This window comes from Allobosea sp. GW821-FHT03A12, assembly GCF_058986765.1.
Genome location: NZ_JBYSVZ010000003.1, coordinates 846,313 through 959,920 on the forward strand (window position 1 = coordinate 846,313; position 113,608 = coordinate 959,920).

Sequence of the window (113,608 nt, forward strand, 5' to 3'; positions counted from 1 at the left end):
ACACCGCCGACCTTCATCCGCTCCGACAGCGCACCATTGAAGGACACGCCGAGCGTGGTGCGTTCCGAGACCGCGAAGCCGAAGCCCATATTATAGGTGATGCGGTAGCCGGGTTCGACCTTGATGTCGTTGAACGTCTTCGGAATGGCATAGTCGGCGCCGATACCGAAGAACAGGATCAGCGGGTCTACGGTCTTGAAGAACTGGAGCGAGCCGCGCGGCACCCAATGGCCGCTCGATTGGTTCAGCGTCAGCGGATCGGTCGGGATCACGCCCTGCCGCAGGTTCTGCAGGTCGTAGGGCGCATCGCCGGTCGGAATCGACAGGCCAAGCGTAAGCGCGGCGCCGGGGTACCACTCGCCTTCGCGCCAGAGATTGGCGGACGCCTGCACCGAGATATCGCTCAGGCCCGAGCTGTTGCGGACGATGGTCTGGTTGAAGGCATTGGTCCGCCGCTGCGAGGCGAAATACGGGATCGACAGCGCGAGCTCGACATCGTTGGCGATGCCATAACGGAACGTCGTGGTCGCGCGGAAGCTGCGGTCATTCTGAACGACACTGGTGGCACGCCCATAATCGAAGCCCTGCGAGACCTCGAACTTATTGCTCTGCAGGGTCGGGATGTTGTCGCGCGCCAGGAATGCCTCCTGGGCGACGGTGCTTTTTTGCTGGCCGGGCGGTTGCTGCGCGCCGCCCTGGGAGCCCTCGCTTGCCGGAGCGCTCGCCGCTGCCTGCTGCCGCTCGGCCCCGCGATCCCGCGATCCGGCCGGCTTGGCTTTTTCGCGCTTGCTGACCTCGCCTTCGAGCAGTTTCAGGCGCGCCTCCAGTTGCTGGATACGTCGCTCGAGCAGTTCTTCCTTCGATTGGGCGAAGGCAGAAACGCTGGCGGTCACTAGAACCGCCAGCGACACTCCGGCTGTACGCGCCGCAGAGCGCGTCATGCTGATTGAAGTCCTACGCAACAATCCTAATCCCTATCCACCGGGCAGGCCGGAACCGAATGCAACAAGCCGGATCAGCCGAAGCGATCCGGCCTGTCGGTGGGGTTATCAGGAATTGTAGTACTGATAGTAATAGGCGTTGTAAAGATACTGAGTCGCGTAATAAGAATAGGAATAAGCAGTGTAGTAATAGTTCGCATTCGAGTAAACATAGCCATAATACGCATAATAATTGGCGTAATATGAATAGTAGTAGCCGTAGTAGCCATAGTAATCAGCGTAGTAGCCCTTGCCGACGACCTTCTTGTTGGCGTCGGAGGTCAATACCTTGGCGCTGGCGTTGCCGAAAATCTGCGCGGTGTCGGCAGCGGCAGGGGCGGCGCTGAACGCAAGCGCCGCGGCGGAGGCGAGCAATAACTTCTTCATCGAGGGTCCCCTTGCTGTCACGACAGGCGAGAATGGTTCCACCTTGCGCTAACTGGGTACATTGCTGACGTTGCGGTGTCAAGCAATGAATCTGCAGAAAGAAAGAATTCAGTGATTGTATTGCGTTATATGATGGCGGAAGTGCTATAAAAATTTAATTTACCGAAGTTTTATGGATTAAAAATTAAATTACCAATAATTAATTTGACGTTCAGTGTATTATGCAAGGGTAAATTGACCGAGATATTACTGATCGCAACGATATTTTCTCTAGGTAAGGAATAGAATAAATTTTCTCTTGTCTTTGAATTTGAATTCTTTCTATCCTTTGAGCTGTATCTCTGTATAACCTGCTTTGCCAAGTGCGCGCGAGGCGGGTCGGCCTGGCGGATCGTGCCGAGCCGTCCTCATCTCTCCGGCGTCGCGGTTCGCGCGGACCAGCCGGCCGCGCCCCTGCGAGGGGCGGAGCTCAGTTGGAATGAGACTACAAGCTCGGCCCGGCGGGTCGTCATGTCCAGCAGGGAGATTCGGTCTCGCGAGGCCCGAAGCGATCGGGCTGCATCGCCGCTCTCCCGAGGAAAGGAGGCCGCTACTGCGCCTCCAGCACCAGTTCCAGCGTCATCAGCACCGGATTGTCGCCGCGCTTGAGAGCGCCCTGGGCCATCCCGCCGGTATAGTCGACCAGGGCGATGGCGAGCGCTGCTTCCGGCCTGCCGTCGGCGCCGGGCCCGACATGGCCGGCCGTGATCGCGATCTCGGTGGCGAAGGGTTCGACCGAGCGACCGTCGGCAAAGCGCGCGCCGATGGTCGAGCCGACGCCGCCATGGATGACGGCATGAGCGATGCCGCGCTCGGCGCAGAAAGTTTCCAGCGCGGTGAAGACGTCACGGTTCGGCCGCAGCCGCAGCACGAAGAAGCGTCCGTTCGCATCCGCGCCGTTGCTCGGCCGCTGTGCCGGCATGAACAGCTTGAAATTGGTCTCCGGGTCATGGCCGGCGACGAAGCCGGCGCCATCCAAGCCGACCGCATCGACGCTGATCGGCTCGGCCAGGAAGCTCTGGTCCGGCAGCATATGGCCGCCATTGTTCCGGCCGTCCGCCTCGCGCCAGAGCGCATGGCCATGGAAGAACGGGGCGCCGTCGCGTTCGCCGAAGGTCAGCGCGCCCGTTTCGATCCGGGTCACGCCGTCAGGCCTGAAGGTCTCGCTGTAGAAGGCGGCATGCTCCGGTGTCTGCGACAGCGCCGGCATGACATAGGCGAAGGGGGCGAGGCTGAGCCCGGCCGGCAGGCGCAGCACGCCGCTGGAGAAGCCCTGCGCCGCGAAGGCCTCGGCGATCGCGTCGAGCAGCAGGCCGGGTTTCAGTTCCAGCGTGAGCTTGCGGCCGCGCGCCTCGATCCACTGGATGCGCTCCGGCTCGGCGGGACCAGGCTGCTGGATCGTCCTCACGCCGAGGCTCCCGGCGCGCGGACGAAATCGAGCAGGCCGCGCTTCTCCAGCTCGTCGCGGACGAGGCGCTTTGGCACCTTGCCATAGCCGGATTTCGGCAGTTCCTCGAAAAAGAAGAACCGCTTCGGCATCTTGTAGCGCGGGATCTTCTCGGCGAGGTAGCTCGCCAGCTCGCTCTCGTCGACGTGGCTGCGCGCAACGCAGACGGCGATGCCGATCTCGCCCCAGACCGCATCGGGCACGCCGAGCACGGCGGCTTCCGCGATCGCCGGATGGGTCAGGATCTTCTCCTCGATCTCGCGCGGATAGATGTTCGAGCCGCCGGAGATGTACATGTCCGAGGCGCGGCCGGTGATGTAGACAAAGCCCTCTTCGTCCATATGGCCGAGATCGCCGGTGCGGAACCAGCCATTGCGGAAGGATTTCGCATTGGCTTCCGGGTTCTCGTAATAGCCGGCGAAGACAGCCGGGCCGATCACGCAGATCTCGCCGGTCTCGAAGGGTTTCAGCTCGACGCCCTCGTCGTTCTGGATCGAGACCTGGATGCCGGTGCGCTCGACGCCGCAGCTGCCGATCCGCGCCGCCGGACCGTCTTCCTCCTCGTGCAGATAGGTCGGCAGCACCGTGATGTTGCCGGTGACCTCGCCGAGCCCGAAATACTGGACCAGCACCTTGCCGAGCTTGGCCAGCGCCGTCTTCTGGTCCTCGCGATACATCGGCGCGCCGGCATAGATGACATGGCGCAGCGAGGAGTGATCGTGCTGGTCGACGGCCGGATGCTCGACCAGCATCTTCAGGATGGTCGGCACGGTGAAGATGTTGGTGACCCGGTATTTCGCGATCAGCCGAAAGGCCTCGTCGATGTCGAAACGCTCGGTCGGCAGCAGGATCGAAGGCGCGCCGCGAGCCGAGAGCACGAGCTGGTGCACGCCGGCGCCATGCGAGAGCGGTGCGACGACCAGCGAAGCGTCCCGTTCTGTCGAGCCCGGCACGAGATCGGCGAGATGGTTGGTGATAACGAAGCCCATCTGGCCATGGGTCAGCACGGCGGCCTTGGAGCGGCCGGTCGTACCGGAGGTGAAGAAGAACCAGCAAGGGTCGTCGCGGTCGACGACGGCGTCGGGGGCGCGGCTGCCCTGGTGCGCTGCGATCGCCTCGGTCAGCGATGTCTCGCCGAAGCTACCGGCGCCGATCCGCCAGGTGAACGCGAGCGCCTTGCTCTCCTTGGCGACCGCTGCGGCATGGTCGGGGAAGTCGCCATGGCAGAGGAAGCCCGTGGCGCCCGAGGAGACTGCGAGGTAGGCGACCTCGTCCGGCATCAGCCGGAAATTGGTCGGCACCCAGACTGCGCCCAGCCGAAAGGCGGCGAACATCGAGACGAACATCTCGTCGCAATTCTTCGAGTGGACGAGGATGCGGTCGCCCTTGCCGATGCCGCGCGTGGCCAGCGCATCGCAGAGCGCATGCGTCGCCGCATCGAGCTGCCTCCACGTCCATTGCCGCTCGCCCCAGATCAGCCCGGGCCGGTCGCCGAAGCGGCGGGCATTGCGCGTCAGGAAATGCGCGAGGTTCATCACCCGCGTCGTGACGGGCGTCAGCCCGCCCGCCGGGCCGGTCTTCGCTGCGCTCGTCGTCATGGCGTCGTCTCCGCTGTCCTGATCTCGTCTTGCGCCGGCTTGCCCTGCCGCCGGCCGAGCATGGCGGCGATCCTGGTCTCGATCTGCCGCGCCTCGTGACGCAGCAGGGCGGCGAGCTCCTCCTGCCGCTGCGGCTGCATGCGCGAGTCGATCGCAGCGATGCTCAGTGCCCCGGCGACGCGCCCGTCGGGGTAGCGCACGCCGACGCCGATGCCCCAGGAGTTGGCGACGATCCGGCCGGGATTGAGCGCGAAGCCCTGCGCCCTGGCGAGGGAGATGTCGGTGATCAGCTGCGCCGGCGAATAGGCCGGATAGCGTGCCGCAAGCACGGTGCGGTTGGCCTCGATCATTGCCGTGGATTCGGTGTCCGGCATCAGCGCCAGCATGGCGAGCGAGCCGGCGCCGACGCCGAGCGGGTGCTGGTCGCCGGCCTGCAAAGCGTGGGTGCGCACCGGCCAGGTGCCTTCCTCGCGATGCAGGCAGATGGCGAAGCGGTCACGCCGGATCGAGAAGAAGCTGGTGTCTTGCGTCGTGTCCGAGAGCGCATGCAGGCTCGCCATGGCGAGGTCGAGCAGGCCATGGCGCTGGCCCGAGAGCAGGCCGAGCACGAAGGCCTCCTCGCCGAGATGGTAGCGCCGCGTGCGCGCTTCCTGCTCGACCAGGCCGGCCCGCATCAGCGCCAGCAATAGGCGCCGGACGGTTGGCTTGTTCAGCCCGCTCTCCCCAACGATCTCGCTAAGAGGTAGGCCGGATGCGCTCTCGCGGCCGACGAGCGCCAGCAGTCGCAAGGCGCGGTCGACGCTTTGCGAGCCTGACAGATCGGGCGTCGGCATGATCTCGGGCTGCATGTCCTCTGCCGTTTTGGGTCCATGATGCGGACCTCTTATCTGCTTTAAAGGTGTAGATGGCAGGGCCGGCGATTGCAACAGCAGTCGATCCGTGTATGTTCCAGCCCGAACGAGCGAGCTAAATCGCCATAATATGGACCCGCCAAATCAGCGGGTGGATGGGAGGAGCGGCCCTGATGGCCGAAGCAAGCACAAGCGCAGCCGCAGGCGCGCATGCCAGCGCAAATTCTAGCGATGGCGTCGCCGCGGTTCTGGAGAGCCTCGACCACGCCCCCAAGCGTGTCGGCTCGGCGCTGGTGCGCCCGCTCGAAGTCGTCGCCGCATTGCTGCTCGTCGCCATCGTCACCTTGCTGCTCGCCGGGGTGACCTCGCGCTATCTCCTGTCGATCCCGGTGGTCTGGATCGATGAGGCCGCCTCGATCTGCTTCCTCTGGCTTGCCATGCTCGGCGCTGCGATCGCGATCGACCGCAACGAGCATCTGCGCCTGACGCTCTTCGTCGGCATGCTGCCGGAGCGTCTGCGCGGCCTGGCCCACGCCTTTGGCCTGCTCGCGGTCGCGACCTTCCTCGCGGTGATGACCTGGCCGGCGATCGAGTATGTCATCGAGGAATCCTACGTCACCTCGGCGGCGCTCAACATTCCCTCGAGCTATCGCGTCTCGGCCATCGCCTTCGGCATTGTCGCAATGCTGGCGCTGGTGCTGACCTATGCCGTCAGGACCTGCACCCCGCGCGACCTCGTCATCGCAGCCGTGGTGATCGGCCTCGTCGCGGCTGCCTTCTTCCTGCTGACGCCAGTGTTCAAGACGCTGGGCTACGTCAACATTGCCATCTTCCTGCTCGGCGTCGTCGGCCTCTGCCTCGTTGCCGGCGTGCCGATCGCCTTCTGCTTCGGATTGGGCGCGCTCTGCTTCCTCTCCTTCAGCACCAGCGTGCCGATCTTCGTGATGATCGGGCGCATGGACGAGGGCATGTCGAGCCTGATCCTGCTCTCGGTGCCGATCTTCGTGCTGCTAGGCTGCGTGCTCGACTCCACCGGCATGGGCAAGGCGATCGTCGACTTCCTCGCCTCGCTGCTGGGCCATGTCCGCGCCGGCATGTCCTATGTGCTGCTCGGCTCGCTCTTCCTGGTCTCGGGCATCTCCGGCTCCAAGGTCTCCGACATGGCGACGGTGGCGCCGGCCCTGTTCCCGGAGATGAAGCGGCGCGGCTACCAGCCCAAGGAACTGATCGCGCTGCTTTCGACCGGCGCCGCCATGGCCGAGACCGTGCCGCCCTCGATCGTGCTGATCGTGCTCGGCTCGGTCGCCGGCGTCTCGATTGCCGGGCTCTTCACCAATGGCCTCGTCGTCGCGACCGTGCTGCTGCTGGTGCTCGCGATCCTGGCGCGCTGGAAGGCCCGCGGCGAGATGCTGAAGGGCGTGCGCCGCGCCCCGTTCGCGACGATCTGGAAGACGGCGCTAATCGCGGCACCCGCGCTCGTCCTGCCCTTCCTGATCCGCAGCGCGGTGGGCGGCGGCGTCGCCACCGCGACCGAGGTCTCGACCATCGCCGTGCTCTACGCGCTGATCGTCGGCGCTGTCCTCTATGGCGGCATCAGCTGGCGCACCTTCTACGGCATGCTGGTCGAGACCGCGGCGCTCTCGGGCGCGATCCTGATGATCTTGGGCACTGCCTCGGCGATGGCCTGGGCGCTGACCCAGACCGGCTTCGCCCGAGACCTCGCCACCGCGATGTCGCATCTGCCCGGCGGCTGGATCAGCTTCATGGCGGTGACGGTCGTGGTCTTCATGATCCTCGGCTGCGTGCTCGAGGGCCTGCCGGCGATCGTGCTGATGGCGCCGCTGATGTTCCCGATCGCCAAGAGCCTCGGCATCAACGACATCCACTATTCGATGGTGGTGGTCACCGCGATGAATATCGGCCTGATGACGCCACCGATCGGCATCGGCTTCTACATCGCCTGCAAGATCGGCAATGTCGAACCGGATGAGGCGATGGGCGCGATCTGGCCTTATCTCGTCGCGCTGCTCGCCGGTCTCGCGATCATCGCCTATGTCCCGTCCTTCTCGACGATGTTCCTGTGATCGCGATGCTGCACGCCTCGTCATGCCGTCATTGCGAGGAGGCCCTGCCGACGAAGCAATCCAGGAGGATTGCGCGAGACCTTATAGATTGCTTCGCTTTGCTCGCAATGACGACGAAACCTGATCGCCGATAACAAACGCCCTCGGAGGAAAGACCATGTCCATCTCACGCCGCACGATCCTGCAGGGCGCGACCGCCGCCGCCACGGTCGGCACCTTCTCGGTCGCCCGCGCCCAGACGCCGGAGTTCACCTACAAATACGCCAACAACCTGCCGCTGGCGCATCCGATGAACGTGCGCGCCGCCGAGGCGATGGAGAAGATCAAGGCCGAGACCAATGGCCGCGTCGTCATCCAGATCTTCCCGAACAACCAGCTCGGCTCCGACACCGACATGCTGAACCAGGTCCGCTCCGGCGGCGTCGAGTTCTTCACGCTGTCGCCGCTGATCCTGTCGACGCTGGTGCCGAACGCTTCGGTCAGCGGCATCGGCTTCGCCTTCCCGGACTATGACTCCGTCTGGAAGGCGATGGACGGCGAGCTCGGGACTTACGTCCGTGGCCAGATCGCCAAGGCCAACCTGCACGTCCTCGACAAGATCTGGGATAACGGCTTTCGCCAGATGACCTCGTCCAAGGGCCCGATCGCCAGCCCGGCCGACCTCAAGGGCTTCAAGATCCGCGTGCCGGTCTCGCCGCTCTGGACCTCGATGTTCAAGGCCTTCGACTCGGCCCCGGCCAGCATCAACTTCGCCGAGGTCTACACCGCCCTGCAGACCAAGATCGTCGACGGCCAGGAGAACCCGCTCGCGATTATCGCGACCGCCAAGCTGTTCGAGGTGCAGAAGTACCTCTCGCTGACCAACCACATGTGGGACGGCTTCTGGTTCCTGGCCAATCGCCGCGCCTGGGAGCGGCTGCCGCAGGACCTGCGGACGATCGTCGCCAAGAACATCGACGCCGCCGCTTTGCTGGAGCGCGCCGACGTCGCCAAGCTCAATGCCGGTCTGCAGGCCGAGCTGACCTCGAAGGGCATGGTCATCAACCAGACCAAGGCGGACGAATTCCGCGCCGCGCTGCAGAAGGCCGGCTTCTACGGCGAGTGGAAGGGCAAATACGGCGACGAGGCCTGGGCGATCCTGGAGAAGGCGGTCGGCGGCAAGCTGGCCTGATCAAGCCCAGTTTCGATAGACGGCTGCGGCGCGCCTCGGGCGCGCCGCAAGCGTTTCACCCGCCCTTCTTCGCCGCCTTGCCCGGCTCGCTGAAGTCGAATTGCTTCTGCAGGCCGAGCTGGACGACGAAGGCCGGCACGGCCTCCAGCCCGGTATCCTTGGTCTTGCGCCAGGCCGCCGAGGCGGTCGCGGTCATGCCGTTGCCGAGGCCGCGCGCATAGTCGAGGCCGATGCTGGACGTCCGTGTCGTCGCGTCGAGCCCGAGATAATCCTCCAGCTTCTGCCGGACCGTCAGGCTCAGCGCATTGGTGTCGTTGAAGCGGGCGGTGAGCTTGCCCTCGTGCTGTGTCACGAGGTTGATCACCGCGAAGGGCAGGGTGGTGTCCTCGACAGTGCGACCCGATGACAGGTCGAGCGTCAGCCATTCATAGGGAACGCGGAGCTTGGCGGTATAGAGCAGCTTCTTCTCGTTCTCGAATTCCTTGTCCGGGAAGATGACCTGCAGCGGCGAGAGCGAGGCCTCGAAGCTCGCCCCCTTTAACGCCGTCGAGACGAACAGATTGGGCTGCAGCCGGTAGTTGTCGCGGCGCATGCCGAGATAATCGAGACCGTTGGTGAAGCGCGTGCTCGACGTCGTGAAGGAGACGCCGATCTCGGTCTCGCCCTGGCGCCAGGCGATGCCCGGCGTGATGCCGAGCGTGGCGAGATTCTCGTCCTGCGGCAGGAAATCGCCATTGGCGAAGACATTGCGCTCATTCAGCGCCGCAAGCCGGGCCTCGGCATTGGCGAAGAGTCTGATGGAGCCGAGGCTGAGATTGAGCCGTTCGCGCCAGGTCAGCGCATTGCGCCGTCGTGACCAGGTCTGCTCGTTCTCGATCGCGAGCGAGGACTGCAGGGTGAGGTTCTCGCCGATTCCGGTGACGTGCTTCAGCGTCAGCGCATGTGAGCGGCTGGCGGCGAGCTGGCGCGGATCGTATTGGGTATCGACCAGCAGCAGGTCGAGCCCGTAGCCATCCTGCGCCGTGCCGCGCAGATAGTTCCAGCTCGCGAAGCCGGTCAGCGTCGGGCTGCCCTTCTCGCCCTTGCTGTTGGTCGGGCTGGAGTCGAAGCCGCCACGCAGTCCGATCACCGCATTTGAGAGCAAGGTCTCGGCTGCGGTCTCTCCAGCAGCGGCAGGGACGACACTGATCAAGACGCAAAACAGCGCGAAGACTGAACTGACAGGACGCATGGACATCACCCCTCTCAGTCGAGGATAGGTGATCATGCCTAATGTCTCGTTAATACAGGCAAGTTTTCGAATGTAATCATAAGAATAGATCTACTGTAATATATATTTATCTACGCGATAGCCGTGGTTGTATTCGGATGCTGCGCGATTAACGCTAGCAAGTATGGTTAACAATGCGTTCAGATTGCAACAAGAGATAAATACAACCAAAACGTGTATATCGCTTCGATTCCCGAAGCGGAAGCAGGGAGAGAAAGATGAAATACGCGTTTGTTCTTGCCTCGATCGCCGCCTTCTCGGTCAGCCCCGCCTTCGCCGGCGGTCATGGCGGTTCCGGCAAAGGTGGCGGCCTTCTCGGCGGTCTGGTCACCACGGTGGCCTCGGTCACGACCGCGGTCTCCAACGTCAAGGTGCTCAACAACGTCTCGGTGCTGAGCGGCAACGGCATCCTCAACGGCAACAAGGTCAGCGTCGGCCGCGGCGGCATCGGGATCGGCAATGGCGGGCATGGCTGCGGCTGCAACTGATCCCAGGATGTGACCAGCCGGTGATCGCCCGGCGCGGAGGAAGAGGGGCCTCGCAGCCCCTCTTTTCACGTGCGGCGCAGAAAGTTGCCTACCTGCCGGGCGGTAGGTTAAGCTGATGCGGAAGGCAGCGGAGATGATGGCGGCGATGGACGATTTCGATGCGGTCGGCAGCGGCACGCTGCGCTCGCCCTATTTCGGCGAGGAACACGAGGCGCTGCGCGACCAGTTGCGCCGCTTCGTCACGAACGAGGTCAAGCCGCACGGGCTCGCCTGGGAGGAGGCCGGCATGGTGCCGCGGCAGGTGCTGGCCCGCATGGGCGAGCTCGGCTTCCTCGGCATCCGCTACCCCGCCGAATATGGCGGCTCCGAGCTCGACACGCTCGCGACCGTGGTGCTGGCCGAGGAGCTTGGCCGCTCGACCTTCTCGGGTTTCGCCATCACCGCGCTGGTCCATACCGACATGGCCTCGGTCCATGTCTTCAATGCAGGCAGCAAGGCACAGCGCGATCGCTGGATGCCCGATATCGTCGCCGGCAAGGTGATCTGCGCCATCGCCGTCACCGAGCCCGATGCCGGCTCGGATGTGAAGGGCATCCGCACCACAGCCCGGCGTGAGGGCGATTCCTATGTGCTGAACGGCGCCAAGATGTTCATCACCAACGGCGTCCATGCCGATCTCTATTGCGTCGCCGCCAAGACCGATCCGTCGGGCAAGCCCTCGCAGTCGGTCTCGATGTTCCTGGTCGAGAAGGGCACGCCTGGCTTCCGTGTCAGCCGCGCCCTCGACAAGCATGGCTGGCGCTCCTCCGATGCGGCCGAGCTCGTCTTCGAGGAGTGCCGAATTCCCGCGGAGAACCTCCTCGGCGGCGAAGGCCGCGGCTTCTATGCGATCATGCGCAATTTCCAGAATGAGCGCACCGTGATCGGCGCGATGGCGATGGGCGAGGCGCAGGCGGCGATCGAGTTGACGGTCGACTACGTCCGCACGCGCACGGCCTTCGGCGCCCCGCTCTGGCAGAAGCAGGCGATCCGCCAGAAGCTCGCCATGCTTTCCGCCAAGGTCGAGGCCGGCCGCCAGCTCGTGCACCACGCCGCCTGGCTCGACGCCAAGGGCTTCGACGCGACGCGCGAGGTCTCGATGGTCAAGGCCTATTGCGGCGAGCTGGTCAACGAAGTCATGTATGCCTGCGTCCAGTTTCATGGCGGCATGGGCTTCATGCGCGAGAGCGCGATCGAGCGCATGGCCCGCGACGCCCGCGTCCAGGCGATCGGCGGCGGCGCCACCGAGGTCATGCTCGAAGAGGTGGCGAAGCGGCTGTGACGGTCGTGACCGGACGGGCGGAAAGGGCGGAGCTGGAGGGCGGCGCACGCCGCCTGATCCTCGACCATGCTGCGCGCCTGCTGCGCAGCAATGGCTATCACCAGACCAGCCTGCGCGAGATCGCCGAGGCGGTCGGCATCCGCAAGGCCAGCCTCTACCATCATTTCCGTTCCAAGGAGGAGATCGTCGAGGCGGTCGTCAATGACGGCGTCCGCCTGGTTCATCAGGCGGTGCTGCATGCCCTGGAGGTTGCGGGCGAGGCGACGCCGCGTCAGCGGCTCAAGGCAGCGATCACTGCGCACCTTGCCGCCCTGCACGGCCATTCCGACTACACCAGCGCCAGCATCAAGGTCTTCAGCTTCGGCGAGAACCCGACGCCGGAAAGCGTGCGCAGCACCCGCCGCGCCTATGACGATCTCTGGCGAAAGTTGGTCGAGGAGCTCGCCGGGGCGGGCGCGCTCACGCCCGGCATCGCGCCGGAACGGCTGCGGCTTTTCCTGCTCGGGGCGATGAACGGCTCGGTCGACTGGTATCGCGAAGGGCGTTTCGACATCCCGCAACTTGCCGGCGAGCTTTCGGCGCTGGTCGCGCCTTAGGCGTTGGTCGCCGCCCCGCCTTAACCTGCCCTTGACTCGTGCCGAACAAGGGTACGGCATGACGCGCGACGGCCTGTTTCGATTTGGTGGCGAGTTCCGGGATTCCGTCCGCGAGGCGGCGTTCCGCGATGCGCGCTTCGGCGAGACGCTGCGCCAGTGCCGGCTGATCTTCCTGATCTCGGCGGTCCTCAACACGCTCTTCCTCGCGAGCGACTGGCGCTTCCACGGCACGCCGCATTTCTTCGTCGCCGTGCCGGCGCGGCTCATGGTCGTGTTCGCCTCGCTCCTCTGCTTCGCGCTGGTGCGCAAGGCGACGCGCTTCTCGCAGGCGCAAGGCGTTCTGATCTTCTGGGAAGTCTCGACGGCGCTGATGGTCGCGCTGCTGGTGTCGTCGCGCAGCGATCTCGCACTCTTCGTCGTGCTGATGCTGCCCTCGATCTTCTATCTGGTCGCGCCGACCGCTTTCCGATGGACGATGGCGTTGGGGCTGGGGTGCAGCGCGCTGATGCTCGCCGGCTATCTCGGCCGCGGGCCGATGCCCTCGACGCTACCCGGCCTGATCCTCGTCCTGGTCATGCTCAATTTCGCGCTCGGGCTGGTCGTCGTCCATGGCAACCGCCTGCGCCGGCTCGAATGGGCCGCGACCCAGGCCGAACGCCAGGCGAAGGACGAGCTCGGCGCCAGCCAGGCGATGATCGAGCGCATCTTCATGGCGGTGCCGATCCCGCTCGTCGTCACCTCGCGCGGCGAGGGCCGTTTCCTGCGCGGCAATGATGCCGCCAAGCGCTATTTCGGCGACGAGGTCACGCAGGCACAGGTCCAGGACGTCCTGCTCGACGGCGGCAATCGCCGCGTCATCGCGCGCCTGCTCAACGCTCACGAGCAGATCGAAGGGCATGAGGCGCAGGTCCGCGACGGCAGCGGCGCCGTTCGCGACGTATTGATCACCGCGACGACGCTGCCGGTCGGCGAGACGCCTGCGGTCGTCGCTGGGATCGTCGATATCACCGACCGCAAGGCGGCCGAGGCCCGCACCCGCCGCCAGGCGACGCATGATGCGCTGACCGGGCTGCCGAACCGCTTGCTGTTCAACGAGCGGATGCAACAGGCGCTGGCGCGAATGGCGAGCAAGGGCGGGGCGGTCGCGCTCTTCCTGATCGATCTCGATGACTTCAAGTCGATCAACGACACGCTCGGCCATGACGCCGGTGACGCGCTGCTGATCGAGGCGGCGAAGCGGCTCGCTGCGGTAATCGGTCCGGATGAGCTCGTTGCGCGGCTCGGCGGCGACGAGTTCGTCGTGCTCTCGACGCAGAGGCTGACAGGATTTGAAGCGCTGACGCGGGGCGAGGCGCTGATCGACGTGCTGCGCCACCCCTGCGAGCATGCCGGGCAGATGATCGCGACGCGGGCGAGCCTCGGCATCGCGCTTGCGCCCGAGCATGATCGCGACGGCGTCGAACTGATGAAGGACGCCGATCTCGCGCTCTACCGGGCCAAGGCCAATGGCCGCAACATGGCGATCGTCTACGAGCCGGCGATGCGCGCCGCAATGGCGCGCCGCGTCGCCGTCTGCCAGGGGCTGGCCGGCGCGCTGAAGGACGAGCGCATCCTGCCCTACTACCAGCCGCAGGTCGCAGTCGACACCGGCCGGATCGTCGGCTTCGAGGCTCTGGCGCGCTGGCGTCATTCAGAGCGCGGGATCATCCCCGCTGCCGCCTTCCAGGAGGGCTTCCAGGACGCCGAGATTGCCAACGGGATCAGCGATGCGATCATCGCAGCGACAGTGAGCGATCTGCGCCGCTGGCTCGATGCCGGGCTCGATGTCGGCCATGTCTGCGTCAACCTCGCCGCCAGCGTCTTCCGCGATCCGGCTTTGCCGGAGCGTCTGCTCGGGCAGTTGGCGGCAGCCGGCGTGCCGGCCGCGCATTTTGGTGTCGAGGTCACCGAGACGGTGCTGCTCACCCGCAATGCCGACGAGGCCGAGCGGACGCTGAAGACCCTGCGCGCCGCGGGCCTGCGCGTCGCGCTCGACGATTTCGGCACCGGCTATGCCTCGCTCACTCATCTCAAGCGCTTTCCGGTCGATGCGCTCAAGATCGATCGCGGCTTCGTCAGCCATGTCACCGAGAATGGCGGCGATGCGGCGATCGTGCGGGCGCTGCTCCGGCTCGCCGCCGATCTGCGCCTCGACGTCATCGCCGAGGGGGTCGAGACCGCCGAGCAGGAGGCCTTCCTGAAGGAACAGGGCTGCCGCTTCGCGCAAGGTTATCGCTATGCCCGGCCTGCTCCTGCCGGCCGCGTGCCCTGGCTGCTGCAATTGCCCGACCTGCTGCCCAAGGGCGACGCCATGCACGGGGATAGTGCCGCCGCCTGATCTGGCGCACTGGTCGCAGCAGGGTTTTCGTGGCGCTATGCCGGCTCTAGAGCATTTTCGAGCGAAGTGGACACCGGTTCGCGTGAAGAAAATGCGACAAGACAGAGACTTAGATCATTTCCGCGATTCGAAGAAACGCGGAAATGATCTAGCGACCGGAGCCTTGCATGCGCGCCTTCTATCATCCCGACCAGTCCAAGCACGACCCGCAGCAATATATGCGCTTCGGCAAGATCGTGGCGCCGAAGGACCTGCCGGAACGGACCGAGCGACTGCTCGCCGCGCTCGCCAAGCACGGCGTCATGCCCGAGCGCTCGGCCGAGCACGGCACGGCGCCGATTCTCGCGGTGCATGACGAAGGCTTCGTCCGTTTTCTTGAGGGGCTGTGGCAGCGCTGGCTCGCTTTGCCGGAGCGCGGGCCGGAGGCCTGGCCCAACACCTTTCCCTATTGGAGCGGCCGTACCGATGAGGATGTCCGCCCGCCCTGCCGGCCGACCGGGATCATGGGCCAGCTCGGCTGGTATCTCGGCGATCTCTCGGTGCCGGTCGGCGAGCATTGCTGGCTCTCGACCCTGCGTTCGGCCGAGACGGCCGTTTCCGGCGCAGATGCGATCCTCGCCGGCGAGCGTGCCGTCTATTCGCTTTGTCGTCCTTCGGGCCATCATGCCCGCGCCGACCGCGCGACCGGCTTCTGCTATCTCAACAACAGCGCGATCGCGGCGCAGCGCCTGCGCAGCGAGTTCGGCAAGGTCGCGATCCTCGACGTCGATGCCCATCACGGCGATGGCACCCAGCAGATCTTCTATCGCCGCAACGACGTGCTGACGATTTCGGTCCATGCCGATCCGGTGGACTATTACCCCTTCTTCACCGGCTATGCGGACGAGCGTGGCAGCGGGCCGGGCGAGGGCTTCAATCTCAACCTGCCGCTCGCCCATGGCGCCGGCGGCGCCGAGATGGAAGCGGCGGTCGATCGCGCCGGCCGCGCCATCCGCGAATTCGGCGCGGAAGCTCTGGTGATCGCGCTCGGCTACGATGCCCACAAGGACGATCCGATCGGGGTGCTCAAGCTCGAGGCCGTCGATTTCGGCACGATCGGCGAGCGGGTGAAGGCGCTCGGCCTGCCGACGCTGGTGGTGCAGGAAGGCGGCTACGCGATCGAGGCGATCGGCGATTGCCTGGATGCGTTCCTGGGTGGGTTCAAGGACTAAGGAGCGTGCCGCAGGCGATCGCCCATCTCGCGTTGCTGGTGCGGGACTATGATGAGGCGATTGCCTTTTTCGTCGAGACGCTCGGCTTCGAACTTCTGGAGGACACTCCGCTCGATCCGGAGAAGCGCTGGGTCCGCGTCGCGCCCGCCGGAGGCAGGGGCGCTTCACTACTGCTGGCGCAGGCCGCGACCGCCGAGCAGCAGGCGCAGATCGGCAGTCAGTCGGGCGGCCGCGTCTTCCTGTTCCTCGAAACCGATGATTTCGCGCGCGATCATGCCTGCATGCTGGCGCGCGGCGTGCGCTTCCTGGAGGCACCGCGCCGAGAAGGCTACGGCATCGTCGCCGTCTTCGAGGACCTCTACGGCAATCGCTGGGATCTGATCGAACCGGCGCGCTGAGGCCTCGTTTCATCAAAGAGCGGGCATCAGCCCGCTCTTCTTTGGCTCCTGCCGCTACTCTGCCGCCTCGCGGCGCGGCAGCACCCAGTCCGGGCGGACCCAGTGGCAGGTATAGCCGGCCGGATAGCGCTCGAGATAATCCTGGTGCTCCGGCTCCGCCTCCCAGAAATCGCCCTCGGGCTTCACCTCGGTGACCACCTTGCCCGGCCAGCGGCCCGACGCGTTCACCTCGGCGATCACCTCCTCGGCGATCTTCTTCTGGCTGTCGTCGACATAGTAGATGCCCGAGCGATAGCTGGTGCCGAGGTCGTTGCCTTGGCGGTTCAGCGTCGTCGGGTCATGGATCTGGAAGAAGAACTCGACCAACTGGCGATAGCCGATCTTCGCGGGATCGAAGACGATCTCGATGCCCTCGGCATGGGTGCCGTGATTGCGATAGGTCGCGTTCTTCACGTCGCCGCCGGTGTAGCCGACCCGGGTCGTCTCGACGCCGGGGAGCTTGCGGATCAGGTCCTGCATGCCCCAGAAGCAACCGCCTGCGAGTACAGCACGTTCCGTCATGTCAAACCTCCTTGCTGCTGCCCAGATAAGCATCGGCACCTGAATTCGCCATGGCGTGGTGCAGGGTTACAGTTGGCAAGGCTGATTGCTTGATGGGCTGCCCGGCCACCGCTCCTCATTCTCGGCCTTGCCGCCCTTCCGACCAACTACGCCCGCTGCTCCGCACTTTCTTGGATCAGCTTAATCGATCCTTCGCTGAAGCGCTGTATCGAGGGGCATGCTCGGTCTTTGGGATTCCATCAGCACGTGGTTCTGGGACATCCCCAGTCTCTGGACTGGCTTTTGGCGAACAATCGCGACAGTCCTTGCAGTGCTCGTGCTGAGTATGGCGCTAGGCCTTCCGGCATGGATACCCTTCACGGCTCAATGGTTGTGCCTGATCTGGTTCTTCGGTCGCTGGCAGCACCAAAAGCGGCAGAGTTCCTGAGGGCGCGGGAGGCCCGCGCTCCAGCAAGCGCCGCCCTCCCGCTCAGATCACAGCCTCGATCAAGAATGGCCCCTTCCGGCCGAGCGCGCCCTGAAACAGCCTGGCGAATTCCTCGGCCGTCGTGGCGCGGCCGGCCTCGACGCCCATGCCCCTCGCCATCGAGACCCAGTCCAGCGACGGCTCGTCGATGTTGAGCATCAGCTTGGCGTTGCGGCCGAAATCGTTGACGCCGACATTGCGCATCTCGCCGTGCAGGATTGCATAGGTCCGGTTGGCGAAGACCACGGTGACGACGTCGAGGTTCTCGCGCGCCTGCGTCCACAGGCCCTGCACCGTGTACATGCCGGAGCCGTCGGCCTGCATGCCGATCACCTTGCGGTCCGGGCAGGCGACAGCCGCGCCGACGCAGAGCGGAATGCCTTCGCCGATCGAACCGCCGGTGAGCTGGATATAGTCGTGCTGCGGCGCGCCATGGCAGTCGTAATAGAAGCTGCGGCCCGATGAGACCGACTCGTCGCAGATGATCGCGTTCTCCGGCAGGAGCCGCGTGACGATGGCGCAGACCTTGTCGGCATCGAGCGTGCCGGTCGGCAGCGCGCCGTCCACTGCCTGCGGCGCAGCGATGAAGGCGGGTGGCGTCGCCCGGGCGGAGAGTTCGTCGGCCAGGGCCTCGATCGTCCCCGGCAGATCGTCGCCTGGCACGGCCAATTGCTCGACCTGGCAGGTCTCGTGCACCAGTCGGCCAGGCTTGCCCGGATAAGCGAAGAAGCCGACCGGCACCTTGGCGCCGATCAGGACGAGCAGGTCGATATTGGCGAGCTGCTGCAGCGCCATGTCGATCGGATAGAACACCTTCGGGATGGCGACGCGGCCGGCGCCGCGCTCGATCCGCCCGTTCGACATCTGCGAGAAGATCTGGGCGCCGGTCGCGGCGCAGATGCGCGCGGCCATCGCCATCGGCCCCTCGCGCAGGGCCGAGCCGGTCAGCATGATCGCAGCGCGCGAGCCGTGCTTGCGCAAAAGGCCGGCGACCTCGCGAATATGGACTTGATCGACCTGCCTGGGCGCCGGTACCGCCGTGCGCTTCAGCTCCGCCGGCTCGACGCTGCCCCAGGCGCAATCGGCCGGCAGGATCACGGTGGTGACGCCGGGCAGCGACAGCGAGGCGGCGTAGGCTTCGCCGATCGCCGGGCCGACATCCTCGGGCGAGGCGATACGGCGCACGAACTGCGACATCGGCCGGGCCAGGCTCTCGATGTCGCTGGTCAGCGGCGCGTCGTGCTGGAGATGGTAGGTCGCGTGGTCGCCGACCACGTTGATCATCGGCGTATAGGCGCGCCTAGCATTGTGCATGTTGGCGAGCGCGTTCGCCATGCCGGGGCCGCAATGCAGCAGCGTCGCCGCCGGCTTATCGGCCATGCGGGCATAGCCGTCGGCTGCGCCGGTGACGACGCCCTCGAACAGGCCGAGCACGCAGCGCATCTGCGGCTTGCGGTCGAGCGCCGCGACGAAGTGCATTTCGGAGGTGCCGGGATTGGCGAAGCAGACATCGACATCGTTGACCAGCAGCGTGTCGCACAGGCGGTCGGCGCCATTCATCCGGGAGACCTCTTTGATAGCCAAAGGCGCGTGGCGCCTGTCATGCCGAGGGGAAGGGATCGCTCCCTCGGTGTCAAACAAGAGAATGTCATTGCTTTCCCAAGCGGTGGTGATCAGCGGCTCATCTGACGCCGCGCCGCCTTGACCCCTTTGCATATGCATTTAACGTGATTTGGAACGAAGCTTGCTTTATGGGCGCGATCGGGCTGCGTTTGCCGGGGCGTCCGCTGCAGGCGGGAACAAGTGGGGAAAGGTTCGTCATGACTGGTTTGAAGCGTATCGGGATGCTGGCCGGGATCGGCCTTGCGGCTCTCATGGCCGCTGGCGGCGCGCAGGCGCAGACCAAGGTCGCCATCGGCATTTCCGGCTGGACCGGCTTCGCGCCGCTGGTGCTCGCCAAGGAAGCCGGCATCTTCGCCAAGAACGGCCTCGATGTGACGATCCAGAAGATCCCGCAGAAGGACCGCCATCTCGCCATGGCCTCCGGCGCCATTCAGTGCGCTGCGACCACGGTCGAGACCTGGATCGTCTGGGATGCCGCCGGCATCAAGACCAAGCAGATCTTCCAGCTCGACAAGAGCTACGGCGCAGACGGTATGGCGGTGCGCGGATCGACCGCCTCGATCAAGGATCTCAAGGGCAAGACGGTCGCTGCCTCCGCACCCGGCACCTCGCCCTATTTTGCCCTCGCCTGGATCCTCAAGGAGAACGGCATGTCGGTGAAGGATGTCAGCGTCGTCAACATGGAGCCCGGCCCGGCCGCGCAGGCCTTCATCGCCGGCCAGAACGACGCCGCCATGACCTATGAGCCCTATCTCTCGGCCGTGCGCGAGAAGCCCGAGGCCGGCAAGATCATCGCCACCACGCTCGACTACCCGATGGTGATGGACACCTTCGGCTGCACGCCGAAATTCCTGGCCGAGAACGACACCGCCGCCAAGGCGCTGACCAAGAGCTATTTCGACGCGCTCGAGCTGATCAAGGCCGATCAGGCCAAGGCCTATGGCATCATGGGCGCCGATGTGAAGCAGACCGGCGAGCAGTTCGGCAAGTCGGCGAATTACCTGCGCTGGTCGGATGCCGAGGGCAACAAGAAGTTCTTCGACGGCGAGTGGCAGGCCTTCACCACCAAGGCCGCCGAGCTGCTGCTGGAGATCGGCCTGATCAAGGCCAAGCCCGATATCGCCACGCTGGTCGAGACCAAGTACGTCGCCGGCAAGTGAGCGATGACGTCCTGCCGGACGTATTGACCGCCGGCCTGCATGTCGTCTTCTGCGGCACGCAGGCCGGAGCGGTCTCCGCCCGGCGGGGCGCCTATTATGCCGGCCCCGGCAACAAGTTCTGGAAAACCCTGTTCGAGACCGGGCTGATTCCTCAGCCCCTGGGCCCGGCGGATTTCCCGGGATTGCCGCGATACGGCATCGGCTTCACCGATGTCGCCAAGCGGACGTCCGGCCCCGACACGGCATTGCTGCGGCACCACTTCGACATAACCGGTTTCCTGGCCAAGATTCGCGAGCACGCGCCGGCGATCATCGCATTCAACGGCAAGCGTGCCGCACAGACCGTGTTGGGGGAGGAGAGGGCACTAAAGCTCGCCTATGGCCTCCAGCCGTCCCTGCTTGTAGGAAGCCGCGTCTTCATCCTGCCGTCCACCTCCGGGGCGGCCTCCGGCTACTGGTCGATCGAGCCCTGGCGTGAACTCGCCGCCCTCGTGAAGGAAACAAGTTTCTGACAATGAAACCACTCCAGCCGGTCTCCGCCGCCGCCCGTGTCGGCTACGGCATCGCCTTCTTCGCGCTGTTCGTCGCGGTCTGGTCGGTCGCGACCTTCGGCGGCTATGTCCAGAAGCTCTTCCTCGCCGATCCCCTGACCATGGTCGGCGAAGGCTGGAACCTGCTCGTCAACCACGGTTTCATCGTCGACATCGGCATGACGATCTGGCGCGTCGTCGGCGGCTTCATCCTCGCGGTCATCTTCGCGCTGCCGCTCGGCATCCTGATGGGTGCCTACAAGCCGGTCGAGGCCTTGCTCGAGCCCTTCGTCTCCTTCGCACGCTATCTGCCGGCCTCGGCTTTCATCCCGCTGCTGATCCTGTGGGCTGGCATCGGCGAGACGCAGAAGCTGCTCGTCATCTTCATCGGCTCGTTCTTCCAGCTCGTGCTGATGATCGCTGTCGCGGTCGGCGGCATCCGGCGCGATCTGGTCGATGCGGCCTATACGCTCGGCGCCAGCGATTCCTCCGTGGTACGCCGGGTGCTCCTGCCCAATGCCGCGCCGGAGATCGCCGAGATCTTCCGTCTCGTCCTCGGCTGGGCCTGGACCTATGTCATCGTCGCCGAGCTGATCGGCTCGTCCTCCGGCATCGGCCACATGATCACCGACAGCCAGGCGCTGCTGAACACCGGGCAGATCATCTTCGGCATCATCGTCATCGGCCTGATCGGGCTGGTCTCCGATTTCCTCTTCAAGGCGGTCAATCAGCGCCTGTTTCCGTGGGCGCAGGCATGAGCAAGCTTCTGATCGACCAGGTCGGCAAGGTCTTTCCGGCCCGCGGCAAGGGCCAGCCGACGCGGGCGCTGATGCCGACCTCGCTCAACGTCGCCGACAACGACTTCATCACCATCCTCGGCCCCTCCGGCTGCGGGAAGTCGACGCTGCTGCGCATCATCGGCGGACTGGAGACGGCGAGCGAGGGCAAGATCCTGCTCGACGGCGCGCCGGTCACCGGCCCGGGTGCGGATCGCGGCTTCGTCTTCCAGAGCTACACGCTCTTCCCCTGGCTGAGCGTGGTGCAGAACATCGCCTTCGGCCTGCGCGAGAAGGGCGTGCCGGAGCGCGAGCGGCTCGACATCGCCCGCAAATGGGCCGAGCGTGTCGGCCTTGCCGGCTTCGTCGACCATTTCCCGAAGCAGCTCTCCGGCGGCATGCAGCAGCGCACCGCGATCGCCCGTGCGCTCGCCAATGATCCCAAGATCCTCTTGCTCGACGAGCCCTTCGGCGCACTCGACAACCAGACTCGCGCGCTGATGCAGGAAATGCTGCTCGGCATCTGGGAGCGCGAGCAGAAGACCGTGCTCTTCGTCACCCACGACATCGAGGAGGCGATCTTCGTCGGCTCGCGCGTCGTGGTGATGAGCGCCCGTCCTGGCCGGATCAAGGCCGACATTCCGGTCGAGCTGCCGCATCCCCGGCCCTACACGATCAAGACCACGCCGGAGTTCGTCGCGCTGAAGGAGCGACTGGTCGAGGAGATCCGGGTCGAGGCCGTGCTCGCGGCAGAGAGCCACTGAGGGCTGTCGGCACCTGAGCGTGGGCTTTCAGCCCCCGGTCAGGTGCGCGTGCAAGATGGAGAGGCCGAGCCCGATCAGGGCCAGGCCGCCCGCGATCTCGGCGTAGGCGCCGAAGCGCGCGCCGACGAAGCGGCCCATCAGCATGCCGCCGGTCGACATCAAGAAGGTCGCGAGCCCGATCGCGGCCGCGACGACGACGATGTTCACTTCGAGGAAGGCGAGCGAGACGCCCACCGCCATCGCATCGATGCTGGTGCCGACCGCGGTGGCGAGCAGCGTCACGAGCCCACGTTCGGGCTGCGCTTCTGCGTTCGCTTCGGCGCTCGGGGCGCGCATGGCATGGACGATCATCCGACCACCGACGAAGGCGAGTAGCAGGAAGGCGATCCAGTGGTCGACCGCCGCGACATAGCGGCTGGCCGCGAGGCCCAATGTCCAGCCGATCACCGGCGTCAGCGTCTCGATCGCGCCGAACACCAGCCCGGTCCGCAGGGCTTCCACGAGGCGCGTTTGGTGCAGCCTGGCGCCGCGCCCGATCGAGGCGATGAAGGCGTCGATCGACATGCCGACGGCGAGAATGACGATGGCGGCAGGCGACATGGCTGTTTCCGTATCTTGGATATCAGGGGTGGCGGGCTGCTGCACCGCAGCCGCCTTTCGAGGCGGCTCCTAGCTTATTGACAATCAACAAGTCAATAAAAGCTTTTTATTTCAATATCTTATAAATGAGAAGCATTAGCGTGAGGGAGAGGACTGTCCCGATGAGCGCAAGCCGCACTGTGTTTCGACTCGTTCCAGCCGGTTGACACCACACCGGTATGGTGGTTGATGGCGATGAAATTGGCCTGACCAAATGGCCAAATCGATGCCGCTCGAAAACGGGCGGCGCAGGGAAGGGTCCGGGGAGCTGATGCCGCTCGCAGTCGTCGAGTCGCCACGTCTATATCGGCAGATCGCCGATCAGTTGCGCCATCTCATCGACCAGCATGAATTCCCGGTCGGCAGCCGTCTGCCGCCCGAACGCGAGCTCGCGGAGAAGCTCGGCGTCTCCCGTCCCTCGGTCCGCGAGGCGCTGATCGCGCTGGAGGTCGAGGGCCGTGTGCGCATCCGCATGGGCTCGGGCGTCTATGTCGTCGATCCCGCCCAGGCTGCCGCGCAGGCTGCCGGGGCCGGCTTCCCCGTCGAAGGGCCGTTCGAGGTGCTGGCGGCGCGCCGGCTGGTCGAGGGCGCGGTCGCGGCCGATGCCGCAGGTCAGGCGGCTCCGGCACAATTGGCCGGGCTCGCCGGCATCCTCGACCAGATGGAGCAGCCTGGCTTGCCGGCGGAGCAGCTGATCGCGCTCGATCGCGCCTTCCATGTCGAGATCGCGGCGATGCTGGGCAACACCGTGCTCGTGCGCTGCGTCGGCGAGCTCTTCGATCAGCGCATGAGCCCGTATTTCCGCCAGCTCGCGCAGTATTTCGAGAACGAGGACTCGTGGCGCTCGGCGGCGCGCGAGCATCGGGCCATTCATGCGGCGCTCGCCAGCGGTGACGGAGAGGCGGCGCGGACGGCGATGTGCGCCCATCTCCAGGCCTCGCAGGAGCGCTTTTCGCAGAGCTTCGGCGACACCGACCTCAAGCGGGCAGGCGAGCGTCAGCGCCGGCCGCGCCCGATCAAATGACGCAAGGCCAGACCTTATTCGCGACCTTCAGGGAGGACAGACAATGAAGTTGCACTACGCCCTCGCCGCGCTCGCCGCCGGCGCTCTTTTCGCCGCCGCCCCGGCCCAGGCCCAGACCAAGCTGAAATGGGCACATGTCTACGAGACCTCCGAGCCGTTCCACACGGAGTCGGTCTGGGCCGCCGACGAGATCAAGAAGCGCACCAACGGAAAATACGAGATCACGGTCTACCCGGCCTCGCAGCTCGGCAAGGAGACCGACATCAACCAGGGCCTGACGCTCGGCACGGTCGACATGATCATCTCGGGCTCGAGCTTCGCCGCCCGCGCCTATCCGCCGATCGGCGTGACCTACTATCCCTTCATCTTCCGAGGCCCCGACCACCTGCTCGCCTATGTGAAGAGCGATGTCTTCAAGGAGATGGCCAAGGGCTATGAGGAGAAGAGCGGCCACCAGATCCTGGCCGTGACCTATTACGGCACCCGCCACACCACCTCGAACAAGCCGATCAAGACCTGCGCCGACATGAAGGGCCTGAAGATCCGCGTGCCCGACGTGCCGGCCTATCTCGCCATGCCGCGCGCCTGCGGCGCCAACACCACGCCGATCGCCTTCGCCGAGGTCTATCTCGCCCTGCAGAACGGCACGGTCGAGGCGCAGGAGAACCCGCTCAACACCATCGACGCCAAGAAGTTCTACGAGGTGCAGAAGCACATCGTGCTGACCGGCCACATCGTCGACCACCTCAACACGGTCGTGTCGAAGCAGCTCTGGGCCAAGCTCTCGCCCGAGGACAGGAAGATCTTCACCGACGTCGCCCAGGAGGCGGCCGAGCGCGCCACCAAGAAGATCCAGGCCGATGAGACCAAGCTCGTCCAGGTCTTCAAGGACAAGGGCCTCTCGGTCACCGAGATCGACAAGGCCGACTTCCTCGCCGCGGTCCAGAAGAACGTCAGCTTCGAGCAGTACGGCTACCGCAAGGCCGACTGGGAGCGCATCCAGGCGATCAAGTGATCGCTCGCCTCCTTCGGTGACGGTTTGCCGTCATTGCGAGGAGCGCAGCGACGAAGCAATCCAGGGGCCGCCGAGCGAGCCCGTCTGGATTGCTTCGCTTCGCTCGCAATGACGACAAGCGCCGCGACCCCGACCATGACCGGATTCAGCCCATGACCACGACGCCGGAAGTCCATACCCAAGTCACCAGCGAGGAGATCGCCCACGTCTTCGACGAGGCGCCGCCGCCGGCCGATCTCTCCGGCTACGGAATCGAGGATTGGTTTACGCTCGCTGCCTTCTGGCTGATGGTCGCCTGCGTCGTGGCGCAGTTCTTCACCCGCTATGTCCTCAATGACAGCTTCGCCTGGACCGAGGAGATTGCGATCTACGCGCTGATCGTCGTCGTTTTCCTCGGCTCCTCGCTCTGCGTGCGCGCCTCCCGCCACATCCAGGTCGACTTCCTCTACCGCTACCTCTCGCATGGTGCCGGCCGGGTGCTCTCGACCGTCGTGGACGTCATCCGCATCGCCTTCTTCGCTTACGGCACGGTGCTGGTGCATCGCTATGCCGAGCTTATCCCCGACGAGACGATGACGACGATCCAGTTCCCGAAATCGCCGGTGTTCTACGCCGTCGTCGTCGCCTTCGCGTTGATGACGCTGCGCTCGATCCAGGTCGCCTGGCAGAACTGGCGCCGGGGCTACTCCGTGCTCGAGCGTCCCTCGGCCTTCGACGGCTCGGAGGCCTGACCCATGCTGATCCTGCTCGGAACCTTCCTCGGCCTGATGGTGCTCGGCGTCCCCGTCGCCATCTCGATGGCCGTCGCCTCGCTCGCCTTCATCCTCGTCTCCGGCACCGTGCCGGACGTGATCCTGGCCCAGCGCATGATTGCCGGCGTCGAGAGCTTCCCGCTGCTGGCGGTGCCCTTCTTCATCCTCGCCGGCAATTTGATGAACATCGCCGGCGTCACCGGCCGCATCTATTCCTTTGCCGTCGCCCTCGTCGGCTGGATGCGCGGCGGCCTCGCCCAGGTCAACATCATCGGTTCGGTGATCTTCTCTGGCATGTCGGGCACCGCGATCGCGGATGCCGCCGGCATCGGCACGATCGAGATCAAGGCGATGAAGGACCACGGCTACTCGACCGAGGTCGCGGTCGGCGTCACCGCCGCCTCGGCGACGCTCGGGCCGATCATCCCGCCCTCGCTGCCCTTCGTCATCTACGGCATGATGGCGAACACCTCGATCGGCGCGCTCTTCCTCGGCGGCGTCATTCCCGGCGTGATCATGACGCTGTTCATGATGCTCACGGTCGCGATCTTCGCCCGCATCTACAAATGGGGCTCTGACACTAAGTTCTCGCTGCGCGAGCTCGGCTCGGCCGGCATCGAGGTGGTCGTGGTCATGGGCTTCCCGGTCCTGGCCTATCTCCTGGTCTTCGCCGGGCTCGATCCCAACCTCGCCATCGGCATCGCGCTCGCTTTGCTGCTGGCCCTGGACTACTACTTCAACTTCTCGGCGGTGATGGCGCTGATGACGCCCGTCATCCTGATCGGCGGCATGACCATGGGCTGGTTCACGCCGACCGAGGCGGCCGCAGCGGCGGTGATCTGGTCGCTCTTCCTCGGCCTCGTGCGCTACCGCTCGATGACCATGCGCAGCCTGACCAAGGCGACCTTCGACACCATCGAGACCACCGCCTCCGTGCTGTTCATCGTCACCGCCGCCTCGATCTTCGCCTGGCTGCTGACGGTCTCGCAGACGGCGCAGCTGCTCTCCGACCTGATCCTCGGCTTCACCCAGAACAAATGGGTGTTCCTGATCCTGGTCAACCTGCTGCTGCTCTTCATCGGTTGCTTCCTCGACACCATCGCGGCGATCACCATCGTCGTGCCGATCCTGTTGCCGATCGCACTCAAGCTCGGCGTCGATCCGATCCATTTTGGCCTGATCCTGACGCTCAACCTGATGATCGGCCTGCTGCATCCGCCGCTCGGCATGGTGCTGTTCGTGCTCTCGCGCGTCGCCAAGCTTTCGGTCGAACGCACCACCATGGCGATCCTGCCCTGGCTGATCCCGCTCTTCGCCGCGCTGTTCGCGATCACCTTCATCCCGGAGCTGACGCTCTGGCTGCCGCGAACCATGGGGATGATCCGGTAAGGCGGAACATGGGGGTAAACTGGCGAGAATCGCGCGCCGCCCCCATATTTTCTGTCAGGAGGCTGACGACTGCGGCATGCGGCGGGCGTGGATCAGCTTTGCGCCGAACCCACTGTTACGCTGCCGCGGGTGATTGCCATCTTTGTTGGCGAAGGGGCACTGCCGCGAGGTAGAGCCATGCGGGCGCTGATTGCGAAGATGTTGTCCCGGTTGGTCCGGGAACCCAGAATTGACGTCGTGTTTGCCGATGGATCGCTTTATTCGGCCGGGCAAGGTGCCGTGCCGGCGATCAAGTTGCGTATCGCTGATCGTGAAACCGAGTTCAGATTGGCCCTCGATCCTGAGCTCGCGCTCGGCGAAGCCGTGATGGATGGCCGCGTCATCGTCGAACGCGGCACGATCTACCAATTGCTGGAGACTTTGGTCTGCGGCCTGTCACGCCAGCCACCCTCGGCCTGGGCCGGGACATTGGGCCGTCTGCGTACCGCAGTGCGGCGGCTGAAGCAGCACAACACGCCGGGCTGGGCGAAGCGTAATGTCAGTCATCACTATGACCTGAAGAGCGAGTTCTTCCGGCTCTTCCTCGATGCCGACCAGCAATATTCCTGTGCTTTTTTCGAGCGGCCTGATGCGACGCTCGAAGAAGCGCAGGCCGCCAAGAAGCGCCGCATCGCGGCGAAGCTGGCCCTGAAGCCGGGCCAGCGCGTGCTCGATATCGGCTCCGGCTGGGGCGGGCTCGGCCTCTCGATCGCGAAGGAAACCGGGGCGAAGGTCACGGGCATAACCCTCTCCGAGGAGCAGCTCGCCGCATCGAGCAAGCGGGCGGCAGAATCGGGGCTGCCGGTCGAGTTCCGGCTGCAGGACTACCGTGCCGTGCCCGAGCGTTTCGACCGCATCGTCTCGGTCGGCATGTTCGAGCATGTCGGCGTCGGCTATTATCGCGACTACTTCCGCAAGGTCCGTGAATTGCTTGAGGATGACGGCGTCGCGCTGATCCACACGATCGGACGCAGCACGCCGCCGGGCGCGACCAATCCCTTCATCGCCAAGTACATCTTCCCAGGCGGCTACATCCCCGCCTTGTCGGAGGTCACTGCGGCGGTGGAGAAGGAGGGGCTGATCGTCACCGATGTCGAGGTGCTGCGCCTGCATTATGCCGAGACGCTGAAGGCCTGGCGCGAGCGGTTCCTCGCCCATCGCCAGGAGGCGGTCGCGATGTATGACGAGCGCTTCGCGCGGATGTGGGAGTTCTATCTCGCCGCATCCGAGGCAAGCTTCCGCCATGACGGCCTCGTCGTTTTCCAGCTCCAGCTCGCCAAGCGGCTCGGTACGCTGCCGATGACCCGCGACTATATGAGCGACAAGGGCAGGGGGGCTGAGGTTCCCGCCGCCTTGCAGGCCGCCGAATGAGGGAAAGTGGGCCGGGTAGCCTGATCGGTTACCTCGGCCCACTGCCTTCGATCGGTGCCGGCCCGACATAGCGGGCGCGCGGGCGGATCAAACGGCCGGTCTCGTTCTGCTCCAGCGCGTGGGCGAGCCAGCCGGTGCAGCGCGCTGCGGCGAAGATCTGGAATGGCGCCGTCTCCGGCAGCTCCAATTTCGCCGCTAGCGCCGAGAGTGCGAAGTCGATGTTCGGCTCCTCGCCCGTCAATGCCGCGATCGCGGCCTGCGCCTGCGCATAGGCCGGCGGCGGCTCGAACGCCGCGAACAGCGCTCGCGCCCGCGGATCGCCATCGGGATAGATCGGATGGCCGAAGCCCGGCAGCTTGGTGCCGGCCTCCAGTCTCGCGGTGATCGTGGTCTCCAGCCCGTCGCGCGCGGTGTCCCGCATCAACGCGAGCACGCGCGGCGCGACGCCGCCATGGGAGGGGCCGGAGAGGGCGGCGAGCCCGGCCAGGGCGCAGGCCGCGAGCGAGGCGCCGGTCGAGGCGGTGACGCGTGCCGCGAAGGTCGAGGCGTTGAGCTCATGGTCGGCGAGCAGGACGAGCGCCCGCCGGACCGGCTCGGCGCCTTCAGCCTCGCAGCCCCAGGCCCGCGCCAGCCGGGCATGGATCGGCCCTTCGCCCGGTCCGCCGGCGATGGCGTCGACCAGCGTGTCGAGCACGGCGGCGGCTTCCAGATAGAGCGCCTTCTTGGCCCGTCCCGCCATCGGCCGGTCGGTCGCGGTACGGGCCGCGATCACCGCGAAGATGCGCGCCAGCGGCTCGCCGGTGGGGACCACGGTCGCCAAAGGCGGGAAGCGTTGCGTGCCGCAATCCCAGAGCAGGCGCGCCACGTCCTCCAGCTTGGCGCCCTCGGCGAGACGCGCCGCGTCTTGGCCGCGATACCAGAGGCCGCCGCGCTCGATCGTGGTGATGGCGGAGGCGAGCACCGGCTCGCCATAGGCGATCGCGTCCTCGGCAATCGCCGCCGGGCGCCGCCCGCGCGCCTTGCGATGCTCCAGCCGGGCGACGTCCTCGGCCCGGTAGAGGCTGCGGCGCGAATCCTCGCCATCGCCCCGTGCCTCGATCAGCCCGCGGCTGACATAGGCGTAGAGCGTCTGCGGCTTCAGCCCGAGGCGCGCCATCGCCTCCTGTGCCGTGAGCCAGTCCTGCATCGCTTCTCCACCAGATATATTGATTATATTGTTCAAGATTGATTGTTGCAACGCACAAGCCGATCCTCGGGATGACTGCTTTTGAGGAGTTCATGTCATGTCCGATGGTCTCGATGACGTCGTCGCCGCCCATACTGTGCTCTCCGAGGTCGACGGCGCTGCCGGTCGCCTGGTGATCCGCGGCCACAGCCTCGCCGAACTCGCCGGCCGCACCAGCTTCGAGGAGATGGCGGCGTTGATGTTCGACGGCTTGCTGCCCGGCCTGCCGCAGGGCCGCGAGCTCTCAGTGGCGCTTGGCAAGGCCCGCGCCGATCTCTTCGGCATCGTCGAGCGCACCGCGCTTTCGGCCGATCTCGGACCGGTCGAGGCCATTCGCGCCTGGACAGGACAAATCGCCGATGGCGAGGGATCCGAGACCGCGCTGCACCTGCTCGCCGCGCCGGCTGTCTTCACTGCCGCCGCCGTCCGCAAGGGGCGTGGCCTTGCCCCGATCGCGCCCGATCCGGCGCTGTCGCAGGCGGCCGACACGCTGCGCATGCTGCGCGGCGAAGCGCCGAGCGCGGCCCAGGCCGCGGCGCTCGATACCTATCTCGTCACGGTCGCCGATCACGGCCTCAACGCCTCGACCTTCGCCGCGCGCGTCGTCGCCTCGACCCGGGCCGGGCTGGTCTCGGCCGTGCTCGCCGGGATCAGCGCGCTGAAAGGGCCGCTGCATGGCGGCGCGCCGGGGCCGGTGATCGAGATGCTCGATGCGATCGGCGAGCCGGCCAATGCTCGCGCCTGGCTCGAAGATGCGCTCGATCGCGGCGAGCGGCTGATGGGCTTCGGCCACCGCATCTACCGCGTCCGCGATCCGCGTGCCGATGCGCTGAAGCAGGCGATCGCCAAGCTCGGGGCCGATGCCGGGCGCTTGCGCCATGCCGAGGCGGTCGAGCAGGCGGCGCTCGCCATCCTGCGCGAGCGCAAGCCCGGCCGTTCGCTCGAGACCAATGTCGAGTTCTATACGGCGCTGCTGCTGGAGGCACTAGGTTTCCCGCCCGAGGCCTTCACCTGCGTCTTCGCGCTCGGCCGCACCACCGGCTGGCTCGCCCATGCCCGCGAGCAGATAGAGACCGGCCGCCTGATCCGGCCGCAATCGGTCTATGTCGGCCCGCAGCCGAGGCAGGCGGCTTGAGTGTCGCACGCGGAATCCCCTCTCCTGTAAGGAGAGGGGTAGGGGTGAGGTGTAGGCACTCAGACCAGCGTCGCGAACGCTGACCGCGCGGTTAGGCGGGGGCTCGCGATATCTCTCCCGAACACCTCACCCTGCCCTCTCCTTTCAGGAGAGGGTTCCCCGCGCCTCCGTCGTCAGCCAAACGGCATAAAGCTCAACCTCACCGCCGCTCACTGTAAGCTCGACATGCCCCGGCGTGTCGAGCAGCGCACTGTCGCCGGCGGGAAGCGTCGCGCCATTCACCTGCCAATCGCCCTTGCGGGCGACCAGCACCAGCAGGCCCTCGGCCGCGCTGAGCGAACCGGCGCCGGAGAGACGCTCGACCCGGTGCCGCCAGCGGCCGCGCCGGCTCATCACGTTGAGGTCGTCGATTGGCCCGTCGACCAGCAGCCCGTCGACCGCGCGGTCGGCGGCGAAGGGGTAAGGGGCGCTGCCGCGATCGAGGCTGACGCGCTCGCCGTCGCCGAAGGCCAGCGTGATCCCGGCCCCGGTCAGCACCGACAATGTCCGGTCGATGCCGGGGAAGGACGAGAACGGCCCGTCCTGCCCGACATGGGCCATGCTGATGCGCCAGTCGAAATCGCTCAGCGAGGCGCCTTCCGGCGCCACCGCGATCTCGGTGGTCGTCCCACCGCCGTTCTTCCACGGCATGACCAGGCAGTCGGCGGCGCGGATGATGCGCATGAGGTGTCCTCGACCTTGAAGTTCATCGACGCCGTCATTCCGGGGCAGGCCAATAGGCCTGAGCCCGGAACCCAGAACCGATGCCATTGCCGAATGAGGCTGCCGACGTCTGAGCTTCACATTGGGCGATATCGGTTCTGGGTTCCGGGTTCTCCGCTGCGCGGAGCCCCGGAATGACAGGAGGGGTTAGCCCAGGATGCCGGGCAGGTTCAGGCCCTTCTCCCGGGCGCAGTCGAGCGCGATGTCGTAGCCGGCATCGGCATGGCGCATCACGCCGGTGGCGGGGTCGTTCCAGAGCACGCGCGACAGGCGGGCGGCTGCGTCATCGGTGCCGTCGGCGCAGATCACGACGCCCGAATGCTGCGAGAAGCCCATGCCGACGCCGCCGCCATGATGCAGCGAGACCCAGGTCGCGCCGGACGCCGTGTTGAGCAGGGCGTTGAGCAGCGGCCAGTCGGAGACCGCGTCCGAGCCGTCCTTCATTGCCTCGGTCTCGCGGTTCGGCGAGGCGACCGAGCCGGAATCGAGATGGTCGCGGCCGATCACGACCGGCGCCTTGAGCTCGCCGGTCCTGACCATCTCGTTGAAGGCGAGGCCGAGCCGGTGGCGGTCGCCGAGGCCGACCCAGCAGATCCGCGCCGGCACGCCCTGGAACGCGATGCGCTCGCGCGCCATGTCGAGCCAGTTGTGCAGGTGCTTATTGTCGGGCAGCAGCTCCTTCACCTTGGCGTCGGTCTTGTAGATGTCCTCCGGGTCGCCCGAGAGTGCGGCCCAGCGGAACGGGCCGATGCCGCGGCAGAACAGCGGGCGGATATAGGCCGGCACGAAGCCCGGGAAGGCGAAGGCGTTCTCCAGCCCCTCGTCCTTGGCGACCTGGCGGATGTTGTTGCCGTAGTCGAAGGTCGGGATGCCCATGTCCTGGAAGGCGATCATCGCCTCGACATGCTCGCGCATCGAGGCGCGGGCCGCCTTCTCGACGGATTTCGGATTGGCCTCGCGCGCCTGCTTCCACTGGCCCATGGTCCAGCCCTTCGGCAGGTAGCCGTTGACCGGGTCATGTGCCGAGGTCTGGTCGGTGACCATGTCCGGCCGGATGCCGCGGCGGACCATCTCGGGCAGGATCTCGGCGCAGTTGCCGAGCAGGCCGACCGACTTGGCCTCGCCGTTCTTCGTCCAGCGCTCGATCATCGCCAGCGCTTCGTCGAGCGTCTCGGCCTTCTCGTCGAGATAGCGGGTGCGCAGGCGGAAATCGATCGAGTCCGGGTTGCACTCGACGGCGAGGCAGGAGGCACCGGCCATCACCGCGGCGAGAGGCTGAGCGCCGCCCATGCCGCCGAGGCCGCCGGTCAGCACCCATTTGCCCTTGAGGTTGCCGGCATAATGCTGGCGCCCGGCCTCGACGAAGGTCTCGTAGGTGCCCTGCACGATGCCTTGCGTGCCGATATAGATCCAGGAGCCGGCCGTCATCTGGCCGTACATGGCGAGCCCCTTCTTATCGAGCTCGTTGAAATGGTCCCAGTTCGCCCAATGCGGCACGAGGTTGGAATTGGCGATCAGGACGCGCGGCGCATCCTTGTGCGTGCGGAACACGCCGACCGGCTTGCCGGACTGGACCAGCAGGGTCTCGTCGGCCTCGAGCTGGCGCAGGGCCGCGACGATGCGGTCGAAATCCTCCCAGGAGCGGGCGGCGCGGCCGATGCCGCCATAGACCACGAGCTCCTGCGGGTTCTCGGCGACGTCCGGATGCAGGTTGTTCATCAGCATGCGCAGCGGCGCTTCGGTCAGCCAGCTCTTGGCGCTGAGCTCGGTGCCGGTGGCGGGGCGGATGACGCGGGTGTTGTCCAGGCGGGTCATGGCTTGCTCCGTTCGAGCTGGGTGGCAGCGACGAGCGCGGCCTCGATCATGGCGGAAAGGGTGGCTTGCAGGCTGGCGGCCTTGCCCGGAGCGAAAGTCCAGGGCGCGGCTTCGTCGTCGAGATAGGCGGAGAGCGCGATCTCCATCTGGAGCGCGTGCACATGGTCGGCCGGTTGGCCGTAGTGGCGGGTGATCCAGCCGCCCTTGAAGCGGCCGTTGACCACTTGCGTGAAGGCGCTGCCGGCCATTGCAGCGGTCGCAGCAGCCTCGACGGAAGGCGCGGCGCTGGCGCCGGAGTTGGTGCCGAGGTTCAGCGTCGGCAACGTGCCCGGGAAGAGGCGCGGGATCACCGATTTGATCGAATGGCAGTCCCAGAGCAGGCAGAAGCCGTGTTGCGCCTTGGCGTGTTCGATCTCGGCGGCGAGCGCGGCGTGATAGGGCGCGAAATAGGCCTCGCGCCGGCGGGCGATCTCGGCTTCGTCCGGTGCCGTATTCCAGATCGACGCGCCATCGAAGGTGGTCGTCGGCACCAGCTCGGTCGTCGCCTGGCCGGGATAGAGCGAGACGCCTGCCGGGTCGCGGTTGAGGTCGATGACGAAGCGCGAGAGCCCGGCCTCGACGACGGTCGGCTGGAAGCGCTCGGCGAAGCCATAGAGCTGGCGCATATGCCAGTCGGTGTCCTCGACCAGTTTTCCGCGCGCATTGAGCTGCGCCGCGACCTCGGCCGGCAGGCCGGTGCCGGGATGCGGCATCGACAGGACCAGCGGCGAGGAGCCGCGCGTGACGGAGACGATGTCGTCGCTCATGCGGAGAGCTCCGCGAAGCTGTCGACGCCGGCGGCCTTGCCGAGCGCGCCCGAGAGCACGAGTTCCGTCGCGGCGGCGAGGTCCGGCGCGAGATAGCGGTCCTCGGTCAATGGCGCGATCTTTTCGCGGATCAGCGCCAGCACCGGCTCCAACCGCGGCGAGGTCTTGAGCGGCCGGTGATGCTCGATCGCCTCGGCGGCAGCCATCAACTCGACCGCGATGATGCTCGCCGCGTTCTTCGCCATCTCGATCAGGCGGAAGGCGCCATGCGTCGCCATCGAGACATGGTCTTCCTGGTTGGCCGAGGTCGGGATGGTGTCGACGGAAGCCGGATAGGCCCGCTGCTTGTTCTCGGAGGCCAGCGCTGCGGCGGTCACCTGCGCGATCATGAAGCCGGAGTTGAGGCCGGCATCGCGGGCGAGGAAGGGTGGCAGGCCGCTCATGACGGGGTCGACCAGCAGCGCGATGCGGCGTTCGGCGAGGTTGCCGATCTCGCAGACCGCCATCGCCAGCATGTCGGCGGCGAAGGCGACCGGCTCGGCGTGGAAATTGCCGCCCGAGACGATCTCGCCGGGGCCGAGCACCAGCGGGTTATCGGTGACGGCATTGGCCTCGATCGCGAGCGTCGCCGCGGCATTGCCGAGGAGATCGCGTACCGCGCCCATCACCTGCGGCTGGCAGCGCAGCGAATAGGGGTCCTGTACCTTGCTGTCGCCGAAGCGGTGGCTCTCGCGGATCTCGCTCCTGGCGATGAGGTCGAGCAGCAGGGCCGCGACCTTGATCTGGCCGGGCTGGCCGCGCAGCTGCTGGATGCGCGGATCGAACGGGGTATCCGAGCCCTTCAGCGCATCGACCGAGAGCGCGCCGGCGATCAGCGCGGCATCGAAGACGCGAGCGACGCTGGTGAGCCCGGTCAGCGCCAGCGAGGCCGAGACCTGCGTGCCGTTGATGAGGGCGAGGCCTTCCTTGGCGCCGAGTGCCAGCGGCGCCTGTCCGATACGCTTCAGCGCATCGGCCGCCGGCAGCACTTCGCCCTTCAGCCTGATCTCGCCGACGCCCATCAGCGCCGCGGTCATATGCGCCAGCGGGGCAAGGTCGCCGGAGGCGCCGACGGAGCCCTTGGCCGGCACCACCGGCAGTGCGCCGGCCTTGAGCGCGCCGACCAATGCCTCGACCACGACGGGGCGCACGCCAGAGGCGCCGCGCGCCAGGCTCGCCGCCTTCATGGCGAGGATCAGCGCGACGACGTCGTCCGGCAAAGCAGGGCCGGTGCCGACCGCATGCGACAGGATGAGATTGCGCTGCAAGGTCGACAGATCGGCATCGGCGATGCGCACGCTGGCGAGCTTGCCGAAGCCGGTGTTGACGCCATAGGTCACGGTGCCGGCCGCGACGATGTCGTCGACGATCGCCTGGGCGCCGGCGATCGCGCCGGTTTCGGTCAGGGCGACGGTGGCGCCGTCGATGACATGACGCCAGTCGGCGAGGCGGGCCTTGCCGGGGGTGAGCGAGAGCGTGGTCATTGTCCGTTCCGGATGCGGGTGTGAAGCGGGTTGAAGCCGATGCGGTAGGCGAGCTCGGCCGGACGCTCGATCTCCCAGATGGCGAGATCGCAGGCCTTGCCGGCCTCCAGCGTGCCGATCTCGTCCTGAAGGCCGAGGGCGAGCGCCGCGTTGCGGGTCATTCCGGCCAGCGCCTCCTCCGGCGTCAGCCGGAACAGGGTGCAGCCCATGTTCATGGTCAAAAGCGGCGAGGTCAGCGGCGAGGTGCCGGGATTGGCGTCGGTGGCGAGCGCGATCGGCACGCCATGCTGGCGCAGCAGCTCGATCGGTGGCTTCACCGTCTCGCGCAGGAAGTAGAAGGCGCCCGGCAGCACCACTGCGACCGTGCCGGCCTTGGCCATGGCGATCACGCCAGCCTCGTCGAGATGTTCGAGATGGTCGGCCGAGAGCGCGCCGAAGCCGGCCGCCAGCGCCGCGCCGCCGAGATTGGAGAGCTGCTCGGCATGGATCTTGACGGGCAGTCCCTTCGCCTTGGCCGCCATGAAGACGCGGGCGGTCTCATCGGGCGAGAAGGCGATGCCCTCGCAGAACACGTCGACGGCGTCGGCGAGCTTCTGCTCGGCGATGGCATCGAGCATCGGGCCGCAGACGAGGTCGACATAGTCGCTCTGCTGGCCCTTGAATTCGGCCGGCACCGCATGGGCGCCGAGGAAGGTGGTCTGCACGCCGACCGGGCGCTCGCGGCCGAGCCGGCGGGCGACGGCCAGGACCTTCACCTCGCTGTCGACATCGAGCCCGTAGCCCGACTTGATCTCGACGGTGGTGACGCCCTCGGCGATCAGTGCGGCGAGGCGCTTGTCGGCGCTGGCGAAGAGCTCGTCCTCGCTCGCCGCGCGCGTTGCTTTCACGCTGGAGACGATGCCGCCGCCGGCGCGGGCGATCTCCTCATAACTCGCGCCCTTCAGGCGCAGTTCGAATTCATGCGCGCGGTCGCCGCCATAGACCAGGTGGGTGTGGCAATCGATCAGGCCCGGCGTGATCCAGCGCCCTTCGCAATCGATCACCTCGGCCTGGCCAATGCTCGAGACTTCGCTGCTCGGGCCGGCGAAGACGATGCGGCCATTGCGGGCGATGACGATGCCGTCGTCGATCGCGCCATAGGGCGTGCCCGCATCGGCGACCATGGTCGCGAGCCGGGCATTGGTCCACACTCGGTGGCTGGGGGAAAGGGTCGCCGCCACGTCGCCTCCTCTCGACTTCGTTCTTGTTACGATTATGCTAGACAATTGCATATGCAAATAGCAAGCTCCATTTGCATATGCAAATAAAAAAGGGACAGCCCGCGTGACCGGACACACGACACTGCATCTCGCCCAGGCGCTCCTGCCCGAGGGCTTCGCCGAGAACGTCACGCTGACGCTCGATCATGGAGTGATCATGTCGGTCGCGGCCGGGCAGGCGGCTCCCGCGGGGGCGACGCAGCTCGCCGGGCTTGCGCTTCCCGGGCTGCCCAATCTGCACAGCCACACCTTCCAGCGCGGCATGGCCGGCCTGGCGGAGCGCCGCGGCGCGTCCGAGGATTCGTTCTGGACCTGGCGCGAGGTGATGTACCGCTTCCTCGACCGGCTCAGCCCCGAGGACGTCCAGGCGATCGCGGCGCAGGCCATGGTCGAGATGCTGGAGGGCGGCTTCACCGCGCTCGCCGAGTTCCACTACCTCCATCACGACAAGGACGGCACTGCCTATGCCGACATCGCCGCCATGGGTGGGGCGATCGCGGCGGCGGCTGGGGAGACCGGCATCGGCCTGACCCTGCTGCCGGTGCTCTATCGCTACGGCAATTTCGGCAAGGCGCCGGCTGCGCCCGGCCAGCGCCGCTTCCTCAATGACCGCGATGCCTATGCGCGCCTGATCGAAGGCAGCGAGAAGGCGGTCGCCAGCCTTTCCGATGCCCGCGTCGGCATGGCGCCGCACTCGCTGCGCGCGGTGGCGCTCGAAGACCTGGATTGGGTCGCGGAGCTGCGCAAGGACGTACCTTTGCACATCCATGTCGCCGAGCAGACCCGCGAGGTCGAGGACAGCCTCGCCATCACCGGCCGCCGCCCGGTCGAGCTCCTGATGCAGAACACCGCGGTGAACGAGCGCTGGTGCCTGATCCACGCGACGCATCTCAGCGATGCCGAGCGCGACGCCATGGCGCTCTCCGGCGCGGTCGCGGGCCTGTGCCCGATCACCGAGGCCAATCTCGGCGACGGCATCTTCGACGGCGTTCGCTATCGCGAGAAGGGCGGGCGCATCGGCGTCGGCAGCGATTCCAATGTCGAGATCGGTGCAGGCGGCGAACTGCGCTTGCTCGAATATTCGCAGCGCCTGCGCGATCGCCGGCGTGCGCTCTGGGCTGAAGCAGGCGTCTCGGCCGGCCTCAGGCTCTGGCAGGATGCCTGCGCCGGCGGCGCCCAGGCCTGCGGGCGCAGCATCGGCGCGATCGCCGTCGGCCACCGCGCCGACCTCGTCACGCTCGATGCCGAGCATCCCGCCATCGTCGGCAAGGGCGGCGACTTCGCCCTCGACAGCGCGATCTTCGCGGCGCCGGCCCTGCCGGTCGCGGAGGTGATCGTCGGTGGAAAGCCTGTGGTCAGCGGCGGCAGGCACATTGACCGCGCCCGCATCGCTGCCCGCTATGGCCAGGTGATCCGCAATCTCCTCGCTTGATCCGAAGGGAGCCATGTCCACCACTCAGATCGACGCCGTGACGCTGGACGGAGCCGGGCCGCTCTACGACCAGATCCGCCGCGCCATCCGCGATCTGATCCTCGCCGGCACCTGGCCGCCGGGGACGGGAGTGCCGCCCGAGCACGCGCTGATGGAGAAGCTGGGCGCCTCGCGCATGACCGTGCACCGGGCGCTGGCGCAGCTCGCCCGCGAGGGTTTGATCCTGCGCCGGCGCCGCTCGGGCACGGTCGTGGCGAGCCCGCCGGCGAGCCATGCCATGCTCGACATCCTCTCTATCCCGGAGGAGGTCGAAGAGCTCGGGCAGGCCTACAGCTATCGCATCCTGCAGCGGCGCGACGGCAAGGCGTCGCGCGAGCTCGCCGCCCGCTTCGAGCTCGGCCGCTCGGCCAACGTCGCGCATCTCACCTTGCTGCATTCCGCTGATGGCGCGCCGCATGTGCTGGAAGACCGGGTGATCCACCTCTCGGCCATGCCGCAGGTCGTCGACGAGAGCTTCGCTCAGACGCCTCCGGGCGACTGGCTCCTCAAGCACAGCCTATGGTCGCAGGCAGAGCACGCGATCAGCGCCGTCGCGGCCGGGCCGGAGGAAGCGGAACTGTTGAAGATCGATGCAGGCGCGCCCTGCCTGTTGGTCGAGCGCCGGACCTGGAATCAGTCCGAGCCGATCACGGCCGTGCGGCTGCTCTATCCCGGCGGCCGCCATCGTTTCGTCGGCCGCTTCGGGCCTTACGGGGCGGTGTAAGGGCCGAATGGCGGGCAGCGCCCGCCATTCGCGAGGTCTTTCCGATCAGCAGGCGTAGCGCACGCTCCGGCCCCATTCGTCACGGCCATAGCAAACCCGATCCGGCGTCGTCGCATTGCCGATGATCGCGCCGCCGGCACCGCCGATCGCAGCGCCCGCCAGTGCACCGCCGGCCCGGCCGGTCGCGGCACCGCCGATGATCGCGCCGGCCCCGGCCCCGATCAGCGCACCGGTCGCGGTTCTTTCCTCGCGTGGCGTGCAGGCGCCGAGCGCGGTCACGGCGGCGGCGACAAGGAGGAGTTTCTTCATCGTCATCGGGCGTTTCCTTTTCTTGGTGGCGAGGACCGACCGCTCCATGAAGCGGCGTGCAAGAGCGAGCTTGGGAAGGTTGTCGGCATGTCCTCGTACTGGTCGTGCTGCAGGCACAGAGTGCGACGGTGCCGCATTTGGCGTGCGCCTGCCGCATGTATCGCGCCGCCTGAAGCCGCGCGCTCGATCCACCGTCCAACCGCGCTCGTCGGCATTTGTTCCATGTCTCGGCCGCCTGCTCCGTTCGCGGCGTGCTTCGGCAGCTCGGGAATGCACTATATGGCCCTTCTGGCGACGACGTGATTTTTTGTCGCTCGCGTCGGGAACTCCGCCGCTGCCGCCGGGTTGATGGAGCGTGCCGGTCTCACGCCGGCCCATCAGATATGCATGGAGGGACCGATGAGCGCTACGATGACCGCAGCCTCTCACGCCGCCAACCCGCTGATCGCCGGCGCGCGTGTCGCTGGCACCGATGTCTACAACACCGCCGGCGAGCATCTCGGCTCGATCTACGACGTCATGCTCGACAAGGCGACGGGCAAGGTCGCCTATGCGATCATGTCCTTCGGCGGCTTCCTCGGCCTCGGCGAGAAATACCACCCGATCCCGTGGAGCATGCTCGACTATGATGTCGACAAGGGCGGCTATGTCGTGCCGCTGACGCGCGAGAAGCTCGAGGCGGCGCCAATGTACGGTGCCGACGGCGAGCCCGATTGGCACGACAAGGAGTATGGCAAGCGCGTGCACGATTATTACGGCACCATGCCCTACTGGATGATGTGAGAGCGCGCCGCAGGGCCTGCGTTCCACACAAAGGCGCAACTCGCGGCGATCGCTATCCCCCCAGCCGGATCGTCGTGATTGCGTGGTGCGGGCCGAAAGGCCCGCACCTTTTTTATGCGCATTTTCAGATGAATCATGGGGGAACTTCGGCCGGGGCTGTGCGTCATTGAGTGCCGGCCGGGGAGCATCCCGCCGCGGCGGGGCGGCTCACATCGCGCAGCGTCGAGGTCATCATGCACATCCGCTACGGCTACCGGATCGAGCTCGTTTGCGAGCAGCCGATCGCCCTGCTCACATTGCTCGACGTCCATCCCTCGCGCCGGCACGATCTGATCCGCCCCGACGAGATGCGTGTCACCGCGTTGCGGCGGCCGGACAGGCCGATCGCGATCGCCCAGCATCTTGATCCGTTCGGCAATATCTGCCGTCGCTTCACCGTGCCGGCAGGCGGTGTGATGCTCGCATGCGACGGTGTCGTCCATGACGGCGGCGAACCTGATCGCGTCGATCCCGGCGCGACGGAGGTCGCACCGGCGGACCTGCCGGACGAGGTCCTGCCCTATCTGCTCGGCAGCCGCTATTGCGAGACCGATCGGCTCGCCGACACCGCCTGGCAGCTGTTCGGCCAGGTCGAGCCGGGTTGGGCGCGCGTTCAGGCCGTCACCCAGTTCGTCCACAACCACATCAGCTTCGGCTACGCCTTCGCCCGCAACACCCGCACTGCGTTCGAGGCGTTCAACGAACGGATCGGGGTCTGCCGGGACTTCGCGCATCTGGCGATCGCCCTGTGCCGCTGCCTCAACATCCCCGCGCGCTACTGCAACGGCTATCTCGGCGATATCGGCGTCGCGCCCGACCCGGCGCCGATGGATTTCAATGCCTGGTTCGAGGTCTGGCTCGGTGGGCGCTGGCACAGCTTCGACGCCCGTCACAACCAGCGTCGCATCGGCCGGATCGTCATTGCCCGCGGGCGCGATGCCACCGACGTGCCGATGCTCACCTCCTTCGGTTTGCACTCGCTGCGGCGCTTCGAGGTGATCACCGAGGAAGTCGAGGACGAACCATTGCGTGCTGTGGCCCGCCTTGTTCCCGCCAGAAGGGACGCCCATATCGCCGCCTGAGATGGCGAACACCTCGGACCCGTTACTCGAACTCGACACGCAGGCGCAGCAGCGGTGCTTTCGCGTCATCGCCAATGCGCGGGCCGGGACGGTGCTGGAAGCCGGCGCGGAGAGCTTCGCGCGCCGCATCGAGGCCGCCTTCGCGGCCGCCGGCTGCCGCGCCGATGTCGAATTGGTGCCACCGCGCCGATTGCAGGAACGCTTGCGGGCAGCCGTCGCCGACGAGGCGGTGACGACGGTGGTCGCCGGCGGTGACGGCAGCATAAACGGGGCGCTGCCGGTCCTGGTCGGATGCAAGCGGCCGGTCGGTGTGCTGCCGCTCGGGACCGTCAACGTGCTCGGCCGCGATCTCGGCCTCATCGGCACGCTCGAAGAGCAGATCACCGCGATCTGCACCGGTGAGTCGGTCGCGATGGACCTAGGCAGCGTCGACGGCCGCCTGTTCCATTCGATCTCGGGCATGGGCTTCTTCAGCCTGATGGCGCGCCAGCGCGAATATGCGCGTCGCCGCTTCCCGTTCAGCCGCCTCGTCGCCTTCCTCTTCGCGGCGACGCGTTCGATCCTGTTCACCCGCGCGATCCGTATCGAAATGGAGATCGCCGGCGAGCGCCGGCAGGTCCAGGCCGATGCGGTCCTTGTCACCGTCAACCAGTTCGACGGCGCCGAATGGCGCCGCAATCGCCTCGACGGCGGCGAGTTCGAGGTCCATGTCCTCGATACCGGCGGCTTGCTGTCACGCGCCAAGGCCGCCTTCTCGATGCTGACCGGCGGCTGGCGCAACTCCCATAATCTCATCTCCCTCACCGGCACGTCGGTGACGATCATCCGTCGCGACAAGCGCCGCGGCCATGTCACCTTCGACGGTGAGGTCGAGCGTCGCGCTAGCCCCTTCACCTACCGATTGCTGCCAGGCGCCCTGCATGTGATCGCCGCTCGGCCGGTCGAGATCGAGGCCGAGTCGGAGCCGCATCCGGCCGAGCACATGTTCCCGTCATGAGGCCTTCGATGTTCCTGCTCCAGCCGCGCTTTCTCCTGCCTGTCGCGGCGACCTTCGGTTTCATCGGGCTGGCCTTCTATGTCGCGTCCGACGGCAGCTCGGCGCTCGACAGCGCGTTGGTGATGCTGTTCCGCGACCCGGCGAACCCGTCGCTGCCGATCGGCCCGGCCTGGTTCCGCGAGATGATGCGCGACCTGACCGCGCTGGGCAGCTTCATCGGGCTCGGCATCGCGACCGTGATCGCGACGCTGACTCTGCGGCTCTGCGGTCATCGCACGCTCGCTTTCGGGCTGGTGCTCAACGTGCTGGCGGCGGTAGCGGCGAGCACGCTGCTGAAACTGGCTTTCGGGCGTGAGCGGCCGGACATCGTCGAGCACGCCGCGCTGACCTTCACCGCGAGCTTCCCGAGCGGTCACGCCTTCCTTGCGGCGGTCGTGCTGCTCAGCATCGCCAGCTTCGCCGGCATCGCATCGCGTCGCGCCGACATCGCCCGGCTCTGCCTGTGGGTGGCCTGGGCGCTGATCATCGCGATCGGCGTGAGCCGGATCTATCTCGGCGTGCATTGGCCGAGCGACGTACTCGGCGGCTGGTGCCTTGGGGTAGCCTGGTCCAGCCTCGCCACCTTCCTGATCGGGCGTCTCGCTGCCCGCTTCGAGGTGAATCTCGCCCAGGCCATCGCAGCCCGCAGCGAGCCCCAGGCTGAGCAGGTCGGAACCGGGCGCTGACGTCGGCGTTGATGGGGGCGCCGTGCCGGCGCACCTGCAACGGAGTTCCTGATGACGCTGTCCCGCAACACGCTTGTCCTGCTGATCGGCTTGCTCGTCCTCGGCCTGGGGGCCGTCAGCTACGCGCTCTATCAGGAGAAGAAGCAGCCGGATGGCGTCGAGATCTCGGTCGGCAAGAACGGCCTGTCGATCAAGGAGAAGTGAGCAGGTCGGCCAAGCGCTGCGCCGGCGCCGACGTCGCCCTCACGCCGCCTGGAGCGACTCCTCGATGACGCGGTCGCGGCCGGCCCGCTTGGCCCGGTAGAGCGCGTCGTCGGCCTGCTTCAGCAAGTGCTGCATGGAACTGCCGGGGCCGGCGATCCCCCAGACGAGGCCGATGCTGACCGTCAGCACCAGCGGCTCCCGTCCCCCGACGGGGACGCGCAGCCGGGCGCAGCCTTCTCGCAGCCGCTCCGCCAGAGCGAGCGCTGCCGGTTGCGTCAGGCCGGAGGCCAGGATGGCGAACTCCTCGCCGCCGATCCGGCCGAAGAGGTCGTCTCGTCGCAGCAGCTCCGAGATCCGCTCGCTCAGGGTCACCAGCACCTCGTCCCCGATCGCATGGCCGTACTCGTCATTGATCAGCTTGAAGCGGTCGACATCGAGCATCAGCAGCGCCACTGGCCGGCTCTCGGCTAGGTTCTGCGTCAGCGCAACCTCGCTGCGCGCAAGGAAGGCGCGGCGCGACAGCGTCCGGGTCAGGAGATCCTGGTTGGCGGCGAGATCGAGCTCGCGCAGCAGGCGCGAGCGGGCGGCATTGATCCCCGCCACCATGATGGGCCCGAGCGAGAACAGTGCGACGCCGAAGCGATGCGAGGTGAGGGCGGCGGCATATTCGGTGGTACCCGGCGTCAGCGCGGACAGCAGCACGGTGCTCTGCCAGAGGCCGAGCCCGAAGGTCAGCAGCGCAGTCGGGAAGATGCCGTAGCTCAGTGCGCACCAGAGGATCGCCGGAACCGGGATCGCGATCGCGCTCGTGCCGCCGAATGCGGTCGCGACGAGGATCGAGGCGAGCAGGGTGACACCCGGAAGGGCTGTCCTTGGCCGCCATGTGCTCGGCGCGGCGTGCGCGGCCAGCCGTTTCGCCAGCTCGGCAAGCGGCGGAGCCGTCAGGGCCATCGGCAGGACCACGAGATTGCTGGAAAACTCGCTGGTCAGGAAGAATTCGAAGGCCTGCATCGGTGACTGGCCGAAATAGACGACGAGGCAGCCACCGCCGACAGTGGCGGCCGCGGCGGCGGCGGCGAAGGCGATCAGCAGCAGGAACAGCAGCGATTGCGGGCGTTCGAGCCGGCGATCCGGGCCTGCGACACGCTGGAACAGCAGATACCCGACGCTGGCGGTGGTCAGGTTGCCCGCCGTCAACCAGAGCGTGATGCCGATGCCGCCGCCCATCGCAAAGTCGGCGGCGAGATATCCGGCTGCCGCGCCCGCCCAGCCGAGCGGTCCGGCCCAGCCGGGATTGCGCACCATGACGCCCATCAGCAAGGCATTGGCCGGCCAGAAGGTCGAGAGGAAGCCGAGCGGCCGGGTGAGATGGCCGAACAGCGCGGCGGCGAAGACGATGCTCGCGACCAGTATCGCTGCACGCCAGGGAAGCAGGCGAGATGGCGCTGCTTGCTCCTGGTTGTGAGCGGGCCGGGGAAGAAGGGCACGAGCAAGCTTCATTGCCGTCGCAGCAAAGCAGACAAAGGTGAAGGCAAGCTGAAATGGCGGCCATAAACTGCGGTGAACAACTAGCTTTCGGCCCTGCCGCATGCACGCACGGCGGGGCGCGCATCGCCATTCATCGGGCCATCTTGCATGGCCTTGCCGACATAAAACGGTTAAGACCGGCTCCTCATTTCGGTTAAGCACGAGGCCTTGCGATGAATGCTCCCTTCAAGAACCTGATCGCTGGCGAATGGGCCGGCTCGCAGAACGCCTCGCGCAACATCAACCCCTCCAACACCAACGACGTCGTCGGCGAGTATTCGCAAGGCTCGGTCGAGGACCTGAACAACGCCGTCGCCGCTGCCAAGGCTGCCTTCCCGGCCTGGAGCCGCACCACCCCGCAGGAACGCTACGAGGTCCTGAAGAAGGCCTCCGACGAGATCCTCGCCCGCAAGGACGAGCTCGGCCGCCTGCTCTCGCGTGAGGAGGGCAAGACCCTGCCGGAAGGCATCGGCGAGGCGACCCGCGCCGGCCAGATCTTTGCCTTCTTCGCCGGCGAGTGCCTGCGTCTGAACGGCGAGAGCATCCCCTCCGTGCGCCCTGGCGTCGGCGTCGAGGTCACCCGCGAGCCGGTCGGCATCGTCGGCATGATCACGCCCTGGAACTTCCCGATCGCGATCCCGGCCTGGAAGATCGCTCCGGCGCTCGCCTACGGCAACTGCGTCGTGATCAAGCCGGCCGATCTCGTCCCCGGCTCGGCCTGGGCGCTGGTCGACATCATCCAGCGCGCCGGCCTGCCCAAGGGCGTGCTCAACCTGGTGATGGGCCGCGGCTCGGTCGTCGGCCAGGCGCTGCTCGAGCACAAGGACGTGCACGCGATCAGCTTCACCGGTTCGGTCTCGACCGGCCGCAAGGTCGCGGCCGCCTGCATCGCCGGCAACCCGATGAAGAAGGTCCAGCTCGAAATGGGCGGCAAGAACCCGCTCGTCGTGCTCGATGATGCGGATCTCAAGGTTGCGGTCGAGGCTGCAGTCCAGGGCGCCTTCTTCTCGACCGGCCAGCGCTGCACGGCCTCCTCGCGCCTGATCGTCCAGGCCGGCATCCACGACCGCTTCGTCGAGGCCTGCATCGAGCGGCTGAAGGGCGTCACCGTCGACGACGCGTTGAAGGCCGGCACCACGATCGGCCCGGTGGTCGACCAGAGCCAGCTCGACCAGAACCTGAAATATATCCAGATCGCCCGCGACGAAGGTGGCAAGCTCGCCTTCGGCGGCGAGCTGCTCAACCGCGAGAACCCCGGCTTCTACCTGCAGCCGGCGTTGTTCACCGAGACGACCAACGCCATGCGCATTTCGCGCGAGGAGGTCTTCGGCCCGGTCGCCAACGTCGTCCGCGTCAAGGACTACGAGGAGGCGCTCGCCATCGCCAACGACACCGAGTTCGGCCTGTCCTCGGGCATCTGCACGACCTCGCTGAAGCATGCGACGCACTTCAAGCGCAATGCCGAGGCCGGCATGGTGATGGTCAACCTCGCCACCGCGGGCGTCGACTACCATGTGCCGTTCGGCGGCCGGAAGGGCTCCAGCTACGGCCCGCGCGAGCAGGGCGCCTATGCCCGCGAGTTCTACACCACGGTGAAGACCTCCTACACGCTCGCCTGAGCTGGGACGTCATCCGGGAGTATCGGGCCGCGCCGCAAGCGCGGCCCTTTTCTTATCAGCTTGGGTATCGGTTCAATCGAACAGCGCCTGCTCCAGCCCGGCGATGCTCGGCAGCAGCAGATGGCTGAGCGGGCGCAGCGTCTCGGCGCTGCCGGCCCCGGTCAGGACTGCGACCCGCAGGCCTGCCCCGGCCGCAGCAGCCATGTGCATGTCGTGGCTGGAATCGCCGACGACGGCGACCGCATCCGTCGGCAGGCCGGTCGCAGCACAGAAGCCGTCGACCATGCCGCGTCCCGGCTTGGCGCCATGGCCGGAATCATAGCCGCACTGGAAAGCCAGATGCGGTTCGAGGCCGAAGCGCTCGGCGGTGGCGGCCACGGCTGCTTCGCTGTCGCTGGAGGCGATGCCGAGGGCGAGCCCGCGGCCGTTCAGGCTCGCGAACAGGGCGGAAAGATCGCAGACCGGCACGGCTGCGACGACTGCCGACCGAAAGAGCGTATCGAGCCGCTCGGTCAGCTCCGCCATGACGAACGGAGCGCCGGCCTCCACCCAGGCCTGCGCCACATCCTCGGTATTGCCCGAGGCGAGCAGCCCGTCGGAGGTGGCATAGCCGGTCGCGGGATCGACGCCGGCGACCGTCAGCAGCCGCGCCGCCAGCTCGGCGTCGCCCCGGGCTGCGAGCCGGCCGGCGCCGAGATTGGTCGGCGCCCAGCTCGCCTGATAGTCGATCAGCGTGCCGTCCTTGTCGAACAGGATGCCGCTTATGGCTGGTCTGGTCATGAGACTACCGGGATGACGTCGACCTTGACGTCGAGCTTCTGGTTGCCGGGCCCGACCAGCACGCCGTCGAGCGGCGAGACGTCGGCATAGTCGCGCCCTGTCGCGGTGACGATATGATCGTCGGCGACGACGAGGTCGTTGGTCGGGTCTAGCCCGATCCAGCCGGTCTCCGGCCCGCACCAGAGCATGATCCAGGCATGGGTCGCATCGGCGCCTTCGAGCCGTGGCTGCCCCGCCGGCGGGATGGTGCGCAGATAACCGCTGACATAGGCGGCCGGCAGGCCAAGGCCCCTCAAGCCCGCGATCATGATGTGGGCGAAGTCCTGGCAGACGCCGTGGCGCGCGGCGAAAGCCTCGCGGATGGGCGTCGAGACCTCGGTCGCCTCGGGGTCGTAGACGAACTCCTTGCGGATGCGTGCCATGAGCTCGCTCGCCGCCTCGAACACCGGCCGCTTTGTCGCAAAGCTCCTGCGGGCGTATCCGGTGATCTCCGAGACAGTCGGTGCGAGGCGGCTGGGATAGAGATACTGGGCCGGGGAGTCCGCTGCGAGGCTCTGCGCCTGCAGCGCGAGCTCGGCGACCTCCTCCCAGCCGCGCGTCAGGGCCGGGAAGGGCGCTGCCGCTCGCGCCACCTCGACCCGCGAGGTCATCTCGATCCTGAGTTCGCGGTGCGGCTTGGCGATTGTCAGCGTCGTCGTGCGATTGCCGAAGAAGCAGATCCCGTCGCGCCGTTCGGCGCCGCGCGGCGTCACCGCAAGCTGGCTGGTCAGGACGCGCTGGCCGACCCCGTCGCGCGGCAGCACGCGCAGGATGCAGCGGGCGAACGGCACCGGCCGGCTATAGCTGTAAGCCGTGAGATGGCGAATATCGTAGATCACACGGTGTTCCTTACGCCAGACGCGTCATCCGCGACCGTTCCGGTTTGGCGTTCTGCAGGAAATAGCGCTCGGCCACCGCGTTGGAGAGACCCATCAGCAATTGCTCGAAATAGAGGATGCCGGTGCGGTCGAGGCGGCTGGCTTCCGCGGTGCGGCATTCGGCGGCGAGCTTGAGCGCGAGCCGGCGCGGCTCCTCCAGCATGCCGTCGTCGTTGAGGCTCGGCAGTGCTGCGATCTCGGCATCGAGCTGCTCGATCTGGAAAGCCACGGAGCGCGGGTTATAGGGGTCGAGCATGACGAGATCGAGAACCGGCTGCAGAGCCGCGCCGAGCATGTAGCGCGAGCGATAGGTGATCTGCGAGTCCGTCAGGTCGAGCAGCGCATCGAGGCTGTTGCCCGGCGCGTCGTTCTCGACGAAATGGCGGGCGAAGCGGCAGGTGGTGACGCCGCGCTCGACCCGCCGGCCGATGTCGAGGAAGCGCCAGCCGGCGCCGCGCACCATGTTCTCCTGCGACAGGCCCGAGAAGGCGGCGAGCGACTTCAATCCGGTGTCGGCGATCTCGAAGGCCTCGCCCTCGCTGGTCGGCTTGCCGGGATCGGCGAGCTGACGCTGCAGGTCGCCGAATAGGCGCCAGGCATCGACCGAAAGCCGCTCGCGGATGACCGAGGCGGTACGCCTGGCTTCGCGCACGGAGGCTGCGGCCGAACCGTACTGGTCGAGATCGTGCAGGGCAGAGCGCGCCTGCGCTGCGACGGAGCGTGCCTTGGTCGCCGTGGGCGCCGCGCCCCAGGCGACGAGCAGGTTGGCGAGCCGCTTGATGGTCTCGGCATGGCCCGGCGCCTGGTCGTCGGCATTGATCAGGCGCCCGAGCAAAGCGCGCACCAGCCTGAGCGTCGCCTCGCTGCGCTCCAGATAGCGCCCGAGCCAGAACAGGTTGTCGGCGGCGCGGCTCGGCAGGATGCCGACGATGCGGCGGATCGCGATCCGGTCCGGGCTCGGCAGCAGCGTCACCTGCTCGACCGGCTGGTCGGACGTGATCCAGACGTCGCTGGAACGCACGCCCGAGCGCATCGTCACGGCGCGCGCATCGCATTCCTCGGAGATGCGGCAGAAGCCGCCGGGCATCACCTGCCAGCCATCGGGCGTCGCCGCCGCGAAGACGCGCAGCGTCATCGGCCGCGGCTCCAGCCGCCCACCCTGCATCACCGGCATGGTCGAGAGGCTGACCACCTCCTGGCCGACATAGTCGAGCCCGCGCTCGGCGATGCGGGCGCGCAAAGCCTCGCGCTCGGGCTTGCCGAGATCGGCGACCAGCACGGTGCCGCCGTCGAGCCCGTCGCCGGGCGCGCGGAACGCGGCGGAGACGCTCATCTCGTCGAGCCGGTCGAGCACGATGCCGCGCTCGCGCGGCTGGCCGCACCACCAGGTCGCGATGTTCGGCAGGATCAAATCCTCGCCCAGAACATCCCGTGCCAGCCGCGGCATGAAGCCCATCAGCGCCCGCGCCTCGACCACGCCGGAGCCGAGCCCGTTGGCGACGACAACGTTCTCGGCCCGCACCGCCTCGACCAGGCCGGGCACGCCCAGTGCCGAGGCGGCGTTGAGCTCGAGCGGGTCGGCGAAATCGCCGTCGATGCGCCGCCAGATGATGTCGGCACGCTTGAAGCCGGCGATGGTGCGCACATGCACCAGTCCGTCGCGCATCACGAGATCACCGCCCTCGACCAGAAGGAAGCCGAGATAGCGGGCGAGATAGGCCTGCTCGAAATAGCTCTCGTGCATCTGGCCCGGCGTCAGCAGGCAGATGCGCGGCTCGACCCGCCGGGCGCGTGAGACGAGGCCGGCGCGGAAGCCCTGGAAGAAGCCGGCGAGCCGCTCGACATTCATCGTCCGGAACAGATCCGGGAAAGCGCGGCCGAGAGCGAGCCGGTTCTCCAGCGCATAGCCCGCGCCGGACGGCGCCTGGGTGCGGTCGTTCAGCACCCACCAGCGCCCGTCCGGTCCGCGGCCGAGATCGGCGGCGTAGATCTGGAGCTGGCCGGCGCCGGCCGTGCCCTGTACCGGCCTGAGATAGTCGGGGCTGCCGGTGATGGCGGCCGCCGGCAATGCGCCCTCGGCGATCAGCTTGCCGGGCCCGTAGATGTCGCCGAGCACCGCGTCGAGCAGTTGCGCGCGCTGGGCGACGCCGGCGGCGATCGCCTGCCATTCCTTGCCGGTGAGCACGAGCGGGGCATGGTTCAGCGGCCAGGAGCGCTCGCCGGCGAGCGGGTCGCTCTCGTCGAGATCGCCATGGACGCGGTAGGAGACGCCGGTGTCACGGACATGCCGGTCGGCGAGGCCGAAGCGGCGCTGCAATTCGTCGGCCGAGAGTGCCGACCATTCCGCCAGGAACGGCTCCCAATGCGGCCGGATCGAGCCATCCGGCGCCATCAGCTCGTCATAGGCGCCGGGCAGCGGCCGATAGCCTGCGAGCAGGGCGTTGCGGCGCTCATTGCGCGTCCGCGTCGAACTCGATCGGCGCTGCAGAGCCATCCTTGACCTCAAACCCCCAGCGGGCGGCGCAGGTCGAGGGTCATCGGGAACTCCGGACTACGCTCTTCTGCGGGAATCGCCAGCGCCCCGGGACTATGGCCGATCGCCTCGAAGCGGGCCAGCCTCCGCGCCTCCGCCTCGTAGGAATTCACAGGCGGTGTCTCGTAATTGCGACCGCCGGGATGGGCGACATGGTAGACGCAACCGCTGAGCGAGCGGCCGGCCCATGTGTCGACGATGTCGAAGGTCAGCGGCGCATGCACCGGAATCGTCGGATGCAGGCCCGAGGCCGGCTGCCAGGCCTTGAAGCGCAGCCCGGCGATGCTGGTTCCGGCGGCGATCTCGGTCATCGGCAGCGCCCGGCCATTGCAGGTGATGATGTGCCGGCCCGGCGTCAACCCGCTCGCCTTGACCTGCAGGCGCTCGACCGAGGAATCGACATAGCGCACCGTGCCGCCGATCGCGCCTTCCTCGCCCATGACGTGCCAGGGCTCCAGCGCCTGTCGCAATTCCAGCTCGACGCCGCCCTGGTTGACCCTGCCGAAGAAGGGGAAGCGGAATTCGTGCTGCGCCGCGAACCAGGCCGGATCGAAGCGGTAGCCGGCCCGCTCCAGATCGGCGAGCACGTCGCGGAAATCCTGCCAGACGATCTCGGGCAGCATGAAGCGGTCATGCAGGCTGGTGCCCCAGCGCACGAGCTTGCCGGCCTGCGGCTCGCGCCAGAACCAGGCGATCAGCGCCCGGATCAGCAGCTGCTGCGCCAGCGACATCCGCGCATCCGGCGGCATCTCGAAGGAGCGGAACTCGATCAGCCCGAGCCGGCCGGTCGGCCCATCCGGCGAATAGAGCTTGTCGATGCAGATCTCTGTACGGTGGGTGTTGCCGGAGACGTCGATCAGGAGGTTGCGGTAGAGCCGGTCGACCAGCCAGAGCGGAATCGCCGGATCATGCGGACCGGGCGTCTGCGCCAGCGCGATCTCGAGCTCGTAGAGCTGGTCATGCCGGGCCTCGTCGATGCGCGGTGCCTGGCTGGTCGGGCCGATGAACAGGCCGGAGAACAGATAGGAAAGGGACGGGTGGCGCTGCCAGTAGAGCACGATGCTCTTGAGCAGGTCCGGCCGGCGCAGAAACGGGCTGTCGGCCGGCGTCACGCCGCCGAGCACGACATGGTTGCCGCCGCCGGTGCCGGTGTGGCGGCCGTCGACCATGAATTTCTCGGCGCAGAGCCGCGATTGCCTGGCTTCTTCATAGACGCCACGGGTGATCGAAACCGCTTCCGCCCAGCTCTTCGCCGGATGGATGTTGACCTCGATCACGCCGGGGTCGGGCGTGACCTTGATGACGCTGAGGCGCGGGTCATGCGGCGGCGCATAGCCCTCGATATGGACGGGCTGGCCGGTCTCTTCCGCCGTCGCCTCGATGCTGGCGATCAGGTCGAGATAATCCTCCAGCCGCTCGACCGGCGGCAGGAAGACGCAGAGCACGCCGTCGCGCACCTCGATGCTGAGCGCGGTCCGCACCGCTTCGGCGCCGAGCTCCTGCTCGACGATGTCCTGACGCGGGGGGTGCTGCTCGCTGCTCCCGGCCGGCCGCGCCATCTGGACTGGGCCGTCGAAGCCTGGCGGGGGATCGGCGGCGCGGGGTGCGCCGGGTGAACTGGCCGTGGCAGGCGGCAGCGGTCCACGCGGCTCCAGCGGGTCCTGCGGGTGGATATGCGGATAGGATTTCGCCGGGACATGCGGCAGCGATCCGAGCGGCAGCCGGAAGCCGACCGGTGAATCGCCCGGCACCAGGAAGAGCTTGCCGCGCCGGAGCTTCCATTTCTCCGAGCGCCAGCGCCGGTCGTTCGCCGCCGCCTGCCAGCGCTGCACCGGGATGACGTAGCCGCTCGGCTTGCCGAGCCCGCGCTCGAAGACGCGCACCATGCGGGCGCGCTCCTCCGGATCGGACAGCTTCGGGTCGAGCGGGTCGACATTCTCCGGGAGCTGACCTTCTTTCACCAGCCAGTGCCCGGTGTCCTCATAGGCGGGCAGTACATAGTCGGCACCGAGGCCGAGCCGCTCGGAGAGACCCGCGGCGAGCGTCTCGACCGCGGCCGAGGTCGGTACAACCTCGTGCTCGCGGTCGCCGCCCGTCCTGGCGCCCGGCTCGCGCGCGATCAGCGCTGCATTGCGCCAGATCGGCTCGCCGTCCTGCCGCCAGTAGAGCGCGAAGGCCCAGCGCGGCAGGCTCTCGCCCGGATACCATTTGCCCTGGCCGTAATGCAGCATCCCGCCCGGGGCGAAACGCTCGCGCAGCCGCCGGATCAGCACGTCGGCGCGCTCGCGCTTGGTTGGCCCGACTGCGGCGGTGTTCCATTCCTCGCCGGTCTGGTCGTCGATCGAGACGAAGGTCGGCTCGCCGCCCATGGTCAGCCGGACATCCTGTGCCTGGAGATCGGCCTCGACCTTCTCGCCGAGCGCGTCGAGCTCGGTCCAGGAGTCGTCCGAGAAGGGCAGGGTGATGCGCGGCACCTCATGGACGCGCGTCACGCTCATGTCGAAGGTGAACTGTGTCTCGGCATAGCTCGCCAGACCGCTGACCGGCGCGGCCGAGCGGTAATGCGGCGTCGCCGCCAGCGGCAGATGGCCCTCGCCGGTGAGCAGGCCGGAGGTCGGGTCGAGCCCGATCCAGCCGGCGCCGGGGATATAGACCTCGGCCCAGGCGTGCAGGTCGGTGAAGTCCTTGTCGGTGCCGCGCGGGCCTTCGAGCGGATCGATGTCCGCTTTCATCTGGATCAGGTAGCCGGAGACGAAGCGGGCGGCGAGGCCGAGATGGCGCAGGATCTGGACGAGCAGCCAGGAGCTGTCGCGGCAGGAACCGGATTGGATCGCCAGCGTCTGCTCGGGCTCCTGCACGCCCGGCTCCATACGGATGCCATAGGCGATCATCTGCTGCAGGCGGGCGTTGAGATCGACGATGAAATTGACCGTATTGGTCTTCTCGCGCGGGATGGTCGCCAGCAGCCCGGCGAGCAGCGGCCCGGCCTCCTCCTTGACCAGATAGGGCGCGAGCTCGTCGCGCAGTTCCTCGGGATAGGCGAAGGGGAATTCCTCGGCCTCGGCGGCGACGAAGAAGTCGAACGGGTTGATGATCGAAAGCTCGGTGACGAGATCGACCTCGATGCGGAACTCGGTCACCGGCTCCGGAAAGACATAGCGCGCCAGCCAGTTGCCGTTCGGATCCTGCTGCCAGTTCACGAAATGCTCTGCCGGCGAGACCTTGAGCGAATAGCTCTTCACCGCCGAGCGGGAATGCGGCGCCGGGCGCAGCCGGATGATCTGCGGGCCGAGCGTGACCGGGCGGTCGTAGCGGTAATGGGTGAGGTGGTGCAGTGCGGCGATGATGGCCAAGAGCGGGGACCCTGTTTTTGCCACGGGCCGGGCTGGCCGCTACCGTTACGATAGCGGCAGGGACCAGCGGGGCAAGCCCGTTCCTGCGCAGGAATGCGCCGCCAATTCAGGCCGTTGCGCAACAAGCGTGCATGCTGTGCGCCATTCCTCGAACTCCGCTCCGCCCCGGCTGGACATCGGCCATGATCTGGCCACAGAGTGCGCGCCAACGGGCGCCCGGGAGTGCCCGCAGACCACACAATGGGGATTTCCATGCGTCATGTAGCGAAACTGATGGCGGCTTCGGCCTTTGCCGCGCTGATGGCGAGCGCCGCCCTGGCCCAGACGCCCAAAGACACCATCGTCATGGCCAAGCAGATCGACGACATCATCACGCTCGATCCGGCCGAGGCCTTCGAGTTCTCCGGCGTCGAGGTCGTCACCAATCTCTATGACAAGCTGATCGGCGTCGATCTCAAGAACAACAATGCGCTGGTCGGCGAGCTCGCCGAGAGCTGGACCGTCAGCCCCGACAACCTGACCTACACCTTCAAGCTCCGGCCGGGTGTCAAGTTCCACTCCGGCAGTCCGCTCACCGCCGCTGACGTGGTCTATTCCTTCCAGCGCGCGGTCACGCTGAACAAGTCGCCGGGCTTCATCCTCACCCAGTTCGGCCTGAACAAGGACACCGTGCTCGACAAGGTCAAGGCGGCCGACGACAACACCCTCGTCATCACCGTCTCCAAGCCGTTCGCGCCGAGCTTCTTCTTGAACTGCCTGACCTCGGGTGTCGCCTCGATCGTCGATTCCAAGCTGGTCAAGGCCAATGAGAAGGATGGCGACTGGGGCAATGGCTGGCTGAAGCTCGCCTCGGCAGGCTCCGGCGCCTACAAGGTCCGCGCCTATCGCCCGAACGAGCAATATGCACTCGACGCCAATGAGGGCTGGTACAAGGGCGCGCCGAAGACCAAGCGCATCATCGTCCGCCATGTCGCGGAGCCGGCCTCGCAGCGCCTGCTGCTGGAGAAGGGCGACATCGACATCGCCCGCAACCTCTCCAAGGACCAGCTTGCCGCGGTCAAGAGCAATGCCAACGTCAACATCATCCAGGGCGACAAGGGTTACATCCTCTATCTCGGCCTGAACCAGAAGAACCCGAACCTCGCCAAGCCCGAGGTCCGCGAAGCGCTGAAATGGCTGGTCGACTACGACGCGATCGAGAAGAACATCGTCGAAGGCACCTATAAGGGCCACGAGGCCTTCCTGCCCAAGGGCTTCCTCGGCGCCATCGACGACAAGCCCTACAAGCTCGACATCGCCAAGGCCAAGGAGCTGCTCGCCAAGGCCGGCCTGCCGAACGGCTTCACCGTCACCATCGACACCCGCTCGGTCAATCCGATCACCGATATCGCCCAGGCGATCCAGTCGACCTGGGGCCAGGCCGGCATCAAGCTCGAGATCATCCCCGGCGACGGCAAGCAGACGCTGACCAAGTACCGCGCCCGCACCCACGACATCTATATCGGCCAGTGGGGCCCGGACTATCTCGACCCGCACACCAATGCCGAGACCTTCGCCATCAACGAAGACAATGGCGAAGACGCAAAGTCGAAGACGCTGGCCTGGCGCAATGCCTGGGACATCCCGGACATGACCAAGATCACCCAGGCCAACGTGCTGGAGACCGACGCGACCAAGCGCGCCGCCGTCTATGGCGAGCTCCAGCGCGACCACCAGAAGGTCTCGCCCTTCGTCATCATGTTCCAGCAGATCGAAGTCTCGGCACAGCGCAAGGGCGTCGGCAACTGGGTGATCGGACCGAGCTCCGACACCAATTTCTACGCCCCGATCACCAAGAACTGAGGCACCCGCCAGCGGAACCCGCCGTAGCCCGTCATCAGGCTGCGGCGGGTTCTTGCCATTGGCCCCGGCTTAATCCGGCCGAAGCCCTCCAAGAACAAGAAGGACGGAGCCGACGATGGTCGCCATCAGCGCACCGACGCCACCCGCCCCACCACGCGCCAAGAGCCGCGTGGCCCGCTGGGCCAAGATCCTCGGCCGCGAATTGACCACGGTCGCGATCACCATTTTCGGCCTGCTGCTGGTCACCTTCCTGATCGCGCGCGTCATGCCGATCGACCCGGTGCTCGCGGTGGTCGGCGATCGCGCGCCTGCCGATGTCTATGACAAGGCCCGCCTCGCGCTCGGGCTCGACAAGCCGTACTGGCAGCAATTTGCCACCTATATCGGCAAGGTCTTCACCGGCGATCTCGGCACCTCCGTGCTGACGGCGCAAAAGGTTACCGACGACATCAAGACGGTGTTCCCGGCGACGCTGGAGCTGGCAACGCTCGGCACCTTGATCGGCATGGCGCTCGGCATCCCGCTCGGCATCCTCGCTGCCGTCAATCAGGGCCGCTGGATCGATCAGATCGCCCGCGTCATCGGCCTGATCGGCTATTCGATCCCGGTGTTCTGGCTCGGCCTGATGGGCCTGCTGCTGTTCTATGCCAAGCTCGGCTGGGTCGCAGGGCCGGGGCGCCTCTCGGTCGCCTACCAGGATTTCGTCACGCCGGTGACCGGCCTCGTCATGCTCGATGCCGCCATGCAGGGCGAATGGGAGGCGGTGGTGGATGCCTTCTGGCACCTGATCCTGCCGGCTTCCGTGCTCGGCCTGCTCTCTGTCGCCTATATCAGCCGCATGACCCGCAGCTTCATGATCACCGAGCTGCAGCAGCAATATGTCGTCGCGGCGCGGGTGAAGGGCCTCTCGGAATGGCGCGTCGTCTGTGGCCATGCCCTCGGCAACGCCTTCGTGCCGCTCGTCACCGTGATCGCGCTCTCCTACATGCATCTGCTCGAAGGCTCGGTGCTGACCGAGACGATCTTCGCCTGGCCGGGGCTCGGCCGCTACATCACCAATGCGCTGCTCAACGCCGACATGAACGCGGTGCTCGGCGGCACGCTGGTGGTCGGCGCCGTCTTCATCGCGGTCAACCTGTTCTCCGATATCCTTGGCCGGCTGGCCGATCCGCGGGCGCGCTGAGGAGGATGGCCATGACCGATCAGACCGCCACCTCCGCCACCTGGCATTCCTGGCTGACCACGACCGCGCCGGAATCGCGTCGGCAGGCCAAGCTCGGCCAGCTCTACCGGCAATGGCTTGCCTTCAAGAAGAACCCGGCCGCCGTGGTCGGCCTGGTGATCGTGCTGGCGCTGCTGCTGCTCGCAGCCTTCGCTCCGCTGATCGCGCCGCATGACCCGCTGGCGCAGACGCTCGACCAACGCCTGCTCGCGCCCTCCGCCAAGCACTGGTTCGGCACCGACGCGCTCGGCCGCGACATCTTCAGCCGCGTCGTCTACGGCACCCGCGTCACGCTGGTGATCGTCATGCTCGTGGTCATCACGGTCGGGCCGCTCGGCCTCTTGATCGGCTGCGCCGCCGGCTATTTCGGCGGCTGGGTCGACACCGTGCTGATGCGCGTCACCGACGTCTTCCTCGCCTTCCCGCGCCTCGTGCTGGCGCTCGCCTTCGTCGCGGCGCTGGGGCCGGGCCTGGAGAATGCCGTCATCGCCATCGCCTTCACCGCCTGGCCGCCTTACGCCCGCGTCGCCCGCGCTGAGACGATGATCATCCGCAATGCCGACTACATCTCGGCGATGCGCCTGCAGGGCGCCAGCCAGATGCGGATCGTGCTGAAGCATGTTGTGCCGATGTGCGTGCCCTCGCTGATCGTGCGCACGACCTACGACATGGCCGGCATCATTATCATCGCAGCCGGCCTCGGCTTTCTCGGCCTCGGTGCCCAGCCGCCGATCCCGGAATGGGGTGCGATGATCTCGACCGGCCGCGAGCAAATCTTCGACCAGTGGTGGGTCGCGACCTTCCCCGGCCTTGCCATCTGCATCGTCGCGCTCGGCTTCAACCTGCTCGGCGACGGCCTGCGCGACGTGCTGGATGCGAGGTGAGCGGCATGTCTGATCAAGCTCTGCTGACGCTCGACGACCTGCGCGTCGACTTCCACACCCCGACCGGCATCGTGAATGCGGTGCGCGGCCTCTCGTTCAGCCTTGGCCGCGAGAGGCTTGGCATCGTCGGCGAGTCCGGCTCCGGCAAGTCTATGACCGGCCGCGCCATCCTCGACCTGATCCCGCATCCCGGCGTGGTCACGGCCAAGCGGATGGAGTTCCGGGGCAAGGACCTGACGACGATGGACAAGGCGAGCCGCCGCAAATTGCGCGGCCGCCACATCTCGATGGTGATGCAGGACCCGAAGTTCTCGCTGAACCCGGTCCAGACCGTCGGCGACCAGATCGCCGAGGCCTATCGCGTTCATCACAAGGCGAGTGCGCGCGAGGCCAAGGAACGCAGCCTCTCGATGCTCGAAGCGGTGCAGATCCGCGAGCCCGGCCGCGTCTACGATCTCTACCCGCACGAGGTCTCGGGCGGCATGGGCCAGCGCGTGATGATCGCGATGATGCTCATCGCCGAGCCGGAGATCCTGATCGCCGACGAACCGACCTCGGCGCTCGACGTCACGGTGCAGCTGCAGGTGCTGAAGATCCTCGACGATCTCGTCACCAGCCGCGGCATGGGGCTGATCTTCATCAGCCACGACCTGCATCTGGTGAAGTCGTTCTGTGACCGCGTCATCGTCATGTATGGCGGCAAGGCGATGGAGACGCTGCCGGCGGGCGAGCTCGACCGGGCCCAGCATCCCTATACGCGCGGCCTGCTCGGCTGCCTGCCCGATCTCGACCACCCGCGCGAGAAGCTCGCCACCCTCAACCGCGACCCGGCATGGCTGGCATGAGCACGAATTCAGCGATCAACGTCGACAAACTCAACGTCTCCTTCGGCGACTCGCATGTCGTGAAGGACCTCTCCTTCGCGGTCGAGCCGGGCGAGAGCTACGGCATCGTCGGTGAATCCGGTTCCGGCAAGTCGACCGTGCTGCGCGTTTTGGCTGGTCTCAACCGCGACTGGAACGGCGAGGTCGACATCCTCGGCAAGCGTCAGCCCAAGATCCGCGACAAGGCCTTCTACCGCGCCGTCCAGATGGTCTTCCAGGACCCCTACGGCTCGCTGCACCCGAAGAAGACCGTCGACGACACTTTGGCCGAGCCGCTCGCCATCCACGGCATCCGCGACGCCGAGGAGAAGATCAGCCGCGCCATGCAGGATGTCGGCCTGCCGACCTCCTTCCGCTTCCGCTACCCGCACCAGCTCTCCGGCGGCCAGCGCCAGCGCGTCGCCATCGCCCGCGCTCTCGTGCTGGAGCCGACGATCCTGCTGCTCGACGAGCCGACCTCGGCGCTCGACGTCTCGATCCAGGCCGAGGTGCTGAACCTGCTGCAGGCGCTGCGCCATGAGCGCAAGCTGACCTATATCCTGGTCAGCCACGATCTCGCCGTGGTCGGCCACATGTGCGAGCGCCTGCTGGTCATGCAGTTCGGCCGCGGCGTCGAGGAGATGACGGCGGCGACGCTTTCCGCCCGTGCTCCACAGACGGCCTATGCCCAGCAATTGCTGACGGCGAGCGAGGGGTTTCGAAGGGCGGGCTGAGAAAGGGCGTCATGCTCGGGCTCGACCCGAGCATTTCAGGCCGGAAGAGGCTCTGCCTGGCGCTCCATCGTTATAGGATTCTCGGGTCTGCGCTTTGCTCCGCCTGAGAATGACGGCGCACTGCGCCATCCCGCGCCTAAACCGTTTGGCAAGCTGCGTGCTTGGTCGCATTGTCGTCGCAGGATTCGGTTCGACTGGCGCGCTTTCCGATCGACCGGAACGGATCGATCGACGAGACTTCGCGCCGACCGCGTGTCGGCCGATCAGGAGTATGCCGCCATGGACGCCATCGCTGAACGCCTGCTGAAGCCGGAGGCTGCGCCGGAGCGCACGCCGGTCCCGCCTTTCGATCTGGTGATCTTCGGCGCCGGCGGCGACCTCGCCTTGCGAAAGCTCTTTCCGGCGCTGGCTCAGCGCAACGAGGAAGGCGTGCTGCCGGAAGAGAGCCGCATCATCGGCATCGTCCGCAGGCAGGAGGATGTCGAGGGCATCCCGAACGAGATCGCCAGCAAGCTCGCCGCCGCCGGCCTGTCGCAGGAGCGCATCGCCGCCTTCCGCCGCCGCCTGACCATGGTGCTGCTCGATGCGGTCAAGCCCGAGACCTATGGCGCACTCAAGGAAGCGCTCGGCGACTCCCAGCGCGTACGCTCCTTCTATCTCTCGACGCCGCCGGACCTGTTCATCCCTATCTGCGAGAACCTGGCGAATTCCGGCATCCTGACGCCGACCTCGCGCGTCATCCTGGAAAAGCCGCTCGGGCGCGATCTCGCCTCGGCCCGCGAGATCAACGACGCCGTCGCCCGCATCCTGCCGGAGAGCCGCACCTACCGGATCGATCATTACCTCGGCAAGGAGACCGTGCAGAACCTTCTGGTGCTGCGCTTCGCCAACACGCTGTTCGAGCGTTCCTGGTCGAGCCGCGACATCGACAATGTCCAGATCACCGTGGCCGAGACGGTCGGGCTCGAATCCCGCGCCGGCTATTACGACAAGGCCGGCCATCTGCGCGACATGGTGCAGAACCATGTGCTGCAATTGCTTTGCCTGTTCGCGATCGAGCCGCCGAACCAGCTCGAGGCCGACGCCGTCCGCGACGAGAAGGTCAGGGTGCTGAAGGCGCTGCGGCCGATCGTCGGCCCTGACGTCCAGCGTCACACCGTGCGCGGCCAGTACGGTCCGGGCGCGATCGACGGGCAGCGGGTCAAGGGCTACTCCGAGGAGCTCGGCCATGGCAGCGGCACCGAGACCTTCGTCGCGATCCGCTGCGAGCTCGACACCTGGCGTTGGGCCGGCGTGCCGATCTATCTGCGCACCGGCAAGCGCATGGCGCAGCGCTATTCCGAGATCGCCGTCACCTTCAAGCCGGTGCCGCATTCGATCTTCGGCCGTGCCCCGGGCTGCGAAGAGCTTTACGCCAACCGCCTGGTGATCCGGCTTCAGCCCAATGACGGCGTGCAATTGCAGCTGATGATGAAGGTGCCCGGTTCCGGCAAGCTCAAGGTCGTGCCGCGCCAGCTCGACCTGCGCTACGAGACCGCCTTTGACGTGCGCACCCCCGATGCCTATGAGCGCCTGCTCACCGACGTGATCCGCGGCGACCAGACCCTGTTCATGCGGCGCGACGAGGTCGAGCAGGCCTGGACCTGGGTCGATCCGATCCTCGCCGGCTGGCAGGAATACTATCCCCAGCCCCATCGCTATGCCGCCGGCTCCTGGGGGCCGTCGCAGGCGATCGGGCTGATCGAGCGCGAGGGCCGCTCCTGGGCCGATCCGGAGTTCGGCGAGTGAGTGCGGCCGGCCCGCTGGTCCGCCATCGGTTCGAGACGCTGGCCGACGCTTCCGAGGCGCTGGCCGAGGCAGTCGCCATCCGGCTGCGTGCGCTCGTCGCGGCGCAGGGCAGGGCGCTGATCGCCGTGCCCGGCGGTATCACGCCGGCGCGCTTCCTCGCGGCCCTCGGGGCGCATGAGCTGCCCTGGGAGAGCATCACGCTGATGCCGACCGACGAGCGTTTTGTCGCGCCAGACGACCAGGCTTCCAACGAGCGCATGATCCGCGCGGCCTTCGCGCCGCTGCGGGAAGGGCGGACCCCGTTTGTCTCGTTCCACAATGCCGGCGACGATCTCGCCGCTGCCGCGGCCAGCCTTGACCGCGTGCTCAAGGGCCTGCCGGCGCTCGACATCGTCGTCAGCGGCATGGGCGCGGACGGGCACATCGCCTCGCTTTTCCCCGGTCAGACGGCGGCGCTGTCAACGCCCGCCTCGGTACATGCGCTCGCCGCGACGCCGCGCGATCTGCCGCCCCGACTCTCGCTGTCGCCGGCCCGGTTGCAGGGCGCCGGCCATGTCGCCTTGCTGATCTCGGGGCCGGAGAAGGACGAGGTTCTGGCCTCGGCGGTCGAATTGCCGGCGGCCTTCCCGGTCGGTCTGCTGCTCTCGCGCCCGCAGGGGCTCGACGTCTACTGGGCCAAGGCGTAAGCGAGGCCGCGAAAGGAACTCTGCCGATGTCGATCGCTCCCGAAATTGCCCGCCTCAAGGCCTGCGGCGTCGTCCCTGTCGTCGTCATCGACGAGGCCGAGATCGCCGTGCCGCTGGCGGAGGCGCTGCTCGCCGGCGGCATCGACGTGATCGAGATCACCTTGCGCCGCCCGGCCGCGATGGCGGCGCTCGAAGTCGTCGCCAAGAAGGTGCCCGGCATCCTGCCCGTCGCCGGCACGGTGGTGACGCCGGCCCAGGCCGCCGAGGTCCATAATGCCGGCGCGCTCGCCGTGGTCAGCCCCGGCTTCACCGAAAGCGTCGACGGGGCCATGCGCAAGACCGGCCTGCCCTGGCTGCCGGGCGTCGCTACCGCCTCCGACTGTATGCGCGCCGTCTCGGCAGGCCGCCTGACCTGCAAGTTTTTCCCGGCCGAGCAGGCCGGCGGCGTCGCCGGCCTCAAGGCGCTCTCCGGTCCGTTCCCGCAGATGCAGTTCTGCCCGACCGGCGGCGTCTCGCTCGCCAATCTCGGCAACTACCTCGCCCTGCCGCAGGTGATCTGCGTCGGCGGCTCCTGGCTCGTCCCGGCCGATGCGGTCAAGAACCGCGACTGGGCACAGGTGACGAAGCTGTCGCGGGAAGCGCGCGAAAAGGTCGCGGGACTGCGCTGACCGTCATTGCGAGGAGGCTTCAGCCGACGAAGCAATCCAGGGGCGTAGAGCACGGCCGCTCCTAGATTGCTTCGCTACGCTCGCAATGACGACTCTACTAGAGCCCGACGCTCAATCCTCGTCCCGCACCGCGCTCCAGGCCAGTTCCTGTGCATAGGTGCGGATGTCGGCCGGCCAGCCCGCCGCCTGCCGGAAGAAGCCGATCTCGTCATTGGCGAAGAGCGCGCGTGTCGCCTCCTCGAAACCGGGCAGGTTGCCGGCAAGCGCGTTCATGAAGCGATAGGCGGCCTCGCGGGCGATCCTTCCCAGCGTCTCGCCGCGATCGCCGCGCCTGGCTTCGTCGATCAGGCGCCGCAGCGCCTGCGAGGCCCCGCCGGGCTGCGCCGACAGCCATTCCCAATGCCGCGGCAGCAAGGTCACTTCGCGCGCGACCACGCCAAGCTTCGGCCGGCCGCGCCCGCGTGGCTCGTCGCCCAGCCGCGCCACGATCTCGGCTGGCGTGCCGCGTAAGTCGAGATCGATCACCCGTCCGCTCGTATCGTCGAAGGTCAGCAGCGCCGCTTCTGGGCGTTCGCTGAGGCGTCGCTGCACGGCGAGGGCGACCTCGGCCAGGCGGCCGCGGGCTAGGATGGCGTTGCCGTCGAAGGCGGTCGAAAGGCGGTCGGCGTCGGACATGATCGGTTCCCGGTGATGTCATTAAATACCCGGATAAAAATACTTGAGTCAATATTGCCCGGATGATATTTGCGGCGACCTCAATCACGGAGGGCGCGATGCGTCACGAGGACAGGAAGGTCGCCGTCGCGGCCTATAAGGATCGCAAGGTCGTGGCCGGCATCTATCTGGTGCGTTGCCTTGCGACCGGAGAGCGCTGGGCCGGGCAGGCGCCGGATCTCTCGACGATCCAGAACCGCATCTGGTTCACGCTGCGCCATGGCAGCCACCGCCAGCGCAGCCTGCAGGCGGCCTGGAACGCCCATGGCGAGGACGTCTTCGTCTTTGAGGAGATCGAGCGGCTCGACGAGAAGGCGCTGGAGGCCGGCCGCGAGCGCGTCATGAAGGCGCGGCTGGCGCATTGGTGCGCGGAGTTGGGGGCGGAGGCGGTGTGAGGTAGGGCGCGGGACCCTCTCCTGGAAGGAGAGGGCAGGGTGAGGTGTGGCCGCTTGACCAGCGCCGCGAGGCCTGACCGCGCGGCGGGGTTCGGGCTAACGATGTCTTTCCGAACACCTCACCCCCACCCCTCTCCTTCCGGGAGAGGGGATCCCGCGCTTCCTCACCACGGTTGAGCCTCAGGCCGCCAGCCGCCCCACCACCAGATCGGCGATCGCCAGCGAGCTCGTCAGCCCGGGGCTCTCGATGCCGAGCAGGTTGACCAGCCCCGGCACGCCATGCACCGCCGGCCCGTCGACGCGGAAATCCACGATTGGCTCGGTCGGCCCATGCAGCTTCGGCCGGATGCCGGCATAGTCGGCGACGAGTGCGCCGTCCGGCAGGCCGGGCCAATAGGTCCGGATCGCCGCGTAGAACTTCTCGGCGCGGGCGGGATCGACGACGAGGTCCTGGTCGTCATCGACCCATTCGACATCGGGCCCGAACTTGACCCGGCCGGCCATGTCGATGGTGGCGTGGATGCCGAGGCCCGCCGCTTCCGGCACCGGATAGACCAGATGCGAGAAGGGCTGCTTGCCGAGCAGCGAGAAGTAGTTGCCCTTGGCGAAATACTGCTTCGGCACAAGCTCTGACGGAAAGCCGTCGAGCTTGCCGAGCAGGCGCGGCGCGTTATGGCCGGCCGCGTTGACCACGGTGTTCGCGGTATAGGTCGCGGGATCGTCGCCGCCGAAATCGACGCTGAAGCCGTCCGCCTCGCGCCGCCAGGCCAGGATCGGCGTGTTCAGGGCCAGCGAGCCGCCGGCGGCCTCGCATTCGCCGAGCAGCGACAGCATCAGCGCATGGCTGTCGACCGTGCCGGTCTCGGGCGAGAACAGGGCAATCTCGCAGGTCACCTCCGGCTCGAGCGCCTTCGCTTCGGCGCCATCGAGCCAGCGCACCGAGCTAACACCCGAAGCCTCGGCGCGCGCCGCGATCGTTTCCAGCGCCGGGCGCTGGCCGGCATGGGTGCCGACGATCAGCTTGCCGCAGGCTTTGTGCGGCAGGCCGCGCTCACGCAGATAGGCGTAGAGGCGCTGGCGCCCCTCGACGCAGACCCGTGCCTTCAGCGAGCCCGGCGGATAGTAGATGCCGGCATGGATGACCTCGCTGTTGCGGGCCGAGGTCTGCGTGCCGATCCCCTCGGCGGCTTCGGCGATCACGACCTCGCGGCCGGCGAGCGCAAGCGCGCGCGCCGTCGCGAGGCCGACGACGCCGGCCCCGATCACCAGGCAATCGATGTCGCTCATGCTGCGCGCTGCGGCATCGCCATCTCGACCAGGCTCGCCCAATAGGTCATGCCCACGGGAATCGCCTTGTCGTTGAACTCATAGGCGGGGTGGTGCAGCCCGGCCGACTCGCCATTGCCCATGAAGATATAGGCGCCCGGCCGCTCCTCCAGCATGAAGGAGAAATCCTCCGAGCCCATGGTCGGCGGTACGGTGGTGTCGATCGCCTCCTTGCCGAAGGCGCTCTTCGTCGCGCTGGTGACGAAGTCGGTCTGGCCGGCATGGTTGAAAGTGACCGGGTAGCCGCGCTCGTACTCGATCTCGAACTTCAGGCCGAAGGCCTGGCAGGTGCCGGTGACGATCTCGCGGAAGCGCTTCTCGGCGAGGTCGCGCATCTCCGGTGAGAGCGAGCGCACCGTGCCCTTGATCACCGCGTGCTGCGGGATGACGTTGAAGGCTTCGCCGGCCTGCAGCGCCGTCACCGAGACGACGACGGAATCGAGCGGGTCGGCATTGCGCGAGGCGATAGTCTGCAGCGAGGTGACGATCTGGCAGGCCGAGACCAGCGGGTCGATGGTCTCGTTCGGCTTGGCGGCATGGCCGCCGCGGCCTTCGAGCTTGATCAGGAAGCGGTCGGCAGCGGCCATCATCGGCCCCTTGCGGATGGCGAATTGGCCGATCGGCAGCCCCGGCATGTTGTGCAGGCCATAGACCTCCTGGACGCCGAAGCGCTCCATCAGGCCGTCCTTGCACATCTCGCGGCCGCCGCCGCCACCTTCCTCGGCCGGCTGGAAGATCACGATCGCGGTGCCGTCGAAATCGCGAGTCTGCGCCAGGTATTTGGCGGCGCCGAGCAGCATGGCGGTGTGCCCGTCATGGCCGCAGGCGTGCATCTTGCCCGGTACGGTCGAGCGATGCTCGAGATTGGTCTCCTCATGGATCGGCAGCGCGTCCATGTCGGCGCGCAGGCCGATGACCTTGCCGGAATCCTGGCCCTTGCCCTTGATCACGCCGACGACGCCGGTGCGCCCGATCCCGGTGACGACCTCGTCGACGCCCCACTCCTTCAGCTTGTCGGCGACAATGCCGGCGGTGCGCTGCACGTCGAAGAGCAGCTCGGGATGGCGGTGGAAGTCGCGGCGGATCGCGCTGATCTCGGGTTCGATCGCGGCGATGAGATCGGATTTGGCCATTGTGTCCTCGACAGGTCGCGGCCCTGCAGGAAGCAGGTCGGCAGAAAACGGGTTGCCAGGCGCGCACGCTAGCCCGGAGCCATGCGTCCTGTCCAAGCCGATTGCGGCATGAGGGGTGGGAGGCTGGCGAATGCATCGCGCTCGGCTGTCCATATCGCTGCGAAAACGTTAAGAGCCACGCAGCCGGAGACTGTCGCTCCGGGCGATTCCGAGCTGACGAGTGCTGCCATGTCCGAGGCGAACACGATCCGCGATGTCACCATCCCGGAGCTGCCGAACCATTATCGCGGCAAGGTCCGCGAGAATTACGACCTGCCGGATGGGCGCCGGATCATCATCGCGACGGATCGCCTCTCCGCCTTCGACCGCGCCATCGCCTGCATTCCGTTCAAGGGCCAGGTGCTGACTCAGACGGCGCGCTTCTGGTTCGAGCAGGCCGCCGACATCTGCCCCAATCACGTCCTCGACTATCCCGACCCGAATGTCGTGGTCGGCAAGCGGCTCGATATCCTCCCGGTGGAGATCGTGGTGCGCGGTTATCTCGCCGGCACCACCGGCACCTCGATCCTGACCATGTACAAGCAGGGCCAGCGTGAGATGTATGGCGCCCGCTTCCCCGATGGCCTGCGCGACAACGAAGCCTTGCCGCAGGCGATCATCACCCCGACCAGCAAGGCCTTCGACGGCGGCCATGACGAGCCGCTCTCGCCGGCTGAGATCCTGGAGCAGGGCCTGCTGACCAAGGCGCAGTGGGAGACGCTGTCGGACTATGCGTTGAAGCTCTTCGCCCGGGGCCAGAAGCTCGCCGCCGAGCGCGGCTTGATCCTCGCCGACACCAAATACGAGTTCGGTACCGATGCCGAGGGCAGGATCATCCTGGCGGACGAGATCCACACGCCCGATTCGAGCCGCTACTGGTTCGCCGGCAGCTATCCCGAGCGCTTCGCCAAGGGAGAGAAACCGGAGAGCTTCGACAAGGATTTCGTGCGCAACTGGGTCGCGGCGCGCTGTGACCCCTATAACGAGCCGATCCCCGCGATCCCGGACGAGCTGATCGCGCAGACCTCGCAGGTCTACATCAAGGCGTTCGAGACGATCACGGGCAAGACCTTCGAGCCGCCGGCGGCGGATGTGCCGCCGCTGGAGCGGATTCGGCGGAACCTGGCGCGCTATTTCTGAGGCAGGTTGCGGCTCGGCTGCCCCGCGCTGGCGCCACGGAACAGCCGCAGTGCGCGCGCGTTAATGGTTGACCGTCCTTGTCGTCGAGGGAGGCCGCCATGCGCCGCCTGATCGTTCTCGCCGTTTCGCTCGTTCCCCTGCTCGCCTTTGCCGCCAATGATGTCTCGGCCCAGGCCCTGAGTGGCGGCGTTGGCCCTGGCGGTGCCCGCGCGATCGGCGGCCTCAGTGGCGGAGGGCGGGCTCTCTCCGGTGGCGGCTTCGGTGGCTATCGTGCCGGCCTTTCAGGCGGAGGCTACGGCTATCGCGGCGGCTATTACCGCGGCGGCGGTGGCTGGGGTTACCGGCCGGGTGGCTGGTATGGCGGTGGCGGCTATTATGGCCGCCCGGGCTATTGGCGGCGCGGCTATTATGGCGGTGGCTGGGGGTGGGGCGCCGGAGCCCTCGCGGCGGGGGCCATTCTCGGCACGGCCGCGGCCTATCCCTACTACTACGGCACGCCCTATTACGACGAGCCGGCCTACTACTATCGCCGGCCCTATTACGCCGCTCCGGTGTCGTCGGGCGTTGGCGACTACTGCCGGACGCCGGTCAGGACCTGCCAGCTGATCAACCCGTCGGATCTCGGCGCAGGCTGCTCCTGCCGGGTCGCTGGCGGACGGGCACGCGGCACTGTCATTCCCTAGGAGTGGCGCACGAATCCGAGGGCGCGCCGGTGACCGGCGCGCCTTTCCTTTGTCTCAGAGCCCGAATTCCTGCCGCCAGCGCTCGATGTCGTCGAGCGCGACGTTCGAGCCGCACAGCACCAGCGCGATGCGCTCGCCCGGCTTGAACTGATCCTTGCGCGCCATCGCGGCCGCGACCGTGCAGGACGCTGCCGGTTCGAGCAGGACGCGGCCGTTCTGCAGCACCCAGACCAGCTCGCGCACGGCTTCGGCATCGGGCACCACCACGATCTCCTCGAGGAACTGGCGCGCCGCCGCCATGGTCCGCTCGGTCGCGAAGGGCGCGCCGAGCGTGCGCGCGATCGAGGTCGGACGGATCGGCACCGGCTTTCCGGCTTCGAGCGCCTGCGTCATCGTCGTCGCGCCCTCGGTCTCGACGCCGTGGATGCGCACGGCCGGGTCGAGGCCCTTCAGCGCCGCGCCGACGCCGGCCGAGAAGCCGCCGCCGCCGATCGAGATGAAGACATGGTCGATCCGCCCGCCGGCATCGGCCGCGAGCTCGAGGCCGACCGTGCCGTGGCCGGCGATGATCGCCGGGTCGTCATAGGAATGGACATGGGTCATGCCCTTGCCCTCGTACTCCTCGGCCTTGGAGAAGGCGGCGAGCGCATCCTCGCAGAGCTCGACCTCGCCGCCCGCTTCCTGCGTCAGGCGGATATTGAGCGGGGCGACGTTCTTCGGCATCAGCACCAGCGCCCTGATGCCGAGCATGCTGGCGACCAGCGAGACGGCGATGGCGTGGTTGCCGCCTGAGACGGTGACGACGCCACGCGCCCTTTCGGCTTCGGTGAGGCCGAGCAGCTTGTTGTAGCAGCCGCGGACCTTGAACGAGCCGGCGAGCTGCAGGCTCTCGACCTTGACCACGGTCTCGACGCCGAGCCTGGCGGAGAGACCGGCGCTCATGAAGGTTGGCGTGCGCCGGACCTTGCCGGCGATGCGGGTGGCGGCGGCCTGGATATCGGCGAGGGTGACGTCGAAGGACATGGCGGACTCACGCGCAAATTCGGTTGGCCGGCACAACAGCGCGCCGGGCGCAGCCCGGTCAAGCGCAGGATGGCGATTGACGACAGGCAATGCCCGCGTAGCCTGCCGGCACGGTTCATGCCTGTCGGCCAGTTCATTGGAGATTTTCACCCGTGCGTTATTCCCCCAAGGAGATGCTGGCCAAGCTGGTGTCGTTCAACACCGAGTCCTGGCGCAGCAATCTCGAGCTGATCCATTTCTGCCGCGACTATCTCGCCGCGCATGGGGTCGAGAGCACGATCGTGCCGAGCCCGGACGGCGAGAAGGCCAATCTCTACGCGACGGTCGGGCCGCAGGTCACCGGCGGCGTCGTCCTCTCCGGCCATACCGATGTCGTGCCGGTCGAGGGCCAGGACTGGAGCTCCGATCCGTGGACGCTGACCGAACGCGACGGCAAGCTCTACGGCCGCGGCTCCTGCGACATGAAGGGCTTCGACGCGATCGCGCTGGCATTGGTGCCGGAGATGCTGGAGGCGCGTCTGAAACGGCCCTTCCACATCGCGCTCTCCTATGACGAGGAGGTCGGCTGCATCGGCGCCGCGATCATGATCGACGCAATGGCGGAAGCCGGCCTGAAGCCCTCGGCGGTGATCGTCGGCGAGCCCTCGATGATGCAGGTCGTCACCGGCCACAAGGGCGGCACCCGCATGAAGACGACGGTGCGCGGCCACGCCGTGCATTCGAGCCGCGTCGACATCGGCGTGCCCGCCGTCATGGTCGCCGGCAAGCTGATCGCCTGGCATGATGACGTGATGCAGGAGAACAAGGCGAAGGCGAATGCCGGGATCGCGTTCGAGCCGCCCTATTCGACGCTGCATGTCGGCGTCGTCGCCGGCGGCACCGCGGTCAACATCACCGCCGAGCATGCGACCTTCAGCCATGAGGTCCGCGTCATGCCGGGCGACGACACCGACTATGTCGCGCGCTACCGGGCGAAGATCGCCGAACTGGAAGGGCCGATGAAGGCGATCGCGCCGGAGACCGGCATCACCATGGAGATCACCTCCCAGACGCCGCCGCTGGCGCCGGAGAAGGAGGGCGCGGCCGAGACGCTGTCGCGCCGCATTACCGGCGACAATGCCAGCCATGTCGTCGCCTACGGCACCGAGGGCGGCCTGTTCCAGGCGGCCGGCTGGTCGACCGTGGTCTGCGGCCCCGGCGATATCGCCCAGGCGCACCAGCCGGACGAGTTCATCACCGTGGCCCAACTGGACGCCGGCACGGCCTTCGTCCGTGCGCTGATCACGGAGCTGGCCCGCTGAGGGTGCAAAGGGCGGGGTGCTTCCTTGCGAGGGTTTGCTCCGCCCTTCGCAACTTCGTGCGTTGTATTAGTAAGACTCGCAACAAAGTTCGATCTGGAACGAAGTCGATCGGCCGCACTGGACGCGGGCTTCGAACCGTCATTAATCTGCCGCCTTCGTCGGCTTGCCGCCAAAATAAGCAGGCAGTCGGCACCGCTCCTGGGGAGGAGTGGTTTCTAGCCAACCGGGAGCAGTCTCACATGTCGTTCAAGACCCATTGCCTGGCAGCCGTTGCCGCCCTGGCCTTGATGTGCGGGGCTGTGCAAGCCCAGACCTTGCGATACGCCAACCAGGGCGAGCTCAAGTCGCTCGACCCCTACACCGTCAACGAGACCACCACCAACGCCCATCTCGGCCACCCCTATGAGGGTCTGACTGCGCGCGGCAAGGATCTCAAGATCGAGCCGGCTCTCGCCGAGAAATGGGAAATCTCGGATGACGGCCTGAAGTGGCGCTTCACCCTGCGCAAGGGCGTCAAGTTCCATGGCGGCGAGGATTTCACCGCCGATGACGTGATCTTCTCGGCCGACCGTGTCCGCGCCCAGGGCTCGAACTTCACCACCCGCATCCCGACAAGCGCCAAGTTCGTCAAGGTCGACGACTTCACGGTCGACGTGATCCTGACCACGCCGAACCCGATCCTGAACGCGCAGTGGGACACCTGGTACATCATGTCGAAGAAGTGGGCGGAGGCGAACAACGCCGTCGCCCCGACTCCCGCGGCCGCGACCACGCCGAGCCACGCCTCGCTCAACGCCAATGGCACCGGCCCTTACAAGATCGAGAGCCACCAGCCGGGCGTGAAGACCGTCTTCAAGCTCAACGAGAATTACTGGAAGAAGATCGAAGGCAACGTCAAGGAGATCATCTTCACCCCGATCTCCTCGGACGCCACCCGCGTCGCCGCGCTGCTCTCGGGCGAGGTCGACGTGATCGAGCCGGTTCCGATCCAGGACATCCAGCGCGTCAACGCCTCCGGCAACGCCCAGGTCCTGACCGGGCCTGAGCTGCGCACCATCTTCCTCGGCTTCGACCAGACCCGCGACGAGCTGCTCGAATCGAGCGTCAAGGGCAAGAACCCGTTCAAGGATCCGAAGGTCCGCCAGGCCTTCTACCAGGCGGTCGACATCGAGACGATCAAGAGCCGCGTCATGCGCGGGCTCTCGACCCCGTCGCCGCTGATGATCGCGCCGGAGCTGTTCCCGACCGCCGGCTTCACCCGCGCCAAGTTCGACACCGAGGCCGCCAAGAAGCTGCTCGCCGAAGCCGGCTATCCGCAGGGCTTCGAGGTCGGCATGGACTGCCCGAACGACCGCTACGTCAATGACGGCCAGATCTGCCAGGCCGTGGTCGGCATGCTCGCCCGCATCGGCGTGAAGGTGAACCTCAACGCCCAGCCCAAGGCGCAGTTCTTCGCCAAGGTGCTGAAGCCCGGCGGTTACAAGACCTCGTTCTACCTGCTCGGCTGGACCCCAGGCACCTTCGACAGCCACAATGTCCTCTACGACATCCTCGGCTGCCGTGACGTCGCCGGCTCCTCGCGCGGCGAGTCGAACCTCGGCAATTACTGCAACAAGAAGGTCGACGAGCTGACCGACAAGATCCTGGTCGAGTCGGACACCGCCAAGCGCAACGCCATGATCGGCGAGGCCTACAAGATCACCGTCGACGAGTTCTCCTACATCCCGCTGCACCAGCAGGCCCTGGCCTGGGGTGTGTCGAAGAAGGTGAAGCTCGCCCAGCGCGCCGACAATTCGGTGCTGCTCTACTACGCCACCAAGGAGCAGTGAGGGTTTGAAGGGCGCGCGGGCGGCAAGCTCACGCGCCCTTTCTCTATCTGCAGAATAGATGCCGTCCTGATCAGCTTGCATTGCAGGCCGGTCGGGAAAACGGTCTCTATCCATGGTTGGAGATGGTTTCCCGATCAGACTGATTTGACCTGATCGGACCCGGCTCCAGAGGCCGTTCCGCGCGAACGGCGTCGGTTTCCTTGTAAGGGCGAACATGCTCGCATTTGTCCTGCGTCGGCTGTTCCAGTCATTGATCGTGATGCTCGCGGTCGCGCTCATCGCCTTCACCATGTTCCGCTTTGTCGGCGACCCGGTGAATCAGATGGTCGGCGTCGACACGCCGCAGGAGCAGGTGGCGCAGCTGCGCCAGAGCCTCGGCCTCGACGAGCCGGTGGTCGCCCAGTTCGCGCGCTACATCTACAATGCTGCCCGGCTCGAATTCGGCGTTTCCTATCAGTTCCGCCTGCCGGTGATCTCGCTGCTCGGCGAGCGCGCCCCGGCGACGCTGGAGCTCGCCTTCATGTCGGCGCTGTTCTCGCTGCTCGTCGGCATCCCCATGGGCGTCTACACGGCGCTGCGCCGCGACAGCTGGCTGGCGAAGATCTTCCAGACGGTCTCGCTGGTCGGCATCAGCCTGCCGACCTTCCTGATCGGCATCCTCCTGATCTACCTGTTCTCGGTCACGCTCGGCTGGCTGCCCTCCTTCGGGCGCGGCGAAGTCGTCAAGATCGGCAATTGGTGGACCACTGGCTTCCTGACTGCTTCGGGCTGGAAGGCGCTGATCTTGCCTTCGATCACGCTCGGCCTGTTTCAGATGACGCTGATCATGCGCCTCGTCCGGGCCGAAATGCTCGAGGTGCTGCGCACCGATTACATCAAGTTCGCCCGCGCCCGCGGCCTCAAGACGCGCGCCATCCATTTCGGCCATGCGCTGAAGAACACGCTGGTGCCGGTCATCACCATCGCCGGCCTGCAGCTCGGCTCGATCATCGCCTTCGCCATCATCACCGAGACGGTGTTCCAGTGGCCGGGCATGGGCTTGCTCTTCCTCAAGGCGGTGCAGCAGGTCGATATCCCGATCATGGCCGCCTATCTCATGTTGATCTCCTTCCTGTTCGTCAGCATCAACCTGATCGTCGACCTGCTCTATGCGCTGGTCGATCCGCGCCTGCGCGCGACGATCGGGGCGCATTGAGGCCGGTCATGAGCGCGCAACCCGCTTCCCCCTCGAAACAGCCGCCCTCGCTCTGGGCCCGCATCCTCGACAGCGACATCCTGGCGAGCTTCCTGCGCTCCAAGGTGACGATGGTCGCCGCGGTGATCGTGCTGGTGCTGTTCATCGGCGCGTTCTTCTCGCCCTGGATCGCGCCGACCAACCCGTTCGATCCGGCGACCGTCTTCCTCTCCGACGCCAACATCCCGCCGGCCTGGCAGCAGGGCGGCGATCCCAAATTCATCCTCGGCACCGACGACCAGGGCCGCGATCTCTATTCGGCGATCCTCTATGGCCTGCGCGTCTCGCTGATCGTCGGCCTGCTCGGCGTCGCGCTGGCGGCGACGATCGGCATCACGCTCGGCCTGCTCGCCGGCTATCTCGGCGGCCGCGTCGACTCGCTGATCATGCGCATCGCCGACGTGCAGTTGACCTTCCCGGCGATCCTGATCGCGCTTTTGATCGACGGCGTCGTGCGCGGCATCTTCAAGCACGCCAACCGCGAGGACACCGCCCTCTACGTTCTGGTGATCTCGATCGGGCTCTCTTTCTGGGTGCAGTACGCCCGCACCATCCGCGGCTCGACATTGGTCGAGCGCAACAAGGACTATGTCCAGGCCGCCCGCCTCGTCGGCCTGCCGGCGCCGCTGATCATGCTGCGTCATGTCCTGCCGAACGTGATCGGCCCGGTTCTGGTCATCCTGACCATCAACCTGGCGCTCGCGGTCATCACCGAGGCGACGCTCTCCTTCCTCGGCGTCGGCCTGCCGCCGACGCAGCCTTCGCTGGGCACGCTGATCTCGATCGGCAACCGCTATCTGTTCTCCGGCGACTGGTGGATCGTCACCTTCCCGGGTGTGACGCTCGCCATTCTGGTGCTGGCGGTGAACCTGCTCGGCGACTGGCTGCGCGACGCCCTGAACCCGCGGTTGAGGTGAGCCGATGACCGAGACCGTTCTCTCCGTCCAGGATCTCACCGTCGAGTTCGTCACGCGCCGCGGCACGCTGCGCGCGCTCGACAAGATCTCCTTCGACATCGCCCGCGGCGAGGTACTCGGCGTGGTCGGTGAATCCGGCGCCGGCAAGTCGGTCACCGGCTCGGCCATCATCGGCCTGATCGATCCGCCCGGCCGCATCGCCGACGGCAAGGTCGTGCTCTCCGGCGAGCGCGTCGACCATCTCCCGCCCGAGCAGATGCGCCGCGTCCGCGGCAAGCGCATTGGCATGATCTTCCAGGACCCGCTGACCAGCCTGAACCCGCTCTACCGGGTCGGCGAGCAGTTGATCGAGACGATCCAGACCCATACCGACCTCAACGCGGCCGATGCCCGCAAGCGCGCCATCGCTTTGCTCGACGAAGTCGGCATTCCCGCGCCGGAGCGGCGCATCGACGGCTATCCTCACGAATTCTCCGGCGGCATGCGCCAGCGCGTCGTCATCGCGCTCGCGCTCTGCGCCGAGCCGGAATTCATCATTGCCGACGAGCCGACCACGGCGCTCGACGTCTCCGTGCAGGCGCAGATCATCGGCCTGATCAAGCGCCTCTGCAAGGAACGCGGGACGTCGGTGATGCTGGTCACCCACGACATGGGCGTCATCGCCGAGACGGCCGACCGCGTCGCGGTGATGTATGCCGGCCGCGTCGCCGAGATCGGCCCGGTGCGCGAGGTGATCAAGCAGCCGCTCCACCCCTATACGCAAGGGCTGATGGGCGCGATCCCCTCGATCACTGGCGATGCCGAGCGGCTCGTGCAAATCCCCGGTTCGATGCCCAGGCTTTCCAGCATCCCCCAGGGCTGCGCCTTCAACCCGCGCTGCTCCAAGGTGTTCGACCGCTGCCGGATCGACCGGCCTGAGCTCATCGATGTCGGCGGCCACCAGGTCGCCTGCCATCTCTACGACAAGGCCAAGGCGCCGGCCGGCAAGACGGAGATCGCGGCGTGAGCGAGAAAGCCTTCGTCCAGGTCCGTGACCTCAAGCGCGTCTTCGACGTCTCCAAGCCCTGGCTCAACCGTGTGCTGGAGCGCCAGGACAGGCAGCTGCTCAAGGCCGTCGACGGCGTCTCCTTCGACATCCGCAAGGGCGAGACCTTCGCGCTCGTCGGCGAGTCCGGCTCGGGCAAGTCGACCGTGGCGCGCATGGTCGTCGGCCTGCTGAACCCGTCCGGCGGTACGGTCTCGATCGACGGCGTCTCGATGAACGACGTCAACGTCGCCCAGGAGCGCCAGCGCCTGCGCAAGCGCATCCAGATGATCTTCCAGGACCCTTACGCCTCGCTCAATCCGCGCTGGCGCGTCGGGCGGATCATCGCCGAGCCGATCCGCGCCTTCGGCCTGATCCAGGGTGATGCCGCGATTGAGGCGCGCGTCGGCGAACTGCTCTCGCTGGTCGGCCTGCATCCCGACGACGGCAAGAAGTTTCCGCACGAATTTTCCGGCGGCCAGCGCCAGCGCATCGCTATCGCCCGCGCGCTTGCCTCCAATGCCGAGTTCATCGTCTGCGACGAGCCGACCTCGGCGCTCGACGTCTCCGTCCAGGCGCAGATCCTCAACCTGATGCGAGACCTGCAGGAGAAGTTCGGGCTGACCTACCTCTTCATCAGCCACAACCTCGCTGTCGTCCGGCACATGGCGACCCGCATCGGCGTGATGTATCTCGGCCGCCTCGTCGAGGTCTCCGACGGCAAGCAGCTCTTCGCCGCCCCGCGCCATCCCTACACCAGGATGCTGCTCGAGGCGGTGCCGGACCTCGCCATGATCGGCAAGCCGCGCGAGGGCGTGAAGGGCGAGATCCCGAACCCGATCAACCCGCCCTCGGGCTGCACCTTCCATCCGCGCTGCCCGCTGGTCTTCGATCGCTGCCGCATCGAGAACCCGCCGGCGATCGACGGCGTCGCCTGCCATGCGGTCAATGCGGGGCGGGAAGCGGCTTGAGCTTGGCCGTCATTCTCGGGCGAAGCGAAGCGCAGACCCGAGAATCTCGTGACGAGAAGGCGTTGATGGAGCTTCGCCCTGCCTGAGATGCTCGGGTCAAGCCCGAGCATGACGGCGAGGAGTCCTCTCTACTTCCCGGCCGGCAGGCTCGGCGCCTTCGGTCGCCGGCTGAGCGGCGCGACGGGGCGCTCGGTGCGGTACTGGCCGCGGGCGATCGCGGTGAACAGCAGCGCGACCGCGGTCAGCGTCATCAGCCACCAGGTCTGGAACGAGGCGAAGCCGAGCGCTGCCAGCGCGAAGGCGGTGACATAGGCGGCGACGCCGCCGGCGGCGAGGGCGCCCGGCATGCGGCCGGCGGCACTGACCGCGAAATAGAGGCAGAGCGCTGCTGTCGCCGCGCCGACAAGGCCGAGTTCGTACCAGGTCTCGAACAGGATCGTGGTCGGCACCTCCAGCGGCAGCGCCCCTGTGGTGCGCCCGCGCAGTACCGTGTCGAGCCCGTGGCCGGTGATGAGCTGCACCGGGCGGCTCGAGATGATGTCGGCCCAGATGTCGAGCCCGGTGCCGACCGTGCTGAACACCGCCGGCGAGAGCCGGAAGAACGGCAGCAGCAGGAAGGGCAGCAGCGGGGCGAGCAGCATCAGCCCGGCCATGATCCCGCCCATCAGCCGGGCGCCGACGATGCGGTTGGCGCTGACCGCGCCGAAAGCGATCGCCCCGCACAGCATCGCCATCGCCTCGCCATCCTCGATACGCGATAGCGCGAGCAGGCCGACCACCAGCGCCAGCCCCAGCGCCGTCAGCCCGCGCTCGCGCGACAGGAGCCAGGCGAGCGCCGGCCAGGCCATGATCAGCACGACGCTGACGCCGCGCTCGACGCTGCCGGCCGCGTCGGCCGCGCGCGAGTCGACCGGGCCGAGCGCCTCGGTCAGGAGCAGGCCGAGCGCGAAGATTGCGGCGGTGCCGGCACCGAGCGCCGCAAGGTTGAGGTTCGAGGCGCGCATGCGCTCCGGCAATGCCGCCGCGCCGGCAAAGCCGAGCGCCACCGCAAGGAAGAGATTCGCCGCCTTCTCGGTGGCCGAACCGGTATAGGGGCTCCAGACCAGGGAGAGCACCGCCCAGCCGACCAGCGCCCACAGCGTCAGCCCGGCGCGGCTGAAGATCGAGGACCGGATATTGCCGGCGAACCAGCGCGGTGCCTCGATCAGCGCGGCGATCGACAGAAGGATCACGCCGATCGGCACCAAGACGACCGCGGCGCGGCGCGAGACCAGCGACGCTAGCGGCAAAGCGAGCGCCAATGTCGCGAAGCCGATGCGGCGCAGAAGCAGCGCGGCGTCGGTCGCGGGATCGAGGGGCGTCTGGGCGTTCGGGCGGATCATGGGCAGGCGATGCTCGGCGAGCCGCGCCCGGCCGGGATGCCGGGAACAGCCCAGCCTACCCTAGCGCCCGTCGCGGCCTTCGACTGTAGGTGCGCTGCAACACTGGCAAAGCATCTCATGCAGATTGGAACGCCTAAAGTTCGCTGGCTGAGCCGGCCGCTCCATGGGATGAAAGGATCACGATGACTGCTCCGCTCGCCGCGATCGTCCATTCCTCAGGTTTTCCCAACGACGACCTGATGGCGGAGGGCGCCGACGTCCTGAAGCGTCAGGCCGCGGCCCGGCGATGGCCAGGGCAAGCGCTGCCTGCGGCTGGCCGGCGGGGGCTGCATCGTCTTCGACCTGGCAGCGTCGGGGGAGCGCGGCAGGCGTCGCTGCTAGGGGCAGGGGAGGGGACATGAGCTCTTCAATGGATCAAGGCTTGCTCGGATCATCACCCGAGCATCTGCTCGATACGGGTGAGACGCCGATCTGGTGGGACAAGCCTCGTCCGATGAACTATGCGCGCGCCAAATTCGGATTCAACATTCCGTTTTTCGTGTTCTTCACGGGTTTCGCGGTGTTCTGGATGTATAAGGCCTCGGAAGCCGGCGGCATTTTCTGGATGTTCGGCCTGCTGTTCTTTGGGGCGGGCCTGTGGGGTTTGAGCGAGCCTGTGCGACGGTATCTAGCGGCGCCACGAGTCCAATATCTTCTGACCGATCGCAGAGCGGTGATCGCGACAGATAGGTCAGTCAAAAGCGTCTCCTTGAGCAGGATCGAGTTCGTCGAGCTCAATCTTGCCGGGGATGGAGTGGGAGATGTCTTCTTCATCGCCGAGCAGGTGAAGGACGGCGAAGGGGGAACGAGCACACATCGCGACGGCTTCGTCGGTATCGCCGATGCGCAGAAAGTCGAGCGGGAGCTGAGACGGCTGCAGCAACTGGCCCTGTCATGACCCATAGCACCTTCGGCCTCCTGCTCGCCGGTGGGCTCGCGCACCGCATGGGCGGCGGCGACAAGCCGCTGCGGATGGTCGCCGGCCGCACCATCCTCGCCCATGTGATCGAGCGGCTGGCGCCGCAATGCGCCGGGCTCCTGCTCAACGCCAATGGCGATCCCGGCCGCTTTGCGGACTACGGCCTGCCTGTTGTCGCCGACGACGTGCCGGATTTCGCCGGGCCGCTCGCCGGCATCCTCGCGGGACTCGACTGGCTCGCCACGAACCGGCCGGGGACGGAATGGCTGGTCAGCGTCGCCGCCGACACGCCCTTCATCCCGCGCGATCTGGTCGTCCGGTTGCAGAGGGCGCAGGCAGAGGCCGGCGTGCCGCTTGCCTGTGCCGTTTCAGGCGGTCGGACCCATCCGGTGATCGCGCTCTGGCCGGTCTCGTTGCGCCAGGATCTGCGTCACGCGCTCACGGTCGAAGACGAGCGCAAGGTCTCGCGCTGGGCGGCGCGCCATGGTGTGGCCATGGCCGAATGGCCGGCCGAGCCGGTCGATCCCTTCTTCAATGCCAACCAACCGGACGATCTCGCCGAAGCCGAGCGGCTGCATGCCATGCTCGGCAACGCCTGAAGCCAACGAGGTTGGTCGCCTCTCACGTCAGCTCTCAAGCAAGGCCTTCAAGCGCGCGAGGTCGGCCGCGACCCATTCGGCGTCGCGGGCGAAGTCGTCATCGGTCATCTCCGGGCGCCTGAACAGCGTGAACACCACCTCGCTGCCGCTGCCATTGGCGAGCGCCCGCATTGGATTGTGCATCGGCGCGCCATTGTCAGGGATCACGGCGTGGTCGAGCACGCCGTAGCGGTTGGGCTCGCTGAACATCACCCGCATTGGACCCATTGGCGTCCTGGCGCGATAGGTCATGCCCTCGACATGGACGAACCCGTCGCCGAGCCCTTCCGCCCATTTTGGGAAGTTCGTGGGGTCGGCGAGGAAGCCGTAGACCTCCTCGATCGGCCGCTCGATCGCGATGCTGATATGGCGTGTCGGCAGGATGGGCATGATCGCCTCTCCATCGTTTTCATCAATCAATGATAGAACATAACATGAACAAAATTTCCTGTCATCGCGCATCGGTGATGGGCCGTGCGCGAGCCCGCCGCGGATCGATCAAGGATCCGCCGGCTTCGCCCGGCTTCTTTCCCAGCGGCGACGGATGAGGAGATTCGCGATGGAGCATAGTATCGGCGTCGGCCTGACGGTTTTCGTGCAGCACGGACGGGAGCAGCAGGCCGCCGACTTCTACAGCGAGGCCTTCGAAGCGCGGCAGCTCCGCAAGCACAGGGTCGATGGCGAGCTTGCCGGGGTCGAGATGCTCATCGGCGCAACGCGGGTGTCCGTCGCCGGCTCCAACCCGCGTCGTGAGGAGGAGCCGTCCTATGGCGGCCCGTTCTTCCCCAAGGCGGCCGGTGCGGTCAGCACGATCATCCAGCTCACGGTGCCCGATATCGAGGCCTGCTTCGCCCAGGCAATCGTCGCCGGGGCAGCGCTGCGCGACCGCGTCCAGACCGATGTCGAGGGGCGACGGGTCGCCTCGCTGTTCGATCCGTTCGGCCATATCTGGGTGCTGATCGAGCGGCAGGCGGAAATCACGGCTGTCAGCTCCGATCAACGCGCCATGCACGCTGATCGGCCTGTCAGCCCGGCACTGCGAGCTTAGCCTCGAAGCCGGCCGGTCTTACTCGATCACGATCCGCGGCGCGGCCCGGGTCGGCCCGGACAGGCCGGCCTTCACCTGCCGCGCCAGGGCGACATAGGCCTTGGCGTGGGGGCTGTCGGGGTCGCTCGCCACGATCGGGCGCCCGCCATCGGAGGTCTCGCGGATCGGCATGGCGAGCGGGATTTCGCCGAGGAATGGCACGTGGAGCCTTTCCGCCTCGTGCCTGGCTCCGCCATGGGCGAAGATGTCGGAGCGGTGGCCGCATTCCGGGCAGATGAAATAGCTCATGTTCTCGACGATGCCGAGGATCGGCACCTCGACCTTCTTGAACATGGCGACGCCGCGGCGGGCATCGAGCAAGGCGAGGTCCTGCGGCGTCGAGACGATGACGGCGCCGGCGAGCGGCGTCTGCTGCGCCATGGTGAGCTGGGCGTCGCCCGTGCCGGGCGGCATGTCGACGACGAGCACGTCGAGCTCGCCCCAGGCGACCTCGCGCAGCATCTGGGTGATCGCCGAGATCACCATCGGCCCGCGCCAGATCATCGGCGTCTCCTCATCGATGAGGAAACCGATCGACATGATTTTCAGGCCATAGGCCTCCATCGGCGCGAGCGTGCGGCCCGAGATCAGCCGCGGCTTGCCGGTGATGCCGAAGATCTTCGGCACGGACGGCCCGTAGATGTCGGCATCGAGCACGCCGACCTTGAGGCCGAGGGTCGCGAGGCCCACGGCGAGATTGGCGGTGGTGGTCGACTTGCCGACGCCGCCCTTGCCGCTTGCCACCGCGATGATCTGCTTGACGCCGGGAATGCCGGCCGCCTTCGGCACCGGCCCGCCGGGGCCTGGCTGGCCATGCGCCTGCCGGCGCGCTTCCGCTGCCTGCGACGGCGCACGTCCCGGCGCCTTGTCGGCGGTGAGGCCGACCAGCACCTGCGTCACGCCGGGAATGCCGCCGACCGCGCTCTCGGCCGCCTTGCGCACCGGCTCCATCGCGCCGGCCTCGGTGGCGTCGATGCCGATCGCGAAGATCACCTTGCCGCCGTCGATCAGGATGTCGCCGACGCGGCCGGATGCCGCCAGCGATTGCCCGCTCGCCGGCAGCTTCACCAGTTCGAGCGCGCGCAGGATGTCGTTTTGCGAAAGGGCCACGATCTGGGCTCCGTTGCTGGCGTGACGCTAGGCCGCGGCCTTGCGGATGTGGAAGGTCAGGAGCCGGCCCTCGGTGCTGCTATGTTCGAGCGAGGCGCTGCTTTCCCGGACGAGATTGGGGATGTCGATGGCGGCCATCGGGTCGGTGCACTCGACGACGAGCAGCGCACCTGGCGCCGCGCCGAGCAGCGCCTTGCGCACGCGCAGGGCCGGGTGCGGGCATTTGAGGCCGCGCAGATCGAGCGGGATCGACATCATCCTACGTGTCATATGATGGCTTTTCATGCAGCGGCAACAGCCCGCTCCGGCGCAGAGCGCGATCCGCGCCCGTGCACGACACGCGTGGCCGGCGAGCTTGACCGCCCGAACCGATTTGCACGATGACAGCCAAGCGCGCCTTGCGCCCGGCTTTTGTCTCTTGAGGATGTTCCTGTCGATGCGCGTGATCGGACTGGCGGGCTGGAGCGGGGCCGGCAAGACGACCCTTCTCACCAAGCTGATCCCGGAGTTCAACCGCCGCGGCGTCAGGGTCTCGACGATCAAGCACGCCCATCACGCCTTCGATCTCGACACGCCCGGCAAGGATTCATGGGCGCACCGGCAGGCCGGCGCCTCCGAGGTGCTGATCTCCTCGGCCAAGCGCTGGGCCTTGCTGCACGAACTGCGCGACGAGCCGGAACTGGGGCTGCCTGAGCTGCTGGTGCGGCTGTCGCCGGTCGATCTCGTCCTCGTCGAGGGTTTCAAGCGCGATCCGCATGCCAAGCTCGAGGTCTATCGCGCTGACAACGGCAAGCCGCCCTTGCATCCGGACGATCCCAGCATCGTCGCGATCGCCAGCGACACGCCCTTTCCGGATGCCGGCCGGCTGGTGATCGGGCTCGACGACGTGCCCGCCATCGCCGATTGTCTCTTCGCCAAGGCGCAGCCGCTGGGTGCGGTGCTGGCCCGGGCGAAAGAGGACTTGTGACGATGGCGCAGCTCAGCGCGCATGCCGACGGCCCCGTCCTGACGATCGAGCAGGCGGCCGAGCGTGCCGCCGAGCGCATCGTGGCGGTGGCCGGCACCGAGACCGTCGCGCTCGTCGCGGCAGACGGCCGCGTGTTGGCGCAGGATGTCGTCGCGCCGCTCGACCTGCCGCCTTTCGCCAATTCGGCCGTCGACGGCTATGCGGTCCGCTTCGCCGATCTGGCGACGTCCGGCGAAACGCGGCTGCCGGTCTCCGGCCGCCTTCCGGCCGGCGCCGACGCGGCCGGCGTCGCGACGGCGGGGATGGCCGTGCGCGTCTTCACCGGCGCGGCGATGCCGGCCGATGCCGACACCGTCTTCATGCAGGAGGACGTCGCGCTCGATACCGATATGGTCGTCCTCCCGCCGGGCCTGAAGCGTGGGGCCAATGCCCGCTCGGCCGGCGAGGACCTCCGGCGCGGCCAGTCCGCGCTCGCCGCCGGTCGCAGCTTGCGCCCGCAGGATCTGGCATTGCTCGCCTCGCTCGGCGTGACCGAGGTCGCGGTGCGCCGGCGCGTGCGGGTCGCGATCTTCTCGACCGGGGACGAACTCAGCGAGCCGGGGGCGGCCCTGTCGCCCGCCGGCATCTACGACGCCAATCGCAGCCTGCTTCGCGCGCTCGTGACCCGCGCCGGGGCGGAGATCGTCGATCTCGGCATCCTCCGGGATGAGCCGGAAAGTCTCGCCGGGCGCCTGCGCAAGGCGGCTGCCGATTGCGACCTGATCCTGACCTCGGGCGGCGTCTCCGCCGGCGAGGAAGATCACGTCAAGGCGGCTGTCGAGCGCGCCGGCGAGCTCGCCTTCTGGCGCGTCGCGATCAAGCCCGGCCGGCCTGTGGCGATGGGGCTTGTCGCCGGCACGCCCTTCATCGGCCTGCCCGGCAATCCGGTCGCGGTCTTCGTCACCTTCGCCTTCGTCGCCCGCACGGTGATCGCGCTGCTCTCGGGCACAGTGCCGGCACGTCTGCACGGCCTGCCGGTCAGGCTTGGCTTCGCTTACGAGAAGAAGGCGGGGCGGCGCGAATATGTCCGCGTTTCGCTGACCCAAGGTCCGGACGGCATTGCCGTGGCGCGCAAGCATCCGCGGGGCGGGGCGGGGGCCTTGATCTCGCTGACCGAGAGCGACGGGCTGGTCGAGCTCGCCGACGAATTGACAGTCGTCGCGGAGGGCACAATCGCGCCCTTCCTCGCCTATGAGATGCTGACGGGCTGAGTTGCCGGGGTGTGAGCATCAATCGCGCCGGAAGATCACCGTCGCCAGCCAGCCCAGCAGCAGTGCCACCGTGACCGTCGCCAGACCGTAGAGGAGCGGGCGGTCATGCGCGGCCGAGGTCATGCGCTGTTCCGCGCCGGTCTTCACCACCTCGAAATTCGTGGTCTGGCGCGCCAGGATCGAACCGCCGGCATAGAGCAGGACCTCGACCTCATAGGGGCCGGTCGGCGCGATCGCCGGGATCTTGATCTGTGAGCTGAACAGGGCCGGCGACAGGAAGGTGACGCCGCGCTCGTCGAGCGTATAGAGCTGCTTGCCCTCGAGGATCCGGATCAGGGCGTCGCGGAAGCGGGCGATGTCGAACTCGAAGTCGAAGCCGGTCGGCGGGCGCTGGGCATTGGCGAGGCCGATCTTGTCGCGCCGCGCCGCCTCTTCCGACAGGAACTCCTTGATCGGACGATTGGTCGCGACCGAGAGATAGATCGAGCGGTCCGGGAAGCGGCGCTGGTTGCGGTTGATCCAGATCGGGCCGACACGCTCCTTCTCGCGCACGATCAGCATGCGCTGCGGTCCGCGCACGGTGACGACGATGTCGTAGGGGTCGGCCCGCGCGACGGAGCGGCCGTCGCGCTCGACCAGGCCGAACACGGCGAGCTGGTCGCCGGTGAAGTTGGAGGCGATCGCGATCCGGTGTGTCGACAGCGCCGCGATCAACCCTTCCGCCTGCGCCGAGGCGCTGGCGAGTGCTGCAAGGCAGGCTGCGATGAGGGCGAGCGCGGCGCGTTTCATCGCTGCGCTCCTTCCGGCACGACCACCGAGTAGGGCTCGCTCGGCGGCAGGAAGAGCTCGACCGCGAAGCGCAGGCCGACCGAGAGGATCAGCAGCGCCAGCAGCAGGCGGAACGACGAGACGTTGAGGTTGCGCGCCGCCCGGCCGCCGAACTGGGCGCCGATGACGCCGCCGACCAGCAGCAGCATGGCCAGGATGATGTCGACCGACTGGTTGGTGACGGCGTGCAGCACCGTCGCGCCGGTCATGGTGACCAGGATCTGGAACAGCGAGGTGCCGACCACGACCGCCGGCGGGATCCGGAAGAAGTAGATCAGAGCCGGCACCAGCATGAAGCCGCCGCCGACGCCGAGCACGGCGCCGATGAAGCCGATGATGACGGCGAGCGCCGCGATCGGGATCACGCTGGCATAGAGCTGGGAGCGCGGGAAGCGCATGCGCAGCGGCAGGCCCATCCAGGGCGGGTGCGAGCCGGCCTCGCGCAGGCGGCGGGCCGGCTTGCCGCTACGATCGCGCAGTGCGGCGCGCACCGCGTCGAACAGCATCAGCCCGCCGATGCAGGTGAAGAGCGTGACATAGGCCAGGGTGATCACCAGCTCGAGCTGGCCGAGCCGCCGCATCGAGTTGAAGAACAGCACGCCCATGATCGTGCCGACGATGCCACCGGAGACCAGGATGCCGCCGAGCTTGAAGTCGAGCGCGTTGCGTCGCCAATAGGTCAGAACGCCGGTCATCGACGAGCCGGCGACCTGTGCGGCGACGGTCGCGACCGCTACGGCCGGTGGAATGTCGAGGAAGATCAGCAGCGGCGTCAGCAGGAAGCCGCCGCCGACGCCGAACAGGCCGGAGATGAAGCCGACCGCGCCGCTCAGCCCGAGCACCAGGAAAATGCTGATCGGCAGTTCCGCGATCGGGAGATAGATCTGCACGCTTCCAAACCTTGTCGGCCGTCGATGCCTTCCCATGTCGGACATGGTTCGCAAAAGTGGATACGACTTTTGCGACGAGAACATGCCCGACGTGCTGAGCCGGCACGGATTTCTGGCGCCCGGCCGAGATCGGCCGAACGGAAACTGCGCCGTAGCGGTGACGCTACAGCGGAAACCTTTTCAATGTGTGCAGTTTTGAGCGGCTTTCGGCGCAGGTCCGGCCTGCACCGAAGGCTCAGCCGCGGCCGGGCTTTACCGGCTTCTTGGCGGCGACCGGCGGCTCGTCCCAGCCCTTGGCCGGTTGCGCGACTTCGTTGGCGCTCGCCTCCAGCGGCTTCGGCTTCCAGCTCTCAGCCGCCGCCTTGGCCGCGGCGAGATCGCCGGCCGGCAGCCGGCTGGCCACCTCGTCGCGCTTGCGGCCGGCATCCTCGTCGCCTTGGGCGGCGGCGATCGCGAACCAGCGATAGGACTGGCCAAGATCGGCCGGCGCGCCGAGGCCGCGGCCGAGCAGGATGGCGAGATTGTACTGGCTGTCGCGCACGCCGTATTCGGCGGCCCGGCGGAACCATTCGGTTGCGGTAGCGTAGTCCGGCTTGCCGCCGGCACCCTCGGCGTAGAGCACCGCGAGATTGTGCATCGCCTTGGCGTTGCCGCGCTCGGCGGCGCGCCCATACCAGACCTTGGCAAGCGCCGGGTCGCGATTGGTGCCGATGCCCTTCTCGAACATGTTGCCGAGGCGGAACTGCGCCGGACCGAGGCCGGCGACGGCGGCGCGCTCGAACAGGCGCAGCGCCAGCTTCGGATCGCGGTTGCCGGGGCCGTCGGCTGCCTGTGCTGCGATCTGGTAGACGGCGCGGGCGTCGCCCGCGAGCGCCGCCTTGCGCTGGCCGGCGCTGCCGGCAGTCGACGGCAGGTCGCCGATCCCGGTGACGGTCTCCACCGCTTCGGACGGGCTCTGCAGCGGCAGCGACGCGACCATGGACGGCACGGAGGCCGCCGGCGGAGCTGACGGCTGCTCGGCGCTCGCGATCTGGGCCGGTGCGGGAACGGCGGCCTGCGCCGGCGTCGTGCCGATCTGCAGCGGCGGCAGGGCCGAACTCTGGTCCTTGGCCGGCGGCGCAGCCTGCTCGGCCGGCGCGCTTTGCGGTGCCGGCTTGGCCGCGGGGGCTTCGATGGGGGCGGGAGTAGCCGGCTCTGTCCGGTTGGCGCTCTCGCTGACGGCCTGCTTCTTGGCGCTCTGCTGGGAGCCCGAGAAGACCTGGGCGGCGCCGATCGCGAGGACCAGCGCGGCGAGGCCGAGCAGCAGCGGCCGCCGCCGCTTTTCCAGGATCTCCTTGAGGCGCCCGCCGCCGGAGGCGGATTTGGCCGCCTTGCCGGGCTTGGCCGTCTCGGACGCGGTCGGGTTGGCAGCGGCCGCTTCGCTGGCGGCCTTGGCCGAGCGGCGCGCGGCGGCGATCAGGCTCTGGCGGACGGCCTGCGGATCGTTGCCCTGCGGGGCCGGTGCATCGGGGCGCGGCCGGCCGGAGCCCGGCTCCAGCGGCAGGTCGAGCCCGCCGGTGCGCGGCAGCCGCGGCTCTGCGGCGAAGCGCTCGGCCATCGGCACGGCGGGGGCAGGTGCCCTGACCTCGTCGGACGAAGCGGGCGTCCGCACGCGCGGCGTGGGCACGGGCGCGGCGGGGCGGCGGTCGCGGTCCCCGCCCAGTTCGGCTTCGAGATCGCCAAGGCGGCCGATGATGGTTTCCAGCGTGCGATGGACGGCGCCGATCGCATCCTGGGTCTCGCGCCCGGTCGAGACATGGGTCTCGCGCAGGCCGCTCATCAGGTCGCTGAGCTCGGACAGGCTCGCGCCGCGAGAGGGCGGCAGGTCGGCCATAGCGGCGCGGGCCGCGCGCTCGGCCGCTGCCGTGGTGTCCTCGCGCATGCCCTGGAGGTGGACGACCAGGTCCTGCAGCGTCCGCTCGATGCCGTTTTCGGCCGAGCGCGTCGCGGCCTGCTGGTCGAGCCGCTGGGTCAAACCGGCGATCTGGCGTTCGAGCGCGTCGAAGGAGTCGGAGCCGGCGCCAGGCCGGCCGGCCTCGTCGATCTTGGCGGCGAGGCCGCGCAGCATGTCCTCGACCGGGCGCATGTCGACCCGGGCGAGGGGGGCGCCGCCTTCGTCCGCCATCTGGGCGAGCCTGCTGGAGGCGGCGAGCTGCTCGACGCGGTCGGTCAGCGTCTCGATCCGATCCTCGAGCCGGCTCGGCGGCCGGTCGGCCAGGTCCTCGAGCTTGATCACCAGCGCTTCGATGCGCCCGGCGAGCTCGTTTGAGGCTGGGCGGCCAATGGCGTCGAGTTCGCCGAGGCGAGCGACCAACTGGTCGACCTGCCCGTCGATCACCGAAGCCTTCATCGTGGGCAGCGAGTCGAGCTTCTGGGCGAGCGATTCGACCTGGCGCGACAAGGCGAGCAGCGGCGCACTGTCGCCGGAGCGCTCGCGCAGGCGGTCGCTGTGCAGGCTCTCGCGCACGTCCTCGATCGCCAGCGACAGGCTGCGCAGGTCGCGGGTGTCGTCGCGCAGGCGCCCGACATCCGACGTCAGCGCGTTGAGCTGCAGCGACAAATCGTCGAAGCGGCGGCCGTCCGGGGCCGAGACGAGCTCGCGCAATTCGGCCAGTTCGTTCAGGATTGGTGCGATCGTCTGGCGGTCGCCGCCGCGCGCAGCGAGTGCGTCGACCTTGGCGGCAAGATGGGCGACCTCAAGCTCGAAGCGGCTATAGCTCTCCTGCGGGCGGGCCTCGGAGAGCCGGCCGATCTCGGCCTCGATCCGTGCCAGCGGTTTCAGGACGGGATCGAGCCGGTCGCGCCCGTCGAGGCGGTCGAGCCTGGCCCCGAGCTCGCCGATCGCCCGTTCGAGCGGCTTGAAGGCGGCGCGCTGCTCCTCGGCCCGCATCGCCGGCTGGGCCGGGGCGATGCGATCGTTCAGCTGGCGCAGATCCTCGCGCAGGCTCGCGAGTGTCGGGGCGGGGGCAGCCGGGCGCTCGAAGGTCGCGGCGTGTGCATCGCTGTCGAGGGCGCGCTGGCGCGAGCGGATATCGGATACGGCGGCGGCGAGGCCGTCGCGGCTGAGCATGACCGGGCGCGTCACCTGCGGCGGAGGCGGTGCTGCCGGCCTGCGGCTGGCTTCCTCGGCTCGGCGCTCGATGTCGCTAAGCCGGCTGCCCATCGTCTTGATCGCGTCGGCGATCACGGCGGTGGCGCGCTCCTGACGCTCGACCGTGGTGCGCTCGCCCTGCGACAGGCGGCTCTCGGTGCGCTCCATCCATTGCGCGATCGAATCGAGCGCGCTTGCGGTGCGCGCATTGCTGTCGCGCGTCAGGCGCTCGGCCATGGCCGCCTGGGTGATGAACGCGTCCATGCGCTCGCGCGAGAGATCAGGCCTGGCGGGGGCGGCCTGCGGGGCCGCGGCCGTCTGCATGCCGCCCTGGGAGAGGCGGGCAAGGCGCTCCGAGAGCGCGGCGATGTCCTGCTCCTGCGCGTCCTGTACGACGGCGTCCGGCTCCCCGGCCTCTTCGCGGATCTTGCTGTCGAGCCACTCGCCGAGCGTCATTCCGGCGCGGCGCGCGGCGGTTTTCGCCGCGTCACGCGTGCGCGGATCGACGCCCTTGACGCTCCAGGGCAGGCTGGTCGCCATGTCACGCTCGCCTCGAGGGGCAATCTCGACCAAAGAGCGCTCGCTGCCCCCTCAGGCGGCGGCGCCCTTGCGATCTCGGCAATCATGAACATCGGGTTGATGCGGCTGACACTGGAGATCGCGGCACCGACTTTTCGCCGTCACGGTAAATAGAGCGTTAAGATCGAGGGGCCGGACGTTAATTTTCCGGAAACGCCTGTCGGGGCAGGTTGCCCGGGCCGGGTATAACGGTAACTTACCCCCGGCCGGTGGCTAACGACGTGACGTAAGGGAGCCGCCGCGCCTACATTGCCGGCAACGCAGGGGCGCCTTCCGATGGGTCGCCGTCCCGCTCCGCAACCTTAAGGAACCGACATGCCGCGCCAAAGCACAGCTCTGGCGGCCACACCAAGTCACGACGGCCGCTCCGCCTCCCTGCAGACCACGAATGCCAGCGAAGCCGATGGCTTCACCATCAGCGATCTCGCCCGCGAATTCGGCGTCACCTTGCGCACATTGCGCTTCTACGAATCGCGCGGCCTGCTCGCGCCGGCCCGCTCCGGCCTGACCCGGATCTATTCCGGACGGGACCGTGCCCGCCTCGCCCTCATCCTCAAGGGCAAGCAGCTCGGCTTCACCCTGGTCGAGATCCGCGCCATGCTCGCCAATGAGGAAGGCAAGGAGCTCAAGGGCAAGGAGCCGTCCGCCTCGGTCGGCGGCCTGCAGCTCAGCCGCAGCCAGATCGCCGAGCAGCTCGAATTGCTGCGCAGCCAGCGCGCCGAGATCGAGACCGCCATCGCCGAGCTCGAAGCGACCCTCGCGCGCCTCGACGCCTGAAGTAGCCCGGTCCTGCGACCGGCACACCTGCTACGATCACGATGCCCTGAACCCTCGCTGGTTCGGGGCATTTTTCGTTTGCAAGCGCTGCGTGCGGCGCGCCAATCTCTCCCGACTACGCTGTCCGAATGAAAAAGTTGGCATGGCCCCTTGGCAAGTCGCACCCAGATAGTTTATATATGAACTATCTCGAAGCGCCGCTGTCATAGGAAGCCGGCAAGCTTCGTCACCAAGGCTGCACGAAACGCCAGGGAGGGATGCGATGCCGGTCTACAAGGCGCCTGTCGAGGACACGCTGTTCCTGCTCAACGACGTCTTCCAGTTCGAGCGCTACAACAACCTCCCGGGCTTTGCCGAGGCGACGCCGGACCTGGTCGAGGCCGTGCTCGGCGAGGGCGCCAAGCTCTGCGAGGAAGTCCTCCAGCCGATCAACCATTCCGGCGACCAGGAAGGCTGCAAGCGCAACGCTGATGGCTCGGTGACGACGCCGAAGGGCTTCAAGCAGGCCTATGAGGCCTATGCCGCCGGCGGCTGGATCGGCCTTGCCATGGACCCTGAGTACGGCGGCCAGGGCCTGCCCTACACGCTCGGCGCGATCATGAACGAGTTCTCCTCCTCGGCGAACATGGCCTTCTCGATGTATCCGGGCCTGACCATGGGTGCGATGGCCGCGCTCTATGTCCACGGCACGGACGAGCAGAAGCGCACCTACCTGCCGAAGATGGCCGAGGGCACTTGGTCGGGCACGATGAACCTGACCGAGCCGCATTGCGGCACCGATCTCGGCCTGATCAAGACCAAGGCCGTGCCGAACGGCGATGGCTCCTATTCCATCACCGGCACCAAGATCTTCATCTCGGCCGGCGAGCAGGACATCACCGAGAATATCGTCCACCTCGTGCTCGCCCGCATCGAGGGCGCGCCGCAGGGCGTCAAGGGCATCTCGCTCTTCGTCGTGCCGCGCAACGAGGTCGGCGCGGACGGCTCGGTCGGCGCGAACAACAAGGTCTCCTGCGGCTCGATCGAGCACAAGATGGGCATCCACGCCAACTCGACCTGCGTCATGAACTATGACGGGGCGAAGGGCTGGCTGGTCGGGACCGAGAACAAGGGCCTCAACGCTATGTTCGTGATGATGAACGAGGCCCGCCTCGGCGTCGCGATCCAGGGGCTGGCCCAGTCCGAGGTCGCCTATCAGAACGCCGTCGCCTACGCCAAGGATCGCCTGCAGGGCCGGGCGCTGACCGGGGCCAAGAACCCCGACAAGCCGGCCGATCCGCTCTTCGTTCATCCCGACGTGCGCCGCACGCTGATGTCGATCAAGGCCTTCAACGAGGCCGCCCGCGCCTTCGTCATCTGGAACGCGATCAAGTCCGACGTCGCCCACCGCTCCGGCGATGACGCCGAGCGCCAGGCCGCCGACGACCAGCTTGGCCTGATGACGCCGGTGCTCAAGGGCGTGCTCACCGATGTCGGCTTCGACAATGCGGTGAAGGCCCAGCAGATGTATGGCGGCCATGGCTATATCGCCGAGCACGGCATGGAGCAGTTCGTCCGCGATGCCCGCATCGCCATGATCTACGAGGGCGCCAACGGCGTGCAGGCGATGGACCTGGTCGGCCGCAAGCTCGGCCGTGACGGCGGCCGCGCCATCATGGCTTTCTTCAACGAGGTCGGTGCCTTCGTGAAGGAGAACGAGGCCGACGAGACCTTGAAGCCGCTGCTGGTTTCGCTCGCCGCCTCGCTCGGCCATCTCCAGCAGGCGACGATGTGGTTCATGCAGAACGCCCTCGCCAAGCCGGACAATGCCGGCGCCGGCGCGCATGACTACATGCACCTGCTCGGCCTGGTCTCGCTCGGCTATATGTGGGCGAAGATGGCCAAGGTCGCGCAGGACAAGCTCAAGGCCGGCGCCAATGGCGCGAGCGAGCGCATGAACGCCAAGCTCGTCACCGCCCGCTTCTTCATGGAGCGTTCGCTGCCTGAGACCGCGGCGCATCTGACGCGGATCACCTCCGGCTCCGACGCCACGATGGCGCTGAGCGCCGAGCAGTTCTGAACGTGAAACTCATGCCCGGGCCCTGGCCCGGGCATCTTGCAGAATTGCCTCGTCATGAGATGGTCGGGCCAAGCCCGACCATGACGGCGGGGACCGAAACGAGCCGCAATCGCGGCCAGCCCGGGAGGCCTTGATGGCTGACGCCTTCATCTACGATCACGTCCGGACGCCGCGCGGCAAGGGCAAGGCCGATGGCTCCTTGCACGAGGTCACTGCGATCGAACTGGGCACGCAGACCCTGCGCGCCATCAAGGAGCGCAGCAATCTCGACACCAAGCTGGTCGAGGATGTTGTCTTCGGCTGCGTCGACCCGGTTGGCGAGGCCGGCGCCGATATCGCCCGCACCGTCGCGCTCAAGGCCGGATACGGCAAGGAAGTGCCGGGTGTGCAGATCAACCGCTTCTGCGCCTCGGGCCTCGATGCGGTGAACCTCGCCGCGGCGCAGGTCATGTCCGGCCAGAAGGAGATGACGATCGGCGGCGGCGTCGAGAGCATGTCCCGCATCGGCATGGGCGCCTCGGGCTTCGGCATCGCGGTCGATCCGTCCGTCGCCATCGACACCTATTTCATGCCGCAGGGCGTCTCGGCCGACCTGATCGCGACCAAATACGGCTTCTCGCGCGACGATGTCGACGCCTACGCCGTGCGCTCGCACAAGCGCGCCGCCCAGGCCTGGCAGGAGGGCCGCTTCAAGAACTCGGTGATCCCCGTCACCGACGTCAACGGCCTGATCATCCTCGATCGCGACGAGACCATCCGCCCGAACACCGACATGCAGGCGCTCGCCTCGCTCAAGGCCTCCTTCGTCCAGATGGGCGAGATGGGCGGCTTCGATGCGGTCGCGACCGCGGCGCATCCGGACGTCGAGTTCGTCAACCACGTCCACCATGCCGGCAACTCCTCGGGCATCGTCGACGGCGCCGCCGCGGTGTTGGTCGGCTCGAAGAAGGCCGGCAAGGCTGCTGGCCTCAAGCCCCGCGCCCGCATCCGCGCCTTCGCCACTACTGGCTCCGACCTCGCGCTGATGCTCACCGGCCCGGTCGACGTGACCGAGCTCGTCTTGAAGAAGGCCGGCATGACGCCGAAGGACATCGACCTGTTCGAACTGAACGAGGCCTTCTCCTCGGTCGTTCTGCGCTACCAGCAGGCCTTCGACATCGACGACGCCGTGCTCAACGTCAATGGCGGCGCCATCGCCATGGGCCATCCGCTCGGCGCCACCGGCGCGATGATCCTCGGCACCGTGCTCGACGAGCTGGAGCGCACCAACAAGCAGACCGCGCTGGTCACGCTCTGCGTCGCCGTGGGCATGGGCGTCGCCACCATCATCGAACGGGTTTGAAGCTCCCTCCCTTCCCCCCTTGTGGGGAAGGGCCGGGGATGGGGATGGTTCCGCCTGGCGATCGCTCACCAAGCGGCGCGACCCCCACCCCTATCCCCTCCCCACAAGGGGGAGGGGAAGCGCCACATCTGACAACGCCTCCAGTGGGAGGCCACCGGAGGGATCGTCCATGAACCTCATCAATTTCCGCTTCGAGACCGACGCCGACGGCATCGCCACCCTGACCTGGGACATGCCCGAGCGCTCGATGAACGTCATCACCCCGCAGGTGATGGAAGAGCTCAACCAAGTCGTCGACAAGGTCGCCTCGGATGAGGCGATCAAGGGCTGCGTCATCGTCTCCGGCAAGGAAGCCTTCTCCGGCGGCGCCGACCTCACCATGCTGCAGGGCCTGCGCGATCTCTATGTCAAGCTCGCCAAGGAGCAGGGCGAGCAGATCGCGATGCAGCGCTTCTTCGACGAGAGCCGCAAGCTCTCGTTGCTCTATCGCAAGCTCGAAACCTGTGGGAAGCCGTTCGCCGCAGCGATCCACGGCGTCTGCCTCGGCGGCGCCTTCGAGCTCGCGCTCTCCTGCCAGCTGCGCGTCGTCTCCGACGATGCCTCGACCCGCGTCGGCCTGCCCGAGATCAAGGTCGGCCTGTTCCCCGGCGCCGGCGGCACCCAGCGCGTCTCGCGCCTGATGCAGACCGGCGACGCGCTGCAGATGATGTTCAAGGGCGACCAGATCAAGGCACTGCCGGCGCGCAATATGGGCCTTGTCCACGCCGTCCTGCCGCGCGACCAGATCGTCGCCGCCGCCAAGGAATGGCTCAAGGCCAATCCGCAGGCGAAGCAGCCCTGGGAAGACCCGAAGTTCAAGCTGCCCTCGAACAAGGTGCATTCGCCGGCCGGCATGCAGATCTGGCCGCCGGCCAATGCGATCTATCGCCGCGAGACCAACGACAACTACCCGGCCGCCCGCGCCATCCTCAGCGCGGTCTATGAGGGCCTGCAGCTGCCGATGGACCTCGCCCTCAAGGTCGAGAGCCGCTACTTCGCCAAGATCCTCCGGACGAAGGAGGCGGCCTCGATGATCCGCTCGCTCTTCGTCTCGATGCAGGAGCTGAACAAGGGCGCCCGCCGCCCGGCCGACGTGCCGGCTTCGAAGCTGAAGAAGGTCGGCGTCATCGGCGCCGGCTTCATGGGCGCCGGCATCGCCTATGTCACCGCCAATGCCGGCATCGAGGTCGTCCTCGTCGATCGCGACGTCGAGGCGGCCGAGAAGGGCAAGGCCTATTCGCACAAGCTGGTCACCGACCAGATCACCAAGGGTAGAGCCAAGACCGCCGATCGCGACGCGCTGCTCGGCCGGATCAAGGCCAGCGCCGACTATGCGGACCTCAAGGGCTGCGACCTGATCGTCGAGGCGGTGTTCGAGGACCCCAAGGTCAAGGCCGAGGTCATTGCAAAGGTCGAGGCCGTGGTCGGCCCCAAGACCATCTTCGGCTCCAACACCTCGACGTTGCCGATCACCGGCCTCGCCGAGCACAGCGAGCGCCCGAAGAATTTCATCGGCATCCATTTCTTCTCGCCGGTCGAGAAGATGCTGCTGGTCGAGATCATCATGGCCAAGAAGACCGGCAAGAAGGCGCTCGCCATGGCGCTCGACTTCGTCCGCACCATCAAGAAGACGCCGATCGTCGTCAACGACACCCGCGGCTTCTACGCCAATCGCTGCGTCGGCAACTACATCCGCGAGGGGCACCTCATGCTGATGGAAGGCGTGCCGCCGGCGATGATCGAGGCTGCCGGCAAGCAGGCCGGAATGCCGGTCGGACCGCTCTCGCTCAATGACGAGGTCGCGGTCGATCTCGCCTACAAGGTGCTGAAGGCGACCAAGGCGCAGCTCGGCGACGCTGCCGTCGACCCGGCGCAGGAGAAGCTGCTCAACGAGATGGTCGAGAAGCATGGCCGCCTCGGCCGCAAGAACCGGAAGGGCTTCTACGACTATCCGGAAGCCGGTCCGAAGCGCCTCTGGCCGGGGCTCGCCGAGCTCACCAAGAACAAGCTCGAACCTGAGCTGGTCGACATGGAAGAGCTGAAGCACCGCCTGCTCGTCACCCAGGCGCTCGAAGCAGCCAAGACCTATGAGGAAGGCGTCGTGACCGATCCGCGCGAAGCCGATGTCGGCTCGATCATCGGCTTCGGCTTCGCCCCTTACTCGGGCGGCACGCTGAGCTACATCGACAATATGGGCGCGGCTGCCTTCGTGAAACTCTGCGAAGCGCTGGCCAAGAAGCATGGCGAGCGCTTCAAGCCGAACCGGCTGCTGAAGCGCATGGCCAAGACCGGCGAGAGCTTCTATGGCAGCGCCGAGAAGAAGGCTGCGGCCTGATCAGGCGAAGAGCCGTTCCCTCAGGAGCGGCTCCAGCCAGTCGGCGAAGACCTTGAACCGGCGCGAGAGATGCTGCCGGTGCGGGTAGAGCAGGGCGACCGGCATCGGCTCCGCCCTGTGCTCCGGCATCACCTCGACCAGTTCGCCTGCCTCGAGATGCGCGGCGACGTCATAGGCCGGGATCTGGATCAGCCCGAGCCCGGCAAGGCAGCAGGCGATATAGGCCTCTGCGCTGTTGACGGTGACACGGCCGGGCATTGACCGGCTATGCAGCCGCTCGCCCTCCAGCCATTGCCAGTCCTCGACCGCGCCAGTCGAAGGCGAGGCGTAATGCACCGCTTCGTGCCCTGAGAGGTCATGCGGGCTTTCCGGCACCCCGAGCCGCTCCAGATAGGCCGGGCTTGCCACATTGATCAGCCTGAGTTCGCCGAGATTGCGGGCGATCAGGCTGGAATCGCTGAGCGGCCCGACGCGCAGCACGCAGTCGACGCTGTCCTCGACCAGATTGACCGCCCGGTCGGTGACCCCCAGCGTGACGGAGATATCGGGATAGCGCGCCAGGAAATCGGGCAGGGCAGGGGCGATGATCAGCCGGCCGATCCGGCCGGGCACGTCGATCCTGAGCTTGCCGGCCGGCCCGTCGCCGGCGCTGCGGAACAATGCTTCCGCCTCCTCGACCTCGGCGATCAAGCGCAGGCAGCGCTCATAGAAGGCGAGCCCGTCCTGCGTCGGTGCGACATGGCGGGTGGTGCGGTGTAGCAGCCGCGTCCCGAGCCGGCCCTCCAGCAGGCGGATCGCCGCCGAGACCGAGGAGCGCGGCTGGCGGAGCGTCGCTGCGGCGCGGGTGAAGCTGGCGCATTCAACGACGCGGGCGAAGGTGGAAAAGAGCTCGATCCGGTCCATCGCCGGACGATGCAATTGTTCGTTCTGGCTGACAAGTCATGTCAGCTTATCCAGCTTTATCGAAACAATCGGCCAACTACCTTGCTGACAGGGCGAAACGAGTTCGCAGCACAGCAGGAGACAGGGCCATGGCCGACCACGCAATCAAGGGCAAGACCGTCATCATCGCCGGCGGCGCCAAGAATCTCGGCGGGCTGATCGCCCGCGATCTTGCAGCCCACGGCGCCAAGGCGGTTGCCATCCACTACAACAGCGCCGCGACCAAGGCCGATGCCGAGGCGACCGTCGCCGCGGTGAAGGCCGCGGGGGCGGAGGCTGCCGCCTTCCAGGCCGATCTCACCACGGCCGGTGCCGTCGAGAAGCTCTTCGCCGATGTCGTCGCCGCCGTCGGCAAGCCGGATATCGCGATCAACACCGTCGGCAAGGTGCTGAAAAAGCCGATGGCCGAGATCAGTGAGGCCGAGTACGACGAGATGGCCGCGGTGAACTCCAAGTCCGCTTTCTTCTTCCTCAAGGAGGCCGGCAAGGCGCTCAACAATGACGGCAAGATCTGCACGCTGGTGACCTCGCTGCTCGGCGCGTTCACGCCGTTCTACGCCGCCTATGCCGGCATGAAGGCCCCGGTCGAGCATTTCACCCGCGCCGCCTCGAAGGAATTCGGCGAGCGCGGCATCTCGGTGACCGCGATCGGCCCCGGCCCGATGGACACGCCGTTCTTCTATCCGGCGGAAGGGGCGGATGCGGTCGCCTATCACAAGACCGCAGCGGCCCTGTCGACGTTCTCGAAGACCGGCCTCACCGATATCGAGGACATCGTCCCCTTCATCCGCTTCCTGGTCTCGGACGGCTGGTGGATGACCGGCCAGACCATCCTGGTCAATGGCGGCTACACCACGAAGTAAGGCGCCGGCCGGCTGCTCTCTCCAGGGTGGCCCACCGCTTTCCTTGCCGGGAGCTGAAGCGTTCATTCAGCTCCCGTCTATCCTCGCAAGGCTATCAAGACGGCACGAGCGAGTTTCCCGAGTTGAGGAACGACGCATGCACATGGCGATGGTGATCGGCGGCGGGGTCGTCCTCCTCGGGCTGTTCCTGTTGTTCGGCAAGCTCTGGGGCGGAGCCGAACCGGCCTTTGCGACGGCGGCCACGCTCTTCATGCCGGCCTGGCTCGCGATCGCACTGGTCAACATGTGGGTTGGCGTCACCAAGGCCGGTTATTCGGTGCGCGAGGAATTGCCGATCCTGGCTGTCGTCTTCGTCGTGCCGGCGGCTCTCGCTCTGCTCGTCGCCTGGCGTGTCGCACGCTGAGGCGGCTGGTGTGCTGGCCATGGTGGCTCAACCAGCCAACTCAGGTCTTTCCCCGATGGTCGCTCGGAGCGGCACGGGGCTAGACTCAGTTGGCTTCGGATCGGGGACAACTTGAATTCATGCCTGTGCGGCCGATTTTGAACTTTCCCGATCCGCGTTTGCGCCTTCCAGCAGCCCCGGTCACACGTTTTGATATGGATCTGCGCGAGCTTGCAGACGATCTGCTCGACACGATGCGGGCTGCGCCCGGCATCGGCATCACTGCACCGCATATCGGCGTGTCGTCGCGGCTCGTCGTGCTGGAGCTGACGCCGGGAGAGGTTCGCGTCTATGCCAATCCGGTGCTGGACCAGGTTTCGCGCGAAACAATCCGCCACACCGAGGGCAGCGTCTCGATGCCGGGCGTCACCGACGAGCTCGAGCGCCACGCGCGCATCCGCGTGCGCTATGTCGATCTCGACGGGAATGAACAGAGCGAGGACGCGGACGGCCTGCTCTCCGTCTGCCACCAGCATGAGATCGACCAGCTCGACGGCGTCTTCTGGATCGACCGCCTGTCGCGGCTGAAGCGCGACAGGCTGGTGGCGCGCTACAACAAGCTGCGGCGGGGGTGACTCTCGTCATGCTCGGGCTTGACCCGAGCATCTCAGGCAGGATGAGGCGCTGAGGGGCGCCTCCTTGTCCAGAGGTTCTCGGGTCTGCGCTTCGCTTCGCCCGAGAATGACGGCAGTTCGGCTCAGTTCGCCACGGCCCGGATCACCCGGCGCAGCTTGCCGATCAGCTCCTCGACCTGGGCTTCCGTGATGATCAGCGGCGGCGAGAAGGCGATCGTGTCGGCGGCGGTGCGGACCATCAGACCCTCTTCGCGGAAGAGCCGATCCATTGCTTCGAAGGCGCGCTTGCCGACCCCGTCCGCCCGCGACGCGAGATCGACGGCGCCGACCAGGCCGAGCGTGCGGATGTCGACCACGTTCGGCTCGCCCTTCAGGCTCATCACCGCATCGGCCCAGCTATCCTCCATCGCCCGGGCGCGCTCGAACAGGCCCTCTTCGCGATAGATGTCGAGCGCCGCCAGCGAGGCCGCCGCCGCCAGCGGGTGTCCGGAATAGGTGTAGCCGTGGAACAGCTCGATGACGTTGTCGGGCCCGTTCATGAAGGCGTCGTAGATGTGCTTGCGCACGATCACGCCGCCCATCGGCACCGTGCCGGAGGTGACGCCCTTGGCGAAGGTGATCATGTCCGGGATGACGCCGTAGCGCTCGGCGGCGAAGGCGAAGCCGAGGCGACCAAAGCCGGTGATGACCTCGTCGAAGATCAGCAGGATGCCGTGCTTGTCGCAGAGCTCGCGCAGGCGCTTGAGATAGCCCTTCGGCGGCGGCAGCGCCCCGGTCGAGCCAGCCATCGGCTCGACGATCACGGCGGCGATGGTCGAGGCGTCGTGCAGCGCGACGACACGCTCGAGATCATCGGCGAAATGCGCGCCATACTCCGGCTCGCCCTTGCTGAAGGCCTGTTTCTCGCGGTCATAGGTATGCGAGATATGGTCGGTGCCGGTGAGCAGCCCGCCGAAGAATTTTCGGTTGTTGACCATGCCGCCGACCGAGATGCCGCCGAAGCCGACGCCATGATAGCCGCGCTCGCGGCCGATCAACCGGGTCTTCGAGCCCTTGCCCGAGACGTTCCAGTAGGCGAGGGCGATCTTCAGCGCCGAATCCGCTGCTTCCGAGCCCGAGCCGGCGAAGAAGACGTGGTCGAGATCGCCCGGCGCCAGCGCCGCGATCCGGGCCGCCGCGGCGAAGACCTTGGGGTGGCCGTACTGGAAGGAGGGGGCGTAGTCGAGCTCGCGCGCCTGCGCCTGGATCGCCTGGATGATCGGCTCGCGGGCATGGCCGGCATTGCAGCACCAGAGCCCGGCGGTGCCGTCCATCACCGGCTTGCCCTCGGGGGTGTAGTAGAACATGCCCTCGGCGCGGGCGACCATGCGCGGGTTCTGCTTGAACGACCGGTTCGCCGTGAACGGCATCCAGTAGGCTTCGAGATCGTTCGGCGAGCTGATGGCGCGCGGCGCTGAGGTCATGATCCGGTCCCGTTTTGGGTTTTAAGGCTTCTTCAACCTAGCAGCGCGGTCGGGGCTGTAAATCCACGCCGGCTCGGGGCATGCCTGCGTCCGGCGAGCGGCGGCCCGCCGCCAGGGGCAGGTGACGTTACGTCGTTTCTGGCGTAGTCTGAACAAGGGGGTAACACTGGACTACGCCCCAATGATTGAAGGCGTTGCCGGTCGGGACGGGAGCGAGCCTATCGCGCCGGAGGATATCCGCGCGCAGCTCGACCGCGTCCTCGCATCCGATATATTCCGCAGCGCGCCTCAACTGACCGCCTTCTTGAGCTATGTCGTCGAGCAGGCGCTGGCCGGTCGCGCCGGCGAGCTCAAGGGCTACACCATAGCGGTCGAGGCGTTCGGGCGCCCGGCCGAGTTCGATCCGCAATCGGACCCGATCGTGCGCGTCGAGGCCGGTCGCCTGCGCAAGGCGCTAAATCTCTATTTCGCGGCCGATGGCGTGCGCGATCCCCTGCGGATCACGATCCCTGTCGGCGCCTATGTGCCGAGCTTCACGCGGTGCGGCTTCCCGGAGTCGGAGGCGGCTGCCATGCCCGTCGAACCGGCCCGGCCCGCGCCCGTCGCCGCAAGGCGAGGGCAGACCTGGGCTTATGCGGCGCTCGCGCTGGTTCTGACCGGCGCGATCGCGTTCATGGCCTGGCATCTGGGCGGCGCTGCGCCGGAGCCGAGCGTGGCCATGTCGAGCGGCGACGCGCAGGCGCCGCGGCCTGCTACCTCCAGCGTGCCCGAGCAGCCCGTCTCGGTGCAGCCCGCCGAGCCGGTCGCGGCGCCGGCCAGCCTGCCCGTGGTTGCCGTGGTGATCGCCGGCGACATCGTCGACCCCGCCGTCGAGGATGCGGCGCGGCTGTTCATGCGCCATCTCGTCGACACCATGGCTCGTTTCGACGATCTGCTCGTGGTCAAGTCGCCGGGCTCGGCGCTGCGGCCGGAGGAAGGGGCCGATTACGTCCTGACCCTCAACACCTCGCGGGCCGGCGACAAGGTCGAGGGCTTCGTGCGGCTCAGCGCGGCGAAGGACGGACGCGTGGTCTGGACCACCTCCGGCGCGCGGAGTCTTGCGGCCGTGAGTGACGGCACCGAGTTGCGCCAGTTGGCGCAGAGCGTGGCGATCCGGCTGGCCCAGCCCTTCGGCATCCTGCATGCCGATTTCAGGCTCGCGACGCTGCCGGCCGGCATCGCCTGCATCTACCAGGCACTCAACTTCCGCCGGCATATGAAGGCGGACGACCATCTTGCCGCGCGCAACTGCCTCGATGCGCTGGTCGCGCGCGATCCCGACTTCCATCCGGCCTGGTCGCATCTGGCGCTGCTGACCGCGGATGAATACGCCTCCGGCCTGAACGCCCGGTCCGGCTCGCCGCTCGACCGGGCCCTGGCTGCCGCTGTCACCGCGGTGCGGCTGGCCCCGGCGAGCGCGCGGGCGCATCAGGCGCTGATGGAGGCGCAGTTCCTGCGCGGCATGACCGAGGAGGCGCTGAAATCCGGCCGGGAGGCTCTGACGCGCAACCCCTACGATCCCGACATCATGGCCGATCTCGGGGCGCGCTATGTCCAGCTCGACCGGGCGGCCGAAGGGTTGCCCCTGCTCGAGCGCGCCGTCGCACTGAGCAATGGTCGGCCCTCCTGGTATGACGTCTTTCTCTACTTCGCGGCGTATCTGACCGGCGCGAACAAGCTCGCGGAGAACCAGGCCTCGCTGATCCGGGGCGAGGAGACCCCGCTCGCCCTGGTCGCGCGGGCCGTGGCGAGCGCTGCTGCCGACGACCGGGCCCTGCTGGAGGAAGCCCTGCGGATGCTGGGCCAGGCCGAGCCGCTCTTTGCCCTCGATGCACGGCTCTTCCTGACCCGCAAAGGGTTCTCCTCGCCGGTCATCGATCGCATCCTGGCTGCCATCGCCCAGGCGGGGCTGCAGCCGCGCTAGGGCGGAAGTGGCGCCCTCGTGCATGGCGCTGTCGCGCAATCCGTCGATAGGCCTCGCAGTCGCTGAATCTGGCCGCTATTCTGTGTTCGTCGCAGCTGATTCGTAGCGTTGCGTTGCCCCTCAACCCCTTGCGCGATTTCAGCCCTTGGCTCGCATCCGCCTCAGCGCTCTCTCTCCGGCCGCCAGCGGCGTCGTCGGCTTTTCTTTGGGCGCCGCTGCCATCCTGCTCCTGCCGGGCAATCTCGCCAACGCATTGGGATTGCTGAGTGCCGGGCTCGGCCTCGCCGGGGCGGCGGCTCTGTCACGTCGCAACGCGGCGCGTGAGCGCGAACAGCTGCTCGCGGCGATCGGCGAGGTCAAGGTCCGCCTCGCCACCAACGCCATCCGCGTCGATTCGATGGCCAAGCGCCTCGACCAGATGCCGATGGGCGAGGCCGACGCCGCGCCGGCCAAGGCGATGCTGCACGAACTCACGGCCGAGGTCGGCCTGCTCGGCGATCTCCTGCAGCAGGTTGCGACGACCCTGGGCGAACATGACGACCAGCTCAGCCGGATCGAGGGCCGGCTCGCCAATCCACCGCCGCCGCAACAACCGGTACGGATCGCAGCGCTGGTTCCCGAACGCGTCGAGCCGCGCGCTCCGGAGCCTTTGATCGCAACACGGCACGACCCGGCCGAGGCAGCACAGCGCCGCGCCGCCGAGGAGCGCGCCGCCCTGATCAGCGAGGCCCTGGCGAAAGGGCAGGTCGAGGTCCATCTCCAGCCGATCGTCAGCCTGCCGCAGCGCCGGACGCGGGGATATGAAGCGCTCGTCCGGCTGAGGCTCGACGAGAAGACGCTGCTGCTCCCCTCCGAGTTCCTGACCACGGTCGAGGAGCGCGGCTTCGGTCCGACGCTCGATGCGCTCGTCCTGACACGGGCGCTGGCCATCGCCCGCCATCTCGGCAGCAAGCCGGGTGAGCTTTTCGTCTCCTGCAATTTCAGTGCGGCGACCTGGGGCTCGTCGCGCGCGCTGGCGGCGCTGTCGCGCATCCTGGAAAAATATCACGACCACATCGGCAATCTCGTCATCGAGGTGCCGCAGCGCGTCTTCCGGGCGCTGGAGCCGGCGAGCCTCGGCTTGCTCGGTGCCATGTCGGCCAATGGCGTGCGCTTCGCGCTCGACCATGTCGCCGATCTGCGTTTCGATCCGGTCTCGCTGCATGACCGCGGCGTGCGCTTCGTCAAGGCCTCGGCGGCGCTGCTGCTGGCCGAGGCGCGCGGCGGCAAGCTCGCCGACATCGCGGCGGGCGACATCGCCGTGCAGCTCGCCCGCGGCTCGATCCAGCTCGTCGCCGAGGAGGTCGAGGACGATCCGATGGTCGCCGACATGCTCGATCTCGGCATTGCTTTTGGCCAGGGCATCGTCTTCTCGCCGCCGCGCCCGGTCAGGCCCGAGGTCTTCGCCGAGCCGCAGCCGGCCGAGGCCGTGCCGGTTCCGAAGCCGGCCGCCATTATGGCGCCACCTGCCTCGGCCGAGGTGGTTGAGCACCCCGCCATGGCTCCGCCGGCGGTGAAGCGCGTGCCCTTCCGCGACATCCTGCGCCGCGCCACGGCCTGATCCTTTCTTCCGGGACCGAAGTGCTGGCCTGCGCCGGCGAAGCCGCGTAAACAGGCCGCGCCTGTCCGTGGGAGCTTTCAGCCGTGCCGTCATCGACCCGCCTTCTGTCCGGGGTTGCGCCCGTCATCGGCCAGTACGAGCTCTGCCTCTGCGATATCTGGGGCGTAGTCCATAACGGCGTTGCGCCCTTTGCCGCCGCCTGCGACGCCCTGGCCCGGATGCGCGCGGGTGGCGTCACCGTGGTGCTGGTCTCGAACGCGCCGCGCCCGCGCTCGGAGATCGCCGTCCAGCTCGGCAAGCTCGGCGTGCTCGGCGATGCCTTCGACGCGATCGTCACCTCCGGCGACGTGGCGCGCGACCTGATCGCCCACCGCGCCGGCGAGCCGCTTTATCATCTCGGCCCATCCCGCGACCTGCCGCTGATGGCAGGGCTCGACGCACCGCGTGTCGGGGCGGCACAGGCCCACTACGTGCTCTGCACCGGCCTGTTCGACGACGAGACCGAGACGGCCGAGAGCTATGCCGACCAGCTTGCCGATTTCGCCCGCCGCGGGCTGACGCTGATCTGCGCCAACCCCGATCTGGTCGTCGATCGCGGCGGGCGCATCGTGCCCTGCGCCGGCTCGCTGGCGGTGGCCTATGAGAAGCTCGGCGGCGAGGCGATCTACGCCGGCAAGCCGCATGCGCCGATCTACGATCTCGCCATCCGTATCGGCCAGGAACTGCGCGGCGAGACGGTCGAGAAGGCACGCATCCTGGCGATTGGCGATGCGATCCGCACCGACATCGCGGGCGCGGTGCAATATGGCCTGGCCTCGCTGATGTGCGTCGCCGGCATCCATGCCGGTGAGATGGCGGGCTTGTCGGAGGAAGCGCTGCAGGGCTGGTTTGGCCGGCAGAGCCACCGGCCCGACTACGCCATGCCGCATCTGGCCTGGTGAGGCGAGCGGCGCAGCCGAAAACTCACGCCGCGCAGGCGGCCTCGATCTTCGACTTCAGCGTCTGCGCGTTGAACGGCTTGACGATGTAGTTGTTCACGCCGGCCTTCTTGGCGGCGATGACGTTCTCGGTCTTCGATTCCGCGGTCACCATGATGAACGGCGTCTCGGAGATCGCGTCCTCGTTGCGGACCTGGCGGAGCAGTTCGTAGCCGGTCATCGGCTCCATGTTCCAGTCCGAGATCACAAGCCCGTATTTCTTGTCGCGCATCTTGGCGATCGCGGCATTGCCGTCGGAGGCATCGTCGACATTCTCGAAGCCGAGCTGCTTCAGCAGGTTACGGATGATCCGCACCATCGTCTGATAGTCGTCCACCACCAGGATCGGCATTGACGGGTCGACAGCCATGACGGCGCTCCAATCCAGTAGTCAGCAGGGCCCAACGGCGCCAGCGCGGGGCCGCTCTCGCAGAGCAGCGACCTTGGGTCAATTGTGATAGGTGCTCGGCGTTTCAAAGCCGTTAACCCGGTCGCGCAGTGACCATGCGGCATACTACCTTTGGCGGACGGGGGAACAAGGCAACAGGCACCAAAGTTCAATGGTGCGATGCAGCGAACTATGGGACGCTCTTCGCTCGTTTCCGGACGCAGGCGGTCCTTCACCGTGCTGCAGTTGCGAGAGCTGACCGATGATGGCGAGCACGCTCTATCAAGTCCATGCCTTCGAGGATCTGGCCGTCGGCCAGCGCGAAAGCCTGATGCGCACCGTGATGGAGCGCGACATCTCGCTCTTCGCCGACCTGTCGGGCGATGCCAATCCGATCCATCTCTGCGACCGCTATGCCGCGTCGACCAAGTTCGGCCAGCGCATCGCCCATGGCATGCTGACGGCGAGCCTGGTCTCGGCCCTGCTCGGCACGCGCTTGCCGGGACCTGGCGCGGTCTATCTCTCGCAGACCCTCAACTTCCTCGCGCCGGTGAAGATCGGCGACGTCGTCACCGCCCGCGTTGAGGTGGTCGAGCTCGTGCCGGAGCGCCGCCGCGCTCGGCTGTTCTGCGAATGCCTCGTCGACGGCAAGGCCGTGCTGGAGGGCGAGGCCTGGGTGGCGTTGCCGCGTGCGGCGGCCTAGAGGCTCTTCGGGCGGAGACGCGGCCTTGACGCTCCCCGCCGCTTGGGGCCAAACACGGCGGTAGCCGGGGCTTCCCGGCGTCGACCTTGCGTTCCATGACCTCATCCCCCGAGGCGGCACGTTTCCGTGCGCCGCCCGCCTTCGTCCTCGAACCCGGCAAGCCGGTGCCGGCCGATCTGCGCGGCCGGGTGCTTGCGCTCGGCAATTTCGACGGCGTCCATCGCGGCCATGCCGAGCTCGCCCGCGTCGCCGGCGAGATGGCGGCGCAGCAGGGGACGCAGGCCGCGGCGCTGACCTTCGAGCCCCATCCGCGCACCGTCTTTCGGCCGGAGCAGCCGGTGTTCCGGCTGACGCCGGAGCCGATCAAGGTCATGCTCCTCGCCGGCCTCGGGCTGAGCCTCAGCTTCATCGTGCCCTTCGACCGCGCCGTCGCCGGCATCCCCGCCGAGGCCTTCGTCGACGATCTGCTGCTCGGCCAGCTCGACGCCGCCGGCCTCGTCTGCGGCTACGACTTCCATTTCGGCAAGGGCCGCACTGGCTCGCCGGAGATGCTGCAGGCCCGCGCCGGCCAGGCCGGCATCCCCGTCGCCGTGGTGCCGCCCTTTGCTTTCCAGGGCGAGCCGGTATCCTCGACGCTCGTGCGCACCGCTCTCGAAGCAGGCGATATCGGGCATGCAGAGGCGCTGCTCGGCCGGCCCTGGTTCGTCCACGGCGAGATCGCCCATGGCGACAAGCGTGGCCGCGATCTCGGCTACCCGACCGCGAACATGCACCTCGCCCATGATTGCCGCCTGCGCTTCGGCATCTATGCGGTCCGCATGAAAATCGACGGGGTCTGGCGCGACGGCGTCGCCAGCTTCGGCAGCCGCCCGACCTTCGACAATGGCGCGCCCAAGCTCGAGACCTTTGTCTTCGACTTCTCCGGCGACCTCTATGGCAAGACGGTGGATGTGGCCTTCGTCGCCTTCCTGCGCGGCGAGGCGAAATTCGACTCGCTCAAGGCGCTGATCGCCCAGATGGATGCCGACAGCGCTAAGGCGCGCGGCATCCTGGCGACGACGCCGGCCTTCCTTCCCTGATCGCCGTTTGCTAGAAGCCGCTCATGTCCGCTCCGCTCCTCGTTTCGCCCCTGCGAATTACCGGCCCGGCTGCCGCCCTGCGCTGATAGCGCGGGCGCTTGCGCAGGCCGGGACGACGATCGCTTCCCCGTGACATCCCAGGATGGGCGCCGCACCGAATGCCGAGCCGCCATCCGCACAGCCGAGCCGGATCATGACCGACAAGACCGCCGAAAAGCCCGCGACCATCGATTATTCGCAAACGCTCTTCCTGCCGCAGACGGAATTCCCGATGCGCGCCGGCCTGCCGCAGCGCGAGCCGGAGCTGCTCGCCCGCTGGGCCAGGATGGACCTCTACCGCAAGCTGCGCGAGGCCGGGCAGGGGCGCGACCGCTTCGTCCTGCATGACGGCCCGCCCTACGCTAACGGCAACATCCATATCGGTCACGCGCTCAACAAGGTGCTGAAGGACCTGGTGACGCGCTCGCAGCAGATGCTCGGCTACGACTCCAACTACGTGCCGGGCTGGGACTGCCACGGCCTGCCGATCGAGTGGAAGATCGAGGAGCAGTACCGCGCCAAGGGGCTGAACAAGGACGACGTTGATGTCGTCGAGTTCCGCAAGGAATGCCGCGTCTTCGCCGAGAAATGGGTCGACATCCAGCGCAGCGAGTTCAAGCGCCTCGGCGTCGAGGGCGACTGGGACGATCCCTATCTGACCATGGCCTTCGGCGCCGAGGCGCAGATCGCCCGCGAGATCATGAAATTCGCCGAGAACGGCCAGCTTTATCGCGGCTCCAAGCCGGTGATGTGGTCGGTGGTCGAGAAGACCGCCCTGGCCGAGGCCGAGGTCGAGTACGAGGAGCACACCAGCGACACGATCTATGTCGCGTTCCCGATTGATCGCGACCGCACGGCGCACGGACCGTTTGTCGACGGCTTGAACGCGAAACAAGTGTTTGACGCGATCTTAGATGCTTCGGTCGTAATCTGGACCACGACCCCGTGGACGATCCCAGGCAACCGCGCGATCTCCTTCCATAACAAGATCGCCTACGGCCTTTATCGCGTCACAGCGGCCCCGGAGGGAAACTGGGCGAAAGTCGGGGCTAGCTACATTCTGGCTAAGAAGCTAGCCGCTGATGTGTTCAAGGCAGCCAAGGTCGAGGCCTTTGAGCCGGTCTGTGATGTTCCAGCAGAGTGGCTTGCCGAGGTCACCGTCGCCCATCCGCTGCGCGGCCAGGGCTACGAGTTCGACGTGCCGCTGCTCGACGGCGACCACGTCACCGACGATGCCGGTACCGGCTTCGTCCACACCGCGCCCGGCCATGGCCGAGAGGACTTCGACGTCTGGATGGCCAATGGCCGCATGCTGGCCGAGCGCGGCATCGAAACCCGTATCCCCTACACCGTCGACGCCGATGGCCGCTTCACCAAGGAGGCACCGGGCTTCGAGGGCGCGCAGGTCATCACCGACAAGGGCGAGAAGGGCAACGCCAACGAGGTCGTGATCAAGGCGCTCGCCGCGACCGGCAATCTCGTTTCGCGCGGACGCCTCAAGCACCAGTATCCGCATTCCTGGCGCTCGAAGAAGCCGGTGATCTTCCGCAACACGCCGCAATGGTTCATCGCCATGGACAAGCCCTATGGCGATGCCGGCGCTCCCGATCCGGCGGCGCCGGCCCCGACCGCCGGCGGCAATGCCGACACGCTGCGCAACCGCGCGCTCAAGGCGATCAAGGAAACAGAATGGGTTCCCGCCGCCGGCGAGAACCGCATCAACGGCATGATCGCCAACCGGCCGGACTGGGTGGTCTCGCGCCAGCGCGCCTGGGGCGTGCCGATCACCGTCTTCGTCGACAAGGAGAGCAAGGAGATCCTGGTCGACGCCAGGGTCAATGCTGCGATCGCCGAGGCCTTCGAGCAGGAGGGCGCCGACGCCTGGTTCACCGACACCGACGGCGCCCGCTTCCTCAAGCCGCATGGCTATGATCCCGCGAAGTTCGAGCGTGTCGTCGACGTGCTCGACGTCTGGTTCGATTCAGGCTCGACCCACGCCTTCACGCTGGAGAAGCGCGCCGACCTCAAGACCCATCGCGTCGTCGATGGCGGCCGCGACAAGGTGATGTATCTCGAAGGCTCGGACCAGCATCGCGGCTGGTTCCATTCGAGCCTGCTGGAGAGCTGCGGCACGCGCGGCCGCGCGCCTTTCGACGTGGTGCTGACCCACGGCTTCTGTCTCGATGAGAAGGGCGAGAAGATGTCGAAGTCGAAGGGCAACGTCACCGCCCCGCAGGATGTCATCAAGGACAGCGGCGCCGACATCCTGCGCCTCTGGGTCGCGGCGGCCGACTATTCCGACGATCTGCGCATCGGCAAGGAGATCCTCAAGACCTTCGTCGAGACCTACCGCAAGCTGCGCAACACCATGCGCTGGATGCTCGGCACGCTGGCGCATTTCGACGAGGCGATCCGCGTCTCCGATCCGGCCTCGATGCCGGAGCTGGAGCGGCTGATGCTGCACCGTCTCGCCGAGCTCGGCCCGCAGGTCGAGGAGGCCTACCGCACCTATGACTACAAGAAGGTGGTGAACCTGCTTTCGCAGTTCATGAACACCGAGCTCTCGGCCTTCTATTTCGACGTCCGCAAGGACGCGCTCTATTGCGATCCGCGCTCCAGCCATGTCCGCAAGAGCGCGCTCACCGTCGTCGACCATCTCTTCCGCTGCCTGACGACCTGGCTCGCGCCGATCCTGGTCTTCACCGCCGAGGAAGCCTGGCTCGACCGCTATCCGCAGGTGAAGGACGGCGACGGCTCGGTGCACCTGGAACTCTTCGCCAAGGCGGATGGTGCCTGGCTCGATCCGGAGCTGGCCGAGCGCTGGGCCAAGGTCCGCCGCGTGCGCCGTGTTGTCACCGGCGCGCTCGAACTGGAGCGTGCCGGAAAGCGCATCGGCTCCTCGCTGGAAGCCGCTCCGGTCGTTCACATCGCCGATCCCGATTTGCGCGCGGCGCTGAGCGGGCTCGATCTCGCCGAGATCTGCATCACCTCCGGTGCGCGGATCGCGGACGGGGAGGGGCCGGCCGAGGCCTTCCGCTTAGCCGACGTGCCCGGCGTCGCCGTGGTGCCGGCGCGCGCCTCCGGCATCAAATGCGCCCGCTCCTGGAAGTATTTCGACCCGGCGACGGCCGAGCCCGGCTTCCCCGAGGTGACGCCGCGCGACGCCAAGGCGCTGCGCGAGCTCGGGCGCGCGGCGTGAGTGCGCAGACGCCATCGCTGCGCCGCCTCGGCGTCTGGATCGTCGCGCTCACCTTCGTGTTCGATCAGGCGCTGAAGCTCTGGCTGCTCTTCGGCCTGAGATTGGCCGAAGAGGGGCCGTTCCAGCTCGCCTCCTTCCTGGAGATCGTGCTCGCCTGGAACCGCGGCATCTCCTACGGCCTGTTCCAGCAGTCGACCGATATCGGCCGCTGGGCGCTGGTCGTGCTCTCCATCGTCGCGGCGATCTGGCTCTGGCGCTGGATGTGGCGCAGCGACGACAGGTTGACCGTGGTGAGCCTCGCACTCATAATCGGTGGCGCGCTCGGCAACGGGCTCGACCGCATGGTCTACGGCGCCGTCGTCGACTTCGTGCACTTTCATGTCGGCAGCTTCAGCTGGTACATTTTCAACATCGCCGATGCGGCGATCGTCTTCGGCGTGCTCGGCCTGCTGTGGGAGTCGCTGAGGCCGGGCGCTGGCCGGTCCAAGCCGGCTTGAGCGCGCCTGCGAGGCGCCTGCACGCAGACCGGTCACAGCTGATTTACGGCAAATCAGCAAAAGGGCTCCCGATTTTGCCGGATATGGGTTAAAAGGCCCGCCATGCTTTTGCCGCGTCGTTCGTTCAATGACGTGGCTGGTATCGGATGGAGAGGTGAGATGGCTTATCGGATTCGCGCTTCGCGCATGCTGCTCGCCAGCAGCCTGTTGCTGGCGACGACCCCTGCTTTCGCCCAGGAAGGCATGCTCTTCAAGAATCTGGTCGAGGGCTCGGGCCTCTTCGGCAGCAGCAAGGCGGATATCGAGTACAAGCAGCGCGCGCCCCTCGTCGTGCCGCCGTCCTCCACCTTGCCGAAGCCGCAGGAAGCCGGCGCCCATCGCAGTGCCGCCTGGCCTGACGATCCGGATGTCGCCCGCCGCAAGGCCGAGCGCGACAGCTCCAACATCCTGTTCCAGAACACCGAGAGCTATCGCGCCAACACCCGGCCGCTGATGTCGCAGGAAGAACTGCGCCGCGGTCGCGTCACCGGCCGTACGAACGGGCCGGAAGGTATCGTCGCGGACCACAACAACTACAACAACCAGATCCAGCCGATCCGCGTCGGCCGCGAGATGGCCGCCCGCCAGTCCCAGACCGATGAGGCGAGTGTCGCCTATGGTAGCGAGCCCGCCCGCCGCTATCTGCACGAGCCGCCGACCGGTTATCGCCGCCCCGCCGGCACTGCGGCGCTCGGTCCGGGCGCGTCCGGCCCGCAGGAGGACAAGCAGGCGGTTGGCCAGCGCGAGTACCTCACCGGCCAGAAGGTGTATCAGTAAGCGCTTCGTTGCCGCGAGGGGATGGTTTCCCGTCGCCGCACGCCTTATCTATGATCGAGCTTCATCCGGCTCGGGTCCCTGCGGGCCCGGGCCGGATTGCGTCTTGATCCCTCAATCGTGCTGGAGCCTTCGCCGCTCATGACGGTCCATACCCCGACTGGCCAGACGTCACCCGCCAATGCAGCCAGCCCGGTCGAATCCTTTCGGCTCGCCAACGGGCTTCAGATCGTGGTCGCGCCCGACCACCGTGCGCCCGTCGTCACCCATATGGTCTGGTACCGCAACGGCTCCGGCGACGATCCAGCGGGCAAGTCGGGCATCGCCCATTTCCTTGAGCATCTGATGTTCAAGGGCACGGCGAAATGGCCGGCCGGGGAGTTCTCGAAGATCGTCGCCAGCTATGGCGGCCAGGAGAACGCCTTCACCTCCTATGACTACACCGCCTATTTCCAGCGCGTGCCGAAGGAGCACCTGCGCGCCATGATGGACTACGAGGCCGACCGGATGACCGGCCTCGCCTTCGACGAGAGCGTGGTCGCGCCCGAGCGCGACGTGGTGCTGGAAGAGCGGCGCATGCGCGTCGATGCCGATCCCGCCGCTCAGCTCGGCGAAGAGTTCTCCAGCGCGCTCTATGCCCACCATCCCTATGGCACGCCGATCATCGGCTGGGAGCACGAGATCGAGGAGCTCTCGCGCGACGACGCCTTCGCCTATTACCAGCGCTTCTATACGCCCGAGAACGCCATCCTGGTCGTCGCCGGCGATGTCGAGCCGGACGCGGTGCTGCGCCTCGCCCAGGAGACCTATGGCGTGATCCCCGCCCATGGCGAGGCGCCCCGCCGCAAGCGTCCGGCCGAGCCTGAGCCGCGCGCCGCCCGCCGTGTCGCGCTCTCCGATCCGCGCGTGCAGCAGCCCTCTTTGCGCCGCGCCTGGCTGGCGCCGACCTATGTCTCTGATCAGCGCGAGGAAGCCTTCGCGCTGGAGCTCGCCGCCGAGATTCTCGGCGGCGGCACGACCTCGCGGCTCTATCGCAAGCTCTGCGTAGAGCAGGAACTCGCGGCCGGCGCGGGCGCCTATTTCATGGGCTCGATGGTCGACCGCTCGGCCTTCCAGCTCTCGGTCAGCCCGCGCCCGGGCGTCGAGATGGCGGCGCTCGAAGCCGGGCTCGATGCCGCGCTCGCGGCCTTCATCGCCGAGGGGCCGACCGAGCTGGAGCTCGCCCGCGCCCGCACCCGCCTCGTCGCCGAGACCGTCTTCGCCCGCGACAGCCAGTCCTCGCTCGCCCGCATCTTCGGCTCGGCGCTGGCCGTTGGCGAGAGCGTGGAGGACGTGCTGCTCTGGCCGCAGCGGGTCGAGGCGGTGACGCGCGAGCAGGTCACCGAAGCGGTCCGGCGCTACCTCAAGCCCGATCGCTCGGTCACCGGCCTGCTCCTGCCCACCGCCGCCTGACATAGCGCCATAAGCCATTACGGGCGGGTCCTGGCCTGCCGTCGAGGATTGCCGATGAACCCTTCCCTAGCTCCCGCCACCGCCGCTCCCGGTCCCTCGCTCGCCGTCCAGCGCGTCACCGCCGCCTGCGGTGTCGAGGCCTGGCTGGTCGAGGAGCACAGCCTGCCGCTGCTCGCCCTCGACTTCGCCTTCGACGGTGGCGCCAACCGCGACCCGGCCGATGCGGCCGGCAGCGCCAACCTCGTCTCCGGCCTGCTCGACGAGGGCGCTGGCGATCTCGATGCCGAGGCCTTCCAGGGCCGCCTCGCCGACCACGCCATCAACCTCTCCTTCGACGCACGCCGCGACGATTTCCATGGCCAGCTGCAGACCCTGTCGCAGCATCGCGAGGTTGCCTTCGAACTGCTCGGCCTCGCCCTCAACGCGCCGCGCTTCGACGCCGATGCGGTGGCGCGGGTAAAGGCGCAGGTGATCGCCGGCCTGCAGCGCCAGGCCCAGAACCCGGATGTGATGTGCCGCAACGCGCTCTTCGCCGCGGCCTTCCCCGGCCATCCCTATGGCCGGCCCGAGCGCGGCGATGTCGCCAGCGTCGGCGGGATTGAGCCTGTGGCGCTGAAGGCGCTGACGCGCGACCTCTTCACTCGCGGCGGGCTGAAGGTCGTCGCGGTCGGCGACATCACTGCGAGTGAACTGTCCGCGCGGCTCGACGCTCTCTTCGGCACGCTGCCGGCCGGGACGCCGCGCGTCGAACCGACCGCGCCTTTGCCGGTCGCAGGGCTCGGCCAGACCCATGTCGTCGATCTCGATGTGCCGCAGACGGTGCTGCGCTTCGTCGGCCCCGGCCTGATGTGGGACGATCCCGACTTCATCGCCGCGACCGTGCTGAACCATATCCTCGGCGGCTCGGCCTT

Annotated in this window: 100 protein-coding genes (2 of these 100 running past the window's edge); 65 read left to right on the forward strand and 35 right to left on the reverse strand. The window is 67.3% G+C overall.

Annotation, left to right across the window (positions count from 1 at the left end; genetic code table 11):
• From AC3WLC_RS11540 to AC3WLC_RS11560, 5 genes are all read right to left on the reverse strand, one after another.
• A protein-coding gene (locus AC3WLC_RS11540; RefSeq protein WP_493684065.1) for a hypothetical protein crosses the window boundary here: on the reverse strand, positions 1 to 941 show its 5' portion. It extends 157 nt beyond the left edge of the window; 941 of the gene's 1,098 nt are visible here — the first part of the coding sequence; the start codon lies at positions 939 to 941; the stop codon falls past the left edge of the window.
• A gap of 108 nt (positions 942 to 1,049) precedes the next feature.
• Positions 1,050 to 1,367, reverse strand: coding sequence for a hypothetical protein (locus tag AC3WLC_RS11545; RefSeq protein WP_493684066.1), 318 nt, complete (start codon positions 1,365 to 1,367; stop codon positions 1,050 to 1,052).
• Positions 1,368 to 1,956: 589 nt separating this feature from the next.
• Positions 1,957 to 2,814 carry a PCC domain-containing protein gene (locus tag AC3WLC_RS11550; protein WP_493684067.1) on the reverse strand — a complete coding sequence of 286 codons (858 nt, stop codon included), beginning with the start codon at positions 2,812 to 2,814 and terminating at the stop codon, positions 1,957 to 1,959.
• Entirely contained in the window at positions 2,811 to 4,451 is a 1,641-nt protein-coding gene (locus tag AC3WLC_RS11555) for an acyl-CoA synthetase (RefSeq protein WP_493684068.1), read from the reverse strand. The genes AC3WLC_RS11550 and AC3WLC_RS11555 overlap by 4 nt, the downstream gene beginning before the upstream one ends.
• Complete coding sequence (locus AC3WLC_RS11560; RefSeq protein ID WP_493684069.1) at positions 4,448 to 5,299, reverse strand: IclR family transcriptional regulator; 852 nt, start codon at positions 5,297 to 5,299, stop codon at positions 4,448 to 4,450. The genes AC3WLC_RS11555 and AC3WLC_RS11560 overlap by 4 nt, the downstream gene beginning before the upstream one ends.
• 176 nt (positions 5,300 to 5,475) lie before the next feature.
• Between AC3WLC_RS11560 and AC3WLC_RS11565 the strand changes: the two genes are divergently transcribed.
• Positions 5,476 to 7,386 (forward strand): TRAP transporter large permease, encoded by a 1,911-nt coding sequence (locus tag AC3WLC_RS11565; RefSeq protein WP_493684070.1) that lies wholly within the window; start codon positions 5,476 to 5,478, stop codon positions 7,384 to 7,386.
• 157 nt (positions 7,387 to 7,543) lie between these two features.
• The gene (locus AC3WLC_RS11570; RefSeq protein WP_493684071.1) at positions 7,544 to 8,557 is read left to right on the forward strand and encodes a TRAP transporter substrate-binding protein; all 1,014 of its coding nucleotides are present in this window, start codon (positions 7,544 to 7,546) and stop codon (positions 8,555 to 8,557) included.
• A gap of 55 nt (positions 8,558 to 8,612) precedes the next feature.
• Here the strand turns inward: AC3WLC_RS11570 and AC3WLC_RS11575 are convergent, their stop codons facing one another.
• The gene (locus AC3WLC_RS11575) at positions 8,613 to 9,794 is read right to left on the reverse strand and encodes a hypothetical protein (RefSeq protein WP_493684072.1); all 1,182 of its coding nucleotides are present in this window, start codon (positions 9,792 to 9,794) and stop codon (positions 8,613 to 8,615) included.
• Positions 9,795 to 10,045: 251 nt separating this feature from the next.
• Between AC3WLC_RS11575 and AC3WLC_RS11580 the strand changes: the two genes are divergently transcribed.
• From AC3WLC_RS11580 to AC3WLC_RS11605, 6 genes are all read left to right on the forward strand, one after another.
• Entirely contained in the window at positions 10,046 to 10,315 is a 270-nt protein-coding gene (locus AC3WLC_RS11580; protein ID WP_346363153.1) for a hypothetical protein, read from the forward strand.
• Between the two features lie 115 nt (positions 10,316 to 10,430).
• Entirely contained in the window at positions 10,431 to 11,636 is a 1,206-nt protein-coding gene (locus AC3WLC_RS11585) for an acyl-CoA dehydrogenase family protein (protein WP_493684073.1), read from the forward strand.
• A complete protein-coding gene (locus AC3WLC_RS11590) occupies positions 11,633 to 12,232 on the forward strand; it encodes a TetR/AcrR family transcriptional regulator (RefSeq protein ID WP_493684074.1) in 600 nt (199 codons plus the stop codon). Before AC3WLC_RS11585 ends, AC3WLC_RS11590 begins: the two co-directional genes overlap by 4 nt.
• Before the next feature lie 58 nt (positions 12,233 to 12,290).
• Complete coding sequence (locus tag AC3WLC_RS11595; protein WP_493684075.1) at positions 12,291 to 14,609, forward strand: putative bifunctional diguanylate cyclase/phosphodiesterase; 2,319 nt, start codon at positions 12,291 to 12,293, stop codon at positions 14,607 to 14,609.
• Positions 14,610 to 14,776: 167 nt separating this feature from the next.
• On the forward strand, positions 14,777 to 15,820 hold the full coding sequence (locus AC3WLC_RS11600) for a histone deacetylase family protein (protein WP_493684076.1): 1,044 nt from the start codon (positions 14,777 to 14,779) through the stop codon (positions 15,818 to 15,820).
• Between the two features lie 5 nt (positions 15,821 to 15,825).
• A complete protein-coding gene (locus tag AC3WLC_RS11605; protein WP_493684077.1) occupies positions 15,826 to 16,218 on the forward strand; it encodes a VOC family protein in 393 nt (130 codons plus the stop codon).
• 54 nt (positions 16,219 to 16,272) lie between these two features.
• On the opposite strand, the gene msrA is transcribed toward AC3WLC_RS11605, so the two are convergent.
• Both msrA and AC3WLC_RS11615 read right to left on the reverse strand, forming a co-directional pair.
• Entirely contained in the window at positions 16,273 to 16,779 is a 507-nt protein-coding gene (msrA, locus tag AC3WLC_RS11610) for a peptide-methionine (S)-S-oxide reductase MsrA (RefSeq protein WP_137881363.1), read from the reverse strand.
• Positions 16,780 to 17,248: 469 nt separating this feature from the next.
• A complete protein-coding gene (locus AC3WLC_RS11615; RefSeq protein ID WP_493684078.1) occupies positions 17,249 to 18,805 on the reverse strand; it encodes an acetolactate synthase large subunit in 1,557 nt (518 codons plus the stop codon).
• 284 nt (positions 18,806 to 19,089) lie between these two features.
• Between AC3WLC_RS11615 and AC3WLC_RS11620 the strand changes: the two genes are divergently transcribed.
• Genes AC3WLC_RS11620 through AC3WLC_RS11635 form a run of 4 tightly spaced genes read left to right on the forward strand, consistent with a single transcriptional unit; the run spans position 19,090 to position 22,098 of the window.
• Positions 19,090 to 20,028, forward strand: coding sequence for an ABC transporter substrate-binding protein (locus AC3WLC_RS11620; protein ID WP_493684545.1), 939 nt, complete (start codon positions 19,090 to 19,092; stop codon positions 20,026 to 20,028).
• Entirely contained in the window at positions 20,025 to 20,540 is a 516-nt protein-coding gene (locus AC3WLC_RS11625) for a mismatch-specific DNA-glycosylase (protein WP_493684079.1), read from the forward strand. The genes AC3WLC_RS11620 and AC3WLC_RS11625 overlap by 4 nt, the downstream gene beginning before the upstream one ends.
• A 2-nt stretch (positions 20,541 to 20,542) precedes the next feature.
• Positions 20,543 to 21,316 carry an ABC transporter permease gene (locus AC3WLC_RS11630; protein WP_493684080.1) on the forward strand — a complete coding sequence of 258 codons (774 nt, stop codon included), beginning with the start codon at positions 20,543 to 20,545 and terminating at the stop codon, positions 21,314 to 21,316.
• Positions 21,313 to 22,098, forward strand: a complete 786-nt coding sequence (locus AC3WLC_RS11635; protein WP_493684081.1) for an ABC transporter ATP-binding protein — start codon at positions 21,313 to 21,315, stop codon at positions 22,096 to 22,098. Before AC3WLC_RS11630 ends, AC3WLC_RS11635 begins: the two co-directional genes overlap by 4 nt.
• A gap of 27 nt (positions 22,099 to 22,125) precedes the next feature.
• Here the strand turns inward: AC3WLC_RS11635 and mntP are convergent, their stop codons facing one another.
• Positions 22,126 to 22,698 carry a manganese efflux pump MntP gene (mntP, locus tag AC3WLC_RS11640; RefSeq protein ID WP_493684082.1) on the reverse strand — a complete coding sequence of 191 codons (573 nt, stop codon included), beginning with the start codon at positions 22,696 to 22,698 and terminating at the stop codon, positions 22,126 to 22,128.
• 310 nt (positions 22,699 to 23,008) lie between these two features.
• Between mntP and AC3WLC_RS11645 the strand changes: the two genes are divergently transcribed.
• From AC3WLC_RS11645 to AC3WLC_RS11665, 5 genes are all read left to right on the forward strand, one after another.
• Positions 23,009 to 23,761 carry a FadR/GntR family transcriptional regulator gene (locus tag AC3WLC_RS11645; RefSeq protein WP_493684083.1) on the forward strand — a complete coding sequence of 251 codons (753 nt, stop codon included), beginning with the start codon at positions 23,009 to 23,011 and terminating at the stop codon, positions 23,759 to 23,761.
• 43 nt (positions 23,762 to 23,804) lie between these two features.
• On the forward strand, positions 23,805 to 24,776 hold the full coding sequence (locus tag AC3WLC_RS11650) for a sialic acid TRAP transporter substrate-binding protein SiaP (RefSeq protein WP_493684084.1): 972 nt from the start codon (positions 23,805 to 23,807) through the stop codon (positions 24,774 to 24,776).
• A 152-nt stretch (positions 24,777 to 24,928) separates the two neighbouring features.
• Positions 24,929 to 25,507 (forward strand): TRAP transporter small permease, encoded by a 579-nt coding sequence (locus tag AC3WLC_RS11655; protein ID WP_493684085.1) that lies wholly within the window; start codon positions 24,929 to 24,931, stop codon positions 25,505 to 25,507.
• A gap of 3 nt (positions 25,508 to 25,510) precedes the next feature.
• Positions 25,511 to 26,917, forward strand: a complete 1,407-nt coding sequence (locus AC3WLC_RS11660; protein WP_493684086.1) for a TRAP transporter large permease — start codon at positions 25,511 to 25,513, stop codon at positions 26,915 to 26,917.
• Positions 26,918 to 27,115: 198 nt separating this feature from the next.
• Positions 27,116 to 28,327, forward strand: coding sequence for a class I SAM-dependent methyltransferase (locus tag AC3WLC_RS11665; RefSeq protein WP_493684087.1), 1,212 nt, complete (start codon positions 27,116 to 27,118; stop codon positions 28,325 to 28,327).
• Positions 28,328 to 28,355: 28 nt separating this feature from the next.
• Here the strand turns inward: AC3WLC_RS11665 and AC3WLC_RS11670 are convergent, their stop codons facing one another.
• Positions 28,356 to 29,513 (reverse strand): citrate synthase family protein, encoded by a 1,158-nt coding sequence (locus tag AC3WLC_RS11670; protein ID WP_493684088.1) that lies wholly within the window; start codon positions 29,511 to 29,513, stop codon positions 28,356 to 28,358.
• Positions 29,514 to 29,610: 97 nt separating this feature from the next.
• On the opposite strand from AC3WLC_RS11670, the gene AC3WLC_RS11675 reads away from it, so the two are divergent.
• Complete coding sequence (locus tag AC3WLC_RS11675) at positions 29,611 to 30,687, forward strand: citrate synthase/methylcitrate synthase (protein ID WP_493684089.1); 1,077 nt, start codon at positions 29,611 to 29,613, stop codon at positions 30,685 to 30,687.
• Between the two features lie 144 nt (positions 30,688 to 30,831).
• Here the strand turns inward: AC3WLC_RS11675 and AC3WLC_RS11680 are convergent, their stop codons facing one another.
• The 5 genes from AC3WLC_RS11680 to hutI form a co-directional block, all read right to left on the reverse strand.
• A complete protein-coding gene (locus tag AC3WLC_RS11680) occupies positions 30,832 to 31,410 on the reverse strand; it encodes a HutD/Ves family protein (protein WP_493684090.1) in 579 nt (192 codons plus the stop codon).
• A gap of 186 nt (positions 31,411 to 31,596) precedes the next feature.
• Positions 31,597 to 33,264, reverse strand: a complete 1,668-nt coding sequence (gene hutU, locus AC3WLC_RS11685; protein ID WP_493684091.1) for a urocanate hydratase — start codon at positions 33,262 to 33,264, stop codon at positions 31,597 to 31,599.
• On the reverse strand, positions 33,261 to 34,070 hold the full coding sequence (gene hutG / locus AC3WLC_RS11690) for an N-formylglutamate deformylase (protein ID WP_493684092.1): 810 nt from the start codon (positions 34,068 to 34,070) through the stop codon (positions 33,261 to 33,263). The genes hutU and hutG overlap by 4 nt, the downstream gene beginning before the upstream one ends.
• Positions 34,067 to 35,593: a histidine ammonia-lyase gene (gene hutH, locus AC3WLC_RS11695; RefSeq protein WP_493684093.1), complete on the reverse strand. Its 1,527-nt coding sequence runs from the start codon at positions 35,591 to 35,593 to the stop codon at positions 34,067 to 34,069. Before hutH ends, hutG begins: the two co-directional genes overlap by 4 nt.
• The gene (gene hutI / locus AC3WLC_RS11700) at positions 35,590 to 36,756 is read right to left on the reverse strand and encodes an imidazolonepropionase (RefSeq protein ID WP_493684546.1); all 1,167 of its coding nucleotides are present in this window, start codon (positions 36,754 to 36,756) and stop codon (positions 35,590 to 35,592) included. The genes hutH and hutI overlap by 4 nt, the downstream gene beginning before the upstream one ends.
• A gap of 160 nt (positions 36,757 to 36,916) precedes the next feature.
• On the opposite strand from hutI, the gene AC3WLC_RS11705 reads away from it, so the two are divergent.
• On the forward strand, positions 36,917 to 38,284 hold the full coding sequence (locus AC3WLC_RS11705; protein WP_493684094.1) for a formimidoylglutamate deiminase: 1,368 nt from the start codon (positions 36,917 to 36,919) through the stop codon (positions 38,282 to 38,284).
• A gap of 13 nt (positions 38,285 to 38,297) precedes the next feature.
• A complete protein-coding gene (gene hutC, locus AC3WLC_RS11710; RefSeq protein WP_493684095.1) occupies positions 38,298 to 39,047 on the forward strand; it encodes a histidine utilization transcriptional repressor HutC in 750 nt (249 codons plus the stop codon).
• Between the two features lie 45 nt (positions 39,048 to 39,092).
• Here hutC and AC3WLC_RS11715 read toward each other — a convergent pair whose 3' ends face one another.
• Complete coding sequence (locus tag AC3WLC_RS11715) at positions 39,093 to 39,362, reverse strand: YMGG-like glycine zipper-containing protein (RefSeq protein WP_346360817.1); 270 nt, start codon at positions 39,360 to 39,362, stop codon at positions 39,093 to 39,095.
• A gap of 393 nt (positions 39,363 to 39,755) precedes the next feature.
• On the opposite strand from AC3WLC_RS11715, the gene AC3WLC_RS11720 reads away from it, so the two are divergent.
• The 5 genes from AC3WLC_RS11720 to AC3WLC_RS11740 all read left to right on the forward strand — a co-directional run bounded on the left by AC3WLC_RS11720 (position 39,756) and on the right by AC3WLC_RS11740 (position 43,186).
• Complete coding sequence (locus tag AC3WLC_RS11720; RefSeq protein ID WP_244543758.1) at positions 39,756 to 40,139, forward strand: PRC-barrel domain-containing protein; 384 nt, start codon at positions 39,756 to 39,758, stop codon at positions 40,137 to 40,139.
• Between the two features lie 233 nt (positions 40,140 to 40,372).
• The gene (locus tag AC3WLC_RS11725) at positions 40,373 to 41,260 is read left to right on the forward strand and encodes a transglutaminase-like domain-containing protein (RefSeq protein WP_493684096.1); all 888 of its coding nucleotides are present in this window, start codon (positions 40,373 to 40,375) and stop codon (positions 41,258 to 41,260) included.
• A 1-nt stretch (position 41,261) separates the two neighbouring features.
• Entirely contained in the window at positions 41,262 to 42,257 is a 996-nt protein-coding gene (locus AC3WLC_RS11730; RefSeq protein ID WP_493684097.1) for a diacylglycerol/lipid kinase family protein, read from the forward strand.
• An 8-nt stretch (positions 42,258 to 42,265) separates the two neighbouring features.
• Positions 42,266 to 42,982 carry a phosphatase PAP2 family protein gene (locus AC3WLC_RS11735; RefSeq protein ID WP_493684098.1) on the forward strand — a complete coding sequence of 239 codons (717 nt, stop codon included), beginning with the start codon at positions 42,266 to 42,268 and terminating at the stop codon, positions 42,980 to 42,982.
• Between the two features lie 51 nt (positions 42,983 to 43,033).
• Positions 43,034 to 43,186 (forward strand): hypothetical protein, encoded by a 153-nt coding sequence (locus AC3WLC_RS11740; RefSeq protein WP_493684099.1) that lies wholly within the window; start codon positions 43,034 to 43,036, stop codon positions 43,184 to 43,186.
• A 39-nt stretch (positions 43,187 to 43,225) separates the two neighbouring features.
• On the opposite strand, the gene AC3WLC_RS11745 is transcribed toward AC3WLC_RS11740, so the two are convergent.
• Entirely contained in the window at positions 43,226 to 44,686 is a 1,461-nt protein-coding gene (locus tag AC3WLC_RS11745) for a GGDEF domain-containing protein (RefSeq protein WP_493684100.1), read from the reverse strand.
• A gap of 200 nt (positions 44,687 to 44,886) precedes the next feature.
• Here AC3WLC_RS11745 and AC3WLC_RS11750 point away from each other — a divergent pair, with 200 nt between their 5' ends.
• Complete coding sequence (locus AC3WLC_RS11750; protein WP_493684101.1) at positions 44,887 to 46,332, forward strand: aldehyde dehydrogenase family protein; 1,446 nt, start codon at positions 44,887 to 44,889, stop codon at positions 46,330 to 46,332.
• A 72-nt stretch (positions 46,333 to 46,404) separates the two neighbouring features.
• Here AC3WLC_RS11750 and AC3WLC_RS11755 read toward each other — a convergent pair whose 3' ends face one another.
• Genes AC3WLC_RS11755 through AC3WLC_RS11770 form a run of 4 tightly spaced genes read right to left on the reverse strand, consistent with a single transcriptional unit; the run spans position 46,405 to position 53,915 of the window.
• Positions 46,405 to 47,112, reverse strand: a complete 708-nt coding sequence (locus tag AC3WLC_RS11755; RefSeq protein ID WP_493684102.1) for an HAD family hydrolase — start codon at positions 47,110 to 47,112, stop codon at positions 46,405 to 46,407.
• Positions 47,109 to 47,990: a transglutaminase family protein gene (locus tag AC3WLC_RS11760; RefSeq protein ID WP_493684103.1), complete on the reverse strand. Its 882-nt coding sequence runs from the start codon at positions 47,988 to 47,990 to the stop codon at positions 47,109 to 47,111. The genes AC3WLC_RS11755 and AC3WLC_RS11760 overlap by 4 nt, the downstream gene beginning before the upstream one ends.
• Before the next feature lie 10 nt (positions 47,991 to 48,000).
• Entirely contained in the window at positions 48,001 to 50,523 is a 2,523-nt protein-coding gene (locus tag AC3WLC_RS11765) for a circularly permuted type 2 ATP-grasp protein (protein WP_493684104.1), read from the reverse strand.
• Positions 50,524 to 50,531: 8 nt separating this feature from the next.
• Positions 50,532 to 53,915: a transglutaminase family protein gene (locus AC3WLC_RS11770; protein ID WP_493684105.1), complete on the reverse strand. Its 3,384-nt coding sequence runs from the start codon at positions 53,913 to 53,915 to the stop codon at positions 50,532 to 50,534.
• A 240-nt stretch (positions 53,916 to 54,155) separates the two neighbouring features.
• On the opposite strand from AC3WLC_RS11770, the gene AC3WLC_RS11775 reads away from it, so the two are divergent.
• The 8 genes from AC3WLC_RS11775 to eda all read left to right on the forward strand — a co-directional run bounded on the left by AC3WLC_RS11775 (position 54,156) and on the right by eda (position 62,602).
• Entirely contained in the window at positions 54,156 to 55,757 is a 1,602-nt protein-coding gene (locus AC3WLC_RS11775; RefSeq protein ID WP_493684106.1) for an ABC transporter substrate-binding protein, read from the forward strand.
• A gap of 115 nt (positions 55,758 to 55,872) precedes the next feature.
• Positions 55,873 to 56,940 (forward strand): ABC transporter permease, encoded by a 1,068-nt coding sequence (locus tag AC3WLC_RS11780; protein ID WP_493684107.1) that lies wholly within the window; start codon positions 55,873 to 55,875, stop codon positions 56,938 to 56,940.
• A gap of 11 nt (positions 56,941 to 56,951) precedes the next feature.
• Positions 56,952 to 57,863, forward strand: coding sequence for a nickel transporter permease (gene nikC / locus AC3WLC_RS11785; RefSeq protein WP_493684108.1), 912 nt, complete (start codon positions 56,952 to 56,954; stop codon positions 57,861 to 57,863).
• 5 nt (positions 57,864 to 57,868) lie between these two features.
• Positions 57,869 to 58,708: an ABC transporter ATP-binding protein gene (locus tag AC3WLC_RS11790; RefSeq protein WP_493684109.1), complete on the forward strand. Its 840-nt coding sequence runs from the start codon at positions 57,869 to 57,871 to the stop codon at positions 58,706 to 58,708.
• A complete protein-coding gene (locus tag AC3WLC_RS11795) occupies positions 58,705 to 59,460 on the forward strand; it encodes an ABC transporter ATP-binding protein (RefSeq protein ID WP_493684110.1) in 756 nt (251 codons plus the stop codon). The genes AC3WLC_RS11790 and AC3WLC_RS11795 overlap by 4 nt, the downstream gene beginning before the upstream one ends.
• A gap of 279 nt (positions 59,461 to 59,739) precedes the next feature.
• The gene (gene zwf, locus AC3WLC_RS11800) at positions 59,740 to 61,248 is read left to right on the forward strand and encodes a glucose-6-phosphate dehydrogenase (RefSeq protein ID WP_493684111.1); all 1,509 of its coding nucleotides are present in this window, start codon (positions 59,740 to 59,742) and stop codon (positions 61,246 to 61,248) included.
• Positions 61,245 to 61,934, forward strand: coding sequence for a 6-phosphogluconolactonase (gene pgl / locus AC3WLC_RS11805; RefSeq protein WP_493684112.1), 690 nt, complete (start codon positions 61,245 to 61,247; stop codon positions 61,932 to 61,934). Before zwf ends, pgl begins: the two co-directional genes overlap by 4 nt.
• Positions 61,935 to 61,960: 26 nt before the next feature.
• Entirely contained in the window at positions 61,961 to 62,602 is a 642-nt protein-coding gene (gene eda / locus AC3WLC_RS11810) for a bifunctional 4-hydroxy-2-oxoglutarate aldolase/2-dehydro-3-deoxy-phosphogluconate aldolase (protein WP_493684113.1), read from the forward strand.
• Positions 62,603 to 62,713: 111 nt separating this feature from the next.
• On the opposite strand, the gene AC3WLC_RS11815 is transcribed toward eda, so the two are convergent.
• Positions 62,714 to 63,277 carry a DUF2239 family protein gene (locus tag AC3WLC_RS11815; protein WP_493684114.1) on the reverse strand — a complete coding sequence of 188 codons (564 nt, stop codon included), beginning with the start codon at positions 63,275 to 63,277 and terminating at the stop codon, positions 62,714 to 62,716.
• 98 nt (positions 63,278 to 63,375) lie between these two features.
• Between AC3WLC_RS11815 and AC3WLC_RS11820 the strand changes: the two genes are divergently transcribed.
• Positions 63,376 to 63,711 (forward strand): GIY-YIG nuclease family protein, encoded by a 336-nt coding sequence (locus AC3WLC_RS11820; protein WP_493684115.1) that lies wholly within the window; start codon positions 63,376 to 63,378, stop codon positions 63,709 to 63,711.
• 180 nt (positions 63,712 to 63,891) lie between these two features.
• Here the strand turns inward: AC3WLC_RS11820 and AC3WLC_RS11825 are convergent, their stop codons facing one another.
• On the reverse strand, positions 63,892 to 64,998 hold the full coding sequence (locus AC3WLC_RS11825) for an NAD(P)/FAD-dependent oxidoreductase (RefSeq protein ID WP_493684116.1): 1,107 nt from the start codon (positions 64,996 to 64,998) through the stop codon (positions 63,892 to 63,894).
• Complete coding sequence (locus tag AC3WLC_RS11830) at positions 64,995 to 66,170, reverse strand: M20 aminoacylase family protein (RefSeq protein ID WP_493684117.1); 1,176 nt, start codon at positions 66,168 to 66,170, stop codon at positions 64,995 to 64,997. Before AC3WLC_RS11830 ends, AC3WLC_RS11825 begins: the two co-directional genes overlap by 4 nt.
• Positions 66,171 to 66,398: 228 nt before the next feature.
• Here AC3WLC_RS11830 and AC3WLC_RS11835 point away from each other — a divergent pair, with 228 nt between their 5' ends.
• Positions 66,399 to 67,349 (forward strand): phosphoribosylaminoimidazolesuccinocarboxamide synthase, encoded by a 951-nt coding sequence (locus AC3WLC_RS11835; protein WP_493684118.1) that lies wholly within the window; start codon positions 66,399 to 66,401, stop codon positions 67,347 to 67,349.
• A 98-nt stretch (positions 67,350 to 67,447) separates the two neighbouring features.
• Complete coding sequence (locus AC3WLC_RS11840; RefSeq protein ID WP_493684119.1) at positions 67,448 to 68,032, forward strand: hypothetical protein; 585 nt, start codon at positions 67,448 to 67,450, stop codon at positions 68,030 to 68,032.
• Positions 68,033 to 68,086: 54 nt separating this feature from the next.
• On the opposite strand, the gene AC3WLC_RS11845 is transcribed toward AC3WLC_RS11840, so the two are convergent.
• On the reverse strand, positions 68,087 to 69,055 hold the full coding sequence (locus AC3WLC_RS11845) for a threonine ammonia-lyase (RefSeq protein WP_493684120.1): 969 nt from the start codon (positions 69,053 to 69,055) through the stop codon (positions 68,087 to 68,089).
• A 152-nt stretch (positions 69,056 to 69,207) separates the two neighbouring features.
• Between AC3WLC_RS11845 and argE the strand changes: the two genes are divergently transcribed.
• From argE to AC3WLC_RS11875, 6 genes are all read left to right on the forward strand, one after another.
• Positions 69,208 to 70,356, forward strand: coding sequence for an acetylornithine deacetylase (argE, locus tag AC3WLC_RS11850; protein ID WP_493684121.1), 1,149 nt, complete (start codon positions 69,208 to 69,210; stop codon positions 70,354 to 70,356).
• Positions 70,357 to 70,595: 239 nt separating this feature from the next.
• Positions 70,596 to 72,185, forward strand: a complete 1,590-nt coding sequence (locus tag AC3WLC_RS11855; protein ID WP_493684122.1) for an ABC transporter substrate-binding protein — start codon at positions 70,596 to 70,598, stop codon at positions 72,183 to 72,185.
• A 214-nt stretch (positions 72,186 to 72,399) separates the two neighbouring features.
• Complete coding sequence (locus AC3WLC_RS11860) at positions 72,400 to 73,380, forward strand: ABC transporter permease (RefSeq protein ID WP_493684123.1); 981 nt, start codon at positions 72,400 to 72,402, stop codon at positions 73,378 to 73,380.
• 8 nt (positions 73,381 to 73,388) lie between these two features.
• Positions 73,389 to 74,336, forward strand: coding sequence for an ABC transporter permease (locus AC3WLC_RS11865; RefSeq protein ID WP_493684124.1), 948 nt, complete (start codon positions 73,389 to 73,391; stop codon positions 74,334 to 74,336).
• 4 nt (positions 74,337 to 74,340) lie between these two features.
• On the forward strand, positions 74,341 to 75,342 hold the full coding sequence (locus AC3WLC_RS11870; RefSeq protein ID WP_493684125.1) for an ABC transporter ATP-binding protein: 1,002 nt from the start codon (positions 74,341 to 74,343) through the stop codon (positions 75,340 to 75,342).
• Complete coding sequence (locus AC3WLC_RS11875) at positions 75,339 to 76,331, forward strand: ABC transporter ATP-binding protein (RefSeq protein ID WP_493684126.1); 993 nt, start codon at positions 75,339 to 75,341, stop codon at positions 76,329 to 76,331. Before AC3WLC_RS11870 ends, AC3WLC_RS11875 begins: the two co-directional genes overlap by 4 nt.
• A 128-nt stretch (positions 76,332 to 76,459) precedes the next feature.
• Here AC3WLC_RS11875 and AC3WLC_RS11880 read toward each other — a convergent pair whose 3' ends face one another.
• Positions 76,460 to 77,713, reverse strand: coding sequence for a peptide ABC transporter permease (locus AC3WLC_RS11880; RefSeq protein ID WP_493684127.1), 1,254 nt, complete (start codon positions 77,711 to 77,713; stop codon positions 76,460 to 76,462).
• A 397-nt stretch (positions 77,714 to 78,110) separates the two neighbouring features.
• Here AC3WLC_RS11880 and AC3WLC_RS11885 point away from each other — a divergent pair, with 397 nt between their 5' ends.
• Positions 78,111 to 78,650 carry a hypothetical protein gene (locus AC3WLC_RS11885; RefSeq protein WP_493684128.1) on the forward strand — a complete coding sequence of 180 codons (540 nt, stop codon included), beginning with the start codon at positions 78,111 to 78,113 and terminating at the stop codon, positions 78,648 to 78,650.
• The gene (mobA, locus tag AC3WLC_RS11890) at positions 78,647 to 79,270 is read left to right on the forward strand and encodes a molybdenum cofactor guanylyltransferase MobA (protein ID WP_493684129.1); all 624 of its coding nucleotides are present in this window, start codon (positions 78,647 to 78,649) and stop codon (positions 79,268 to 79,270) included. Before AC3WLC_RS11885 ends, mobA begins: the two co-directional genes overlap by 4 nt.
• A gap of 27 nt (positions 79,271 to 79,297) precedes the next feature.
• On the opposite strand, the gene AC3WLC_RS11895 is transcribed toward mobA, so the two are convergent.
• A complete protein-coding gene (locus AC3WLC_RS11895; protein WP_493684130.1) occupies positions 79,298 to 79,699 on the reverse strand; it encodes an SRPBCC family protein in 402 nt (133 codons plus the stop codon).
• A 169-nt stretch (positions 79,700 to 79,868) separates the two neighbouring features.
• On the opposite strand from AC3WLC_RS11895, the gene AC3WLC_RS11900 reads away from it, so the two are divergent.
• Entirely contained in the window at positions 79,869 to 80,357 is a 489-nt protein-coding gene (locus AC3WLC_RS11900) for a VOC family protein (RefSeq protein ID WP_493684131.1), read from the forward strand.
• Positions 80,358 to 80,375: 18 nt separating this feature from the next.
• On the opposite strand, the gene AC3WLC_RS11905 is transcribed toward AC3WLC_RS11900, so the two are convergent.
• Positions 80,376 to 81,506: an Mrp/NBP35 family ATP-binding protein gene (locus AC3WLC_RS11905; RefSeq protein ID WP_493684132.1), complete on the reverse strand. Its 1,131-nt coding sequence runs from the start codon at positions 81,504 to 81,506 to the stop codon at positions 80,376 to 80,378.
• A 27-nt stretch (positions 81,507 to 81,533) separates the two neighbouring features.
• Positions 81,534 to 81,776 (reverse strand): sulfurtransferase TusA family protein, encoded by a 243-nt coding sequence (locus tag AC3WLC_RS11910; RefSeq protein ID WP_493684133.1) that lies wholly within the window; start codon positions 81,774 to 81,776, stop codon positions 81,534 to 81,536.
• Positions 81,777 to 81,942: 166 nt separating this feature from the next.
• Here AC3WLC_RS11910 and mobB point away from each other — a divergent pair, with 166 nt between their 5' ends.
• Both mobB and AC3WLC_RS11920 read left to right on the forward strand, forming a co-directional pair.
• Positions 81,943 to 82,473 (forward strand): molybdopterin-guanine dinucleotide biosynthesis protein B, encoded by a 531-nt coding sequence (gene mobB, locus AC3WLC_RS11915; RefSeq protein ID WP_493684134.1) that lies wholly within the window; start codon positions 81,943 to 81,945, stop codon positions 82,471 to 82,473.
• Positions 82,474 to 82,475: 2 nt separating this feature from the next.
• Positions 82,476 to 83,723 carry a molybdopterin molybdotransferase MoeA gene (locus AC3WLC_RS11920; protein WP_493684135.1) on the forward strand — a complete coding sequence of 416 codons (1,248 nt, stop codon included), beginning with the start codon at positions 82,476 to 82,478 and terminating at the stop codon, positions 83,721 to 83,723.
• Between the two features lie 18 nt (positions 83,724 to 83,741).
• Here the strand turns inward: AC3WLC_RS11920 and AC3WLC_RS11925 are convergent, their stop codons facing one another.
• The 3 genes from AC3WLC_RS11925 to AC3WLC_RS11935 form a co-directional block, all read right to left on the reverse strand.
• On the reverse strand, positions 83,742 to 84,512 hold the full coding sequence (locus AC3WLC_RS11925; RefSeq protein ID WP_493684136.1) for a TIGR02186 family protein: 771 nt from the start codon (positions 84,510 to 84,512) through the stop codon (positions 83,742 to 83,744).
• A complete protein-coding gene (locus tag AC3WLC_RS11930; protein ID WP_493684137.1) occupies positions 84,509 to 85,441 on the reverse strand; it encodes a sulfite exporter TauE/SafE family protein in 933 nt (310 codons plus the stop codon). Before AC3WLC_RS11930 ends, AC3WLC_RS11925 begins: the two co-directional genes overlap by 4 nt.
• A gap of 235 nt (positions 85,442 to 85,676) precedes the next feature.
• The gene (locus AC3WLC_RS11935) at positions 85,677 to 89,111 is read right to left on the reverse strand and encodes an SEL1-like repeat protein (protein ID WP_493684138.1); all 3,435 of its coding nucleotides are present in this window, start codon (positions 89,109 to 89,111) and stop codon (positions 85,677 to 85,679) included.
• Between the two features lie 354 nt (positions 89,112 to 89,465).
• Here AC3WLC_RS11935 and AC3WLC_RS11940 point away from each other — a divergent pair, with 354 nt between their 5' ends.
• From AC3WLC_RS11940 to AC3WLC_RS11955, 4 genes are all read left to right on the forward strand, one after another.
• Positions 89,466 to 89,927 (forward strand): MerR family transcriptional regulator, encoded by a 462-nt coding sequence (locus AC3WLC_RS11940; RefSeq protein ID WP_493684139.1) that lies wholly within the window; start codon positions 89,466 to 89,468, stop codon positions 89,925 to 89,927.
• 262 nt (positions 89,928 to 90,189) lie between these two features.
• Positions 90,190 to 91,986: an acyl-CoA dehydrogenase C-terminal domain-containing protein gene (locus AC3WLC_RS11945; RefSeq protein WP_493684140.1), complete on the forward strand. Its 1,797-nt coding sequence runs from the start codon at positions 90,190 to 90,192 to the stop codon at positions 91,984 to 91,986.
• A 133-nt stretch (positions 91,987 to 92,119) separates the two neighbouring features.
• A complete protein-coding gene (locus AC3WLC_RS11950) occupies positions 92,120 to 93,328 on the forward strand; it encodes an acetyl-CoA C-acetyltransferase (protein ID WP_493684141.1) in 1,209 nt (402 codons plus the stop codon).
• Positions 93,329 to 93,497: 169 nt separating this feature from the next.
• Positions 93,498 to 95,702: a 3-hydroxyacyl-CoA dehydrogenase NAD-binding domain-containing protein gene (locus AC3WLC_RS11955; RefSeq protein WP_493684142.1), complete on the forward strand. Its 2,205-nt coding sequence runs from the start codon at positions 93,498 to 93,500 to the stop codon at positions 95,700 to 95,702.
• On the opposite strand, the gene AC3WLC_RS11960 is transcribed toward AC3WLC_RS11955, so the two are convergent.
• Positions 95,703 to 96,605, reverse strand: a complete 903-nt coding sequence (locus AC3WLC_RS11960; protein WP_493684143.1) for a LysR family transcriptional regulator — start codon at positions 96,603 to 96,605, stop codon at positions 95,703 to 95,705.
• Positions 96,606 to 96,733: 128 nt separating this feature from the next.
• Here AC3WLC_RS11960 and AC3WLC_RS11965 point away from each other — a divergent pair, with 128 nt between their 5' ends.
• The 3 genes from AC3WLC_RS11965 (at position 96,734) to AC3WLC_RS11975 (ending at position 98,524) form a co-directional block, all read left to right on the forward strand.
• Positions 96,734 to 97,507, forward strand: coding sequence for an SDR family oxidoreductase (locus tag AC3WLC_RS11965; protein ID WP_493684144.1), 774 nt, complete (start codon positions 96,734 to 96,736; stop codon positions 97,505 to 97,507).
• A 136-nt stretch (positions 97,508 to 97,643) separates the two neighbouring features.
• Entirely contained in the window at positions 97,644 to 97,910 is a 267-nt protein-coding gene (locus tag AC3WLC_RS11970; RefSeq protein WP_493684145.1) for a hypothetical protein, read from the forward strand.
• Positions 97,911 to 98,029: 119 nt separating this feature from the next.
• Entirely contained in the window at positions 98,030 to 98,524 is a 495-nt protein-coding gene (locus AC3WLC_RS11975) for a peptide deformylase (protein ID WP_493684547.1), read from the forward strand.
• Between the two features lie 122 nt (positions 98,525 to 98,646).
• On the opposite strand, the gene aptA is transcribed toward AC3WLC_RS11975, so the two are convergent.
• On the reverse strand, positions 98,647 to 99,987 hold the full coding sequence (gene aptA / locus AC3WLC_RS11980) for an omega-aminotransferase AptA (protein WP_493684146.1): 1,341 nt from the start codon (positions 99,985 to 99,987) through the stop codon (positions 98,647 to 98,649).
• Positions 99,988 to 100,291: 304 nt separating this feature from the next.
• Between aptA and AC3WLC_RS11985 the strand changes: the two genes are divergently transcribed.
• The 3 genes from AC3WLC_RS11985 to AC3WLC_RS11995 all read left to right on the forward strand — a co-directional run bounded on the left by AC3WLC_RS11985 (position 100,292) and on the right by AC3WLC_RS11995 (position 104,491).
• Positions 100,292 to 101,950, forward strand: coding sequence for a hypothetical protein (locus tag AC3WLC_RS11985; RefSeq protein WP_493684147.1), 1,659 nt, complete (start codon positions 100,292 to 100,294; stop codon positions 101,948 to 101,950).
• A 145-nt stretch (positions 101,951 to 102,095) separates the two neighbouring features.
• Positions 102,096 to 103,550: an EAL domain-containing protein gene (locus AC3WLC_RS11990; protein WP_493684148.1), complete on the forward strand. Its 1,455-nt coding sequence runs from the start codon at positions 102,096 to 102,098 to the stop codon at positions 103,548 to 103,550.
• A gap of 83 nt (positions 103,551 to 103,633) precedes the next feature.
• On the forward strand, positions 103,634 to 104,491 hold the full coding sequence (locus AC3WLC_RS11995) for a TIGR01459 family HAD-type hydrolase (protein WP_493684149.1): 858 nt from the start codon (positions 103,634 to 103,636) through the stop codon (positions 104,489 to 104,491).
• Positions 104,492 to 104,513: 22 nt separating this feature from the next.
• Here AC3WLC_RS11995 and AC3WLC_RS12000 read toward each other — a convergent pair whose 3' ends face one another.
• Entirely contained in the window at positions 104,514 to 104,897 is a 384-nt protein-coding gene (locus AC3WLC_RS12000; RefSeq protein WP_152016830.1) for a response regulator, read from the reverse strand.
• Positions 104,898 to 105,177: 280 nt separating this feature from the next.
• Here AC3WLC_RS12000 and AC3WLC_RS12005 point away from each other — a divergent pair, with 280 nt between their 5' ends.
• From AC3WLC_RS12005 to AC3WLC_RS12035, 7 genes are all read left to right on the forward strand, one after another.
• Positions 105,178 to 105,618, forward strand: coding sequence for a MaoC family dehydratase (locus AC3WLC_RS12005; protein ID WP_493684150.1), 441 nt, complete (start codon positions 105,178 to 105,180; stop codon positions 105,616 to 105,618).
• 95 nt (positions 105,619 to 105,713) lie between these two features.
• Positions 105,714 to 106,697, forward strand: a complete 984-nt coding sequence (locus AC3WLC_RS12010) for a bifunctional riboflavin kinase/FAD synthetase (protein WP_493684151.1) — start codon at positions 105,714 to 105,716, stop codon at positions 106,695 to 106,697.
• A 193-nt stretch (positions 106,698 to 106,890) separates the two neighbouring features.
• A complete protein-coding gene (gene ileS / locus AC3WLC_RS12015) occupies positions 106,891 to 109,935 on the forward strand; it encodes an isoleucine--tRNA ligase (RefSeq protein WP_493684152.1) in 3,045 nt (1,014 codons plus the stop codon).
• Positions 109,932 to 110,432, forward strand: a complete 501-nt coding sequence (lspA, locus tag AC3WLC_RS12020) for a signal peptidase II (RefSeq protein WP_493684153.1) — start codon at positions 109,932 to 109,934, stop codon at positions 110,430 to 110,432. The genes ileS and lspA overlap by 4 nt, the downstream gene beginning before the upstream one ends.
• Before the next feature lie 159 nt (positions 110,433 to 110,591).
• Entirely contained in the window at positions 110,592 to 111,248 is a 657-nt protein-coding gene (locus AC3WLC_RS12025; RefSeq protein ID WP_493684154.1) for a hypothetical protein, read from the forward strand.
• 138 nt (positions 111,249 to 111,386) lie between these two features.
• A complete protein-coding gene (locus AC3WLC_RS12030) occupies positions 111,387 to 112,697 on the forward strand; it encodes a M16 family metallopeptidase (protein WP_493684155.1) in 1,311 nt (436 codons plus the stop codon).
• Positions 112,698 to 112,751: 54 nt separating this feature from the next.
• A protein-coding gene (locus AC3WLC_RS12035; protein WP_493684156.1) for a M16 family metallopeptidase crosses the window boundary here: on the forward strand, positions 112,752 to 113,608 show its 5' portion. Its footprint extends 436 nt past the window's final position; the window shows 857 of its 1,293 coding nt (coding positions 1-857); its start codon is at positions 112,752 to 112,754; its stop codon lies off the right edge, out of view.

Coding starts and splice junctions, on each gene's coding strand:
- AC3WLC_RS11545 (WP_493684066.1), bottom strand. CDS start 1,367: ATGAAGAAGTTATTGCTCGCCTCCGCCGCGGCGCTTGCGTTCAGCGCC.
- AC3WLC_RS11555 (WP_493684068.1), bottom strand. CDS start 4,451: ATGACGACGAGCGCAGCGAAGACCGGCCCGGCGGGCGGGCTGACGCCC.
- AC3WLC_RS11560 (WP_493684069.1), bottom strand. CDS start 5,299: ATGCAGCCCGAGATCATGCCGACGCCCGATCTGTCAGGCTCGCAAAGC.
- AC3WLC_RS11565 (WP_493684070.1), top strand. CDS start 5,476: ATGGCCGAAGCAAGCACAAGCGCAGCCGCAGGCGCGCATGCCAGCGCA.
- AC3WLC_RS11570 (WP_493684071.1), top strand. CDS start 7,544: ATGTCCATCTCACGCCGCACGATCCTGCAGGGCGCGACCGCCGCCGCC.
- AC3WLC_RS11575 (WP_493684072.1), bottom strand. CDS start 9,794: ATGTCCATGCGTCCTGTCAGTTCAGTCTTCGCGCTGTTTTGCGTCTTG.
- AC3WLC_RS11580 (WP_346363153.1), top strand. CDS start 10,046: ATGAAATACGCGTTTGTTCTTGCCTCGATCGCCGCCTTCTCGGTCAGC.
- AC3WLC_RS11585 (WP_493684073.1), top strand. CDS start 10,431: ATGCGGAAGGCAGCGGAGATGATGGCGGCGATGGACGATTTCGATGCG.
- AC3WLC_RS11595 (WP_493684075.1), top strand. CDS start 12,291: ATGACGCGCGACGGCCTGTTTCGATTTGGTGGCGAGTTCCGGGATTCC.
- AC3WLC_RS11600 (WP_493684076.1), top strand. CDS start 14,777: ATGCGCGCCTTCTATCATCCCGACCAGTCCAAGCACGACCCGCAGCAA.
- msrA (WP_137881363.1), bottom strand. CDS start 16,779: ATGACGGAACGTGCTGTACTCGCAGGCGGTTGCTTCTGGGGCATGCAG.
- AC3WLC_RS11615 (WP_493684078.1), bottom strand. CDS start 18,805: ATGAATGGCGCCGACCGCCTGTGCGACACGCTGCTGGTCAACGATGTC.
- AC3WLC_RS11620 (WP_493684545.1), top strand. CDS start 19,090: ATGCTGGCCGGGATCGGCCTTGCGGCTCTCATGGCCGCTGGCGGCGCG.
- AC3WLC_RS11630 (WP_493684080.1), top strand. CDS start 20,543: ATGAAACCACTCCAGCCGGTCTCCGCCGCCGCCCGTGTCGGCTACGGC.
- AC3WLC_RS11635 (WP_493684081.1), top strand. CDS start 21,313: ATGAGCAAGCTTCTGATCGACCAGGTCGGCAAGGTCTTTCCGGCCCGC.
- mntP (WP_493684082.1), bottom strand. CDS start 22,698: ATGTCGCCTGCCGCCATCGTCATTCTCGCCGTCGGCATGTCGATCGAC.
- AC3WLC_RS11645 (WP_493684083.1), top strand. CDS start 23,009: ATGCCGCTCGCAGTCGTCGAGTCGCCACGTCTATATCGGCAGATCGCC.
- AC3WLC_RS11650 (WP_493684084.1), top strand. CDS start 23,805: ATGAAGTTGCACTACGCCCTCGCCGCGCTCGCCGCCGGCGCTCTTTTC.
- AC3WLC_RS11655 (WP_493684085.1), top strand. CDS start 24,929: ATGACCACGACGCCGGAAGTCCATACCCAAGTCACCAGCGAGGAGATC.
- AC3WLC_RS11660 (WP_493684086.1), top strand. CDS start 25,511: ATGCTGATCCTGCTCGGAACCTTCCTCGGCCTGATGGTGCTCGGCGTC.
- AC3WLC_RS11665 (WP_493684087.1), top strand. CDS start 27,116: ATGTTGTCCCGGTTGGTCCGGGAACCCAGAATTGACGTCGTGTTTGCC.
- AC3WLC_RS11670 (WP_493684088.1), bottom strand. CDS start 29,513: ATGCAGGACTGGCTCACGGCACAGGAGGCGATGGCGCGCCTCGGGCTG.
- AC3WLC_RS11675 (WP_493684089.1), top strand. CDS start 29,611: ATGTCCGATGGTCTCGATGACGTCGTCGCCGCCCATACTGTGCTCTCC.
- AC3WLC_RS11680 (WP_493684090.1), bottom strand. CDS start 31,410: ATGCGCATCATCCGCGCCGCCGACTGCCTGGTCATGCCGTGGAAGAAC.
- hutU (WP_493684091.1), bottom strand. CDS start 33,264: ATGACCCGCCTGGACAACACCCGCGTCATCCGCCCCGCCACCGGCACC.
- hutG (WP_493684092.1), bottom strand. CDS start 34,070: ATGAGCGACGACATCGTCTCCGTCACGCGCGGCTCCTCGCCGCTGGTC.
- hutH (WP_493684093.1), bottom strand. CDS start 35,593: ATGACCACGCTCTCGCTCACCCCCGGCAAGGCCCGCCTCGCCGACTGG.
- hutI (WP_493684546.1), bottom strand. CDS start 36,756: ATGGTCGCCGATGCGGGCACGCCCTATGGCGCGATCGACGACGGCATC.
- hutC (WP_493684095.1), top strand. CDS start 38,298: ATGTCCACCACTCAGATCGACGCCGTGACGCTGGACGGAGCCGGGCCG.
- AC3WLC_RS11715 (WP_346360817.1), bottom strand. CDS start 39,362: ATGACGATGAAGAAACTCCTCCTTGTCGCCGCCGCCGTGACCGCGCTC.
- AC3WLC_RS11720 (WP_244543758.1), top strand. CDS start 39,756: ATGAGCGCTACGATGACCGCAGCCTCTCACGCCGCCAACCCGCTGATC.
- AC3WLC_RS11725 (WP_493684096.1), top strand. CDS start 40,373: ATGCACATCCGCTACGGCTACCGGATCGAGCTCGTTTGCGAGCAGCCG.
- AC3WLC_RS11730 (WP_493684097.1), top strand. CDS start 41,262: ATGGCGAACACCTCGGACCCGTTACTCGAACTCGACACGCAGGCGCAG.
- AC3WLC_RS11735 (WP_493684098.1), top strand. CDS start 42,266: ATGTTCCTGCTCCAGCCGCGCTTTCTCCTGCCTGTCGCGGCGACCTTC.
- AC3WLC_RS11740 (WP_493684099.1), top strand. CDS start 43,034: ATGACGCTGTCCCGCAACACGCTTGTCCTGCTGATCGGCTTGCTCGTC.
- AC3WLC_RS11745 (WP_493684100.1), bottom strand. CDS start 44,686: ATGAAGCTTGCTCGTGCCCTTCTTCCCCGGCCCGCTCACAACCAGGAG.
- AC3WLC_RS11750 (WP_493684101.1), top strand. CDS start 44,887: ATGAATGCTCCCTTCAAGAACCTGATCGCTGGCGAATGGGCCGGCTCG.
- AC3WLC_RS11755 (WP_493684102.1), bottom strand. CDS start 47,112: ATGACCAGACCAGCCATAAGCGGCATCCTGTTCGACAAGGACGGCACG.
- AC3WLC_RS11765 (WP_493684104.1), bottom strand. CDS start 50,523: ATGGCTCTGCAGCGCCGATCGAGTTCGACGCGGACGCGCAATGAGCGC.
- AC3WLC_RS11775 (WP_493684106.1), top strand. CDS start 54,156: ATGGGGATTTCCATGCGTCATGTAGCGAAACTGATGGCGGCTTCGGCC.
- AC3WLC_RS11780 (WP_493684107.1), top strand. CDS start 55,873: ATGGTCGCCATCAGCGCACCGACGCCACCCGCCCCACCACGCGCCAAG.
- nikC (WP_493684108.1), top strand. CDS start 56,952: ATGACCGATCAGACCGCCACCTCCGCCACCTGGCATTCCTGGCTGACC.
- AC3WLC_RS11790 (WP_493684109.1), top strand. CDS start 57,869: ATGTCTGATCAAGCTCTGCTGACGCTCGACGACCTGCGCGTCGACTTC.
- AC3WLC_RS11795 (WP_493684110.1), top strand. CDS start 58,705: ATGAGCACGAATTCAGCGATCAACGTCGACAAACTCAACGTCTCCTTC.
- zwf (WP_493684111.1), top strand. CDS start 59,740: ATGGACGCCATCGCTGAACGCCTGCTGAAGCCGGAGGCTGCGCCGGAG.
- eda (WP_493684113.1), top strand. CDS start 61,961: ATGTCGATCGCTCCCGAAATTGCCCGCCTCAAGGCCTGCGGCGTCGTC.
- AC3WLC_RS11815 (WP_493684114.1), bottom strand. CDS start 63,277: ATGTCCGACGCCGACCGCCTTTCGACCGCCTTCGACGGCAACGCCATC.
- AC3WLC_RS11820 (WP_493684115.1), top strand. CDS start 63,376: ATGCGTCACGAGGACAGGAAGGTCGCCGTCGCGGCCTATAAGGATCGC.
- AC3WLC_RS11825 (WP_493684116.1), bottom strand. CDS start 64,998: ATGAGCGACATCGATTGCCTGGTGATCGGGGCCGGCGTCGTCGGCCTC.
- AC3WLC_RS11830 (WP_493684117.1), bottom strand. CDS start 66,170: ATGGCCAAATCCGATCTCATCGCCGCGATCGAACCCGAGATCAGCGCG.
- AC3WLC_RS11835 (WP_493684118.1), top strand. CDS start 66,399: ATGTCCGAGGCGAACACGATCCGCGATGTCACCATCCCGGAGCTGCCG.
- AC3WLC_RS11840 (WP_493684119.1), top strand. CDS start 67,448: ATGCGCCGCCTGATCGTTCTCGCCGTTTCGCTCGTTCCCCTGCTCGCC.
- AC3WLC_RS11845 (WP_493684120.1), bottom strand. CDS start 69,055: ATGTCCTTCGACGTCACCCTCGCCGATATCCAGGCCGCCGCCACCCGC.
- AC3WLC_RS11855 (WP_493684122.1), top strand. CDS start 70,596: ATGTCGTTCAAGACCCATTGCCTGGCAGCCGTTGCCGCCCTGGCCTTG.
- AC3WLC_RS11860 (WP_493684123.1), top strand. CDS start 72,400: ATGCTCGCATTTGTCCTGCGTCGGCTGTTCCAGTCATTGATCGTGATG.
- AC3WLC_RS11865 (WP_493684124.1), top strand. CDS start 73,389: ATGAGCGCGCAACCCGCTTCCCCCTCGAAACAGCCGCCCTCGCTCTGG.
- AC3WLC_RS11870 (WP_493684125.1), top strand. CDS start 74,341: ATGACCGAGACCGTTCTCTCCGTCCAGGATCTCACCGTCGAGTTCGTC.
- AC3WLC_RS11880 (WP_493684127.1), bottom strand. CDS start 77,713: ATGATCCGCCCGAACGCCCAGACGCCCCTCGATCCCGCGACCGACGCC.
- AC3WLC_RS11885 (WP_493684128.1), top strand. CDS start 78,111: ATGAGCTCTTCAATGGATCAAGGCTTGCTCGGATCATCACCCGAGCAT.
- mobA (WP_493684129.1), top strand. CDS start 78,647: ATGACCCATAGCACCTTCGGCCTCCTGCTCGCCGGTGGGCTCGCGCAC.
- AC3WLC_RS11895 (WP_493684130.1), bottom strand. CDS start 79,699: ATGCCCATCCTGCCGACACGCCATATCAGCATCGCGATCGAGCGGCCG.
- AC3WLC_RS11900 (WP_493684131.1), top strand. CDS start 79,869: ATGGAGCATAGTATCGGCGTCGGCCTGACGGTTTTCGTGCAGCACGGA.
- AC3WLC_RS11910 (WP_493684133.1), bottom strand. CDS start 81,776: ATGACACGTAGGATGATGTCGATCCCGCTCGATCTGCGCGGCCTCAAA.
- mobB (WP_493684134.1), top strand. CDS start 81,943: ATGCGCGTGATCGGACTGGCGGGCTGGAGCGGGGCCGGCAAGACGACC.
- AC3WLC_RS11920 (WP_493684135.1), top strand. CDS start 82,476: ATGGCGCAGCTCAGCGCGCATGCCGACGGCCCCGTCCTGACGATCGAG.
- AC3WLC_RS11925 (WP_493684136.1), bottom strand. CDS start 84,512: ATGAAACGCGCCGCGCTCGCCCTCATCGCAGCCTGCCTTGCAGCACTC.
- AC3WLC_RS11935 (WP_493684138.1), bottom strand. CDS start 89,111: ATGGCGACCAGCCTGCCCTGGAGCGTCAAGGGCGTCGATCCGCGCACG.
- AC3WLC_RS11940 (WP_493684139.1), top strand. CDS start 89,466: ATGCCGCGCCAAAGCACAGCTCTGGCGGCCACACCAAGTCACGACGGC.
- AC3WLC_RS11945 (WP_493684140.1), top strand. CDS start 90,190: ATGCCGGTCTACAAGGCGCCTGTCGAGGACACGCTGTTCCTGCTCAAC.
- AC3WLC_RS11950 (WP_493684141.1), top strand. CDS start 92,120: ATGGCTGACGCCTTCATCTACGATCACGTCCGGACGCCGCGCGGCAAG.
- AC3WLC_RS11955 (WP_493684142.1), top strand. CDS start 93,498: ATGAACCTCATCAATTTCCGCTTCGAGACCGACGCCGACGGCATCGCC.
- AC3WLC_RS11960 (WP_493684143.1), bottom strand. CDS start 96,605: ATGGACCGGATCGAGCTCTTTTCCACCTTCGCCCGCGTCGTTGAATGC.
- AC3WLC_RS11965 (WP_493684144.1), top strand. CDS start 96,734: ATGGCCGACCACGCAATCAAGGGCAAGACCGTCATCATCGCCGGCGGC.
- AC3WLC_RS11970 (WP_493684145.1), top strand. CDS start 97,644: ATGCACATGGCGATGGTGATCGGCGGCGGGGTCGTCCTCCTCGGGCTG.
- AC3WLC_RS11975 (WP_493684547.1), top strand. CDS start 98,030: ATGCCTGTGCGGCCGATTTTGAACTTTCCCGATCCGCGTTTGCGCCTT.
- aptA (WP_493684146.1), bottom strand. CDS start 99,987: ATGACCTCAGCGCCGCGCGCCATCAGCTCGCCGAACGATCTCGAAGCC.
- AC3WLC_RS12000 (WP_152016830.1), bottom strand. CDS start 104,897: ATGGCTGTCGACCCGTCAATGCCGATCCTGGTGGTGGACGACTATCAG.
- AC3WLC_RS12005 (WP_493684150.1), top strand. CDS start 105,178: ATGATGGCGAGCACGCTCTATCAAGTCCATGCCTTCGAGGATCTGGCC.
- AC3WLC_RS12010 (WP_493684151.1), top strand. CDS start 105,714: ATGACCTCATCCCCCGAGGCGGCACGTTTCCGTGCGCCGCCCGCCTTC.
- ileS (WP_493684152.1), top strand. CDS start 106,891: ATGACCGACAAGACCGCCGAAAAGCCCGCGACCATCGATTATTCGCAA.
- AC3WLC_RS12025 (WP_493684154.1), top strand. CDS start 110,592: ATGGCTTATCGGATTCGCGCTTCGCGCATGCTGCTCGCCAGCAGCCTG.
- AC3WLC_RS12030 (WP_493684155.1), top strand. CDS start 111,387: ATGACGGTCCATACCCCGACTGGCCAGACGTCACCCGCCAATGCAGCC.